Consider the following 115,343-nt stretch of genomic DNA (forward strand, 5'->3'; position numbering starts at 1 on the left):
TTTTTAAAGTAAGTAAATTTACCTTTTGAGACCGCTTTTCTTCTTCCATTAGTTATCCTCTTTAAAAACATCAATCTACTTAAATATATTATTATTTTTTTATACGTTTCTTTCTGAATTGCAATTATTTTTATTTGGCTATAGACTTTTTTTCCTAGAAACTTATTGTAAATATCTTCAACATCACTACTGGAAATCTGCGAAATTTTCAAAGATGAAAAAACTATACCCGCAAAAACCACATTCTTGTCTTTGCTTTCATGAGTATTACTTGATTTTTCAAGCAAATCTATAACAATTTGTTTTTCATCACTTTTTTTTACGGAAGAACGAACAGATCTAATTGCATTTAACCATAATTGTGAGTTTTTCATATTTAATCGACTATTCAGATCTCGTTGAGCAGCATTCAGACGTTCGCGAATTTTTTTAGTAGCATCCTGTTGAACACTGGGAACCCCTGCTTTGGATTCAATTATCCATACAACTTCATCAGTATCATGTGCAATAATATCAAATCCCTTCTTCACATTTCTTTCTTCCATGTTAAAAAAAGGAGAAATAATTTCTAAATCAGTATATTCTCTGATTAAAAGATTTAAAAGAAACTCACCAATAGCTCCTATTTTTTGATTTTGACCATTAGGTAATCTATAGTTTAGAAATTCTTCTAATGATTCCTCAGTTGAGAAATGTACACTTTTTGATTCGAGAGCATATTCTCCGTGACAGATTACTCTAAATTCACTCTCGATTCTTTCTTTTAATTCCTTGGTAAAAGAAAGAACTTCTAAAATTTGAATATTCTTATTAACAAATCGCTCATTTATTCCAGAAATCATCTTTCCTCCTCTACCTCCCCACTCTCAATGGTTCAATAACCTCTTCAATGAGTTTGGTGTAGGCTTCTTTGATGTGTTTTTTGTAGCTGAGCGGGTTGAGGGCATCAGCTGTTTCTGCTTTGTAGTCTTTGTAGCGTTGGCTCTTAGTAAGCTGGCTTTCTCCAGATTGCTTCTTAGCACCCTTACGATAGTGTTGGACGTAGTAACGAAGTTCATCGAGTCCGACATACCATTCTCTGGCAAAGCGTTTGAGATGGTCATCGATGATGGCTTCAATCATGCTGCCCAAGACGCCAGTGATAGATTGTCCTTGGTAATCTTTAGGATTGGCTTGGACTTCTTTCCACAGGTTTCGGATGATTTCGGCTAGTTTAGGATTGGTGCGTTCCAGACTCTGGATATAGTTATCAACAGTTTCGATATCTTTGTCACTGAGGGCCTGTGGACTATCCTCTTCCTGCTGAATCATACTTTGAATCAAGGTCAGGATGTAAGCATAGTTAATCTCGTCGACTTGGACTGATTCCAGTTCGTAGTGGATATCAAAGAGATTATCATCACCATCGTCTTCAGCTCGGCTTTTGAGCTCTGCTAGGATATTTTGATAGATTCCTAGATAGGTTTCGAGCTTTTCATCTGATAGTCCTGTCTCCGCATAGATAGCCGCTTCATCGTATTCGCTATAGACACGGATAGATGCCAGATACTTGTCAAAGGTTTGGTAAGCCTTGGCAATACGACGGAGTTGTGGGCTAGTGGCCTGCTCAATCGTGATGACATAGTTTTCCACATCTTCCACTTTTACTTGGAAGTCGATCCAGGCTTGGATAAAGTTTGCTTTTTCCTCATCCCAGGCTGGGGCAGTGACATCATTTTCACCACCGTTTGAGTAGAGTCTAAGGGCGTTATCCACAGCCTCTTTAAAGGCCTCTGGCCTTTGGAAGGTGATGATATGGCCATAACGCTTTTTACTGTCAAAGATACGGTTGGTGCGACTAAAGGCTTGAATCAAATCCTGTGGACGCATGGGCTTACGGTCGATGAAGAGAGTGGATAAACATGGGGCATCAAAACCGGTCAACAGACGGTCAACGACGATGACCAAATCCAACTGCTCATTACGAGGAATGTATTTGTCTAACTTTCTGGCTAAACGATTATTGATATCCGTGTTAAAGCCACGCAAATCAGCCATAGTAAAATGGGTCCCATACTCTTGATTGTAGTCGTCCATGACCTGCTTCATGTGCTCTTGGTAGCCGATAGATTCTTCTTCATTTTCCGACACAGAGTAAGTGACTGTCACCTTTGGAAAATCAGGTAACACGCGCTTAACCCGCTCTGACACCTTGACACGTTCCTGTCCTGCCTTGATACTCTTGAGCAGATTGTAATAGGCCTGTGCCTGTGGAATGGACTTAACGGTTAAGATAGCCTCGTAGGTCTTGCCTACACCATTTGGAAAGCCCAACTGTTGATAACTTTTGTTTAGGATAGCATCCAAGACTTCTAGCATGTGCTCTTTATCTTCATAGACAGAGTCAGGAAGGTCTTCTTCAGGAATCGGCGAAATAATGGTATTACGATAGTCAACCTTAAAGCCAAGGACTGCCCCGTCATGAATGGCTTCTTTGACCGTATACTCATGGAGGCGTTCACCATATTGTTGGTGGGTGGTTTGTGCCAAATCACCTAATTGCTTACGTTTATTTTCCTTGAAAATCGGTGTTCCTGTAAAGCCATACCAGAGCGAATTGTGGAAAAAGCCCTTGATGTCTTTTTGGGTCTGAGGCGTGACCGCACGGTGACATTCATCCACAACAAAAGCCACACGGAGGTCCTTGATTTTCTCCGAATCCTTTTGGTATTTACCTTCTTGGAACTTGCGCATCATGGTAGTGATTTTCTGGATAGTCGTCACAATCACACGCTTATCATTTCCAGCCAAACGCTTAACCAAATCATGGGTATTGTCCGTTTCATCAATATCTATGACATCATTAGCGGCGTAGGAAAGGAAGGAAGACGTCGTCTGCTGGTCAAGGTCCCTACGGTCCACGACGAAGATTGTCTTTTGAATGGCTGGAATCTGCAAGAGGTTGCGAGCCACCTTGTAGGAGGTTAGGGTCTTACCAGAACCTGTGGTATGCCAGATATAGCCTGATTCCTGACGGCGAGAGGCATCTTGAACAGACTCGATGGCATGGATTTGATAAGGACGTAAGAGGATGAGAGCTTTTTTACTATCATCAATGACGGAATACTGCATCACCATCTGATGGGCACGTGGAATAGATAGGACCTCATGGGCAAAGTCCATGAGACTGGTCATGGGTTTATTATCTTTATCCACCCAAGATGTCAAAAATTGTTTATTGAGCTTATCTTCTCGTGCAGCTGCGATATAACGTGTATCAACCTTATTAGTCACAACAAACATCTGAAGGGCAGAATAGATGCCACGTAACTTTCCTTCACGGTCATACTTTTTGATTTGATGAAAGGCATCCAAAAAGGCCACACGAGGACTCTTGAGCTCAATGTGGATAAGAGGAAGTCCATTAATCATCAGCGTCGTATCTAAACGACGGTCCTGATCTTGTGGGTAGGCCTTGTCACGTTCCACCTGATTGACCACTTCGTAACTGGATTTTCCAGCAGCGATATTATCACGCCAGATGACAGAAAGTCGGATAGTCCCAAGGCTAGCATCTTCACGCTGTACCTCGACTTTAGCAATACCATTTTCACCCGCCAACCACTTAGCAGCTTCATAATAGTTAATGAAGTTAAGCTGGTTCTTAATTTGGCGCTTCTCCCGCTCGGTCAAGGGATGGTCAGCAAGTAGGGCAACGTTATTTTGCGCTAACTTTTCAAAAAAGTTGTCCCATAATTGACCTTCATTTTTTAAGTCTGGGCGATAGGTCCACTGGCTCTCACCAGAGGTTAATTGCTCGATTAATTGACGTTCTATCTCAAGTTCTGGAGTAACTGCTGGCATGACTTATCCTTTCAACATTGTCGTAATCCCTTACATTATAGCATTTTCACGGGTTCTTTCATAGTTTTGGGAAAATTCGAACAAAAAAACACAGCTTGGTGCCATGTTTTTATCTTCTATTTATTCCCCCCTATGAATGGTAAACCCTGTGGCTTGTTGGTTAGCCATAATGGTCATGTCTGAAACCTGGACGCGTCGTGGTTGCTTGGTGACATAGAGGACAGCATCCGCAATATCTTGGGCTTGGAGGGCTTCCAAACCTTGATAGACCTTGGCTGCCTTGTCCTTGTCCCCGTGAAAGCGAACTTGTGAAAAGTCGGTCTCAACGATACCGGGCTGAATGGTTGTCACCTTGATATCTGTGGCAATGGTATCAATACGCAAACCATCGCTGAAAGTTTTCACTGCGGCTTTTGTAGCTGAATACACAGCTGCACCTGCATAGGCATAGATACCCGCCGTAGAGCCCATATTGATGATATGGCCCTCATTGGCAGCTACCATGCTTGGCAAAATCTGACGTGTCACCATCATCAAGCCCTTGACATTGGTGTCGAGCATGGTCAGCAGATCCCACTCCTCATAGTCTTGATAGGCTGTTAGACCTAGTGCCAAGCCTGCATTATTGACTAAAACATGGACTTGCCCCACACTTTTGAGAATGGCTTGGCAAACATCCTTGACCATGTCCATATCGGTAACATCTAGTGCAAAGGTCCAAACTTTTTGATTGGGATAGGTTGCTTGGAGCTCTTCTTTCAAGGCTTGAAGACGCTCCACACGGCGACCTGTTAGGATGAGATTTTCTCCCTCTTTAGCAAAGGCACGCGCCGTTGCTTCGCCAATTCCTGATGTTGCTCCTGTAATAAGTACGTTTTTAGGCATGATATCCTCCACTCCTATAGTCCAGCTGCCCCTAATCGTTATTTGTCAATTCACCCAACTTCTTGATAAAGTCAGGAAGTTCAAGCTTGGGCAGGGTAGATTTTTTATTTCCTGACTTCCAAAATATCCAGAGTAACTGGTTGAAACCGTCTTGCAAGACCTTCTTTTGTTGGTCAGTAAGATTGCCAAATTCTTGCAACAACTGACCTAACTTAGGGAGAGTTTTGATACTAATATCGTCTAGACTCTCAATTCCTGAATCAAGGATGGTATCAAAAACCAAATCGCAAACTTGCTTGAGTTCTTGATTGGGCAAGGTCTCAATCCACTCTTGGAAGGTTTCTTCCAAACGTTGACTCAACTCTGTTGGCTGGTCCTCATAAACAAAATCATTTGCCACTAAATCAACCTCCCAAGTCAAGGCGTTATGTTGAGCAAATCCAATGCCTTCTGCTGCGACTAGCTGGGCGGGCCTATCCCAATAGAGCATAACCCCCACAACAGAATCTTGAGGTCTAATAACTGTCATCCTGGCTTTTAACTCTTGGTAAGAAGGCTTCTCTAAGAGGGACTTCATCAAGCCTGGTGAATCTAGGAGCAAAAGCTCTGCTATTTGCTCACGTAGAGCAGTCGAGCTTTGAACAGCCGAATAGAGGGCAAGATTACCACCCTTGGAATGTCCAGAAACAGCGATATGGCCACTGAGTTTTGGCAAGTGCTCAGACAAAAAGGCAAGAGCTGATCGATGGGCTGGAATTTCCCTACTGTAGGTCAGCTGAAAATCCTCCTTCCAGCCAATGACGCTATCATCTGTCCCACGAAAAACAATCTGCTGGTAGTCCAGTTCAGGCAGGCTAAAAATCATGGCTGCAAACTGCTTTTCGACTTCCTTGTCCAAGACACTACAGTAGTCACTTAGATTAAGTCCAGCGAAACGCTTCGACCTGACCATGGCTTCAGCCAAATCTACCCGTTCCTTAGTCACCATGAAGGTATACTCAGGATTTAGCTCTTTACCCTCGGCATAGTCATGTAAATTGATGGTTTTCTGTAAATCACTTGCTGTGAGGCATTTCTCATAAGTCAGGTAGCCAATTTCATTGATACAAACCTTATCCAAGATATTGAGAGGCTCTTGATCAAAGGTAAGTTCCTTTACCTTTTCAAGATAATCGATTAGATTGGACATAGTAATCTCCTTGAAGTCTTTCTTACTTTGATTTTACTAGAATTTTCAAAAAATTGTTAGTGAAAAATGTGATATGATAAGAGAGATTATTTATTAGGAAAAGGAAGCTTATGACTATTTCACGATTTTACCGTATTTTACTAGCTCTTTGTGGACTGGTAGGAGTCTCTATCCAAATCCATGATGATGGTTGGGGCATGTTGCTCTACTACACCGTTTTATCCAATATCCTCGTCTTTTCTAGTTTGATTTTCTTTATCATCTATGACTTTAAAAAAGGGGATGCGACGACTAACACAAAACTCTTGCGTTTCAAGGGTGGCGTAACCATGGCCATCCTCATCACTGGAGTCATCTATCACATCCTCTTGGCTCCTATTACAGAACCTGAGAAATTCTGGACCCTCCGCAATTTCTTGGTTCACTATATTGTCCCTTGGGGATTGGTGCTTGATACCCTCATTTTCGATGCTAAGAAAGCCTACCGTCTCCGTGAGCCAATTTACTGGTCAGTGGTCCCTCTGTCTTACTTTGCCTTCGCCCTTCTAAATGGCTTGGCTCTAAAACTCCCAATCCCAGGTGCCAAAGATAGCCCCTTCGCCTACTTCTTTATCAATGTCAATAAATTTGGTTGGAACAAGGTCTTGGTAAATGTCCTAGTCATCAGTGCCGGGTATATCGCTGTCGGCTATCTCTTGTACCTCTTGAAAAAATTTATCGGTCGTAAACCAGCATAAAACACAAACTGAGCTCCCAAACGGAACTCAGTTTTTTCTATTGCAATAAACCCAATTTCTCAAAAGCCTTGTAGAGGCCATCAGCTTCGACATCGTCTGTGATTAGGTCTGCCATAGCTAAGATTTCCGGCCCACCATTTCCCATGGCAACCCCGACCTCACAGTATTCCAACATAGGGATATCAATCTTGGCATCGCCAAAAGCAATGGTCTCCGAACGCTCAGCCCCCAAATGCTCCAAAAGGACATCGATGGCATGGGCCTTGTTAATATCCTTAACACCTAGATCACCAAACAAGGCTGTTTCACCTCGACCTCCCCAAGTATGGGCTTCAAGCTGTGGAAAAGCTTCTTTTGAATCTAGATGGTCCTGATAGGATTCTAAAACGAAACTGACCTTGTTTAGGTCATCACGGTAGAGTTCCCCACCATACTGAAGACCATGAAGAAAATCTTCTGGTTCCTTACCAGCGACAGACTCTTCTGACTGCCCCTTTTGAATAGCGTAAGTCTTAAGTGTCTCACGTGCCCGCTCCCGAAAATCAGGACTGGCAAAGAGACCATTATTGCTCTCAAGATAAAAAGCTAGATGACGTTGGGTCAACCAATCCACAATCTTAGCCGCATCTTCCTTAGAAATCAGCTGATGCATGAGGACTTGACCATGATGCTCTACATAAGAGCCATTACCACCAATCATCCCATCCAAGCCAATTTCCCATAATTCTGGTTGCATTTCTGCCTTACTACGACCAGTACAAACATAGACCAGATGGCCCTTTTCACGGACCTGACGAATAGCCTTGATTGCTGACTCTGGAATGCGGTTATGATAATCCACCAAGGTCCCATCAACATCTAGAAAAATAAGTTTTGACATGTTTTCACCTCGAGTCTTCTTTTACTTTATTATACCCTGATAATGCGACAAGAGATACTACTATCCTTGGACAAACTGATACTATCCTACGATAGTATAGTCTCCAATCCAATGCATTGCCATTTTGCATGAAAGAAGCTATGATGAAAGTATGAATGATTTAAAAACACTACTGGATTACCTGCCCTATAAATTAGCAGCCTATGATGCCCAAGGAAACTTTCTCTATGACAATGGTGGCGCTGACGGTAGTTTCTTCCCCCGTGAGTCTGAAAATCTGCCTGATTGGATCATGTCTGAAGTGCTAGCCTCTCCTACCAAAGAAAGAAGTTATCAGATTCCAACAGACAGTTTTGATCAAGTCCTCATCCAGACCTACCAAGCTGCTATCGACAACGAAGGAAAGGTACTAGGATTTTGGGAAACCATTTATGATTTGAAGCAACCTCTCAAGACCTATCTGGATAACTCTGCTCAAGCTCTTGTCGCCTGGTCTGATGCCACTAGTGGCGCTAGTTTCAAGGAGGAAACTGACTTTTAAGCTAAATTTTTTGCTTTAATAAATGAAAAATTCACTTAATTCAAGACTAGCTCAAAACACCCTTATTCATAAAATGTGCCTAAGTCAGCACTACAAAGGCTTTTTGGAAATCAGTCACTTTAATATCTCTCACAGAATTTATAAACACTCTATTTTGCATTTTTGTGCTATTTAAGGTAGAATGGGAGTAATGAGAAAAAGAATAAAACCGATCGTTGTTTACGTGGTTCTAGCTCTTTTAGGATTAGCATTAGTTATTGCAAATATTCACAATACGTCCAAACAGCAGGCGCATCTCCAAAACGTGAAATCTGCTCTTCCTTATGCTACTACACCAAAAACAACAACCAGTAGTACATCTAGCAGTTCCGACGAGGAGCTGATACTCAATCCCATTATCGATCTTTCGGGGTGGCAACTACCTCAGGATATCGATTACGATGTCTTGTCAAATCATATTTCTGGTGCTATTATCCGCGTCTTCGGTGGATCACAGATTAGTAAGGATAGCAATGCCGCTAGTTCGAATGGGGTCGACAAATCTTTTAAAACACATATCAAAGAACTCAAAAAACGTGACGTTCCAGTTGCCGTCTATTCCTACGCTCAAGGTACTTCTGTTAAAGAGATGAAGGAAGAAGCTCGTATTTTCTACAAAAATGCTTCTCCATACAAACCTACTTATTACTGGATCGACGTTGAAGAAGAAACCATGTCCAACATGGAGCAAGGTGTCCAAGCCTTTCTCGCTGAGCTCAAACGTCTAGGAGCTGAAAACGTTGGTCTCTATATTGGTGCTTATTTCATGCTTGAGCAAGAAGTTTCAACTAAAAACTTTGATGCTGTTTGGATTCCAGCCTACGGTACCGATTCTGGTTATTATGAGGCTCTACCAAATACTGAAATCGACTATGACCTTCACCAGTATACGTCACAAGGAAGCCTGCCTGGTTTCGATAATATCCTAGATCTTAACCAAATCAATCCTGAGAAAAACAAACGTAAAACCTTTGAAAAACTCTTTGGTAAGATTAAGCAAAAACCAACTAAAAATAAGAAGACTACTTCGACAAGTTCATCTAGTAGTCAGTAAAAACCAGTGTCTAAGGCACTGGTTTTCTTCTTGTCAAATTGGCTTAGGCGTGCTCGGATGAATGTGTTATAATGGATGGTAGAAATGTATAACTTTAAAAGGAGATATGACAATGGCTAAGAAAGGCAAAGTCAAGAAGACCTTGGTTGACCAAATTCTTGATAAAGCTAATATTGACCATGATAGCTTATCCTTCAATGGTTTAGAAGGGGAGCTTCCAGAAGATGTGGCGCGTGAGAGCATTTATAAAACCCTCGCCCTTAAGGGAGATAAGACAGGACCAGTCATCGGCATCGTCCCTATCACCGAACACCTGTCTGAAAAGAAATTAGCTAAAATTTCAGGGAACAAGAAAGTTCAAATGATTCCACAAAAGGATCTCCAAAAAACAACTGGCTATGTTCACGGAGCTAACAACCCAGTGGGAATTCGCCAAAAGCACAATTTCCCTATTTATATCGATCAATCTGCCCAAGAAGCTGGCTTCCTTATTGTCTCAGCGGGGGAAATTGGGCGGTCTATCCGTATCAATAGTCAAGATCTTGCTGATTTTGTTAATGCTGAATTTGCTGATATTAAGGAGTAATCATGAAACTGTATTTTGTACGTCACGGTAAAACTGAGTGGAACTTGGAAGGCCGACTTCAAGGCGCCAAGGGAGACTCGCCTTTGCTTAAAGAATCTATCGAACAAGTACGAGAGTTAGGTCACTATCTCAGTGACACACATTTTGACTTAATCTTCTCAAGTGACCTACCACGTGCTAAAAAAACCACTGAACTCATCATGGAGTCTCAAAAGCCTAAAGCTAAAGTTACCTACACTAAAGCTCTGCGTGAATGGCAACTTGGTAAACTGGAAGGGCAAAAAATTGCACTCGTTCAGGCCATCTATCCAAAAGAAATGGATGCTTTCCGTCATAACCTAGCCAACTTCCGTGCTAATGACTTCCAAGCTGAGTCTGTCTACCAGACAACCAAACGTGTGGCCGAATTTATTAAAACACTTAAAGATAGTGATGCTAAAAATGTCCTCATCGTAGGTCACGGAGCTAACTTAACGGCTTCTATCCGTACCCTCCTTGGTTTTGAACCTGGTCTTCTTCGTAAGGCAGGCGGTCTTGACAATGCTTCTGTCACTATTCTCGAAACCAATGATTTTGAGCACTTCACTCTTAAATGTTGGAATGATACGTCCTATATGGATGAACAAAACAAGATCAGCTAAATCAGCGACTGACTTCATAAGACAAGCGATCCTTAACAAGGGTCGCTTTTTAGCACTCAAAAAGCTCTTAAATCGATTGCTTTAAGAGCTTCACTTCCATTATTTCCACTTCGGTTCATCTGGCAAACGATTTAATTCGACACCAAAGTCTCGAGCCAAGTCCTCTAGTTCATTTTCAAAATCGTCTAGTTCCTGTGAGACAAAATCATACTGTCCTTCAGACAATAAACGCTTAAAACGAAGACCACGACTCAAAACAAATTCCATTTCTATTTGGACCGTTCTGTGTACATGTTCCCAATAGTTGTTAGCAAACCCTCTTTGCTTTTCTTCAGCATTAAGGTGGTCTACTAATGCATAATAGGAATCCCAAGCAACGCCCTTCATCTGCTCTGCATCTCTAATACCTTCGAAGAGATCGTCACGTTTGGCTTCGAGAGCTTCTACCTCTTTTCTCAAAGCATCACGTTCAGCACTTAGTGCTTCAATATCATGTTTTAAGTTGTTGATTTCTACCATTTTCAAACTCCTTATCTCACGTTCTAGACAATAAAACGGCCATACGAGGCCGCTCTATTATCTTCCATATTTCATACGAAGGATTTTTTCCTGGTTCGCATTCAAACGAAGAAGGATAACCACTTTATCAATACTCATATTGCTCTCAAGAAGACGTTCAGCCGCCATCATAAGACCATTATTGATACCTAGTTGAAGGACTGGATTTTCATTATCATTGATATCAAAGATATATTTGTTATTTGGAAGATCGAAAAGGACTTTTACCGCTCCAAAGAGTTGCTCAAAATTGTCGATTTCCAAGTCGAAGACTGGCTTAGTACCTGGTTTGAGGCTACGTCCACGGTGGTTAAACCACATAGAATGCCAGCCACCATTGAAGGCACCCATGACATCATTGTCATAAGAATCTCCAACATAGAGCGTCGTCGATGGATTCATGTCAAATTGTTCAGCTGCGAGATTGAAGATTTCCTTCTCAGGCTTTTGGAAACCTGTCGCCTGACTGACGATGACACGCTTAGGATCAACGTAATCATAAAGTCCCAACTTCTTAACCTTTTTAAGTTGGTGTTCTGTTGGTCCATTGGTAATAATCCCCATAGGCACATTTTTTTCCTTGAGGAAATCAAGGGTCATGCGCATCTCATCAAGCATGGTGATGTTTTCCAACTCATGCTCGTAAACCTCTTGGAAATGGTTGCCCGTTTCTTCATCAATTTCACGGTAGCCAAACTCCAAAAGGGTCTCTTTACAGCGCCAAAAACGGAAATACTCGGTTGTCCACTCACCTGCCATTACACGTGGAAAACCAACATCAGAATAGTGGCGGAAACGAATGTAGGCTTGATTCATGTGACTCATATCAAAGTCAGGGAAACATTTTTCCATGGCAATACGATAAGGTGCCTGTTGGTCATAAATAGTATCGTCAACGTCAAAAACAATAGAGGTAATCATCTGTCCGTTCTTTCTTATATCATTCTCTTGTCAGAGACTTAGGTAAATTAAGGGGTCTAACAACTAAACTGAAACATCAGACACTCCTAGTGAAATACTAAGTCTTGCAAAAGTAAGCTTTAAGTCAACTGTCTTGTGGCAATCTTACTCGTCTGTTTTTTATCTGAATGCAATTGCCCAAACAGTCTTATTATACCGTTTTTGCCCTTTCTTTTCAATTTTTGACCCCACTTAAGAAAAGATTATTTGTGTTTTGAAGATAGAAAAGGGTTTGGAACATTTTGTCCCAAACCTAATGAATCTTGTCATATTCAGACACTTATTTAATTTCTTTGAAGGTCATTTTTTGTTTGACTTCACCCTGACCACCCTTGGCAATCTGGTAATAGAAATCTTTTGATGTGAAGTGGTCACCATAAGCAAAGACCTTGTTGTACTGCCATTGTGACAGTTGATCATCCTCTTTTTTACCAAGAGTCAATGTTGTCTTTGTCACACTGTATTCCCACTTAGCTGTTTGGTCATTATAGGCCTTGTCAAAGTCAGTCTGACTCTTAGCAGCATTAACCACTGTCGTACGATCTTGACTCACAAGTGCCTTGTTCCCACCTTCTTGGAAGGCTACATACATGACACGATTATTGACCTCACCGTTTAGAGTACTTGAGTATTGGTAAACCTTACCAGGTACAACACTATCCAAATGGTGTGTTCCCCAGTAATAGAAAGCACCAAATCCAGCTCCCGTAACCAAGAGACAAGCAAGAACAACACTAATAATGATATTTCTCTTTGACATGTCTTGCCCCTCTCTATTCGTCACCAGTTAGGTCAGAGAAAGTTGCCTCTGAGTCTGTTTCAGTGTGGCTTGAAGAACTTGATGATGAACGTTCAACACTTGATGAACTTGAACTCATGCGTGTTTCTGTTTGAGAATCATCACTTGATGAAGCCTTAGATTCTGAAGATTTCTCAGTGCTTGATGATGAACTTTCTTTTTCCTTGTAAACATCAACGTTGAAAGCCCACTTATCACCCTTATAACTTACCTGAATTTGAGCATATTTTGCCTTAATAAGATCTGACAGCTTACCTCCGTTGCTAAGGGTGTCGTAAATCTTTTCAGCGAGAGCTTTCGCATTAGCTTCCGTTTTGGCACCATCTTTAGGTCCATCAACAATATCTTTAGCTTTTGGCGTTTCACCTTCAAGGTAAAGGGCTTTGCTTTCAGTGTCCTTCTTAGCTGTAGCATTTGCACCATTCTTATCACCTTCATGTGAGAAGAATGTCCATGCAGGACTACCTGAGCGTTTTTGTTGATATACTTGTTCGAATTCACTTTGAACCTTATCTTGGAAAGCATCATCAGTCAATTCTTTTTCCTTAGAACTTTCTGTACTTGCTTTGCTTTCACTACTGCTTGCTGTTGAGCTTGATGCAGAAGATGATGATCCACTTGTTGAGCTTGATGAAGCATCTTTAGATTCTGATGATGTTGAAGATGATTCCTTGCCATCTTTAGAATCTTTAGTATCTTTGTCTTTATCGTTGTTATTGTTAGTCGTGTTGTTTGAGAATGAAACGCTATTGTCAGAATTATCTGGAGCGTAAATCACTGTATTCTTAGAATGGTCATCAGAGACAAATGTGCTGTTATTGATAATCACTCGGTTGTTATCACCGTAGTAGTTGTTGATAACAATCTTAGAATGTGCACAACGGTAACCGTTACCAGTCACATGGTAACCTGCTGGGACATCACCATCACGTTTCAAGATGAGGACATCACCTGCGAAGATAAGATCAATATTCTGAATATTGTTATCGTAGGCTAATTTTTCAATAGAAATTCCAGTTGCTTGAGAGATTCCCCACAAGGTATCTCCCCATTGAATCACGTATTGTTGGCCATCTAACTGCTGTGGATTGATGTTCTGAGTTGTCAAATTATTTGTAATTTGTTCAGGTGTGCTGGCAATCCAGTTTGTAATATCAGCAGCGTGAGCACTTGTTTGATTTTGATAAAAGCTATCTGCTAACACAGATACCGTAGGCATCCCAATGGGTGCTAGTAAAGCGCCAAGCATCACGGCTTTACTAACATAATTTTTCTTTTTCATCGCATTTCCTCCTTATATCATACGAAACTTACTTTGCTATTGTACACCCTTTTTATTATATTTGTCAATAAATTCTATAACTTTCTAATCAAAGGTTAATGCTAGTTAGCGATTTGTCCTAAAAATAGACAAATCCTAGCTTTATTTATCTGACATTTAATCATTTGTCCTATCTTTAGAAGATGATTTATGATACAATAATTACGACTATTTTATGGAGGACTAACATGTCAAATCAACACATGGAAGAATTGAACGATCAACAGATTGTCCGTCGTGAAAAAATGACGGCCTTGGCTGAACAAGGAATCGATCCTTTTGGTAAGCGATTCGAACGCACAGCTACATCTGGTCAATTAAAAGAAAAATACGCTGACAAAACAAAAGAAGAATTGCACGAAATCAACGAAACTGCTACTATCGCAGGTCGTTTGATGACTAAACGTGGTAAAGGTAAAGTTGGCTTCGCCCACATCCAAGACCGCGATGGTCAAATCCAAATCTACGTGCGTAAAGATGCTGTCGGTGAAGAAAACTACGAAATCTTCAAGAAAGCTGACCTTGGTGACTTCCTCGGTATCGAAGGTGAAGTTATGCGTACAGATATGGGAGAACTTTCTATTAAAGCTACTCATATCACACACTTGTCTAAAGCCCTTCGTCCATTGCCTGAGAAATTCCACGGACTTTCAGACGTTGAAACAATCTACCGTAAACGTTACCTCGATTTGATTTCTAACCGTGAAAGCTTTGACCGCTTTGTCACACGTTCAAAAATCATTTCTGAAATCCGTCGCTACCTCGATGCTCAAGGTTTCCTTGAAGTAGAAACACCTGTCCTTCACAATGAAGCTGGTGGTGCTGCTGCTAAACCTTTCATCACTCACCACAATGCACAAAACATCGACATGGTGCTTCGTATTGCGACTGAGCTCCACCTCAAACGCCTCATCGTTGGTGGTATGGAACGCGTTTACGAAATCGGACGTATCTTCCGTAACGAAGGTATGGATGCCACTCACAACCCTGAGTTCACATCTATCGAAGTTTACCAAGCTTACGCTGACTTCCACGATATCATGAACTTGACTGAAGGCATCATCCAACACGCTGCTAAAGCTGTTAAAGGTGACGGACCTATCAACTATCAAGGAACTGAAATCAAGATCAACGAACCATTCAAACGCATCCACATGGTTGACGCTATCAAGGAAATCACTGGCGTTGACTTCTGGCAAGACATGACTTTGGATGAAGCCAAAGCAATCGCTGCTGAAAAGAATGTTCCAGTTGAAAAACACTACACTGAAGTTGGTCACATCATCAACGCCTTCTTCGAAGAATTCGTTGAAGAAACATTGATTCAACCAACATTCGTTTACGGTCACCCAGTTGCTGTGTCTCCATTGGCTAAGAAAAACCCAGAAGACCCACGCTTCACTGACCGTTTCGAACTCTTCATCATGACTAAAGAGTACGGAAATGCCTTCACCGAATTGAACGACCCAATCGATCAATTGTCACGTTTCGAAGCACAAGCTGCTGCTAAAGAACTCGGTGATGACGAAGCAACAGGTATCGACTACGACTACGTTGAAGCCCTTGAATACGGTATGCCGCCAACAGGTGGACTCGGAATCGGTATCGACCGTCTCTGCATGCTCCTCACTGACACAACAACCATCCGTGATGTCTTGTTGTTCCCAACGATGAAATAATAATCATATCCCATTATTTGAATAATGGGATATTTTTATATGAGGTATAAACGTGTTTAAAAAATTGAAGTCCCTTTTTAAGAAAAAATCAACTGTAGTTGAACAGCCTGAGACAAAGAGAGAAGAAAGTCAATTAGACTTTCCCATAGACCGCACAGATTATTTTTTCGATCATGCACTTGTATTCTATTGTGAAGAAAATAATATCCCGTCAGAAAAACTAAGCAAATCAGATATGCTAGAGATTAGCAAAAGAGCTGCCTTTCATCTCAGTGTCTTCGTAGCTTGGCTAGCAAAACATGATTTTCTGAATTCCCAAAGCGATGGATTTAACCTTGAAGATGCACAAAAACTCAAAAACGAAACGATTACGGGTACAGACTATCTCTTTAAACATCTTGATGAAAAACTCTATTCATCTGATATTAGTGACACACTCCTCCCCTTCATCTCTGATTTTTATGAAGATTATATGGATTTTTGTTATACAGTCTTGGTTGATGATGTTGCTAGAACTGAATTTGACTGGAAAATCTATCACTTGGTTGAAGATGATATCGACGAGATGTTCAGTCAATATAAAACTCACATCAATTAATATGAAAAACGCTTCTCTCATCTCGAGAGAAGCATTTTCTTATTTCCAAAATTTTGCTTTTGAAGCTGTGACCCAAGCTGATAGACAAGCTAAAGCTACTACTGCATAGGTAGCGTATTGTTTCGCAGGATAAAGCCAGGCTTTGTTTTCTTCATGCCAGCGAGACTTCCAGAGGCCGATGTAATCGCCCGTCATTCCAGGATTTTTAAGGCGCTCCATGTAGTTGGCAGGTAGGTTATCTGGCTGATTCATCTGCACGTTAACGATAAAGATAACCAAAGCAAGCGCAATGACAACTAGGAGTGCCAGGGTAATCTTTTTCTTAGCTGTTAGTTGAAATGTCTTCAATTATTTTTCTCCCTCATCTATGAAATCATCTACTCTTATAGTTTAATATAAAAAGTCAATTCTGAAAAGGCGTCTATGACACCAATGTCAGATAAGTCAATACCTTTCAAAACCTTGCACATCTTCCTCATAGTGTTATAATAAAATTGTCGGTCTGTCTAGAAATAATGCAACTTTTAGGCAGAATGACTTAGAAAGAGGTGTTTATGACATCTTCAAAAAAGGTTTCCCTTTCTGAGGTAAACCAATCAATAGATACACCAAATAATAATCGTTTTTGGCAAAATCTTAAGGCTTTCTTGGGACCTGGGGCTCTCGTGGCCGTGGGTTACATGGATCCAGGAAACTGGATTACCAGTGTCGTCGGTGGGGCGACCTACAAGTATAGTCTTCTTTTTGTCATCTTAATTTCATCTTTAATCGCTATGCAGTTGCAACAAATGGCTGGAAAGTTAGGAATTGTGACTCAAATGGACCTGGCTCAAGCGACTGCCTACCACTCGCCTAAATGGTTGCGATACACGCTTTGGGTGATTCTGGAGCTTGCCTTAATGGCGACAGATTTGGCTGAGGTGCTTGGTTCTGCCATCGCACTTAACCTGCTCTTTGGTATTCCAATTATGGTTGCCATTCTGGTGACAGTCCTAGATGTCTTCCTACTCCTACTCATCATGAAGCTGGGATTCAAGAAAATCGAGGCTATTGTTTCAACCTTAATTTTGACCATCTTGGTTATCTTTGTCTACTTGGTAGCCTTGTCTGAGCCTAGTATTACGGGAATCCTCGAGGGTTACCTCCCTACGCCAGCGCTCTTTGAGCCACATGCTGCTGGGCACACCAACCAGTTGACTTTGGCACTTGGGATTGTGGGTGCAACCGTTATGCCACATAACCTCTACTTGCACTCATCCTTGTCACAGACTCGTAAGGTTGACTATTCAGATGGTAAAGACGTAACCAAGGCTGTCCGTTTCATGACCTGGGACTCCAACATTCAGTTGACCTTGGCCTTTGTGGTTAACTCCCTCCTCTTGATTTTGGGAGCAGCTCTCTTCTTTGGTCACGCTTCTGATATTTCAGCCTTCTCACAAATGTACAATGCCCTTCAGGACTCTAAGATTGCTGGTGCGGTTGCTAGTTCAACACTTTCAACTCTCTTTGCCTTGGCACTCTTGGCTAGTGGTCAAAACTCTACCATTACTGGTACCCTAACTGGTCAAATTGTCATGGAAGGCTTCCTCCACATGAGGTTACCACAGTGGGTAATTCGTTTGTTCACACGTCTCTTCGCCTTGCTACCTGTTATCATTGTAGCCATTCTCTACGGCGATCAAGAAAAGACACTGGATCAACTCTTGGTTTATTCACAAGTATTCCTTTCAATTGCCTTGCCATTCTCTATTTTCCCTTTGATTTACTATACTTCTAAGAAATCACTCATGGGAAAACACGTCAATGCCAAGTGGAATACCTTCCTTGGTTATGCTATTGCTGTTGTTCTAACCATTCTTAATCTCAAACTTATCTTTGATACGTTTTAAACAAAAAAATAAGGCCAGCGCCATGCTGACCTTGTTTTAGTTTTTGAAGGCGTCAACGAGAACTTGGAATTCTTCGTTGCTGAGGGTAATCCCCTTGCCCATCTTGGTATGGTCTGGACTCCATGTACGGATGTCATATTTAGCCGGTGCGCCATTAAAGCTCACACGATTGAGTTCCTTAGTCCAACCCTTGTCATTCTCAGACAAAACCAAGAGTTTTTCTTCAATTTCAAATGAAAATTCTGCCATTTGCTTACCTCCACTAGCTTTATTCGTTTTTTTCTGTGAAAATTGTCTGTTTTAGAATGAAGTTATCCACAAAAATTCACCTTTCATGCTATAATTATTTTATCAAGAAACGAGGGAAATGACCATGATAAACTTTTTAGAAGCCGTAAAGCATCAGCTTCATCAGTTTGTGGAAATAGGTCACAGCAAACCTGTCCACCTAATGCAGAATCAACTTATTAACGATATCTATCATGCTATTGATCATAATCAAATGGTCATGCTGACATCCAATCAGAAGACCTATAAGGGCTACATCAACCGTTATGACAGGGAGCGACAAGCCATCTTTATCGAGCAAGATAAGATCATCAGCATGATTGAACTTAAAGAAATCAAACGTCTAAAAATCATATCACAACGAGGTTAAGTTTATCAGTTAACCTCGTTTTATTATTAGGTTGACTATTTTAAAACCACTTGCTATAATAAGTTAACTATTTATTTACGAAAGGTTAACTAAAAATGACACAAAATCGTACACTGTCACTCATACTTCCCGCCTTCGGTGCTGCCATCATTGCTTCCCTAGCTCAAATCATCATTCCAATTGGAGCAGTTCCCATTACTCTGCAAACTTTTGCTGTCGGACTTGTTGCTACCATCCTTAAACCAAGAGAGGCGACACTTGCTGCTACCCTCTACCTGATTCTAGGTGCCATTGGTCTTCCAGTTTTTGCAGGTGGAGGCGGTGGGCTCCAAGCCTTCTTTGGTCCTTCAGCTGGCTATCTGCTTGCCTACCCATTTTTTGCACTTGTCACATCTGCACTCGCTCATGCTGAGACTCCTATTTGGAAAATCTTTGTGGCTTTTGTTTTGGGTGATGCACTTGTCTTTATCGGTGGTATCCTCAGCCTGCACTTTCTCGGAAAGATGGGCTGGTCTGCAGCTGTGGCTGTTGGTTTGACACCTTTTATCATTCCTGATCTCTTAAAAGGTCTCATCGTCGCTTTGGTGACTAAGCCAGTCTTAAAAGCTCTTAAAAATCATAGCTACTTTAACTAAAAAAGATTGAAGACTTTGTTCGTGTGAACAGAATCTTCAATCTTTTTATTTGTCAAAATAAATATCATAGTGCTTTGAACAAGCAGGATTGAAAGCTCTGTGACAATTGGGACAAGCTTCTACATCTTGATACTCCTCAATTGTCATCTCATGCCTACAAACGCCACAGATAAGGACCTTGTCCTGCTTCAATTGACAAGGATAAGCTCGAAAGCTATGTTTCTCTAAGCAATCATGACACTGATAACAGGCATAATACTTCTGGCACTCGAAGCATTTTAGGGCAACTATATCTAGTGGGGAATGGTAGTGTTGACACCTACTCTGATCATCTACCAGGAGCCCATTGATTTGACTTGTCATTAGGCACGAACAGTTTTGCTTGAACCGTCTTTTTGGTAGAGGTTAATCAAACCTTCTTTAGTTGAACGAATCATGTCACCAGGTTTAACTTCTTGTGGCACGGTAATTGTAAGAAGTTCCATTGGGTTTGGTGCACGGTCAATCTTGTTACCATTGGCATCGTGAAGGTCTTTGATATCACACTCGAAATGACGGAAGCCTGGTCCGTAGAATTCAACGTGGTCACCTTCGAGGATAACGTTACGTTGACGGATAGTAGCTGTCATAGTTGCTGGATCAAAGTCTACGACTTCACCAACGAATTTGTATTGTGGAATCTTACGACGAGCTCCAAAGAGTTGTTCGTTTTCTGTTGGTGTCTTGTAGTAGAAACCTGTTGCCAATTCACGCTGGGCAACTTTCCAGAGTTCGTTAATCAAATCATCTTTGATGGCATAAAAGGCTTCTGCACTTTCCATGTAAGCGTCACAAGCAGCCTTGTAACAGTTGGCAACTGTTGATACGTAGTGGACAGATTTCATACGACCTTCGATTTTAAGGCTGTCAACACCATTGTCGATAAGGTCTGGGATATTTTCAATCATACACATGTCAACGGCTGACATTGAGTATTCTTCAGGAACTTCACCGTGGATACTCTTTCGCTCTTGACCGAATGGCATGTCGTAAAGATCATATTTCCAACGACAAGACTGTGAACAACCACCACGGTTGGCATCACGGTCTGACATGTGGTTAGAAAGGGTACAGCGACCTGAGTATGAGATACACATAGCGCCATGGACAAAGGCCTCAATTTCAAGATCCGTACGCTTACGGATTTCAGCCAACTCTTCCATGGTAACCTCACGTGCCAAAACGACACGGGTCAAACCATACTCCTTCCAAAAATGGAAGGTTTCAACGTTTGTCGCAGATGCTTGTGTAGACAAGTGGATGTTAAGTCCTGGTGCGTAGGTTGAACAGATTTCAATCAAGGCTGGGTCAGATACGATAACAGCATCGAGTCCCATGTCACGCAATTCACGGAACCACTCACCAGCACCTTTTTCATTTCCTTCATGGGTAACCATGTTTGAAGCAACGTGCACATCAACACCACGAGCGTGAGCATATTCGATACCTTCTCGAAGCTCATCCATGGTGAAGTTTCCGGCACGGCTACGCAAACCATAGGCTTGTCCACCAACGAAAACAGCATCTGCGCCGTAATTTACAGCGACTTTCAATTTTTCCAAAGTCCCAGCAGGTACCAGAACCTCTGGGCGTTTTTTAGTTGTAGTCATAATTTCTCCAATTTGCAAGATTGTCGATTTTAGTTTTTAGAAGACTCCTTCGTTCCCTGAAAATGGAAAACTCACAAACGAAGGAGGAAGTTTTTTTATTTTACACGGTCAGGTTCATAGTCGTAGAAACCTGTGTCCAAACCACGGTTGGCTGGGTGTAATTTATGAATAGCCTCATCAAAGAGAAAGGCTTGGTCTTGTGAAAATTCGCCAGCCTCGATGAGGTCACGAGCCTTCACAAAGTACTCAGTGATTTTTACAAAGTTTTCACCTGGGCAATAAACACCGTCTAACTTCCAGTGATCAAAACCATGTTCAACGAGTTCTGAAAGTTTAGTCATCATATCCAAGTCATTGTTGGCAAAGATATGTGTTCCATGCAAGTCTTCATAAACTGAGTAGTGAGAATCTGGATCTCCTGGCTCAGAAAGGAAGAGGTCACGTTCTTTGGTAACAGCTTCATCCGTTTTGATAAAGTTGTAGTAGTTTTGAAGAAGCGGACGTTTTGAGTGGTGAATGATACTTGCACCATAAACCAAAACCTCAGCTGGAATTTGAAGATTTTCAGCCATGACGAAAAGTTCCGCAGATGGAATTTCACGAGCCAAAACAGCTTCAGAAGCTCCAGCTTGTTTGCCCCAGAAATTAATCTGACGGCTAGAGGTTACCATGGTTGAAGCATCATAAATCATTTTGAAGGGGCGTTTGTCACGGTTACAAATGTAGAAAACTCCTGCATCACCAACCGTGATATAATCTGCCTTGATTTCTTCAAGAAAATCAAGGTAGTCTGGAAGAGCATCCATCATACCTTGGTGCATGAGGGCGTTAACGGCAACAGTCAATTCCTTGCCAGACTCATGTACCAGCTCTGCAATCTTTCGCATCTCTGCGAATGAAAAAGGCTTAGGCAAACGAAGGCCAAAAGCTTTTTCGCCGATGTAAATACGATCTACGCCAAGTTCTAGGAGCTCACGTGCCTGCTCGTAGCTCTCAGCAGTCGCTGTAATCACTATTTTTTCCATAACTCACATTATAGCACAAATGATTTGATTTTTTTAGAATTTTTAGACTCAAAACTCTGTATCTAAATATTTTTAATTAGTTTTTGAATACTATGATTTTTACAAAAATCAAAAAAAACTTTGCAATATAAAATTTTTGTGGTATTATTAATGAGATTCTAAATAGTGAAATACTGACTAAGTATTTTAACCTACACGAAAAAGTGATTTAGATATTTTATATAGAAAGGAGGCAGACATGGCTGACAACTTACACCGTCAATTTGATCACATCGAAGATTTCGAGACTGAGCGTCCTCAAACGACGAATTATCAAGATTATCAAGGTTTAAATAGTAATAGTATTAAGCTACAAGATATGATTTTCTTTGGACGTATCTCAAGCTTCTGTGTTTCAACAGTCCTAGTTGCCTTCCTTTTCTTGGTAGCACAGGTGGCTACCTTCTGGGCCTTCTTCTGGGCAATTACCATCAGCGTCATTGGTCAGATAGGCATTTATGTCCTAATCGAATATTATAAAGCACAAAAACGTTGACTGTTTGGTCAACGTTTTTGCGTACTAAAAAAAGCCTCATGGGCTTTCTTTTTTTATTTTGCTTCTGCTGCTTCTTCAGAGATATCTTTGATATCAATGACGATATCATCAACGATAGCTTTGGTTTCTGCTTCAACATCTGCTTGCTCAGGAGTTACTTGTGCTGTTTTCTCTTTGATAAGTTCAAAGCTCTCTTTGGCAAAGTCAGCAACTTGAGCTGTTTTTTCTTGAACTGCTTTTGTCAAATCATCTGCAGTGATGTCGCCATTTTCAAATTTTGTTTTATAGTCTTGGAAAGTATCGACTGCCAAATCTTTGTAGTCGCTAGCTTTTTCCACCACTTGATTTTGATAAGCTTTTGGATCTTCTTTGAATGAAGCGATTTCTTCATCAATACGTGCTTTAACAGCTTTACCTTTTTCAGTTGTAAAGAAGTAAGCTGCTGCAGCTCCAGAAGCTACACCAATGATTAGGGTGTTTAAAAATTTACTCATGAAAAGACCTCCTTATTTTTTCTTGTCTTTTTTACCAAATAGTTTTGAAGCAACCTTACCGATAGCAAAGGCTGAACCTGCTTTACCGACACTTGCTCCTGCTGCACTTGCTTTCGCACCGAGATAACGAGCTTCAGTATTCAAGTCAGAGACACTTTCTGAAAGCTCAGCTACTGCTACGAAGAGAGGATCGATTGTTTGAACTTTTTCATTAACATCTTCAACCAAGACGTTTGCCTTAGCCAAGATTTCATTTGTTTGATGAAGGGTTACATTGATATCTGTACGAAGCACAGCAACTGTTTCTTCAACTTCTTTAACCACATGACGGGTACGAAGTAGAGTAGGGATTAATGCAATGAGAAACGCAGCAAGTGCGATTGCGATAATAAGAAATGCAATTTCTGCCATAGTTTAGGACTCCTTTGACCTTTTTAAAAGGTCGCTACAAGAAAACTGAAGTAGAATCTCCAGTTTCCAGTGACCTTTGTTATGATAATTTTCATTATATTATAACAAAGTCTGAGCTATATGACTAGTTTTTCATTTTATAATCTGCCTCTGGGCGTTGCTTTCGCAAATAGAGCAAGGTTGCACCCAAGATGATAATAGCGATGCTAACCCATTGAGAAACACGCAAGCCAACAAACATGAGGCTATCCGTACGCATGCCTTCAATGACAAAACGTCCAAGACCATACCAGATAAGGTAAAATGAGGTCACATCTCCTTGACGCAGTTTCTTATTAAAGCGTCTTAGTCCTAGGATAATGATAAATCCGACCAAGTTCCAGAGACTTTCGTAAAGAAAGGTCGGTACACGATAACTACCATCAATGTACATCTGCTGGCGAATAAATTCTGGGACATAATTCAGATGACTAACTGCTTTTCCGTAGGCCTCCTGGTTAATAAAGTTTCCCCAGCGACCGATACTCTGAGCAATCATAACGCCAGGTGCCGCGATATCTAGAAAATCCAAGACAGCAATGGCATGACGTTTAGCAAACCAATAGAGGACAGCTGCTCCAGCAATCAAGCCACCATAGATGGCAATTCCACCATTCCAAATTGCAAAAATTTCAGAAGGATTTTGACTGTAGTAGGACCACTGGAAGATCACATAGTAGAGCCTAGCACCAACAATGGCTATCGGAAAGGCAAGAAGAATAAAATCTAAGATGTTTTCAGGGTCAATTCCCTTTTCAGGAGCCCAACGCTGAGCCAGATAAACGGCAAGTAAGAGACCAGATACGATACAGATGGCATACCAATGAATACTAATGGGGCCAAGCCTTAGAGCAATAGGATCAATAGTAGCAAACATTAGTCTTCACCATTCTTACTAATGAGGTTGGTCAAACGTTCTTCAAAGGTTTTGGTTGCATCAAATCCCATTTGCTTAGCACGGTAGTTCATGGCTGCAGCTTCGATAACGACTGATACGTTACGGCCTGTCTTAACAGGAATGCGGACACGTGGAATCTTAACGCCTTGCAATTCGATTTCTTCATTCCCATTTCCAAGACGATCAAAGACCTTACCGTCTTCAAAATTTTCAAGATAGATGGCCAACTGAACTTGAGAAGAATTACGGACAGCACTAGCTCCGTAGAGACTCATGACATCAATGATACCAACCCCACGAATCTCAAGAAGATGGCGGAGGATTTCCGCAGGCTCACCCCAGAGAGTTTCCTCATCCTTAGCATAGACATCCACACGGTCGTCAGCGACAAGGCGGTGACCACGTTTCACCAACTCAAGCCCTGTTTCACTCTTACCGATACCAGAATCGCCCTGAATGAGAACACCCATGCCGTAGATATCAACCAAAACACCATGAACACTGGTACGTTCTGCCAACTGTGCATTGAGGTACCAAGACATATCACCTGAAAGAGATGATGTGCCGTTACGGCCTTGAAGAACCACAACGCCATTTTCTTTAGCTGCTCGATACAGCTCCTCAGGGATATCAAGCCCACGCGCTACGATAACAGCTGGGGTTTCTTCTTTGAACATGTTTTTGAAAACAGAGTAACGGTTGTGATCAGTCAAGGTTTTAAGGTAAGACCACTCCTTCATCCCAACCAATTGAATACGCTCCGGTGAATAATAGTCAAAATAACCTGTCATTTCTAAACCAGGACGAGAGATATCAGCAGTTGTTATCGGTTTTGCCAAAAGCTCCTTATTCCCATAGACAACCTTGAGTTTAAGCCTGTCAACCAACATTTTAACGGTTACTGTCATGTTATTTCCTCCGATTATTTACTAGTTTCATTGTATCATAAAAAGGTTTTCAATGCGGCTCTCAAAGCAAAAAAGACCTATGACTAGCACTAAGGCCAATCATAGGTTAATGTCTATTAACAATTACTTACCAATTCCACTCATCTTCAACAGGTTCAGCGTTTTTACGTTTGCGTCCATCCTTGAGTTTGATTTCGGGATAAATATCTTCTTTGTAAGGAAGGAGAAAGGCTAAAACCAAGTATAGAAAGATTCCAAACTGCGTTGAAACCATGAGAATGATAGCCAAAATACGAGCTAGAGCTAGGTCCCAGCCAAACTTATCTGCCAAACCTGCAACAACACCGGCGACGAGTCTATTTTTTCGTGTCTTATAAAAACGATTTGACATGGTCTTCTTCTCCCATCATTTCTTTGATTTAATTATATGATTTTTTTAAACTAAAAAAATCAGCCCTAGGACTGATTTAGAAAAATGAGCTTGCCTCGACACAAACCGCAGCCAAATTTCCGTGTATTGACACGGCGTTTGCGACGGTAGGTATGACCACAAGATTGGCATTGATAAAGGTAGTAGTTCTCCTCCTGACCTTGTATCTTTGGGGCGTATCTAAGGCCGTCAACCTTGGCTAGTAAATCCTTGAAATCTCTATCCGCATGCTTGTACCCCTTGCCCTGAAAATAAAGGTGATAATGACAGAGTTCGTGGCGGACGATTTTTCGAAAGGTTTCAAGACCATGTTCCTCATAGAGTTTTGGGTTAAAATCTAAATGACCATCCTTGGGAAAGAACCGCCCTCCCGTAGTCCGAAGACGCTTATTCCACAGGGCTTGGTGCTTAAATTCCCAGCCAAAATCTTCTATGGAAACAGTCTTAACATAATCAGTTAGATTCACGTGGATTCACCAAGGAGAGATTGAGTTTTTCATGCTCTAAGTCAACTTTTGATACCCACACGGTAACCAAATCCCCAACAGAAACGACCTGACTTGGGTGGTTAACGAAGCTCTTACTCATCTCTGAGATGTGGATAAGACCATCCTCATGGACACCGATATCCACAAAGGCACCAAAGTCCACAACGTTACGGACCGTTCCTTCAAGTTTTTGTCCTACTGACAAATCTTTGAGTTCAAGAACATCCTGGCGAAGCACAGGTGCTTCAAAATCATCACGGAGGTCACGACCTGGTTTCAAAAGGTCAGCAATGATATCTTTGAGAGTTTCCTGTCCAAGTCCCAATCCTTCCGCTGTTTCTTTAAGATTAAGAGCCTTCAATTTTGCCTTAGCAGAGTCGTCCAAGTCTGTGATAGCCAACTGCTTGAAGAGGGCTTTCACCGCTGGATAGGACTCTGGGTGGACCCCTGTATTATCCAAGATATTCTTAGCGTTTGGAATACGAAGGAAACCTGCAGCTTGTTCGAAGGCCTTGGCACCAAGGCGTGGAACCTTCTTGATTTCAGCACGCGATGCAATCTCACCATTTTCCTCACGGTAGGCGACGATATTTTCAGAGATGGTCTTGTTGAGTCCTGACACGTGTGATAGGAGGGTACTACTTGCCGTATTGACATTAACACCAACCTGGTTAACCACGGTATCGACGACGAAATCAAGATTTTCAGAGAGTTTCTTCTGGCTAACATCGTGCTGGTATTGGCCTACTCCGATTGATTTAGGGTCAATCTTAACCAGCTCGGCCAATGGGTCTTGGAGACGACGGGCAATAGAAATGGCAGAGCGTTTTTCGACTGTCAGGTCTGGGAACTCATGGCGAGCCAACTCAGATGCAGAGTAGACAGAGGCACCACTTTCATTGACAATGACATAAGAAGTTTCTGGGAAATCCTTGAGGACTTCTGCCACAAAAGCTTCACTTTCACGACTGGCTGTTCCATTACCGATCGCAATAATCTCAATGGCATACTTTTTGATGAGGTCAGCCAAGTCTTTTTTAGCCTGTGCGATTTTAGCCTGACTTGCTGGAGCTACTGGATAGATCACTTGCGTTGTAATGAGCTTACCAATTTGGTCAACCACGGCCAACTTAGCCCCTGTACGAAAGGCTGGGTCAAAACCAAGTACCATCTTGCCTTTAAGTGGCGATACTAGAAGGAGGCTTCGAAGATTTTGAGAGAAAAGTTGAATAGCACCATCTTCTGCTGCTTCAGTCAATTCGCTTCGGATACGACGCTCCATAGCTGGAATGATTTTCTTCTTGAGAGATTGATTGATAACTTCCTCGATATAGTCATTTTTTTGTTTGAAACGAGCACTGTAGAAACGGTGCATTTTCTCAAGATTGTGCTTAAAGCTTACCTTGATAACGCCTAGTTTCTCACCACGGTTAAGGGCTAACGTACGGTAACCTTGAAGTTTAGACACCTTGTCCTCAAAATCATAGTAAATCTTGAAAATTTCTTTTTCATCCAGCGATTGATCCTTGAGGGTTGAAGTGATGTCACTGTTGTTCCAGATTTCGTTGTATGTCCAAGAGCGCAAGCTATTGTCCTCAGAAAAGGCCTCAACCAAAATATCCACAGCACCCGTAAGTGCCTTGTCAGCTGTTGGAAAGGCTTCAGATGTCAGCTTTTCAGCTTCAGACTTAAGGTTGGGACTATTTTGCAAGATAAGACGAGCCAAGGGGAAAAGACCTGCTTCACGGGCAACCGTCGCCTTGGTGCGGCGTTTTTCCTTATAGGGAAGGTAGAGTTCTTCCACGTCTGCCAACTTTTCAGCCGCTTCAATGGCTGCCTTAAGTTGATCAGTCAATTTTCCCTGAGCCTCAATCTTGGCCAGAACTGTTTCCTTACGGTCTTGAAGAGTAGTCAAGGACTTGTCCATATCAATGATAGCCTTGATTTGCGTTTCATCCAGATTGCCTGTTTTTTCCTTACGGTAACGGGCAATGAAAGGAATGGTATTGCCTTCTGCGGTCAATTCCAAAACTGTTTCAACTTGTTGTTTTTTTAGGCCCAATTCCTGAGCCAATGTCTCTAGATTACGATTTTCCATAAGTTCTATTATACCACGATAGGAGATTTGCTTGGGTAGAAAACCTTGTAGCTGAAGCGAGAATTTTTAAGCAAGAGGTAGTATAATAGAAAGGTAAACCTATTGTTAGGGGCTATTTCTAACAGAAATGACGCCCTTAGTATCTTTTTGCAACTGAACTCGGGCTATTTCTTTCGGAAAATAGATGCATCTTCCTAGAAGCAGAGCTTCTTCGGCCGATGCCCTAATTTTCTCTTAGAATTGACGCTCTTAGTATCTTATTTTAACTCGGAGGCTTTTTATGGCGGTTATTCAGAAAAAAACAAATGAACTTGAAAGCATGATGGCATCTTTTGCGGCTATCCCTGATTTTGAGAAGGCGGGAACTGATCCTAAGAAGGACAAACGTCTTCAAGAAGACAAGAAGAAATAATAGTTATGGCTATTTTTCATCAACTACCAGATAGCGTTTTGCAGCTTCTGGCAGTTTTTCTATCTATTATTATCGAAGCCCTGCCCTTCGTTTTACTGGGAAGTATCTTGTCTGGCTTTATCGAAGTCTTCGTGACCCCTGAAAAGGTCCAAAACTTCCTGCCGAAAAACAAGGTCCTGGCTATTCTCTTTGGAACTCTAATTGGTTTTATTTTCCCTTCTTGTGAGTGTGGGATTGTTCCCATTATCACGCGCTTTTTAGAGAAAAAAGTGCCTAGCTACACGGCTATTCCTTTCATGGCAACAGCTCCTATCATTAATCCAGTCGTTCTTTTTGCGACCTATACGGCCTTTGGGAACTCTTGGTACTACGTGATTTTACGTTTTCTCGGAGCTTTCTTGATTGCCATGATTTTGGGAATCTTGCTTGGCTTTGTGGTGGATGACCAGATTCTTAAGGACAATCGTAAGGTCAGTCATGTGCACGACTATAGTGGTTTGTCAGCTGGTAAGAAAATTTTTCAGGCCTTGATTCATGCGGTAGATGAATTTTTCGACACTGGGCGTTACCTGATTTTCGGGAGCCTGGTGGCCGCAAGTATGCAGACCTACCTACCGACCCGTATTCTTACGACAATCGGGCACAATTCGGTGACAGCCATCCTCATCATGATGCTTTTGGCCTTTATCCTCTCGCTTTGTTCAGAGGCGGATGCCTTTATCGGGGCTTCCTTGCTCTCTAGTTTTGGAGTGGCACCAACGGTGGCCTTTCTCATCATCGGTCCTATGGTTGATATCAAGAACCTAATCATGATGAAACACCAGTTTAAGACACGCTTTGTTGGTCTCTTCGTAGGAACCGCAAGTCTGGTGACAATCATTTACTGTCTGGTATTGGGGGTGATTTAATGTTACGTTTTCTCATCTTATCTGGGTATTTTGAGCTGGTCATGTACTTACAAGTTTCTGGCAAGCTCAACCAGTACATTAATATCCACTACTCCTACCTGGCTTACATTTCCATGGTACTTTCCTTTATCCTCGCTGTGGTTCAACTCATTGTTTGGATGAAGCAGATGAAGGTTCACTCGCATTTGTCAGGTCGAGTAGCCAAGGTAGCCAGCATCGTTCTCTTGGCCTTTCCAGTCCTCACTGGACTTTTAGTACCAACAGTAACCTTGGATGCCAATACCGTATCAGCTAAGGGTTATCATTTTCCACTGGCGGCAGGGAGCGATCCTAACCAGGCCGACCAAGAGGGAACGACTATCCAGTATTTGAAGCCAGACACCAGCTCCTACTTCACCTCCTCTGCTTATGAGAAGGAGATGACCAAGGAGCTAGCCAAGTACAAGGGACGTGAGACCATCCAGATTACCACGGAAAATTACATGGAAGTTATGGAGCTCATCTACCTCTATCCTAACGATTTCGTGGGCAAGAAGGTCACCTATACCGGCTTTGTTTACAATGACCCACAGACCAAGGGTTATCAGTTCATCTTCCGTTTCGGTATTATCCACTGTATCGCCGATTCAGGTGTTTACGGACTGGCGACGAGAGGAAGTGACCAAACCTTCAAGGATAATACCTGGGTAAAAGTCACTGGTACCATCACTGTGGATTACTATCAAAATCTCAAACAGAGCCTCCCTATCCTCAATTTGACTGAGGTCAAAGAGGTCGGTCAGCCTGACAATCCTTATGTATATCGCGTATTTTAAAAAGCCAAGTTCAGTTGAACTGGCTTTTTTTCTTATAGTAAAAAACTTTGTCTAGGCTTCTTGTGCTAGGGCTGCTGCTTTTTCAAGGGCTTGATCGGTTGACTCGCAGATATGGTCTTGTCCAATAGTTTGGATAAAGCCTGATTTTTCAAGCACTCGGTAGGGTTGATCGTTGACGTGAGATAAAAGCAAGGTCATGCCACGTTTTTGACAAATGGCCAGGGTTTCTTCAAGGGCATCTAGGCCTGAGATATCCATGGCTGGAACGTTTCGCATGCGTAGGATGAGAACATTCTTAGTTTCATCATTGATCACATTCAAGAAGTTATTGGCTGCACCAAAGAAGAGGGCACCAAAAACTTCATAGACGACAGTGTTTTTAGGGACTTGCTTCAAGTCGCTATCCTCAGACAAAACTGGATCGTCCAGATTTTCCTTGTCTACCCACTGACGGATTTGAGCCACGTCAGACATGCGTTTGAGGAAGAGGAAGGCTGCTAGGACCATACCAAATTCGATGGCAACTACTAGGTCAAAGAAAACGGTTAAGACAAAGGTCACTAGCAGAACCGCCACATCACTCTTAGGGGCACGTTTGATCATACGACCAACTGTACGCCAACCACTCATATTATAACCGACAATCATAAGGATTGAGGCCAGACAGGTCATGGGAATCAATGAGGCGTAAGGCATGAGGAAGAGTAAAATCAGAAGTAGGGTGAAGGCATGAACCATACCCGCTACTGGTGTTCGTCCGCCATTTTTGACGTTGGCTGCGGTACGGGCAATAGCACCCGTTGCCGGAATCCCACCAAAGAGGGCTGACATGATATTCCCAACACCTTGACCGACCAATTCTGCATTAGAGCGGTGGTTACCACCAATCATGCCATCTGAAACCACACAAGAAAGGAGCGATTCAATGGCTGCCAATATGGCAATGGTGAAGGCTGGCGAAATCATTTGACGAATCAAAGAAAATGATAGGTCAGGAACCGTGAAACTTGGAAGTCCCGCCTTGATGGTGTATAGATCACCAATGGTTTTGACTGGGAGATGACCAAAGGCCACGATGGCTGTGGTCACAAAGATAGCAACCAGAGAACCCGGAATTTTCTGAGAAAGGCGTGGCCAAAAGATTTGAATGAGCAGGGCCAAAATACCAATAGCTAGGGTCGCCCAACTAATACTTGAAAGATGCTTTCCATAGGCAATCATCTTTTCTAGAAACTCAGCTGGCACGGACTTCATCTCAAGGCCTAGAAAATCCTTAATCTGTCCAGCCACAATCCCAACGGCAATCCCCAAGGTAAAGCCAAGTGTGATGGTTTTGGGAATGAATTTAATCAGGTCACCGAAACGCAGGAGCCCCATGATAATAAGCATGAGTCCCGCCATGAGTGTGGCAACAGTCAGACCCGCCATGCCATACTGGGCGATGATGCCATAGATGATGACAACGAAGGCTGCGGTAGGTCCACCAATCTGAACCCGACTACCTCCTAAAAAGGAAATAAAAAAGCCTGCAACCACTGCTGTGTAAAGACCTTGTTCGGGATTAACACCAGAGGCAATCGCTAGGGCAATCGACAAGGGCAGGGCAATGATAGCCACGATAACTCCTGCAACCAGGTCCTTGATGAACTGTCCCTTGGAATAATCCTTGATGGTGGTGAAAAATTTGGGTGTGATATATTTTAAAGCGTCCATTTTTTCCTCCTAACTATTATCCTAAAACTCTTTGACTTAACTCTTTTTTCAATGAGTGTCAGACGCTTATCATTTTTACAGTCTTATGATAGCACAGGAAATCCCCATTTTCTAGGGGATTGGGAGATGTAAACGTATTATTTCAAGAATTTTTTAACTTTCTTAGTTTAGAAGTGAAGGTATCAAAAAACAAGTCCAGACTATGGACTTGTTTTAACTTATCATGGCTTGATAGATTTCTCTTGAATTACCAACTGGTTGGCAAGGAAATCGGAATGTTAAGCTTGACCTTCATCTTGCTGTTGGTCACGGTAGCCTGCTCAATTTCGTAGCCGATTTCAGGAAGCTTGAGCTGAATCTGATTGTTAACCATGCGAACACCACTGCTTGACTGGGCAATACTCTTCTTGAGGTAAGGCAGAACCAGTGATTTAGGTACAGGGAGACGACCCAGGTGGGCACCTGCCAAGTCTAATAGGATGACTTCCTTGTTTGTGCTGACCGTGAAATCAAGGCTGAATGTTGATTCGATAGGTCCAAGAGACACTGGTAGCTTAGCTGTAAGATAAGAATCATTCAACTCTACAGTACTGTTTAGCAAGGTCTCGTCATTAGAATCAGCCATGCTTGCTTTTAGGATTTGACGAAACTGGTTGCTATCAAGATTAATCTCGGTTGAAACCCCACCTGATGAGAGGGACGCTCCACCAATACCAGCCTGGGCTAGATCGGCAAGAGATGTTTGTGTAGATACATTTTTTAATTGGTCCTGACTGTCAATTTTGTCCGGAATGAGTAGAGCCGCCACTGCAAAAAATAGGACAATGACGAGGACAATGAGTCGTTTAAACCATTTCCACATAGGGATACCTCATTTCAATTTTTCACTTTTGACGTCTATTGTACTGTAATCAAGGGAAAAAAGCGAGTAAGAACTGGAAATTCTCTCATATTTTCTTAATTCAAGAGGTAGGGTTCGAGAGCTTCATAGACTTTTAAGTAAGCATTGGCATAAAGGTGGACACCGTCATAGGTGTGCTCAGCCTTCTGCTCTTTCCTATCATTGACCAGCCCAGCATTACAATTAATAAAGTGGCAGCCATAGGTTTGGGCGATTTCCTCGAGTGCCTGATTACAACGGTCAAGATTTTCAGTTGTTCGCAGTTTCAGCCACTGGATTGAAGCCTTGGTCTGCCAAGGTAAATGAAGATTGGCTGGGTAGAAAGCCATGAGGTAAATCTTGGTATGGGGCAAGACAGCTTGTGTTTGCTCAAGAATCTGCCTGATGTTTGCTGTCAGATGCTGGAACCATTGGTCTCCATAAGGCTCCTCGGTCATGTCATTGGTACCGATATTGATAAACACCTTGCTCGGTTGCAGATCCAAAAGTAGGGGATGGATATGCTGGAGAAATTCATCCGTATTTAGGCCGCTGATACCTCGATTGTAGATGATGTCGTCGACACCTCTACTCCTAGCGATTTCACAAATTGGAAAAAGCTCCATGAGAGATGAACCTGTGAAGAGCGTCTCCCCCTTGATAGCAACCTCATTTAAGTACTGATAATTTTTAAGTTTGATTTCTTTTAATTCATCCATGATAACTTTTTTCTATATAACTTAATCTAAACGAGGGAGAAGGCAAAGAGAAGCCCTACAACCGTATTGGCCAAGGCGTGGATAAAGACACTTGGAAGAATAGAGCCACCTGCTTTTTTCTCATTGATAGCACCAAAAACGTAAGCGATGAGACTGATAAAGGCCATGATAGCCATAGCTTTTGGGTAACCAGTTAATTGGATAAACATAAGTGCATGGATGAGGCCAAATAAGAGAGACTGAACCAGATTGGCCCCCAGGAATCCTAGTTTTCCTTGTAGCCTTTTCAAAAGAAAACCTCTAAAGAAGATTTCTTCTGGCAAGGCAGTCCCTAAGATAGCGTATGCCAAGATGGCTGGAAGGGCTCCAATTCCCTTTCCAGAAAAAGCTGCTGTGGCCGTTTGGCTAGAGTCGAACCAACTAAAGACCACAATCGAAAAAAGAAGAAAAAGTAGACTAATCCCCAGAATGGTCAGTAGTAATCGCCTCTTCTGCTGACTTTCAACTTTCTTCAACCCAATCCAGTCAAAGAAACCCACCTTTTTCCTGCTCCAAATTAACCAAGTGATGAAAGGAATGACAGAGACTATGAGCAGTTCCATAATACCGTTCATCAGTTTAGATATAAATAGGGTCATGAGTTTGTCCTCCTCTTCTAGTCAAAAGACAGTTTTTACCTTTTGAAAGCGTATACCTCTACATTTTCATTATACTACTTTTAGAGGAAGAGAAAACTCATTCTCACCAATCTTGCCAGGTTTCTTTGGCACGAATCACACGGCCTTGCTCATAGTCAATATGGTAAACACGCCAGCCACCAATCCAATCGTCAGCCAGCTGGTACTCAACACTTCCTTGAAGATCACTCCCCTTGCCTAAGAGTTTCTCAACTTCTTTTCTCGTCATGCCCTCAAGCTGATACTGCCGGTGAAAACTCCACATGAATTTATGGCGCATGTGATCTGGAGTACGAGCCCATTTTTCAGGCGTAAAAACTCGGTCACGAGGGACAATGATTGCAAAATGAACCAGACAAATGATTTCGATAATTAAGCAAAAGCCTTTTCGCCGTTTTCGTCTGGTTTCTGGGGTAAGGTAGGCCATAGGATTACCTTACTTTCTCTTGTTTCCAATGGTCGTCCAAAATCACTGAGTGCTCTTTCGAAAAGCGAATAAGGATATCTCTGGCAACTTGTTGAGATACACGTGCGACATTGGTCAATTCTAATCCTAGCTCAGGTGTGTCATGTTCCAAGCGATACTTGTCATCCTCGTATTCAACAAAGATAAAACTCATTGCCCCTTTTTCGCTATAAGTGAGATAGAGACTATCGTAGGATACTGGAAGTTGCACCAAAGCATCCCAGATATCACTGTCACTTGGGTTTGTAATCGTCGCATAGTCTACCTGATCAGCTGTCGAAATACGCATGACAAGGCCTTCTGCTGCTTTCTTTTTAGATGCTAACCACTTAAATAAATGCATCGTTTTCCTCCTTTAGATGACGATTCCTTTTTGCTTGAGATTGTCCAGACATTCCTGTAAATAGGCAGCATCATGCTCTGGGTAGATGATGACTGGTAATGTCTCCGCTTCAAGCTTATCGTAGGCTGGCATCTGTTTGCCTCGATACTCCTTGTCCAACCACTCTGGGCTAACACGATAGCCACGTTCCGTCATTTCTTGCATAATGAGCTCATGGTATTTAAACAAGCGATACGGTGAATAATCAAAAACATAGTTAACCGTCGCATGTTTGCGTTGCCATCCCTTACCACGAAGGGCACAACATTCTCGGTGCTGCCCTAATAATTGCTGACGGGGTAGTTTTGAAATCAAGGCTTGATGCCATAGTCTCATTTTGAACCCCCATTAATTAAGGTTGACTCCTCCAGATAGCGATTTGGGTACTTGATGAGGAGCTCTTTGACGGATGCCACCAAACACATCTGAGGAATTCGACCTGTCGCATAGCTTTCCAGTTGGGCCATAAACATTTCCTTCTCGCTGGCAGTCGCCTTTTTCTTAAAATACCCCCAGATATGTTGAAAGGCATTGACGACCTGACCAGGATTTTCAGGAAGGTCAAGTGCTTGATCAATGTAGGCCTGAACCTGATCCAAACTAACCTCATCATTCTTGAGATAGTTACGGATTTCTAGGTAAATCTTGTTTGAATGGCTGAGCACCAGATACTTATTGGCTGCCCAAAGTCGCTCGCACTGGCGACGTGGATTGGTAGTTGTCATTAGGAACCTTCCTTCTTGCTTTTTATCAGTATAGCATAGTTTAAATGGGGATAATAGATTATGCCTTTGAGAATTTGAAGAGTGATTTTCAACTATTTTCAGAAAAGGGCTTTTGCTTGGTTTGTTTGTAAGCGTTTGCTATACTTAAGGTATCAAAGAAAGGAGACAAAGCCTATGACATTGTCCAAAAAACTCACACTTTCTCTTGCCTCTATGGCAGTTCTTGGTCTTTTAGCAGCCTGCTCAAACCAGAAAGCTCAAACACCTGAAAGCTCTGCTAGCACCCAACAAAGTTCAAGTAAGGTTTCATCTTCACAAAGTTCTGAAGTTTCTAAACAGACTGAAGGGCTAGATGGCACCTATAAAGGAACTGATGAAAATGATCGTATTACTCTTACCATCTCTGGAAATACTGGAACTTGGGAAGAGGACGAAGCAGATGGCGAGAAGGAAAGCAAGTCTGTAACAGTTAACCCTGACAATCAAAGTCTAACGATTGGTGATGATACCAAATTCTACAAACTCGACGGTAATCAGCTGACTATTGAAGATGATGACCACGATCCAAATGATACGGTTGTCTTGACGAAATAATATGAAAACCTTAGCCAAACCACTCTCTGGAATTTAGCTAAGGTTTTTTATGTTATACTATAGGCAGAAAGAAAACGAATACAAACAGGAGGTTGACGATGACTCAAAGAAGATTATGGGTGACGCTATTTGTTATATCGATTATTGTAACTCTTATTGGACTGGGATTTTCTGTCTATAACTATTATGTCTTTGATAAACCCTTTATGACCACGACTACAAAAGGTTTACTAGCAGCCTTTTTCCTGTGTGCGACAATGGTTGCCATCACCCTATCCAAATCAAGTAAGAAGTAAAGATAAGAAAGAGGTATAAGTTTGTAGACTTATACCTCTTTTGATACAACATTGTTTAATCTCGTGTTTGTTCATCTTTTCTTCAAAGATGCCTGTCATGATTTTACGCAACTCTTGGCATTCTTTTTCAGCCTTTTGATGATGAAATGTATCCTTGGCCAAACGAGTCACCTCCTAAAAATGAAACTGTGTCATTATATCAAGAGATAGGAAAGAAAAGCTCCCACCGAAATTCAGTGGGAGGTTCAACTCTAATTCTATGATTTTCGTACCGCCACCAGCCAAGAGGCTAGTAGGATTTCGAAAATAACCAGAAGGATAATCTGAGTGAGTGAACTCTGAACCAGCATAAGGACAGCTAGACTATCAATCAGCATGTGAGCAAGGATACAAGGAGCAGCTCCTTTCGAATACTCTTTGAGAGCTCCAAATAGAAAAGTATTTCCTAAAATCATCAGGTAAAAAATGAGATAGTTGGAGGAACCTGATGTAATCCAAGGGAGTTGATAGATAGGGATATGCCAGAGGAACCAGACAATGGAAAGAACCATCATTTTAGTTATAAAGTGCTTACTAAAGTAAAGATGTTCTTGTAAAAACCAACGCCAACCTACTTCTTCCAGCCCCCCATATAAAAAGGTCCAGGGAAAATATAGTAAGAAGGCCAAGAGGGTGTTCCCAGTAAAGCTAACATTCCTGAGAAAGAATGAGATTCCATAGTAGATGACTGGAATGAAGAGAGCTAGAATCCAGGACAGGGGACTTTCTTTTTGAAGAAAGACCTTCTTGAAGAATTCACCCAAGGATTTGACTTCACTCAACACAAGAGAAAAGACAGCCGCCATAATCAGGGGAACACAGTTCATTAGGATAAACAGTAGTGAGGTACCCAGACTACTCCTGTCTGGGAAACACCATAGGATAACTTGCCCTACTATATATGTAGCAAAGAGGGCAGACAGTGCATACCAGATAGCGACTGATTGTTTTGAAATAAATTTTCTCATTTTTTCTCCGTAACGGGATGGTAAAATTGACAGTATCTCTTTTTTATGGAAGGTTGATTCGTAATTGTAGAAATAAACAGATTGTCTTTAAAAATCTTATTTAATCTTGTGTTTGTTCATCTTTTCTTCAAAGATGTCTGTCATAATCTTACGTAACTCTTCTCTCTCTTTTTCAGGAAGGTTCCCTTGGCGCTTAGCCACTGCATAAAGTTCAGGATATTGCTTGGCTACACGCTCGACTGTCTTAGTCGTCGCATGCCCTCTGACAAAGAAAGGAATGCGTTTAATCCATTCTTGTGGTACGAGAGCGAGTAACTTCTTAGCCGCTTCCTTATCAGAAATCTCAGCTGTGCTCAAACCTTTTTCGATTTGCTTTTGTTCTTGTTCTGTGAAATCTTTTAATTCCATAACTTGCTCCTCTTTATCTTTATATAGTAAATTTTAGACCCATGCATGAGAATATACAACTGATTGGGATGGGATGTTGCTAGCTGTGAACAATAATAGAATTAGGAAAATCATGATTTCTTTTTTCCTAAAATACCGTACAAAAAGATCTGATGAATCTGCTCAACCTCTGTCTCTAAATTGTCACTATGGGCTAATTGATTTCCCATACCATTAAGAGCATCCATGACATTTAAGATAAGCTCTGTCGATAGGTCTTCAGCAATAAGGCCCTCTGCTTTTCCGAGATGAATATAAGCACGATAGATGTCACCTTTTTTTGCAGTGATTGCTTTCGTTAGGAGAGTTGAGAAAACAGAATCTTCCACCATTTTATCTTGAAAATAGTCCGAGATTTGCTGACTCATTTTCTCCTGACATAGGTCTAAAGCCTGGTCTAATTTTGTATTAAAAGCTAGATTACTTTTTAAAATATCCTCGGCTTGCTGGGTTATTTCTTCAAACAAGTAATTAACACAGAGAGTTACCAAGTTATCTTTGCTCCCGAAACAATTGTAGATAGAAACAGGAGATACTTCTGCTGCCTCTGCAATAGATTTTATACTCGTTTCCTTAAAACCTTTGTCTTTAAACAAACGCAAAGCTGCTTGAATAACCGCTTGCTTCTTTTTCTCAGTCGTCTTTTGATATTGATTCATGTGAATACCTCTGTTATTACCAATTGTAGCATAAGTTTGAAATATATGTGTATATATTTCATTTTTCCTTGCTATTCTTACTTGCTTTCTCTATAATAAAGTTTGAATTTAAACCATCTATATTTCAAACTTTATTTTCAAAAATGGGAGGGAACATGCTCATTCAATATCTTATAAAGCAATCTAGAAATCCGAGTGGTCTTGTTGGCCGAGTGATTACCAACATCTGGTCATCCTATTTTAAGGAACTCAGCCTTTGGGCAATAAAACAAACCACTATCCCTAACAATAGTCGTATTTTAGAAGTCGGTTATGGCGGTGGTAGCACTATCAAAAACCTACTTGCTTTAGATAAAAATCTTGACATTCATGGCATTGATATTTCCAAGGAGTCTTATCAAACTGCTAAACGGATGCTTTTAAAGTCAATAGAAAACGATAGTGTCCAGCTGATAGTTGGAAATGTCGAAAACCTTCCCTACCAAAATCATTATTTTGATCTTGTCTTTGCCATTCAGACCCATATTTTCTGGAAAGATTTAAAACAAAGCTTTCAGGAAATCTATCGAGTCATGTCCAATCCTTCCACTCTGATTATTGCTTCCGAAAAAGAAAAAATTAAGTATCATATGACAGATTATGGAACAAGTTCTGAATTGAGTCAGTTATTAACAAGTATTGGCTTTTCAAAGATTGAAGAAAGGCAAAATCACAAATGGGTTTTGTATATTGTTATTAAAAGACATTAGGAAATTGATAGACAAATTCCCACTTGACTTAAGAAAAGCTCTCCCCCTTAGCAACACGAAAAGAGAAGACCAAGTTAGTCTTCTCTTTGTGTAAGCTTTACGCTAGCTATTGAGCTAGACAAGGTTAGCAAAAAACTTTATATTTTAACCTATAATATGTCTATTAATTGATAATCTTAACCTTGCAAAATTTAAATCCACTAGAAGATAAGGAGATAAGGATCTTCAAGATAAGATATAACTTGTGCTAAAAATTCAGCGGCTGGGAGACCATCGATGACTTGATGGTCAAAGCTCAGACTCAATGGAAGATAGTCTTTTTGAACAACTTCTCCCTCCTCATTAAATGCTAAAGCTTGTTGGATTGCTCCTACTCCAAGAATTGCCACCTCTGGGAAATTTAGAATTGGTGTGAAGTATTCTACACCTGGCCCACCAAGGTTCGTAATTGAGAAAGTAGAACCACTATATAGGTCAGATGGAAGTGTACCTTTTCGAGCTTGATTAGCCAGAGTCTTAATGCTTTGACCAAGATCTGCTAAAGTCATACGGTCTGCGTCTCGAATCACAGGGACAACCAAACCATCATCCAAAGCTGTTGCCATACCAATATGAATGCGTTCTTGAATCTGATGAACGCCCCCGCCATACCAAGCATTCAAAGATGGAAAATCTCTCAAAGCTTTGGTTACTGCTTTAGTTAATAGAGTTGTAATACCTAGTTCACCATTTTCAAGTGGAGTATGGACCTTGGCCTTAAGTTCTTTACGGAATTTCAAAAGCTCAGTTAAATCAGCCTTACGATGGAGTGTCAATTGAGCAGAAGAATGAAGACTGCTCATCATACGTTCGGCAATAATCTTACGCATGCCTTCGAGTCCCTCACCGTATTGGACTGAGGTCATAGCTTGTGGTAGAGGTTCTACAACCTTATCAACAACAAGACTTGGTTGGTAAGCTTCTACATCACGTCTTGTAATACGACCATTTCCACCTGTCCCTTTAATAAGGGAGATATCATAGCCTTTCTCAACAGCCATCTTACGAGCCACCGGTGTAATGAAAATGCGTTCACCACTAGTACGAGCTATAGGTGCTGTAGTAGATTTAGGACTAGACGGTGTTGAATCTTTAGCGACTTCAGTTGGAGTTTCCTCTTGTGCAGGAGCCTCTTGGGTTCCTACATCCTCTCCTTCCTGACCAACCCATCCAACGACTTCCTTACATTTAACTGTAACACCTTCACCATGCACAATGTCTAGAACAACCCCAGAAGCAGGGGATTCGACTTCACTAGTCAATTTTTCAGAACTAATTTCTAATAAAGGCTGACCACTTGTTACTGTATCACCAACTTGGACCAACCACTTTTGAATGAGTCCTTCAGTCATGGTTAGGCCGAGCTTGGGCATTAAAATTTCTGTTGCCATAAGCGCCCTCCTATCCTTTCAAGTCCTGAATCAATTCATCAGCTACTTTCAAAACCTTATCCGCATCAGGAATATAGGCTTGTTCTAAGTTTGTCGCAAATGGAACAGGAGTATTTGGTGCACAAACACATTTCACTGGTCCATCAAGATAATCAAAAGCTTTATCTGAAACTACAGATGCAATATCAGTTGCAGTATTGTTATGTGGATTTGCCTCATCCACAATAATTAAACGACCAGTTTTCTTCACGGAATTTAACACTGTTTCTTCATCCCATGGAGCAACTGTACGAAGATCAATCACTTCTACAGAAATGTTGTCTTTTGCCAAGCGGTCGGCGACCTCATAGGCTACATACAACATCTTACCAATTGTCACAATTGTTAAATCCTTACCTTCTCTACGAACGGCAGCCTTACCAATTGGTACAGTATAGTATTCTTCTGGCACTTCCCCTTTTAATCCATATAAAGTCTTGTCCTCAGAAAAGATAACTACATTATCATCCTCTATTGATGCTAGGAGTAATCCTTTGGCATCATAAGGGGTAGCAGGAACGACCACCTTAATACCAGGAATCGATCCAAATAAACCGTAATAGGATCCAGAGTGTTGCGCCGCAGCTGAAGCTCCTGCCCCGTGCATAGTACGAACAACCATGGGAACTTTAGCTTTACCGCCAAACATGTAACGCATCTTAGATGCCTGTCCTAATAGGGCATCAAAACAGAATCCAATAAAATCATTAAACATCAACTCTGGTACAGGCCTTAGTCCCGTAAGCGCCATTCCAACCGAAGCTGATAAATAGCCGTGCTCAGAAATCGGAGTATCAATAACTCGTTCCCTGCCATATTTCGGCATCAATCCTCGTGTGATACCCATGACACCGCCCCAGGCATCCTCATTATTATTTTCTAAGTGTTCAACATTAACACCACCTGCGATATCCTCTCCTAGGAGAACAACTCGCTCGTCTCTTTCCATGGCTTGATCGAGCCCTTCATTGATGGCTTTCATAAATAATGTTTCTCTAGTCATTATGAATCCTCCTCAATCAGTCTGCAAATACGTCTTCGTAGAGAGCTTCTTCTTTTGGAATTGGGCTCTCTTGAGCAAAGTGGATTGCATCTTCAACATCTTTTTGTGATTGGGCAACAATCTCATCCAATTCATCTTGGCTAAGGATACCCTTTTCAGTTACCAGGTCACGAAATACTTCCAAGGCATCCACATCTGCCCATTCTTTTTCGATTCCATCTGGTGCTTTGTATTTTTGCTCATCTCCTTCGAAATGGCCATGGTTACGATAAGTAATAGCTTCAATTAACGTTGGACCATCTCCACGACGCGCACGTTCAATGGCCTCCTTAGCCACTTGATAAACAGCAAATAAGTCCTTACCATTAACGCGAACTCCAGGCATATTGTAAGCTTGTGCACGTTCAGCAATAGTTGGAGAGCCTGATGAGTACCATTGTGGTGTTGATTCTGCAAAAAGGTTGTTTTCATTTACAAATACCACAGGTAGATTCCAAATAGAGGCCATGTTTAAGCACTCATGAAAATTACCTTCATTGGCAGCTCCGTCACCAAAGAAACATACAGCAACATCATCAGTCTTTAGATATTTGTTGCGCATAGCAGCACCAGTCGCAAGACCAAAGCCTCCGCCTACCATACCATTAGCACCAAGGATTCCTTTATCCAAGTCAGCGATATGCATAGAGCCACCCTTACCTTTACCAAGCCCAGTAGACTTACCAAAGATTTCAGCCATCATTTTTTTAAGGTCTCCACCTTTAGCCACACAGTGTCCATGTCCTCGATGTGTGCTAGTAATGTAGTCTTTATCAGTCAGGTTAGCACATACCCCAGTCGCAATAGCTTCCTCACCTGAGTAAAGGTGAACAAATCCTGGAATTTGACCGATTGAAAAGAAATGTCGTGCATTTTCTTCAAAATTTCGAATATCCCACATAGTCTTATACATGGATTTAGCCTCTTCTTTTGAAACATTTTCCACACCAAGATCATGGGCAGTTTGAACCTTAACTTCTTCCTTGGTTAAGGTTTGTCCCTGATGTTTTTCTTTCATTAGGGCTTGTGGCAATTCTTGATAATGTGTCATATTGTTTCCTCCTTCTATAGAGAGCTTTATAAAAAACAAATATTATTGACAGATATATAGATTTGAAAAATGAGAATGGCTGTGCTAAACCTATCCATCGACATTAGGACCTTAAAATCAGTCTTGCAACCTCCTGAACCAACTCAGAAATTGTTGGATGTGCAAAAATTGTCTTATCAAGCTGATCAAGTGTTCCTTCAGCATCTTTCAAGACAATCAAGGATTGTAGAATATCAGTTGCATGTGGACCAACGATAACGGCACCTAATAGTAGGTGATAGCGTTTTTCGGAGACAATTTTAACAAAACCCTTTGCTGAATTAGACGCAATGGCTCGACCATTATAAACATAAGGAAGTTGACCAACTGATATATCATATCCTTGTTGTACCGCCTCCTCTTCTGACAAGCCAAAGGAAGCAATCTCCGGCGTTGTAAAGAGCGACCGTGGAACACTTGAATTATCAACCGGTTCCTCAGCCTGACGACAAATGGCTCGAACAGCTTTGATTCCCTCGCTACTAGCAACATGAGCTAACATATATCCAGGAATCAAATCCCCAATCGCATAAACACCTGATTGAGATGACTCGTAATAACTATCTACCTTAATAAAGCCTTTTTCGGTCAGCTCCAAGCCCATCATTTGGGCTAACTCAATATTTGGCTTACGCCCTGTTGCTACAAGTAAGTTATCATAAGAGTAGGACTTCCCATCTGCTAAAATTACAGCATTTTCTTGAACCCTATCTATGCTAACTCCCTCCAGAATAGTAATTCCAAGTTGTTCCATCTTTTCTCTAATAATGGAACGTGCTTCGTCATCTTCAGTTGCTAAAATTGTTGGTGCAACCTCTATCACTGTCACATCCACACCAAGTGGAGCCATGGCAAAAGCTAACTCAACGGAAATAATACCTCCACCAATGATAACCAAACATTGAGGAAGTTCCTTTAAGTTGAAAAAGCTATCTGTTGTCAAATAGTTAACATCGTTAATACCAGGAATAGGAGGAATAAATGGATGACTCCCCGTCGCCAAAATAACAGACTTACCTGAGACTCTTTCACCATTAACTTGGAAGGTTTTATCAGAAATATAAGCTGCCTCACCTTCAATATAGGTGATACCTAATTGTTTAAAACTTGATTGAATACCAGACTGTAGTGTTGCTACGACTTGATCTTTGCGAGCAACAAGTTTTTGAAAATCAAGATTATCATTTAAAACGGTCACTCCATACTGAGAGGCTTCTTTAGCAGCTAATAGCCAATGGGCATGTTCAAGATAGGCTTTAGATGGGATACATCCAACGTTCAAACAGGTGCCACCTATGGAGTTTTTCTCAATGACAGTTACCTTTTTACCTAAACGGGCAGCTTCTTCAGCAGCAACATAACCACCAGGACCTGCCCCTATAATGAGAATATCACATTGACTCAAAACAATACTCCTTTCTAGAATGGAAGTCGGCTGTTAGCCGAACCACTTCAAGTAGGACAAAAACTCGGAGATATTTGAAAGCGCTTTCTACGCTTCAATTATAAAACTAATACTTATGAAAATCAAGTAATTCACTGAAAATGTGATGTTTTGGTGGTGAAAACATTCACAAGAAATGCAAACGTTTGCCATTCTCTAATCGGGATGATGTTAGCACTTATACTTTGCTGATTTGTATAAAAACTAGAAAAATACAAATCTCCCCCAATCATTAAATAATTCTTCAAAATGTTATAAAAAACACTCTAGCCTCTATAGCTTGGATAAAACTATAGAAATTAGAGTGCTTTTACTATTAGAAAGAATATGTATATGGAGTTAAAAAGGAATTTGAATTAATCTAAAGAAAGTTGATTTTTCAACTGAATAATATTATAAGAATATCGATTTGTAGTTATTTTGAAAGTAATCTTATAAGTGAGTAATTAGGAGTAGAATATGACAACTCTATTTTTTTGTAGAGTAGCTTTTGTAGCTTTTATGTGAAAAATCAATTGACTATTTAATTATTTATCGTCCTTTTTAATCATATTTTTCACACCTTCGATAGCTCCTTCAACAGCATCTTTGGCATCTTCGGCAACTTCTTTCACTTTTGAGACTGCTTTTTCAGCAGCACCCTCTTTTTCTGTTTTTTTATCACCAGTTACTTTTCCGAAACCTTCTTTAATAGCGCCTTTAGCTTGGTTAAGTTTTTCTTCTACTGACATAATTTTATCCTCCTTTGGACATAAAGATTTTTAAATATGAACGCTCTTAAACAATACATTCAAATTTTTAAGTATAACAAGATAAGTTAAATTATAGCTTTTGTGTTGAAGTCGAGTCATAAACAGCTTGAACACCCTCACTAATGTTATCTTTATTTGCTGATAAACCATTAGCTAGTCCATGTTTACCACTTTTTTAATTTATCGGCACTAAGTTTGAGTTGATTGGAGTCTTCCTGTCGAAATATTGAAAATTATTCTTTTTTTCCTAAGAAAAATGATACTACTGCAACAACAATAACTGCCCCTAAAATTGATGGAACTAAGGCCATTCCAGCTAGTCTAGGCCCCCAAGAACCGAAGAGTGACTGTCCAACAGATGAACCAATTAAACCTGCAAAGATATTGGCAATTATTCCCATGGAACCTCCCTTTTTAGTGATTCCACCAGCAATAAAACCTATAAAGCCTCCGACAATAATAGCCCAAAGCATAATGTCTCCCCCTTTCTAAATAGAGGAAAGTTAGATTGTTTGGAAAATCAAACCATCTAAAGAGTTACATTTTAGCTAAAACATTTTTTATATTAATCTTAACAATCATAAGATTAATGTTAGTATATACCTGTTAATAACAGTATAAGTTAATCAAATTGATAAGTCAATGAAAATGTTTGCGCTTACACAAAAATAGACATAAAAACCATCATCGACCTTTGCAATCGCTTGCATAGTTTTACAATTTCACTTATCTCATTTTTTTATTAAAAATCTACAAATACTTCTACTATTATTAGGCCTTCCTCTAAATGGATTGATTTATGAATAAAAAGTTTGATTAAACTGGTACATTCATATGATTGATTAGCATTTTAGTCACAAAATAAAATAGCCCTAAGACGTTCGAGTGACGAAAGTAAAAATAAAATGTATAATTGAGACATGTAAACCCTTACACATTTTTCTTTAAATAGTAAGTATCTAACAAAATAGTATAAATAATACACCAAACACTCCATCACTTTCAGTAGGAGTTTAAAATTAATATGGAGTAGTGAATTGATTACAAATTGAAAGTAGAATATAAAACACACCCAGGTAAAGAAGTTACAATAATAATGGCCGATGATTTAGATACGTCGTCAAAGAGTGAGCTTAAAAAGTTGACTATAGTAACAAAAAGGAAGTACTGTTATGGAAAAAGTTTTGAAGGATGGTAAACTTTATTCTCTAATAGAATTTAGGGACAAAATCTATGAGGATTTAGATTTATCAAAAAGTGACTTAACCACTTTATTGTGTGCGATATTGATTGCATCTATTGGTTTGAATATGAATTCTATTCCAACAATCATAGGGGCAATGTTGATTTCTCCATTGATGACACCTATCCTTGGAGTAGGTTTTGCGTTAGCAATATTAGATACAAAACTTCTCAAAAAATCGTTTAAAGTTCTTTTTATTCAAGTTGCAGTAAGCCTTTTAGCCTCTACACTTTATTTTTTACTTTCGCCCATTTCTTACGCAAGTACGGAAATTATTGCTAGAACTTCGCCCACAATTTGGGACGTTGTAATAGCATTCGTCGGTGGATTAGCCGGCATTATTGGCGCACGAAAGAAAGAAGCTAATAACATTGTTCCTGGTGTCGCCATTGCAACTGCTCTTATGCCACCCGTTTGTACCGTGGGGTATTCTATTGCCACAGGAAATCTTGAGTATATGATAGGGGCGTCATATTTGTTCTCGATTAACTGCAGTTTTATTATGATTGCTACATATATTGGCACTAATGTGATGATGGTTAAAAATCCTTATGTTAAACATAATCGTGAAGCCTCTAAAATGCGAAAAATATTAATTCTAGTCTCGCTTGTTCTTATTATTCCAAGTTTAGCTTCTGCAACTACCTTAGTTAGAGATACGCTAATCAATGAGTCTATCAATAATTATCTATCTGATCAATTTGAAAACCATACTATTTTGAAAAAGAAATATAGTAAAGAAAATAATACACTAAAGCTAACCATTTCAGGTAAATATCTTTCAGAAGCTGAGTTACAAGGTATCATTAACAAACAAAATGAATATGGTTTGAAAAATATCTCGATTCAGGTTTCACAATTAACAAATGATAGATTAACTGAAAAAGAATTAGTCGACTACATCATTCAATATAAAAACGATGATGATCTTCAACAAATAGAAAAGGATAAGTAAAAAGAATCCCCAAATAACAACAAGTAATGTGAGATATTAATTTGATAAGCATAAGAAACCGTTGAAAAGTATTGTCACTAGTGGTCCATAGGAGAAATATCAATGAAAAAAGTAATGATAATTATTAATCCAACTTCTGGAGGAGAAACAGCATTAGATTATAAAGAGAGCTTGGAGAATAAGGCTAAAGAGTATTTTGATTATGTTGAAACTAAGATTACGCAAAAAGCCAAAGATGCAACTCAATTTGCTGAAAAAGCCTCTAAAGAAAAATATGATGCAGTAATTGTTTTTGGTGGAGACGGTACTGTAAATGAGGTTATTTCAGGGATTGCTGAAAAAAATCACATTCCAAAACTTGGGATTATTCCTGGTGGAACTGGTAATTTAATCACTAAGCTATTAGAAATCAACCAAAATATTGATCAAGCGATTGAAGAACTTGATTTCAATTTTACTAAAACCATTGATGTTGGAAAAGCTAATCAAAATTATTTTGGCTATATTTTTAGTGTTGGATCTTTACCAGAAGCTATTCATAACGTTGATATTGAAGATAAAACAAAGTACGGTATCTTTGCATATGCAATCAATACGATGAGGTCCGTTGTGGAAGACGATGTATTTAATGTTCGTATTGAAAGCGAAAATGGCAATTATGAAGGTGAAGCTAGTCAGGTCTTAGTTCTTCTATCTAATTACTATGCAGACAAAAAACTATTTGATGAAAATACAGATGGATATGGAAATATCTTGATTTTAAAAGATGCATCCATCATTTCTAAATTATCGACTATCCCAGATTTGTTAAAAGGGGATCTAGTAGGTAACGATAATATCGAATATATCAAAGCGCGTAATATTAGGATTTCTTCAGAGGTTGAGTTAGAGTCAGATGTTGATGGAGACAAATCGGATAATCTTCCAGTAGATATAAAAATACTAGGGAACCATATCGAAGTGTTCTCAGGCACCAAAGTATAGTTTTTTTCCTTCTACTTCTCCAACAAAAAAGTTTTAAATTATATAAGTTACTGCATCAGCAACAATAATAGTCTTGTCCTTTTTGAAGTTAGGATATAAGTCAAAAGTAAGTAAATTACTTTTAATATACGGAGTTAAGGTGTTTTTTGATTCATGTCTAAAAACTTTTCAGAAGCATCAACTGTGATGGTAGTTTTCGAGCATAACAAAAAGTAGTGAAGAGATTCCATCGTCGGAATCTTCTTCACTACTTTTCTTCTCTCTTTCCTACTCAATCACCAATAGCAGCATTTCAGAGTTTCCACTCTTCAATCAACCAGTCCGAAAAAGCATCATATCTTTCTTGGAGATGGTCATGATGACCGTAAGGGTCAAGTGCTGAATAAGTGGACAAGCACTGTTTTTTGATGCATTCATGTACTTCTTTGGCAAAGCTAGGAGCCTTGGCCAGTCTATTCTTATGATTAGCCCCTTCGGTCAAACCGTTACGTAAATAGACCGAGCAAGACTTATTAAGAAGCTGATGGGATTGGCAGTAATCTACAAAATCTGGATACCAAAAGGATCCACAAATGGAAAAGATAAAAGGCATCTTATCACTGCTATAAAGACTGTGGATAGCAGCCAGTCCACCTAGCGAGTAGCCTCCGTAAGCCATACGACTGTCATCCAATCGAAACTCCTCTTGGATGCTATTTAAAATATGGCCAAATAGTTGGTCATGATAGCTGTCTAGCTTGCCACCAAAATCAGGACTTCCAGGTCTCAAAGCCTGAGCATACCAAGGTGTAAAATCATCCAAGCGATTCTTGGGCTCAAGGCCTATCAGGATAACAGAATTCGCTAGTTTTCCCAGATAATCCAGTTGTCCATCGTTCAGAAAAACAGCTGGATAAGTCTTAGTAGCATCATAAGACTCAGGAAGGGCAATCGTCACTCGAATGCCATGGCAGACAAAGTCTTTATTTATTAACAAAGTCATTAACCTTCTCAAGAGAATCAATCACAGATGGACCGTAATCCATAAGCTCATCATAAGAAATAGTCATGATTTTCTTGTTTTTAACGGCTGGTACATTTTCAAGAACAGCGTTCTTTTCCATCTTGTCTGTAGCATCCTTGTCCATGGCCTTATTACGGTCACTAGTTACATAGATAATCAATTCTGGTTCCATAGACACGAGATTTTCCAGAGTCAAATCTGATGTTCCTGTCGCAACATTGGTATAGCCAAGCTGATTAAGCATACTTTCTTGAAGGGCAGATTTGTAAGTTCCAAAGGTCTCATCGTTGTAGGCACACATGATCAGAGCCTTCTTCAAGTCTTTGTCAGAAGACTTGTTTTTCTTTTTAACGGCGTCGATACGCTTTTGGAGTTGTCCTGCATACTTGTCTGCCTTGTCTTGAACGTTGAAAATGTCACCAATATTTTTAACATCTTCGATAATATTATTCAAATCTTGTTTGGTTGTTGAAACAGAAGCTTTTTGCGTATAGACGGGAATGTCGTTGCTGTTCCACGTGCTGATGGTTCCCATTGATTTGTCTGAGAACATCATGTTACGACCAATAAGGGCATCAGGTCCGTAAGCCAAGATGGCTTCTTGAGAGATGGTCTTCTTATCACCGATATGCGGGATTGAGGCAATGTCTTCCTTATATTTATCGGTTACTTCATTGTCAGGGTTAAGCATACCGACAATCTTGTCTTTTAAACCAAGCTCAATCAAGATTTCAGTTGATGAAAGGTTATTTGTAATAACCTTTTCTGGTGCCTTTTTGAAGACTTGATCTAACTCAGTTCCTTTATCGTCATAAGTTTTGACGGTCAAAGGATACTGGGTTTCTGAGTTGGTCTTTTTTACCGTTTCTTTTGCTGTTGATGACGATGATGTGCTGTTTTTATATGTAGAACTGCATGCTGTCAATGTAAGGACAGCTGCAGCGATTAATGCGATACGAAACGTTTTCTTGTTCATAAGGCCTTCCTTTCCTAGGCTTATAAATACTGAATCATTGCCTGCTGGTCATCCGTCCATGTAATACGACTGTGAACATCATAAACCGCCTGCAAGGATTGGGGGGTGACGGCATCCCTTGGGACGCCTTGGGCAACAATCTCACCTCCTTTCAATAGGTATATATAATCTGAAAAGCGACAGGCCAATTGAATATCATGAAGAACTGCAAGGACATTAATACCCAATGCCTTGACCAAAGTCAACATCTCCAACTGATACTTAATGTCCAAATGATTGGTAGGCTCATCCAATAAAAGGAGTTTGGGTTCCTGAGCCAAAGCACGCGCTAGGATAACTCTTTGTTTTTCTCCACCTGATAAGGACGAATAATAGCGTGTCTTCTTTTCAGACATGCCAACCTTGTCTAGGGCATCCTGGACGAGCAAGTGGTCCCGCTCCGATTCTTTTTGTAGAAAGGAAAGATGGGGCGTTCGGCCAAGCATGACAATTTCTTCCACCGTGCAATCAAATTGAAGGGTGTTAAACTGTGTCACAACAGCCATTTCTTTTGCAGTTTCCTTTAGGCTTACCTGATCTAGGCTTTTTCCATCAAGTAAAATCTGACCGCTATCTGGTTTCAACTGGCGATAAATGGTTTTTAGCAAGGTTGATTTCCCACTCCCATTTGGTCCTAGTATGGTCTGGAATTGCCCACCTTCAACCTCTAGAGAGACACCGTTTAGGATTTTTTTCTCTCCAATCGAATAATGAATATCCTTACACTTTACATCCATAAGTCTAAACCACCTTCCTACGATTTTTAGTCACAATATAAATAAAGAAAGGTGCGCCAACCAAGGCTGTAAAGATACCGATAGGTAACTCCGCATTTTTAACGAGGATTCTAGCCAAGACATCTGCCCAAACCACAAATAAGGAACCTAGGAGAGTTGCTACTGGAAAAAGCTTACGATAATTAGTCCCGACTATACTTCTAGCGATATGAGGGGTAATCAAGCCGACAAAGCCAATAATACCACAACTAGCAACCATGACGGCTGTTATGACTGCAACGATGGCAATATAAAGATACCAATAGAGTTTAAGTGGAATCCCTAAAGTCAAAGCTGCTTCATCTCCCATCATCATGGCATTGAAGACACGATACTGAGTTGAGAAAAAGAGAAAGGCCAAACCAACCACTACTGCTGGAAGCATCAAATCTGACCAAGATGTTCCTGTCAATGAACCCATGGTCCAAAACTTAATGGTCATAACACTGTCCGCTGTCGCTCCAATAGAGATTATAAAATTGGCAAAGGCAATAAAGAGGGCATTAACAACCGTTCCAGATAAAATCAAACCAGAGGTGGTCACTCTCCCTTGCATAGAGGCAATGATTAAAACAAGAACCGTCGCTAGGATAGCCCCCACAAAGGCACCCAAGCCTACCACAGCTTTAAGGCCTAAAATGATGGCCAAGGTTGCTCCAAAAGTTGCTCCTGCCGAGATGCCTAAAATGTAGGGTTCGGCAATCGGATTATTGACAGTTGACTGCATGACACTCCCAGACATGGAAAGGCCTGCACCAACTATTAACCCCAGGAGAACCCTAGGAACTCGCATATTCCAGATAATAGCTTCAAGTGGTTTGGCTATGCTTTGACTGGCAATTGGAAGCCCCAATTTACTGAAGATGACACCATAGGTATCACCTATATCTATAGTGACCGCTCCTAAAGAAACTGCTATAAAAACTGACGTTACTACTAAAAATAGAAGCAAACAAAGCAGGCTTAGGTAGCGGGAAAAAACAAGATGTTTTGTTTTTTTAAAAGGCATTAGCACCTCCTTTCCACCTGTAATGTCAGAAAATTTTGACAATACCCTTCTAGTATAACATGCCTCAAAAAGATGGGCAAGGTCATTTGAGTGGAAAAAAAGAGCAGTCACTTAACTACTCTTAGGATTTAACCTTCTCCATACTACTACTAGCAATTCTCATAGCAAGAAGAATTATCAATACCTTAATCACAAGGGATAACCAAAGGCTCTCCTCCGTTGATGACAGTTGCGATAAAGCATTGATTAGCGCATGGGTCATGACACAAAGCCAAAGACTTCTGGTCTTTGTATAAATAGCGGATAAGATGAAACAATTGCTTAATAAGCCTAGCAAGAAAGGCAATAAATGAATCGTGGCCAGAGACCCATCAATGTAAAAATAGAGGATATGCCACAGTGACCAGGCTACAAAGGTACAAAGCGTGGACACTAGATAGGTTAACTTTTCTTGCAAAGCGGGCTGGAAAAAATAGCGCCAACCGATTTCTTCGATACCACCAAAGACAAGGGCTTTACAAAATAACATAATGGGGAGATACCAAACTTGGATAAGCATACCTCCACTCAGGATCGGTGGTAGAAAATCCAAACCTAGAAAAATAAGAACTAAGAGATAGTTACTGAGAGGCTGTTTGATTTGGAAAAAATCTCTGACAAGTTGTTTAAAACTGGAGTGATGATAGCGGATGCTAACATAGCCTCCCCAAATAGCTGATGACAAGCCACCTAAAATAAGGGTAAAAAGGCCAATTGGAGTTCCATAATCAACCCTAACTCCTCCTGCTCTTAGCAGCCAAACTAGGAGACTGACCAGTAAAATCTGTCCAAGGGTCCCTGCCAGATAAAGCAACAAGGCTTCTTTTCTTTTCATATCTTGCTTCCTTTTTCTCCTCTATTCAAACTTTCGTCTCACGATAACCTAGTCCATATCCACCCATTTGTCATTATCCATGATAAAGGGTTTGGCTAGACCTGGTCCGGTATAGTCCTTGTACTTGGTTGTCAGATACTTGTAGCAATCTTTCTTACTAGCAAATTTTATAGCTTGGTAGGGCTCTTCGAAGGTCAATTTTTCAACAAATAAATAACCATCTGTCGTAGGGACTAAGACTCCGACGTGACCGACAAAAAGGGAATCTCCATCCAGATTATCGTGGACAACGACCGACAGCATGCGTGCCTTGTCATCAAAGGTGAACTGCTTGTAGTAATCCTCCATATGCTTGGCATGAACCTTGACATCTTGGGTGGCCTCAGTCTTGACCCTTGAAAAGAGAATGTCAAAGTCTGCCTGGTCCTTGGCATTAAAGAGCTTGCCCTTGTCAATGGCGTCCTTGTCTTGGAAAAGGAGCTCAGTATCACTTTTGACTTGAGGAATCTTGATTTTGCCTTTCAGTAGCGTGTAGGTGTTGATACGGCAGTTGGTACCGATAAAGTCACCATGCTTGGCTGTCCACAGGCTACTGATTTTTTCCACATCATAGTCTGTTTTGGTAAATGGCGCAAAACTCCCAGAAAGACCTACAGAACCCACGGTGTCATTGTAATCAGTGACGAGATTGATAAAGTTATCCACACTCTCCTCGTTCAAATGTTTCGAGAGTATGGCTCGCACCTCACTAAGACTGGCCTTACTATTTAGGTTGGAGTAGCTTGGTTGCTCCACCTTTTTGTGGATATGTGCAAAAACTGCTAAACCGACGAGTAATAAGCTAGCAATAGATAAAAGAATTAGCGTCTGTTTTTTCAAAGTTTTCATAGGCGCCTCCTTAGCTTCATTATACCAGATTTTGACAGCTACTTAATCTCAGGATACTTTTCCACAAGAAAAAGCCTTGGCAACAAGGCTTTAGATTGAAGATAAAGGCTTTTACTTGAGACTTTCCTTAGGTGATAGCGGACGCCAGCGAACTTCTTCGAAGTTCCATGGCTAATTTTTGAGCCTATAGTCTCAATAATTCCGAACGCCTGAAATACCAATTCTTCAGGCGTTTTTATCACGGCGTAAAGTCTCAGTATAGGCTCACACCGTTTGAAGACTATGGATTTTTATCATTTTTTCTCTATTCTTTATTATTTCCAAAATAGTTGTTCAATTTTTATTATATTATCTACAACTTTCTCAGGACTTTCCGATAAATCATTATCAATCCAGGATGAGATAATGGTTTCAAAAGATGTAGAGAAGGCTTTTATCACAATTTCATCTGAAATCTTCGTCTTTTTCTTGATCTTTTCTCTAATAGCTGGGTTGTTATTTATAAGATCACAAATAAGTTGTTGAACCTTATCTTTAAATTGAACGTGAGGTGCTTTTGAAATTGCTTTAAAATGTTTATAGTCATTTTTTATTAATAGTAGAGCCTTTAAAAGCATGTCCTCTTTATCTAAATTTCCTTGAGCTAAAATCTCCCAAAATCTTTTCATTGTCTCTGTTCCGATAGAGTATGCTAAATCATCCTTATCAAGAAAATGTTGATAAAATGTTCCCCTACTAACATTTGCTCTCTGAGTTATATTTCCAATGGTTATTTTTGAGTACTCCATTTCAAGTAGGAGGTCTATCAAAGCAGACTTGAGGTTAGTAACGCTATTAGTCTTTCTTTTCTTTGTCATTTTTTCCTTAATTAAACATATTGTTTGATGTTGTCATGGTCAATATATGGGTATTATTATATTCTTTTTATGTGAATTATAAAAGTTAAAAAAGACTGTTTTATGTTCACGAAGATAATTGATGCATCATTAATCATTTAACAAAATAATTAATGAAGGGAATAGAATTTAATGACAAAATCAAGAAAAATTCTAGGATTTATAGGTCTAGTTTTAGCACTCTTTATGGGAGCTTTAGATGCCACGATTGTTAATATCGCCCTACCAAATATTATGGAAGACTTACATACAGGATTGACTGATACAAGTTGGGTAGCAACAATCTATGTTTTAGCAATGTCTGTATTTATTATTACTGTTTCAAAACTCGCTGATATCTACGGTAGAAAATTGGTTATGCTAATTGGTGTAGTCATATTTGGCATCTTCTCATTCGCATGTATGGCGGCTGATTCATTATTACTTTTAATTATTTTTCGGTTATTCCAAGGAATTGGAGGTGCCATATTAACTCCAATTGTTCTCCCCATGGGAATTGAACTACTTGGGAAAGAGAATACCAGCCGTATTACTGCTATTATGGGTACCTTCAGTGCCTTAGCTGCAGCGGGGGGACCAGTAATTGGTGGTTTAATTGTCCATTGGACAACATATCATTGGATTTTTGGTATTAATGTTCCAATCGCTATCTTTGCATTCTTGATGATTCTAATGGGAACAAAAGAATCATATGATTTAAAAATTTCAAAGAATATTGACTGGCTAGGTATTATTTTTCTTACTTGTACTTTAGGTGGACTTATATTTGGTTTATTAGAAGGTCACGAGTATGGTTGGGCATCACAAACCATCATAGCTAGTTTTATTATTAGTGTTGTAGGCCTATTTTTCTTTTTTTTAACCGAAAGAAGAGTAAAATCACCTATCATTGACTTAAATTTATTCAAGGAAAGTACATTTACATCTTCAAGTATTATTTATATGATTTTTGGATTTGCGATTATCGTACCTTCATTGATCTTAAACTATTTCTTGCAAAATGTTCGCAACTATTCTGCTTTGCATTCAGCATATCTTATTATTCCCACATCTTTAGCTATCGTAGTAGGTATGCTGTTAGCAACTAAGATGTACCAAAAAATTAGTGCAAGATTGCTCATTAGTACCGGTTTGGTTATTACAGCAGGTGGATTATTTATGCTTAGTCTTATTCAGTATAATACCTCACAAAGCCTCATTGTTTGTTGTAATGTAATTATTGGTTTAGGACTAGGATTTATGGCAATGTCCTTAACATCATCAGTAAAATATTTACCAATTAATAAGGCTGGAATTGGGTCAGGTATCGTTAATGCTTCTAGATATATTGGACAGGCCATTGGTATGGCTCTTCTCGTTACCATTTTAAATAGTAATGTCAATATTGCTAAAACACAAATTAAGGAAACAGCGTATAACCAAATTGAAAAATGGGTTTTATCAACAGACGTAAAAAAAGTTGCTAAGAAGGAAATTTCAAAAACTTTCGACACGACTAAGAAAAGTAATAGTATTTCAACCAAACAAAGTAATATGGTTGAGGCAATCAAAATAGCTGCTCAAAAAACAGATAATCTTCCAGAACCTAAAAAGGGGAGTAATTATAGAAAGATTTATGATGCAAATCAGTTATTAATCAATGGAGTTGAAACTGTTAGTTCAAGTGTCCCACAGTTATCAACTAGTTTGAAAACTATCTCTGGAGGACAAGCTAAAGTTGGTACAGCTATTAAATTATTAGCTCAAAAGGATGAATTAGCATCTGCTCTTAAAGTCATTGTTAAAGAAAAAAATGAGCAGTTAAGCAGGGCATTTGATAATGTATTTATTGTAGGAGCAACCATTGTATTGATATGTACTCCATTAGCTCTGATGACAGAAAAGCGAAAAGATGAATAACTAAGTTATTTTATAATAGGAAAAGCCAGTCTAAACTTTAGGCTGGCCCTTTTATATAATTTAAATAGTAAGTAAACAGATTTGGAACATAGAAAATCTTTTGTTCACTTATATTGTATTTTTAAGATGTAAAATTTTTCTTTCAAACCTCTTAAACCATCACTTGTCATTCACAATATTGGCAAAGGCTTCTTGGATGTCCTTATTATTGGTAGGGTACATATAATACATGTTCTCAGGATTCCCCTGATTTTGCATGGAAACTAGGACCACTGGTTGACCTTTATGGATGGTGAAATGGTAGAGAATCATGGCGGAACCTGAATACCCGTAGCTGTCTACAATGATATAGTCGGCTATCCCTGTACCATCGTCAGAAAAGGCAACGTCTACCTTTTGTTGGTTGGTCATTGGGGCATTTTGTTCAGTCTTTTCACCTACAATAATGCGGTTATTTTTAGCAAAAGACATGGCACCAAAGAAATCATCACTTCCGTTAGGTGTTAGCCTTCTATAACTTTCTTGATTCATCTTGTGCCCAAACTCCACCATGTAACTTGCAAGCTTGGCAGCCTTGTCACTATTCCAAAGGGCTGTCGTATTGGTTGGGCTAGTCTGGCTGGACTGGCTCTTGCTTTTCACTCTGTAATAAGACGTGTAAACCACCCCTGGCCCAGCAGACTCTGGAATTTGAACCAAACGATCTGTGTCTTTGACAGAATTGTCCGGAGACGGTGCTGCTTGATTGGCTGGCACAGGCACAAAAGGATTGACCCCATGCCCTGGACCATTGTCCGCAAAATAAAACATAGGCTGACCGTTGAAATCTTTAACGACAGTCTTGCCATCAGTACTTCCTGTCTCTTCAGACTTTGTGAGCCCTGACTTGGTAATGGTCACAACATGACCACCGTCAGAAACCCAGTCACCTTCGATGCTTGAAAAATCACCATTTCGAATAGCATCCACATCCATGGCAGGCGTTTTGGCTTCTGATGAGGCATTCTGACTTTGAGAACTAGAGTTTGAAGACGACTCAGAAGCTCTGGAACTCGATTGTTTAGACTTGTCTGAGGAAGACGTTTGACCAGTCTGACTGCTTGACGAAGAGGCCGCAAGGGATGACATTTGTTGAGCTTGTGAATGAAGGGAATGCCAAGCAAAAATGGCACCACCACCAAGAAGCGTCATACAAGAAACTGCAAGAACTGACGCTGCGACCTTATGAGTCACAACATACTGACTTAAGGTTTGCCAAAAGCTCTTCTTAGATGCTAACAATAAGCTCTCTACTTCTGCTCGATTAGCCAAGAGACTACCATTTTGTATCGCCTCGTCGACCTCTGTCATCTTTGGGCGACGTCCATAAATCTTTATAAAATAGGTTAACCATTCTTCTGCTTTCATCTCATCTCCTTTTTGAAGCGTAATAGTTTCATTGTAGCATAAATTGGGGATTCTAGTTGACTTGTAGAAAAGAAAAAACTGCAAGCAAGTAGCCGCAGTTAGTGTATAAACTTGATCCTTATTTCTGAGTATTGACAAGTTTTTTTAGATAAGTATAGCCCAGATAGAAAAACAAAAGCGCTAAAAGAATAAAGAACCCCATGACGAGTTTGGTCCCACCTAATTGATAAGCAATGTAAACAAAAGTATTAACCTTAATCTGACCACCCGTTTTTTCCAATAGCGAAAGGCTCTGTGAGTAATAGTGACCAAGCCAAATAGCCCCTAGCCCTAATAACGGATAAATAATGACACCCAAGACAGGATTCTTTTTTAACAAATTATCTAACATACATCCCCCAATTTTTTTAATGCTATAGTAATAGCTTACCAAAGAATGACTAGAAAAGCAAAGTGCCTCCCATTGCACAAAAATCAAAAGGAACCGAGCCAAGAAGCTGGTTCCATTGTAAATCTAAAAGACGACACGTGTTCCATGAACTTGCTCAAGGCCAGGTATGGCAAGAAATTGGTCACGATTAGCCACGGAGATACCACCTCCTGCTAAAATATCCAACTGACCATCTGCTAGCTGAACCAATTCTGCATAAGATTTCAAGCGTAAGTCTAGAGCAGTCTCAGGAGTCCCAGCACGGGTGAGGAGACGCGTCACTCCATTTTCCTTAAGACACTGAATAGCACTAGGCTGGTCTGCTTTAGGGATTTGGTCAAAGGCCATATGCATGGTGACCTCTAGGTCTCGACTAGCATCTAACAAGGTCTTTAGAGCTTCTGTATCGAGTTGGTTTTCTGAAGTCAAAGCACCTAGTGCAAAGCCGTCAACACCCAATTCACGCGCACACTTGATATCTTCTAGCATGATAGCTAATTCCTGCTGGCTATAGACAAAGTCGCCCCCTCGTGGACGAATCATCACTATCACCTTAGCCTTATAATCCTTGGCCAACTCAACAGCCGCCTTTATAACACCATAAGAAGGTGTCGTGCCTCCAACAGCCAGATTATCACACAACTCCACGCGTTGAGCACCGGCTTGAAAAGCTTTTTCTAAATAAGTCACATTCTCTGCACAAAATTCATACATTGGCATACTGAACCTCCAATTAGTTGTAGTAGCAAGGGGATTGACTATCAGTTTCTCTTTTGATAACCCCATAACACTATAGCAAATGATAGCAATTGCCATAGAAGGATTCTCACAATCTGCAAACTATCTGCTTCAGAATTTGAAACCACATGAACTAGATTTGAAGCAAGATTATTAAAAAAATGATCTCCTAACCCAAACCATAAGGAACCTGTTATTTTGTAGAGTAAGGACCATTTGATACTCATCATTCCCGCTAAGATAACATAGCCAATGCCCATGGCGATGAGATTTACGAGTGACGATTCTCCTTGAAGATAATCTCTTAAAGGCATTACCAAGTGCCATATTCCAAATAGGAAGGCTATAAAGAATAGACTCTTGCGGTACGAAAGCCCTTCAAGAATTTTTGTGAAAAGGCCACGAAATATTCCTTCTTCCATCCAGACATTTATCAGGTTAAACAACACACTTGAGAGAATAAGTAAGATTCCTGCTTGAGATACTTTTTCGTTTGTTAAGGAAAAACCACTGGCGTAAAACGATAAGTGAACATTGCCATGAAGAAACAAGAGAACAATGCACTCAACTGTATATGCAAAGACGGAACACACTAAACCAAAGAGCAGGCCCTTCCCTATACCACTCACTATTCCGTCAGGACTGAAACCAATATCTTTCCATCTTAAATTACAAATTGAAAGGACTCCCCACAGTAGAAAAATTCCAAAAAGCTTATGTAAAAAATTCTCAGATAAGAAGGTTTCATCCGTCCTAATATAGAAGTATTCAATTAGCCTTGCTACTGAGCAGATAACAAATATAATTGAACAACTTAAAATAGGTTTCTTTATTAGTTGATTTAGCATATCTTCCTTTCAAATAAGTCTATTATAAAAGTTAATTCAATATTTCACTCAGTCCAATTCCTTCTCTAGTTCTTTTAGAAAGGTGATTAAAAATTGATGGCGACTTTCTGCCATTTGTTTGGCAGTCTCCGTGTTCATTTCATCTTTTAAGAGGAGCAACTTGTCGTGGAAATGTTGGACGGTATCAGTAAGGGGTCTCCCTTTGTGGCCACCATAGGAAAAAGTTCGCGCAATTCCTACAGCTCCTATCGCATCCAGGCGGTCTGCATCCTGGACAATCTTGCCTTCTAACGATTCTGGATGCTTACCGCGATTTTTGCTGAAAGAAACAGCATTGATAACCCGACAAATCTGGTCGATTTGCTTTTTAGGAGCACCAATCTCTTCTAGAAACATGCGAGCATTCGCATTATTCTCTGTTTGAAACATTTTATAATCATCAGCATCGTGAAGAAGAGCTGACAAGCCCACTATCTCCAGATCACATAGACCTTCTGCTTGTGCGATTTTCATAGCATTGGTATAGACGAGAAGGGTATGAGCCACATCATGGCCATCCGCTCGATCAGCAAATAAGGTTTTAACATACTGCTTAGCAGCAAAAATTCGTTCTTCGATCATCGTTCTTGTCCTTTGTCGTTTCTTACTTCAATCAATCTCATTATATACCTTACGAGCCTTTTCAAGATCGTAATATTGATCAAATTCTTCTATGGTTTGTGTTGTATGGGCTTGTCCATCCTTTGATAGCTCAGCTGGAATCGTGACATCATGGTAAAGATTCACACCCTTCTTCATAAAGAGTTCATATACTGACAAGCCCCTTGAATATCGATCAGCACTGTTCTTAGGACTTAAAATCATCACTTTTGTATCCTTTTTGTTAAGCAATCGATAAGCTTTCGAAGATTTCTTAAATTGTGTTTTTGAAAGGTCCTTGGGATCAATAGAAAAACTAGCATCATCTAGAGGTAAATATTCCAAACTACCCTGATTTTTATCTAAAGCGACGTATAACTGAACTATAGGTTTCTTTCCATATACCTGTTCTATTAAACGATCATTTTGTTCCAGTTTATAAGTTTCCAAGTCTAGAAACATCATCTTCCGAACGGTAGAATCCTTTAGACTTCGGATCTGTAGTGCAGCTAGTTCTCTTCCATTGGAACTATATATAGCCCCTAATTCTGTTGGGATATAATTGGAATCAAAATCCTCTACAATTTTGTATAAATCAATTTCTTTTTCTTCTTTTAGTTTCTTTCCTTCGATCTTATAAAGGCTCAACGTCCAATATTCATCTTTTGATGGGCGCTCCTCGTAATAATAAGGACTGTCTTTCATTTTTATATTGGAACGCAAAATATGGTGAACTCCAACCTGAATGCGCTTGAGGTTTAAAGAACCTCCATACTTCATCTTCTTTTGATCTTCCTCAGGCGTTACTGATTTCCAGTGTGCGATGACACCTGCACCATCTGCAATCATCTCATAGTCATCAATTTTTGCTTTTCCACTATATTGACTAAATTGACGATAATACTGCTCTTCATATGTATGATAAGAAAACCAGATGACCCCAATGGATGTGAGGAGAACCAGCAAAGAATATATGACTTTTTTCTTTGTAATTTTCACGATTTTAACAGATCCTTTCTTGAAATATACCAGAATCAAAGCTATAATTTCTGACCACATTTTAACTCTCAATCATACACTATGACTCTACCGTCTTCATATGCAGAGAACATCGAACTCTCCGGACTAACATATGACACGGAACCATGTGAATCCATATCACTAATTGATAGGTCCCTATGGTTATCAACAAATAAATAAGATTTTCCTTATTTTTTAAATGTTCGATACTTACTGTTATACTGAATAACAGTTTCTTTACTTCCTTCTTTAAAAGTAATCTGATTTCCAGAAAAATCCACCCAAGTCGACTTATCTAGAGAAGCAGTTTTAGATGATTTATTCTTAACAACTAGATAAAACCGGCCATCTGTAATAGCATTCAATTCTTGTTCTTATTTGATATAGACCATGATCATTGCTACAGGAATTAGTAAAAGCAGCCATATTCTAAACTTAGGGGGAACGAATGACCCTATTTTTTTGATGACTGCTATTACGACTAAAACCATCACATACAATAAAAATGGCGGGATTAAAAGGAGAATGATTTTCCATGCTTTAAAGAAAGCAAGTCCTTTGTTTAATTGGACTAGCTTAACTTTAATCAGTTTCATTCCTTATATTTTTAACGTAACTTCTTATTGTTTCAAATTGGGCGAAACACTCTTCTTCCCTAAGTTCTCGCTATCTAGATAGGATAGAGCCATTTGGACCAAATACAATCTTTCATCTTCTTTCACAATGGTACGAAATAGCTCCATTGCGCCAGTTCTATTTCCTTTTAAGAACTCATTGAGTGCTTTTAGGTACGTAGATTCCAATTGAAAGAACTTGAGGTTCGTTACTTCATTTAAAATGGCATCATTAGTTTCTTTTTTTACCAGTATATCGTAGCGAGCTCTGTAGGCTTTTTTGGTTGATTCATAATCTAATAGATATTTAGAAAGTAACTTCTCAAACTCATCTTCTTTCAAATTAGGATTTGAAAAAAGGCTTGCATTCAATAGAAATTCGTTTAATTTTACTTGCTCATCTTTTGTAAACTGCTGATTCTTTTTGAGTTCGTTTACAACTGCTTTGATAGAAGAATAGTCACCAATCATATAGTAATAGTAAAGTGTTGCAACCAATATTCTCACCTTAATAGTTTTGAATTTCTTCCCTTTTTGGTTCATCATATAGCTTAGCATCAAGTCAAGATTGATATCCTTATAGATGAGACTGTACAATTTTTTACCAAAAAGAATTTCTTTAATAAACAGTAAAATCAACTCAATCAGCAAGTAAATCAAAAAAGAAATGACTGCTATTTTCTTACTTTGGGTCACTTGTACTGCATATAGAAACGGTAGGGCTATGATAATCAGCATGAATATCACTGGTCTATTGTACCGTTTTCTTAGTTCTTTATATGCGGTCACTTAAATCTCCTTAGTTCTCATTTTATTAGGATTTAGCATTTGTTTGCTCTGTCTTAAAATAAGTCACTTAATTTTCAGCTTAATTGTAAAACTCTGTGGTTCCACCTACCATCATACTGAAATTTTGCAACTGAGGCAACTTCCTCAATAGATGGAAATAGTTGTAAGAAAAAAGCACCTATCGGTGGTTAGATGCTAGACAAACTGTTTTTCCCATAAAACAATCTAAATGATGCTGAAAAAATTAAAACCGAACTATACTATATAGGCTCATTCAAACATAAACTGAAACTTTCCGCCGTGAGAAAAGTGCTAGGAACACTATTGTTTCTAGCACTCGGGAGTTTTGAAACCTTAGGTTCAAAACTAAGTCATGGAACTTCTTCGAAGTTCGCTGACGTCCGTACTCACCTAAGGAAAGTTTCTAAGAGGAATTTTTCTTGATTTTAACCACCTCTCAGTGGTTACTACTTCTTCTTTTGTGGAAAAAGCGGGAGACCAAGTTTGGCAATCTTCTCCGCTGGGGTCTTCATGCCATCCTTGACCCATTTGGAAATCACTGAAACAATAGCCGAGCTCCAGAAGGAATTGAGGTAGCTACCGGCACCATTTGATGAGCTACCATTTCGTTTTTCCAAAAAATCATAAACTGCCTTGGTCAATACCTGCTCAAAATTATAATCAATGGCAAGACTGATGATTTTGGCTTCTTTTTTGACTTCCTTAAGGAGATAAACCCAGACTTGGTAAAGATCCGTCTTGAGATTATAGCCGTCCAAGGACTTAGTAATCTTTGCAATGCTAGACTCAAAAATAGATTTCAAAATCTCTTCCTTAGAACCATAATTGCGATAAAAGGCAGCACGAGATACACCCGCACGCTCAACCAGTTCCGATATGGTAATCTTTTTAAAGTCTTTTTTCTCCAACAATTGCAGGAGAGAAATTTCAATGGATTCTCGTGTAATTGCTTTGTTTTCTTGGTTAAATCGTTTGAGATTTTCCAAGGATTTCTCTGAGATTTTTCTTTCTGCCATAACATTCACTTTCTATCTGTCACACCTGATGAGATCTGCTTTGATAGCAATGCACTTCATGATAAAATTGTAAAAGAAGACTAATAACTTGTCAATGTACATTATGCAGATATGAGGTGTAACCTATGAAATGGAAAATTATTGCGGATTCAGGCTGTGACTACCGTTCTTTGGACAATCTGGCACCAGATACGGAGTTTGTCAGTGTTCCTTTGACTATCCAAGTGGGCGAGACCATTTACAGGGATGATGCCCAACTCAATATTGATCAAATGATGGAGGAAATGTATGCGACTACGACTGCTTCTAAGTCTGCCTGTCCGAGTCCTGATGATTATATGAAATCCTTTGAAGGAGCGGACAATATCGTCGTCGTGACGATCACTGGAACCCTTTCTGGTAGCTACAATAGTGCTGAAATCGCTAAGAAAATTTATCTGGAAGAGCATCCTGATACTAAGATTCACGTGATTGATAGCCTGTCAGCTGGTGGCGAGGTCGACCTTATCGTTCGTAAACTCAATCACTTAGTCGCTGAAGGCCTTGATTTTGACCAAGTCGTTGATGGCATCACAGCTTATCAAGCCAAGACTAAGTTGCTCTTTGTTTTAGCCAAAGTTGATAATTTGGTGAAGAATGGTCGTCTAAGTAAACTAGTTGGCACCGTTGTTGGACTCCTCAATATCCGTATGGTCGGTGAAGCTAGTAAGACAGGTACTCTTGAATTGCTTCAAAAAGCCAGAGGTCAAAAGAAAGCCATCAAAGCTGCCTTTGATGAACTCCTCAAGGCTGGTTATGCTGGAGGCCACATTACGATTGCCCACCGCAACAATGAAAAATTTATCGAGCAATTCTCTGAATTGGTTCGTGAAAAATTTGCCCAAGCAAGCATCGAAGTCCTTCCTACTTCTGGACTCTGTAGCTTTTATGCTGAAGAAGGCGGACTCCTTATGGGGTATGAAATTTAAGACGACATTGAAAAGAGGCTGGACTACATGTTCGGTCTTTTAAAAATCAGATTATGCTATTTGATAATCAGCAGAATAGGATTATAAAACTAAAAATTCTTTCTTGACAATCCAACGTAATCGCTTTCATCACCCCCTTCATTTATGGTAAGATGGAAGTGACGCATTAGTGTCATATTCTTAAAAATTAAAATACCCTTATTAAACATGGAGACGCTTTATGAAACAGAAACATTCACATTTTCTAATCCCTGGAATCCTTCTTCTAGGGATCGTTTTGCGGGCCCCGTTCACAACCTTGTCTACGGTCTTATCAGACATTGCTTCTGGTCTAGGCGTTGAGGTCAGTTCTCTCGGTCTCTTGACAAGTCTCCCTCTCTTGACCTTTGCGATATTCTCACCTTTTGCGGCTAGCTGGGCCAAACGCTTTGGTATAGAAAGACTCTTCCTCGGTGTTTTAATTGTGATGACACTTGGTTCTGCTTTGCGTACCCTTAATCTCCCTCTTCTTTATGTGGGAACGCTGTTAGTCGGAGCTGGAATTGCCTTTATCAACGTCCTTCTCCCAAGCCTAATTCAGGCTAACGAGCCAAATCAGTTAGGATTCTTAACCACACTCTACATTACAGCCATGGGATTATCCACAGCCGTAGCTTCATCAGTTGCCGTTCCAATCACTAAGGCAACCTCATGGCAAGGTTTGGTCTGGGTATTGACCGCGGTCTGTGCCTTAGCTCTTGTAGTTTGGCTTCCTAATGTCCATCACAATCATTACTTAGAACAAGAAACTTCTACCAGCGAAAATTCAGGCAGTTGGTATAAGAGTGGCAAGGTCTGGGCTATCATGATTTTCGGTGGATTACAATCACTCTTCTTCTATACCACTATCACTTGGCTCCCAACCATGGCTACACAAGCCGGTGTTGGTGATGCCAATGCCGGAATTCTAGCTTCCGTTTTCACACTGACGAGTATTCCATTCTCTATGATCGTTCCTAGCCTAATCACTAAACTTTCTGATCGTAACCGCCATTTGATGCTAGTGGCTACCGTCCTAGCAGGACTCATCGGAGTTTCCATGCTTCTAATCAATACAGACAGCTTTGTGTATTGGTTAGTCCTTAACCTCTTAATCGGAAGTTCTGCTAGTGTCCTATTCCCTTACATGATGGTTGCCTTTTCAATGAAGGCTAGCACGCCTGAAAAAACAGCCCAACTATCAGGTTTAGCCCAAACCGGAGGCTATATCTTTGCAGCCCTTGGTCCAGTCTTGTTCGGTTCAAGCAAACAACTCTTTAACTCTTGGACCCCTGCTGTTTTAATTCTTCTTGTCTTGACCATAATCATGGGAATTGCCCTTTACAAAGTTGAAAAAACAGACCTTATTTTGTAAGAGAAAAACTAATAAAAGAAAATGCCCCACAAGTTGTAGCTTGTGGGGTGTTATTTTGCGTGCGGCGAATGAATGCAACTTTTAAATACAAAGGTCGAAGTATTCGTATTTGTCTTTCGACAAGTTCCCTTAACCACAGAACCCTATTTCTCTAGCCAAAAGAACGCTTGGTTTAACATCTCTTTTGCTTGTCCAATCATACACGGTCCATGAGAAATAATAATATTCTTAGGTTCCCATTTCTTTATTTTGTGATAACTCCTCAAAGCTTGTTTTTTGCCAAATAAGAAACATATTCTTAAATCTCTTGGTGTTTTACCATTTGGATAGTGATTATCGCCTATTTTAAACAGTAGCTTTTCAAAAATCGATACATTCTCAGTTTCTATATTTTCAATAAGATCCGTTAAAATCAGAGTTGAACTTTCATTATGGAAAAAAACAACCTCTTTTACATAAAAACTTCCCTCAAATGTTGTAAAAAGAATTTCTTCGTTCCAATTGGCCTTGCTTAATTCCTGACCATAATCCAAACTCATTCCCGATTTTCTGGCACGCTTTTGAACACCACTAGCTAGCCAAACTTTTGCTTCAGGAAATAGTTGATGCCATTCATCTATATAACTATAATGTAAGACATTGGGTGCAATAAGGTGTTTTACCTCACCTAATTGCTTAATTTCAAAAAGCAAATTGTCACTAGGCTTAATCGGTGAATGCACCCAAATACCACCATTCTTCAAACGGATAACCGTCATTCTAGTTGAAAAAGGCACTTTGAATAATTTGAAATCCATCTGTACTTCTTCCCCATCTACAATCCATAGGTTATCTGCTATCTTTTTTAAGGAATTGAGGGGACTATATTTTTTGACTTCCATGAGACTCTGCTTTCTAAATTAATAAAGTATAATCAATCATTATTCTCCAAAAATGGAACAACCAAGTCAATCCACTCTTGAGGTAGGTAGGCTGATAAATAGCCATGATTATAGCCTTTTGCCTCAAACAAGATAGTGTTGGGATGCAGCTGCTCAAATAACCTAGCTGATTCCTTAACACATTTCAATTCTTTTTCACCATAAATATAGAGAACCTGCGCCTTGCTCGCAGAAATTGTGTCCTTCAGCTTGTAACGTCCCATATAGGTTTTGTAAATGGTCACCAATGTTTTGATAGGCGTCCTTGGCAGGTCCTCCATATAATAATTTTTTATCTCGTCTGGGTAAGCTAATTGGGGATAGAATTTATTCATTAAGCTTAACTGAAGTTTACAAGAGGACTTACTAAACATCAGTTTACCAAATAGAGACACTAGAAAGATGCTGATTTTAGCTAACCTTGGTTGAGGAATACAGAGGCTTCCGTCTATGATGGCCTTCTCAGCAATTTCACTGTCTAAAGACAAAAGCTCCATGGCAATTTGACCACCAAGTGAAACACCACCGATTGCTAACAATTTCCCACCACAGTTTGCTTTGATATAGTCTAGAATCTCCAAAGCAGAATCTTCAGTAGAAACATAATCAAGTTGATATTCCTCGCCGTGGCCATTCAAAGTGGGTAGAATAACACGGTATTCTTCTGACAAGATTCGTGCTTGACGAAGATAATTCCACCAAGAACTGCCACCACCATGTATCAGTAAGATAGAAGGCAAATTCTTATCCCCAAATTCATGGAATTTCATGTTTAGACTCCTTACTTTAGGACTTTCACTTGCTAAATCCTTGTTTAATCAGCTCGTAGAAGCAAAGCTACACACTCCACGTGTCCTGCTTCATGTAATTGAACACTAGTTTCCTTGAACTCTTTGGTATATTTTTGGCTCATTTGGACATCTCCTTTGGTTAGATACTATTCTACCAAAACGTGTCCATAAAATCATACTAACATCAGTTCACTTACTTTGACAAAGTGGAGGTATCTATCCTCAAGACCCTCAATGCATTCCATACTGCTAGTAGCGTTACACCAACATCTGCAAAGATGGCCTCCCACATATTAGAAATTCCCAATCCACTTAGAACCAAGAAAATTAGTTTAACTACAATAGCCAAGGTCATGTTTTGTTGGGCTATTCTGACTGTCTTTTTTGCCAGTCGAATGACTTGAGGAAGTTTTCCAAGGTCATCATCCATCAGTACAACATCTGCTGATTCAATGGCTGCGTCCGAACCTAGCCCTCCCATAGCAATACCAACATCTGCCCTAGCAAGAACCGGTGCATCATTCACCCCATCTCCAACAAAGGCAACAGCCTGCTGAGACTGAGTCAGAATTTCCTCAAATGTACTCACCTTATCCTGAGGCAAGCAATCTCCAAATGCATCATTAAAGGCAAATTGCTGTGCAAATTCATCAACCACTGCCTGACGATCGCCTGAAAGGAGAACCGTCTTTTTAATTCCGACTGCCTGTAAATCCTTCAAGGCCTCGATGCTCGTCTCCTTCACTTGGTCTGTGATAAGGAAATAGCCTAGAAAATGACTGTCCTCTGCCAAATAGAGAACTGTTCCTGTGCTGTCAATAGCTGGATAAGCAATCCCTTGAACTTCCATTAATCTAGCATTCCCAAGATAGAGCTGTCTGCCATCTACCCTACCGGACATGCCCTGCCCTGGTAGCTCGGTAATCTGACTCACCCTATTCTCGTCCACTTCCTGTCCATAGGCTGTTCGAATAGAGTTTGCGATTGGATGATTGGAATAGCTTTCCAGATGGGCAGCGAGGTACAGAATATCATCCTCGACACCTTCTGCGTTGACAACGGTATCCACCGCAAAGATACCTTTTGTAATTGTCCCCGTCTTATCAAATACGACCGTATCCAACTTGGCAAGAGCCTCTAAATAATTCCCACCTTTCACTAAGACACCTAATTTAGATGCTCCCCCTAGCCCGCCAAAGAAACTCATTGGTACCGAAACCGCAAGAGCACAAGGGCAAGAAATGACTAAAAAGGTAAGTGCCCGATAAAGCCAAGTCGACCACTCCCCTAAACCAAGCAAGGGAGGCAGGCTTGCAAGCAGAAAAGCGATTCCGACAACCACTGGTGTATACACACGCGAAAAACGTGTGATCATCCGTTCCGTCTCCGCTTTTTTATTGCTTGCATTTTCAACTAATTCCAAAATTTTGTTGACCGTTGATTGCGAAAAAGTCTTACTCACTTCAATTACCAATGGACTAGTCAAATTGATCACACCACTTGTAATGTCCTCACCAACGCCAATTTCCCTAGGCAGTGATTCTCCTGTCAAGGCTGACGTATCCAGAATAGAACGACCTTCTCTGACCAGACCATCTAGGGGCACCTTCTCCCCAGGCTTAACTAAAATATGGTCCGCAACCCTTACTGTTTCAGGGTCTACTTGAACGGTTTCTCCCCCCTCTAGTCTCCAAGCCTTATCCGACCGAATATCCATCAATCGTGCAATGGACTGACGAGATTGAGAGGTGGCCTTATCTTGGAAATACTCCCCAATCTGATAAAAAAGCATGACGGCTACTGCCTCTGGAAATTCTCCCAAGAGAAAGGCTCCTAAGGTCGCGATACTCATCAAAAAGTTTTCATCAAAAAGATTACCACGTTGAATATTTTGAACCATCTTGATAAGAACCTTATGGCCGATAATGATATATAGGGTCAGATAATAGACCAGACGAATCCAGAAATACTCCTCTGGCAGGAAAAAGCCGAAGGCAAATAGAATCATAACAGCAAGTAGCAGCTCTTTCGCCCAATCTCGTTTTTCTGGAAGTGCCTCTTCCTTTTTCTCACTGATAACTTCGATTCCAGGTTCAATAGCATCCACCAAGTCAATAATTTCCTTATCTATCCCATCTTCGCTTTTTGTTTCCAAAATCAGCTTTTGAGCTATCAGATTGACAGTGGCAGATTCTACCTGCTCCAATTGATTGACAGCACGTTCAATCTTAGCAGCACAATTGCCACAGTCAATTCCTCGAAGTTCATACTCTTTCTTCATGTTTTTCCTCTTTCAAATGTTTCAGTGTCAAAGACAAGACTGCTGCGACATGATCGTCCGCAAGTTCATAATAGGTCATCCTTCCTTTTTTCTCCCCCTTGACCAATTGGCAGTCCCGCAGATAGCGTAGTTGGTGAGAAATAGCAGACTTGGTCATCTGTAACGCAATCGCTAAGTCTCCGACACAAATTGGATTTTGCCGTACTGCTTGTAAAATCCGCAAACGAGTTGGGTCAGAAATCGCCTTAAAAAAATTGGACATATTTAGCAATGTAACGGTATCAAACTCCGTCTCATGGACCCCTTGAATTAAATCTGGATTACAAGCTGTTAAACACTGTGACATATTTTCTATTCCTCCTATACTAAAGTTGTATCAAGTAACATCATGATTAGAAATCCGGCCATAACCCCACCTGTCGCAATATCGGTATTCTTGTGCTCTTGAGCACCTGGCACAAGTTCTTCCACTGCAACATAAATCATGGCTCCCGCCGCAAATAAGAGAGCATAAGGTAGTAGCTGGGTCATAGACATAACAGCATAGGCCCCTAAAACAGCTGCAATCGACTCAACAATCGCTGACATGGCGCCATAGTAGAAAGCTGATTTCCTACTTCGCCCTTCTACCCGTAGTGGCAAGGACAAGGCAGAGCCTTCTCGAATATTTTGGATGCCAATTCCCAAGGCCAATCCAAGGGCACTCATTCACGTAAAGGAAAGTCTAGTTGCGAGATTTGCCACACTAGCAAATGCCACACCAACTGCTAAGCCCTCTGGTATATTATGAAACACTACCGCCAGATAAAGCAGCATGGTCTTTGATAAGGGTCTTTTGGGATTCAAAATCCCTTCCTTATCACTCATCTGATGATTCAAATGTAGGTCGGGAACCAAATAATTAATAAAGCGGATAAATAAGCCCCCGACAATAGAACCAACAGCCGTCGTCAACCAGTAAAATCTGTTCGTAGCTATTGACTGGCTATAGTCCAAAGAAGGGACAAGCAAAGGCCAGACTGCCGCTGCCGTCATAATGCCCGCTGCCAAGCCCATCATCATATCCATGAATTTTTGATGAATGGTTTTGACAAAAAAGACCAAACTAGCACCGATAAGGGTACAAAACCAGTTGAATAAGCCAGCTAATAAAGCTTGCATTACTGGTGATAGAGAAGAAAAATTACATCTCATACCTCAATAATCGATGATTCAGTTGAACAACCACTCAACTATTATCATTATAGTTGAACACTCGCTCAATTGTCAAGGAAGAAAGTAAAAAAGCTATGAGAAATCCCCATAACTTTGTAAATTATTGAAGCAATCTCGTGTTCTTAGAGAATATCACAATGCCATAAAAAGCCCAAAGGACTATTTGGAATTATCATATCATATAACGCTTCGACACAATTTAACGATTACTATATTGAGAAACAAACTTTACTCCTCAAGAAAGTTAGATGTTCCCAATGCTATCCGTAAGAGTACTTAAAACCTTGAAACATACTGATTTCAAGGTTTTTATAACGTGTTATTGTATCACCTAATTTCTACTGATTTCCATAGATCAAACCTTTCGTGATTTTTTCATATAGGTGGGTACGTTTCTATTCCCTCAAACTCCTTGTCAATGGAAATAAAAACGTACCCACAGTGTAAATGGAAATAGAATTTGAGAATTCCTAACTATCACTTCCACTCACTCCAAAAATTACTTACTCTAATACTTCCCCACCATAAAGCAAAAAGCCTTGCAATCAAGGCTTTTCATTATCCCTTTCGTTCAAAGGTTCTAGGCTTTTACGAGCAAAGCTACACACTCCACGTGGTGCGTTTGCGGAAATAAATCAACCGGTTGTACTTTCTTCAATTCATAGCCCAACTCTTGGTAGAGTTTGATATCACGCGCCATTGTTGCTGGGTTACATGAGACATAGGTAATCTTTTCAGGTTGCATGGCAACACTGGCTTTGATGAAGCTTTCTGTCAAGCCCTTGCGTGGTGGATCCACAATGATAACATCTGGTCTGATGCCATCCTTGCTCCACTTGGCCATGGCATTTTCAGCTGAGTCAGCCACATAGTTGGCGTTAGTAATGCCGTTGCGTTCTGCATTTTTCTTAGCATCTTCGACGGCTGTTTCAATGACTTCAACGCCATAGACTTCCTTGACCTGTTTTGCAAATGACAAACCGATTGTCCCGATTCCTGAATAGGCATCAATAACAATGCTGTCGCTGTTTAAATCTGAGAAGTCAATAGCTGTTTGATAGAGCTTTTCAGCCATCTCGGTGTTAACCTGATAGAAAGACTGGGCAGATATCTCATAGTCATTGCCCAACATACTGTCTGTGATAGTGTCTTGACCATAAAGGGTGCGAAACTCCTTACCAAAGATGGCGTTAGTGTTCTTATCGTTGATGTTTTGGATGATGGAAACGACACTCGGGAAGGCTTCCGTAATCTTAGCAATGACTTGGTCAATGCGGAAAACTTTTGGTCTGGTCGTTACAAAGACCAACATCATCTGACCTGAATAATGACCACGACGAACTACCAAATGACGAATCAAACCTGTCTGCTCCTTCTCATCATAAGGTTTGAGGTCATAGCGACGGAGAAGGTCACGGACAAAGACAATGAGTTTATCAATTTCCTTGTCTTGGATAAGGAAATCCTCGATTGGAATCAAGTCGTGCGAATTCTTGCGGTAGAAGCCTGTTTCAAGCTGACCTTTAACACGGCGAACGGGTACCTGCGCCTTATTACGGTAGGCGTAAGGTGTATCCATCCCCAAGGTTTCAGCTACTTCTACGTCTGAGATAGCAGCTGTCTTATAGAGGTTGTCCACAACTTGTTTACGTTTGAACTTGAGCTGCTCCTCGTAGGTCATATGGCCAAAATCAGCAATTCCTGAACGGAGATAGGTTGCATCAATGTCATGATTGCGGTTTGGTGAAAGGGTCACATACTCCTCAACCTTACCAAAGCCGATATTTTTCTTGAGCTTAAGCACTCGCATCTTGATGACTTCGCCTGGGAGGGCATTATCCACGAAAAAGACAAAGCCATCCACCTTGGCTACCCCTGCTCCTTCATGTGTCAAATCGACAATTTCAACTTCTACAATATCGTTTTTATTTAACATAATTCAACTTTCTTTACTCTTATAGGGCTTAAGCATATCTTCCAAAGCCTTTTACTACCCTCCATTATAGCACATATAAATCAAATTTATGGCTGGCCATAAATAATATAGATTTTTCAGAAAAGTCATACAGTGCTATCATAGGTCCATGACAAAAAATTAAACGACTCAGCCGCTTGGCTAGATGTCGTTTCTATCTAAAGGAGAATAATCATGCCAGATATTACCATTCATACAATCGAAACTGCACCGGAAGAAGTCAAAGACGTCCTTCAAACAGTCAAAGATGCCAATGGGGGATACATTCCAAACTTGATTGGTCTCCTTGCTAATGCGCCAACTGCGCTTGAAACTTACCGTACTGTCGGTGAAATCAACCGTCGCAATTCATTGACACCAACTGAACGAGAGGTTGTTCAAATTACAGCTGCTGTTACTAATGGTTGTGCCTTCTGTGTGGCAGGTCATACAGCCTTTTCAATCAAGCAAATCCAAATGACACCTCAACTTTTGGAAGCCCTTCGTAACCGTACACCAATCGAAGACGATCCGAAACTTGATACCCTCGCTAAATTCACTATTGCCGTGATTAATACCAAGGGTGCTGTTGGTGACGAAGCCTACAATGACTTCTTGGAAGCTGGCTACACTGCACAAAATGCCCTTGACGTTATCTTGGGTGTCAGCCTTGCAAGCTTGTGTAACTACGCTAACAATCTCGCACAAACACCGATTAACCCTGAACTTCAAGAATTCGCTTAATGCAAAGATAAACTGATAAAGATAAACTAGAGGAGGACCTAAGCCTATGTCACATTTTTCAAAAGAATTCCTTACTTGGTTGGACACCAACGCTGACCATATTGACCAAGAGTCTGGACCAATTGCGGACCAACTTCTTGAAAAAATTGCTGAAAACGACGTCTTTAAAATCGGCGTACCTGCTGAGTTTGATGGCCTAGGTGGTGGTCCTACTCAAGTTGTTGATGTGCTTAACGAATTGGCACAACATTCTTTGACAGCTTCCTTTATTTCTTGGGGACACCGTACTTTCATCGAGTATATCCTAGCTAGCGACAATGCTTATCCTCGTGAAACATGGTTGAAAGAATTGTATACTGGTGAGCGTGCTGGTGGAACTGGCTTGTCTAATGCAGTCAAATTCTTGTCTGATATTGAAGAATTGAATGTTACTATCAGCCAAGAAGGTGATGACTACTATCTCGATGGTCGTTTGCCTTGGGTGACTAACCTTCGTTCTGATAAATTCGCTGCTCTCTTTGCTGCTGACTTTAAAGACGGTAGCCAACCTTGGATTATCACCATTCCATCTGAAGCTGAGGGCCTCAGCCGTTCTGAAGATTTGGAATTTGTTTCCCTTCAGGGTGCTAACACTGCCTCTCTTACTTTTGATCACGTTAAGTTAGATCCTAATTGGGTCCTTTCAAGAGAAGGTACAGACTATATTGCCAAAACACGTCCGAACTTCCTTGGCTTCCAGTTTGGTCTTGCCTTTGGTTTGGCACAACGTTCTCTTGATGAGGTTGAAGCTAGTCTAAACAGTAACCGTAGCGTTCTTCGTGAGGAATTTGAAGCAACACGTGGAAATCTTCTTGCTATTCAAGACCAACTCTTTGCGGGTCTTAATGATGCTAATTATTTCATTGAAAAACCACGTGAACTTTTCCAATTGCGTATCGATATTGTCGACGTCGTAGCCAACAGCCTGCTCCTCGAACTTCAGGCTAGTGGTGGTCGTGGCTATTTGAAAGAATCAGAGTCAAGCTTTATCCGTCGTTGGAATGAAGGCGTCTTCCTTCCAATTGTATCTCCGAGTGCGGTACAGCTTCGTCACATTCTTGCAGCTAGCTAGAAAGGCCGGTAGACCAATGAAGGTTTTTTTTAAGAAAATTCCCTTGGCCCTATCTAGTCTAGTTCTTGCCCTCTTTAGTTTATCCAATCAACTAAACCACTATGCCCTGATTGCTCAGGGCATTTGGTTTCTGGCAAGTATAGGTTTTATGCTTATACTAGGACGCTTGATTCTTGGCTTTGAACAAGTAAGGGAAGATTTGCACAATCCAGTCATTGCTTCGGCCTTTGCTAGCTACTTTATGGCTGCCTTTCTCTTTGCCAGCCGTCTTCCACTAGCTCAAATAGGCTTAAGTGTGACTTGGGTTGGACTCCTTGGACTTTATATTGCCTATATTATTTTTTTCAGTCTGCGTTTTATGCGCCCACTATCTTTGAACCAGGTCTTTCCAAGCTGGTTCGTGATCTACGTTGGACCTGCTATCAGTCTTGTGACAGTACCAGCTAGTGTTCCAACTAGCATCAAGGGACTTATTCTGGGAGTAACGGCATTAGCGACTCTGGCACTCTTTCCACTTGTTTTGTGGAGAATGAGACAGATAGCCATCCCTCACCTCTATCGACCTATACTTGCTATTTTAGCAGCACCTCTTGCCCTTCTCATTACCAGCTCAATCAAGAGTAATCAAAGACCTGCAACCATTATTTTACTTGCCCTACTCTTATTCTCGCAAGCATTCTTTTTCTATGCTCTTGATCTCTTCGTAAGACTGGTTAAAAAAGGCTTTATGCCACTTTTTGCAGCTTTTAGCTTTCCCTTGGTCAATAGTGTCAATGCTTTTAAGGCAGCAACTACCAGTCTTGGACTAGTCAATCCAGCTACCCAATTGGTTTATAAGGTAGAGTTCGCCTTCGTTCTGGTCATCATGACCTACTTGCTCTATCATTTTCTAAAACTCTTATACAAGGCGCTTATACAAGCTCTTAATACCAAAAAACAAGCAGGTTCAGTGTGAACCTGCTTTGTTTTCTTATCTAAATCCTAGTTCTTTTAATTTTGACTGATAGTTATCAAAATCAATTTCAATCCCTTGACCGCCATACAAATCATAACTGTCAATCCAATCTCCATCCGAAGGAATGGTTTGCGAATTGATCCCTTTTTTGAAACTACCAGCATTTGAAAGTCCCAAATCCAACATATCAGTCATACTCATATTGGTTGAGGTCAGTGAGTAAACCTTCCCCAAAGCCTCAGGTCCATTGAAGAGATTAAGTGGATTCTTAAGCTGCTTCATAACAGCCTGCATCACTTGTTGCTGGCGCTTGGTACGGCCATAATCTCCCTCGTCATCCTTACGGAAACGAGCATAATTCAGAAGGGTGCGACCATCCATATCCTGCTTACCAACTTTAATGGTTTGATTTGGCACATGACCATTCTTGTCCATCTTCAAATCATCTGGAACTTGTACTGATGACACTTTTTTACCATCAATGGTCGCAAACTTCGCATTGATTTCCACACCATTCGGGAAGAGGGTATCGACCCCTGTCGCAAAGGTTTCAAAGTCAACCATGGCATAGTACTTAATATCAATGTCAAAGTTTCGTTTGAGGGTCTCACGCATGAGTTCCGCCCCTTGATGATTATTTTGCTCACCAATATTGAAAGCCGTATTAAGTTTCAAGTCCTGAGAATAGTCGGTTTCTGAAGCTCCCTTGATATTGACCAAGGTATCTCGCATAAAGCTAACCATCTTAATCTTACCTTCTTTATTGCCCACATTGACAACCATGATGGAGTCCGTTCTGGCATCGGTAGAGTCTTGGCTAACTCGCTGGTCAGAACCTAGAATAAGGATATTAACCCCATCCTTAGTATCCTTACCATTAAAGGTCTCAACTACGGCAGGCTGATAGGATTTACCATTATTACCTGCAGCAGAAAGGTCTGTTCCCTTGTAAAATTGATAGGCCATGGCTATCACTAAGAACACAACTCCAAGACTCAAGCAACTAAGCACCAGCTTAACAACTTTCTTGAGCCTTCTCTTTTTCTTCGGTCGCTTCTTCTTGGCTACTTGCGACTTGGACCTTGGAGCCGACGTTGCTGAAGGAGTTGCTTGTCTTTGAACCTTTTTACGTTTAGGTTTACTTTGAGCGACTTCCTCCCGATAGACGGGCAAACCTTCCTCAGTTAGCTGATGGACAGACTCATAATCACGTTCTTGATAGTAGTCAGAACGATTGTCATAAGGCTGGTGCCATGCTGCTTGATAGTCCTCTCTTTGCGCTTGATACCGCCGCTCAGCTTCATAAGCATCCAACTTTCCTTGAAGATAATTGAATTCTGAGGCCTGCTGTCCATTCAGGTAAGCAAGATTTTTTAAAAGATAGCTGTAACGTAACCGTTCATGATGCGTAAACGGTCCATTGTTAGATTTGGTCATAAGATTTCCCTTTAAATTTCATAGACTTGGTAAGCACCCAAGATTTTATATCCAATTCCAACTGCAGTCAGCTCTTCAAGAGCGAACTGAGCCAACTTTTCCTTTGTATAATCACAATCAATAATAAAGAAATACTCGCCAAGTACCGTCTTCAAAGGACGACTTTCTATCTTGGTCAAGTCAATGCCTCGCCAGGCAAAGGTCGATAAGGCCTTGTAAAGTGCCCCTGGCATATTGTCAGGCAGGGTCAAGGCCAGCGTTAATTTGCAATCAATCTGATTGAGCGGAATCTCAGGAACGGTGTTCCCCAACACCCAAAAGCGGGTATAATTCTTTTCAATCTCCTGAATATCCTTAGCCAAGATTTGAAGACCGTATTCCTTAGCAGCTGCATGCGGAGCGATAGCCGCATATGGCTGATCTGGATTATCAGCGACAAAACGCGCCGCAAAGGCTGTACTGGCTGTTGTCTCAATCTTGGCATGTGGAAAATGCTGTTTAATATACTTTTTCCCTTGGGCAATAGCCTGTGGGTGTGAGAAGATTTTCTCAATTTTCTCATGATGTTTCGTCGCCATCAACTGCTGCTTGATGGGCTGAACAATCTCTGCCACAGCACGAATATCGGCCTGATGGAAGAGATAGTCTAAACTCTCATGAACAGAGCCCTCAATGGAATTTTCCACCGGAATGACCGCATAATCCACACGTCCCTCTTCATAAGACTTGATAACCTCGGTAATGGTACCTAGAGAAACCAATTCTGCCTCAGGAAAAGCCTTTAAGGCTGCATTATGCGTAAACGACCCACTAGGGCCCAAATAACCTACATACATTTGATAAACCTTGCTACTTCTTCTGGCGTTCGGTTATCAACTGTGACAACCAAATCTGCTAAATCTTGATAGAGTGCCATTCGACCGTCATAAATAGCCTTAAAATCCTCTTTGGAATGATTGAGAAAGAGTGGGCGCTGATTCTTGGTATCCTTTTCAATGCGATCATAGACCACATCGAAAGAAGCATGGAGCCAAACGTTATGCTTACGATTTTTCGTCAAGAGCTGACGATTGCGCTCCGTCACAACGACACCACCTCCAGTAGAGATGATGACGTCATCTCCCTCTTGAAGGAGTTCCTCCAAAGTCTCAGACTCAATCTGACGAAAGGCTGCTTCACCTTCTTTTGCAAAAAAATCAGCAATAGACATGCCGATTTTCTCCTCGATGACCTGATCCATATCCACGAAACGACCATCCAGGTATGGGGCTACGGAACTCTTACCAACTCCCATAAAGCCCAATAAAACCTTAGCCATGGAGCAATCCTTCCAAGTCACTAAAGAAGCTTGGGTAACTTGTATTGATAGCTTCCGCACGTTGCAAGTCAACCTCACCATCTTGAACCAAAAGGGCAGCAATAGCTGTCATCATACCAATACGGTGGTCACCCAAGGTATTAACCTCTGCCCCATGAAGAGCCGTCTTACCAGTGATAATCATACCATCCTCAGTTGGTACAATATCAGCACCCATAGCATTCAAGGCATCCGCTACCACCTTAATACGGTCAGTCTCTTTGATTTTAAGTTCTTCAGCATCACGAATCACAGTCTTACCTTGGGCTTGTGTCGCCAAGAGTGTGATAATTGGAAGTTCATCAATCAAACGTGGAATGATATCTCCACCAATTTCAGTTCCTTTAAGTTCTGAAGTTTCAACCGTAATGGTCGCAGATTTAGCAACCTGGTCAATATCTGAAAGGGTAATCTTACCCCCCATGTCTTTGATCACATCAATGATACCCGTACGCGTCTCATTGATACCAACATTTTCCAAGACAATCTTAGAGTTAGGTACCACAAGCCCTGCTACCAACCAAAAGGCAGCTGAAGAAATGTCACCTGGAACCACAACTTCTTGAGCAGTGAAAGTTTGGCCACCAGAAATACGAATTTCCTTGCCATCTACCTGAAGCTGACCACCAAACTGCTGAATCATATCTTCCGTATGATTACGTGTTTTTTCCTTCTCGATGATAACAGATTCGCCATCAGCTTGAAGAGCTGCAAAAATAAGGGCAGATTTAACCTGAGCAGAGGCCACAGGCAATTGGTAATGAATAGGGTTAAGAGACTTGCTACCATGCATTTTCAAAGGTGGCAAATCGCGATCCGTCTGACCTGATACCTCTACACCCATCTGACGCAAGGGAATGGTCACACGGTCCATAGGGCGTTTTGAAAGGGAATCATCCCCAAACATCTCTACATCGAAATCTTGACCAGCGAGCACACCTGAAATCAAGCGAATGGATGTTCCAGAGTTACCCATGTCCAATTTGTTTTGAGGAGCCTTGAGACCATCAAAACCAACACCGTGAATGCGAACCACATCACCGTCATCCTCGATAGTCACACCCAGATCACGAAAGACCTGCATGGTTGAGAGGACATCCTCACCTCGTAAAATATCACGAACAGTTGTCACACCTTTAGCAAGACTTCCGAACATAATCGAACGGTGACTGATTGACTTGTCACCAGGGATACGCAAGCTGCCATGAAGACCTTGTGCCTTGGTTTCTAGTTTCATAGGTTACTCCTGAAAAATTTATAGTTGCTCTCATTATACCATAATTTAAAGCCCAACCATAGACTGAATTGTCAAAATATTCACTCTCTAGTATTAGTATACTTTTCTCTTAGAAAGGCAACTGCCTCTTGAACACGGTTACGAATTAAGTTAGCAGACTCCTCCAAAAGACGATCTTCCTCAGCCGACAAAGACAAGTGAACAGGAGCAACCACCCCTTGACGTCCTAAAATAACTGGATAGCCAAGGTAGGTCTGATAGGCTGCTTGATAGCTAGATACCGCCACTTCTTCTTGAGCATCCGAAAGGATAATAGATACCAAACGAAGAGCCGCACTGGCAATACCGTAAGACGTATAGCCCTTACCATAAAAAACCTTATGACCACCCTTCATGGAAGCCATAAAGAGATTTTGACGTTCTTCTTCGCTGGTCAATTCTGTAATGTCTTGCCCTTTAACCTTGACTTGACTCCAGGCAGTAAATTGGGAATTCCCATGTTCGCCAAGATTGTAGCCAGATACTGATTTGGGATTGACTGACAAATCGTCTCCTACCGCTGCCTTCATTCTCGCCGTATCGAGTAGAGTCCCTGTCCCAATCACACGTTCTCTTGGCCAGCCTGTGAATTCCTGATAGAGGGCTGATACAGCATCTACAGGATTCGAGATAACCAAGAGTATGCCTTTAAAATCCAATTTTTTAAGTTCCTGAGAAACCTGATAAACAGCTTCTCGAGTAAATGGAAATTCAGCAAAGCGGTCCTCACCAGCATTGTGCTGTAACTGAATGTTTCCAAGAGATGAAATAATCACATCAGCATCTTCAAGTGCCGTATAATCATTGACAACAATTTTTGCATAGCTAGGTAGATTTGCCATGGCATCCTTAAAATCCTGGGCATCTGCCTCGGCCTTCTTCTCATTGATATCTATAAAGACATAACTATCAGCCAAGCCTTTAGCAATTGCTCCATGAGCTACTGCAGCTCCAACGTTTCCCATACCAATAATTCCAATCTTACGACTCATCATTTTCCTCCTTAATGTCTCTAGTTTCTTCCTTAAACAATCTCTTTTGAATGCAGAAAAGGGCCTGTCAATTGACACACCCTCTCTGATTAACTATTCAATTCTTGCAAAGGTTTGAAGATGATACGTTCAATATCATTCAAATAAACAGACAAACCTTGTTGTGCAGCCAAGTATTCTTTCAAAAGGGCATTAGCTTCTACTTTTTGACCCAATTCTTGAACAGCTGCTTGTTCTTCTGCTGTTGGCATTGTTCCAGCTTGCATTTTAGCATAGAAATCCTCTTGGAAATCAGTAAACTCTTTGAAAAGAGCGCTAGCTTCAGCATCAGCTGCAATTGCTTCTTTTTTCTCTACCAAAGTTTTGTACTCAGGAAGGGCACGAATGCCACGTTCCAACTCATTTGCTAAATCATAAATATTTGTCATTTTATTCTCCTAGGCGATCACCACATGATAGTCGGTATTGGCTTCAATAACAGTCTTAGCATGTGTGCGATCTTTTTCATTTTTAAAAGTAATTTGTAGGATACCGTGAATATCCTCACGATTTTCCTCATTAATACGAAGGTTAACCAAAGACGTTCCTCGTAGCAATTCCATAATGCTAAGGATAACGTCTTCTCGGTCAGGCACATCCACGAAAATATCAAAGGCACTTTCCACGCCACCTTTTTTGTGAATTTCCATCTCTTTACGTTTCTTACGACCATTGTCAAAGAACTCCCAAATGGCATTCTCATCTTCAGACTTAATCAAGTCAGCCACATGGTCCAAACGTTTTTTGAAATCTTCAATACGATCCAAAACAGCTGGCCCATTGGTCATGAGAATGGAAGCCCACATACCAGGTTCACTTTCTGCAATACGGGTCATATCTCGGAAGCCCCCAGCCGCAAAGTGATTGGTCATCTCGTGAGCCTGAGCATAATCAGCTGCCTGCTCCATAAGTCCAGAAGCCAAAAGATGTGGGAAATGACTGATTTGACTGGTTACACGGTCATGTTCAGCCGCATCAATCTCCACAAATCGTGACTTAAGCCCCGACAAGATATCCTTAAGCTCAGGAATAGTTGTCTCTCTTGTTAGACTTGTCGGTGTGAAAATATAATAGGCATTTTCAAAAAGTGTCACGTCGGCTGCAATAGCCCCTGATTTATGAGAACCAGCCATAGGGTGAGAACCTACAAACTGAACATTTTTACCTGTTAGGTAACGTTCAGCTGCCTCAACGATATCCAACTTAGTAGACCCTGCGTCTGTGATGATGACATCATCTTTGAGTTCCAAGTCAGCCAACTCCTTCAAGTAGGCCACAGTTTGCTTAATCGGCACTGCAAGGATAATCACATCAGCAAGTGGGGCAAACTCTTTGAAATCACTTGTTGCACGGTCAACGATACCACGCTCAAGCGCAATATTTCGGGAATAGTCAGAGCGATTATATCCAAGAATCTCATAATCAGGGTGGTCCCTTTTAATCCCTAAGGCCAAGGAGCCACCAATCAAGCCCAATCCTGCGATATAAATAGTTTTCTTACTCATTACTACTCCCATCTATTGTCTGATGCTGCTTAAAAGTTTTTCACATAGTCACGGTGACGTGCTACCGCTTCTTTCAATTCTTCCATGTTGTCAGAAGAGAATTTGTCCAAGATTTCATTGGCTACAACTGTAGCAACTACGGATTCCATAACGACACCCGCTGCAGGCAAGGCCGTTGGATCTGAACGCTCAACTGTTGCCTTGTAAGCTTCATGTGTTTCGATATCTACTGACATCAATGGCTTGTAAAGGGTTGGGATAGGTTTCATAACCCCACGGACCACAATCGGTTGCCCGTTGGTCATACCACCTTCAAAACCACCAAGGTTGTTAGTGCGACGCGTATAGCCATCCTCTTCATTCCAGAGAATCTCGTCCATTACTTGAGAGCCCTTGAGGTAGCCATCCTTGAAACCAAGACCAAATTCTACACCCTTGAAGGCATTGATGGACACCACTGCTTGAGCAATCTTAGCATCAAGTTTGGTATCCCATTGGACATAAGAACCAAGGCCAACAGGGACGCCGCCAAGGACAGTTTCAACGACACCACCGATTGTGTCTCCCTCTTTTTTGATTTGGTCAATGTAATCTTTAATCTCTTGTTCACGTTCTTGGTTAACGACTGAAATCTCTGATTGTTGAGCCAATTCCTTGATTTGAGCTACCGTCAAATTCTCAGGCACGTCAATTTCCTTACCACCAAAGACAACAACATGGTTAGCAATTTCAATATCGAGCTCAGCCAAGATACGTTTAGCGACAGCACCTACTGCCACACGCATAGTTGTTTCACGCGCACTAGAACGCTCCAAGGAATTACGCAAATCATCAAAACGGTATTTCATACCACCAACCAAGTCAGCATGTCCTGGACGTGGGTGAGTGATTTTACGTTTGGTTTTCAAACGGTCTTCAATGTCTTCCACAGCCATGATATCCAACCATTTTTGATGGTCCTTATTGATAACATGAAGGGTGATTGGAGCCCCTGTTGTTTTCCCATGACGAACACCAGAAGTGATTTCAACCTTATCAGACTCAATTTTCATACGGCCACCACGACCATAACCACCTTGGCGGCGTTTCAAATCAGCATTGATATCTTCAGCCGTCAAGGGAAGACCAGCTGGAACACCTTCGATAATTGCTGTTAAACGTGGGCCATGAGACTCACCTGCTGTTAAATATCTCATTTATTTCTCCAAGTACTCTTTCATTTCAACTAAAGGAATCTGATTGATAGCTGCCTTACCAATCTCTGGAACGATAACTGTCTTAATGCTATTACCACGGGCTTTCTTGTCATGTGTTAGGGCTGTATAGAGCTCTTCAACACGCCATGGCTCATAGTCTACTGGCAAGCCAAATTTGACACACATCTCAGCGATTTGACGTGTGATCCCCTGAGGCATTAGACCTTTTTCCTCAGCAACTCGTGAAATTTGAACCATTCCGATAGCTACCGCTTCACCGTGCATGACTTTTCCGTAACCAGCTGTTTGTTCAACGGCATGCCCAATCGTATGACCAAAGTTTAGGTACATACGGACACCACCTTCAAACTCATCTTCAACCACAATTTTACGCTTAACGTTACATGAACGGTAAATAATGTTTTCTGAGTTTTCTAGGATACTGTGAACCGAACCATCAATGCTTTCAAGGAGGTGCCAAAGTTCAGGATCGTCAATCAAACCGTATTTGACAACCTCACCCATACCTTCGATCAATTCACGTTTACCAAGTGTCTCAAGGACATTAGGATCAATTAAAACCCCATCAGGCTGAGCAAAAGTTCCCACGATATTTTTAGCAAATGGTGTGTTCACACCGGTCTTACCACCAATAGACGAATCCACTTGGGCAGTGAGACTAGTTGGAACCTGAACGAAGTGAATGCCACGCATATAAGTTGAAGCGACAAAGCCTGCCAAGTCTCCAACAACGCCACCACCAAGAGCAACAATGCCATCACTACGAGTCATGCCATTCTTAATCAAAAACTCATAAGCCTTGTTAACAGTCTTAAGATTTTTACTCGCTTCACCTTCTAGGAAATCAAAAACGACAACCTCAAAACCTTCGTGCTCAAGGCTAAGCTTAACTTTTTCTGCATATAGAGCTCCCACATGATTGTCCGTAATAAGCGCAATCTTTTGTGGTTCCCAAAGTGACTTCACCCATTGACCGACAGTCTTAAGGGCTCCTTTTTCAATAATAATGTCATAAGGGGTATGTGTTAAATTTACCTCTAGTTTCATCGTCGTCCCCTCCTAGCTATTGTAAATATTTTCTAATTCCTGCCAAATGGCGTCTGTTGGCATGTCCTTGCCTGTCCACAATTTAAAGGCACCTGCTGCTTGATGAAGCAACATGCCTAGTCCGTTCACAGCCTCTATTCCCTGTTTCCTAGCCAAGGCCAAGAAAGGTGTTTCAAAAGGCTGATAAATGATATCAGCAACCAAGAGTCCCTTAGGAAATTTTGTATCTGTAGGAATAGGCAAGGATGCGCCATCCATACCTACACTCGTTGCATTCACCAATAAATCAGCCTGGCCTAGTTCCTCTTTAAAATACTTAAGATCATTTAAAGCATGAAACTCCAAGTGACAAGTTGTCTGTTCAAATAAGGACTTAAAGCTCTCTTTTGCCTTATCCAATGACTGAGGGCGAACATAGACACTTACTTTTTTGGCACCATCAAGAACTGACTGCGTCACAATAGCTTTAGCCGCACCACCAGCACCCAAAATCATCAGATGGGCATCTTTAGGGCTAAAGTTCTTTAGACTAGCAAAAAAGCCAAAACCGTCCGTATTATGACCAATCAAACGCCCATCACGATTAACAACTGTATTGACAGCACCAATCAGTTGAGCTGCAGGGCTAATCTCATCCAAAAAAGGAATGACTGCTTCCTTATATGGCATGGACAAATTGATACCGAACATGTCGTAACGTCTAATATTTTCAACTGTCTCGGCTAGGTCTGACTCTGGAATCTCCCAGGCCACATAAACACCATTAACGTGTGTCTTCTCAAAGGCTGAATTATGAATGAATGGTGAAATAGAATGCTTGATAGGATTGGCAACAACAGCTGCTAGGCGTGTGTGTCCATCAATCTGCATCCAAAACCTCCCTGATTCTACGCATGTCTGCTAAACTAATTTGTCCTGGAGCACTTGCATTATCAAGACTGGCAAAGGTCCATGATGACCCTATCAAGTCGCCCGCAAAACGTGACAAACGACCTAGTTTACCCATTGACATGGTCACAAACTCCTGCTCAGGATTAAAGGCCTTAAAGCCACGTGTGAAGTTCATAAGGTCGAGAACATCCTGCTCATGCTTAGGCATAACTGCCACCTTAACCACTCGTGGTGTCAAGTTTGCCATCTCAGACAAAAGTTCCATAAGGTTTTCAGGTGTCTCCTCAAAGTTATGATAAGACAAAACCAAGTTTGAAAATTCGAGCATTTGATCAAAGACAGCCTTACGTGTGAAATACTCAAAATCAATATAATCTGGCGAATAAATCGCAGCTACATCCTTAATCAGTGCGACATATTCTGCATCCGTTAACTCAAGCCTACCACCCTCACGCGTTGTACGGATGGTAAAGACAATCTCAAAGCCTGCGAATTTCTCGAAAATAGCCGGAGCAACCGTTAAGATACTATCCTTATCTAAAAAATCTGCACGCCATTCAATAATGTCTGCCCCCTCAAAACGAGACAGTTCAAGCGCTTGTGCCTCCTCTAAACTAGTTGGCATAATCGGAACTACAATTTTCATTTATTTACCTTTATTGTGTATACTTTCAAATAATTTGATGTTGGATCATTAGGATTGACGGTAAAATCCGCTGGTAATTGTTGCAGGTTAACGAAGTCCGCTGAAACATCTCCCAAGCCCTTACGTAGTTGTTTCTTAAACTGTTGCACTGTCATATTAGCAGCATTGGTACTTGCGATGATTGTCCCATGCTCTGATAAAATATCAAGACTTTGTGCAATTAACTTGTGGTAATCCTTATTTGCTGAGAAAGTACGTTTCTTATTTCGAGCAAAGCTTGGCGGATCGATGACGATAAGGTCATAAGATAAGCCTTTTTTCTTGGCATATTTGAAATAATCGAAGACATCCATCACGACCAAGCGATGATTTTCCATACTGAAGCCATTAGCTTCAAAATGAGCCGTCGATAATTCACGTGAACGCTTAGCCAAATCAACCGATGTCGTTTCAACCGCTCCTCCCATAGCTGCAGCCACTGAAAAAGCTGCCGTATAGGAGAACATATTCAAAACTGATTTCCCCAAAGCTAAGCCATTAACTAAACCATCACGCACTTCATGCTGATCAAGGAAAATCCCCGTCATTAGCCCATCATTGAGGAAAACTTCATAAGTTACCCCATTTTCTAAAATGGTGAAGGTATCAGTCGCCTCTTGCCCAAAAAGATGGTCTGATTCGAAATCAAGACCCTTGAAGCGGATTTTCTCATAGCCTCCCAAGACCTCAGGAAAGACCATTTGGAAAGCCTCTACAATATCATTTTTCAAGGAATAAACAAAGGCATTGTACCATGAAAAGAGGGCATAATCCCCATATAAATCAATTGTGAGACCACCAAAATCATCACCATCTTGGTTGAAAAGACGAAAAGCTGTCGTCAACTCATTATCATAATAGGATTGACGTTTGGCCTTAGCCCTTTCAAAAAGTCCTTGAAAATAAGTCACTGTCAATTGTTGTTTTTTAGGGGACAGAAACCATCCTATCCCCTTATTTTGACTTGACAAATAGCCCGTTCCTAAAAAGTCTTTGGATCGGCTATACAGATAAACCAACTGATTATTTTCAGTTATATTTGGAAAATCTTCGGCTAAAAGAAGCTGTTTTCCTTGTTTGATTTTTTTCTCCGCAAAGGGACTTACCGTCAATATACTCATGTTACTATTATACCAAAAAAATGCTATTATTTCTGTTTCGTGACTAGATTTTATCAATTATATGTCAAGGAATATCACACTCAATGGCAGTAAATTTTTGAGAGTCATTATCTTATTTGGTATAATGATTAAGATAATATAGAATCAAAGGAAGTATTACTTTGAAAAAAATTACTGAAGCCTTTTGGAAAGGAGTTTCATCAAGACTTGGATTTATCCTCTTGTTACTCTTCTTTTACTGGCTAAAAACCATATTCGCTTATTACGTCAACATTAATCTTGAGTTGGAAAGCAGATATCAGGTTATGCTTTCGCTGATCAACCCTATTCCACTAGGATTAATGCTTCTGGGTTTAGGACTATACTTCAAGAAACGACGTTTCTTTTACAGCATTACCATTGCTATCTATGTCATCCTTAACCTCTTACTTATTGCTAATGTGATATACTTTGGAGAGTTTACAGACTTCATCACTGTAAATACCATCCTAGCAAGTTCTAGTTCGGCAGCAGGACTAGGAGACTCAGCCAAGAACCTTCTTGAGCCAAGCTATCTTTTCTACCTGATTGATGTTCCTTTCTTCATCTATGCTGGTTTCAGGAAAAAGCTTAAAATGGACAGCAAGCCATTTAACAAACGAGCTAGTTTTGCCGTTACTGCACTGTCGACACTCCTTCTCTCAGTTAACCTCTTTTTAGCGGAAGTTAACCGTGGCGAGTTGTTGACACGTGGTTTCTCAAATAACTATATTGTTCGTGCTATGGGGCTCCCCTTCTTCACAGCCTATTCTGGTAACTTAACTTATCAGGCCTCACAGGCTCGTTCATCTGCAACAGCTGAGGATATGAAAAAGGTTGAAGCTTACGTTAAAGAGCATTACGCAGCACCTGATCCTAAGTATTACGGAATTGCTAAAGGAAGAAACGTCATCGTTATTCACCTGGAAAGCTTCCAACAGTTCCTCATTGACTACAAGCTCAAAGTAGACGGTCAAGACTATGAGGTTACACCATTCATCAATTCCATTTATCACTCAAATGAAACTCTAGCCTTTTCAAACTTCTTCCACCAAGTTAAATCAGGTAAAACTTCTGATGCTGAAACCTTGATGGAAACGTCTCTCTTTGGACTAAGCACAGGCTCATACATGGTAAACTATGGCGGTACCAATACAGCCTATGCTGCACCATCTATCCTAGCTCAAACAGGCGATTATACATCAGCTGTTTTCCATGGAAACACTGGATCCTTCTGGAATCGTAATAATACCTATAAACAATGGGGGTATAATTACTTCTTTGACTCATCAGCCTTCACTGAAAAAACTGATGAAAACTCCTTCCAGTATGGTCTAAATGACAAGTACATGTTCCCAGATTCCATCAAATATCTGGAACAAATGCAACAACCTTTCTACGTTAAATACCTTACAGTATCTAACCACTACCCATATACTTCTCTCTCAGGCGATGAAAAGGAACAAGGTTTCCCACTTGCCGAAACAAAAGACGAGACAGTCAACGGATATTTTGCAACAGCTAACTATCTTGACTCAGCAATCAAAGACTTCTTTGATTACCTCAAGGAAACCGGTCTTTACGATAACTCGATTATTGTCATGTACGGTGACCACTATGGTATCTCTGATACACGAAGCAGCAATCTTGCTGAACTTCTCGGTAAGAACCCTGAAACTTGGTCAAACTATGATAAAGCCATGCTTCAACGTGTTCCTTACATGATTCATATTCCAGGCTATACTGGTGGTGGTATCTCTAACACCTTTGGTGGTGAGGTTGATGCCCTTCCAACTCTCCTTCACGTTCTTGGAGTTGACACTAGCTCTTATATCCAGATGGGACAAGACCTCCTATCTCCCGATAATAAGCAAACCGTCGCATTTAGAACCTCAGGTCAATATGTTACTCCTCAATACACCAGCTACTCTGGTCGACTTTATAACACTCAAACAGGGGAAGAAATTACCAACCCTGATGAGACAACTAAAAAAGATAACGAAGCCATTCGTAAGGCAGTAGCAACTCAGCTTTCGATGAGTGACGCTGTTCAAACAGGTGACCTTCTTCGTTTCTATACGCCAAACGGTTTGAAGCATGTTGATTCTAGCAAGATTTCCTACACTAAACAGATGGATCAACTAAAAGAAATCAATAAAAAGCTGAAAGATAAATCAACCAGCCTCTACAAACAAAAAGGCAATAAATCAACAGCTGATCTATTCAAGACCCCATCTTACAAGGAACTACATCCTGCAGAATCCGAATCAAGCTCTAGCTCAAGTTCGGGTGAATCAGAGCCAAGCAGCTCTTCAACGGAACAACAATAACCCCTAAAGGCAGTCCAATATGGACTGCCTTTTTTAGATTAAAAAAGTTTCAATACCACTTGGCTGCAAAATTGTAACTCTCATCTCACTAGTTACTCTCAAACATATTTCTTGCTAGTTTGCTATAAGCGTGATTAAATAGGATTTGTAAGAAAACTTATAAAGGAGAACCGATATGAATCCAATGGAATTATTTAACCAAGTAAAAGAAATGATCGAAAAGAAAGATTTCGAAGCTGCTAAAAAATTTGTCGATGAAAACAAAGATGATTTGGGCGAGTACTTCGACCAAGCTAAATCTCTTGTTTCAGGCAACGAAATGGTCAGCGGAGCTCTAGACAAGATTAAAGGTCTATTCTAAGACGAAATCCCCGCAGTCAATAAGATTGCGGGGATTATTTATATTTAGAAGTCCTATTTAGGTACAGTGCCTATTATAGGCTAAAATTCTATAGAACAAGCAAAAAAAAGAGATTCCTTAAGGAACCTCTTTTCATTCTATATGACTATAGAATTATTTTTTCAAGTTGTAGAATGATTTCAAACCACGGTATTCTGCAACTTCACCAAGTTGGTCTTCGATACGAAGCAATTGGTTGTATTTAGCAATACGGTCAGTACGTGACAATGAACCTGTCTTGATTTGACCAGCGTTAGTTGCAACTGCGATATCAGCGATTGTTGAATCTTCAGTTTCACCTGAACGGTGTGATACTACTGCTGTGTATCCAGCTTCTTTCGCCATTTCGATAGCGTCGAAAGTTTCAGTCAAAGTACCGATTTGGTTAACTTTGATAAGGATTGAGTTAGCAGCGTGTTCTGCAATACCTTTTTCAAGGTAAGCTGTGTTAGTTACGAAGAAGTCGTCACCAACCAATTGAACTTTACCACCAAGACGTTCAGTAAGAGCTTTCCAACCGTCCCAGTCGTTTTCGTCCATACCATCTTCGATAGTGATGATTGGGTATTTGTTAACCAATTCTTCAAGGTAGTCGATTTGTTCTGCAGCAGTACGAACAGCAGCGCCTTCACCTTCAAATTTAGTGTAGTCGTAAACTTTACGTTCTGCATCGTAGAATTCAGATGATGCACAGTCAAATCCGATAAATACGTCTTTACCTGGTACATATCCAGCAGCTTCGATAGCTTTGATGATAGTTTCAACACCATCTTCAGTTCCGTCGAAACGAGGTGCGAAACCACCTTCGTCACCTACGGCTGTTTCAAGTCCACGTTCTTTAAGGATTTTCTTAAGTGCGTGGAAGATTTCAGCACCCCAACGAAGAGCTTCTTTGAATGTTGGTGCACCAGCAGGTACAATCATGAATTCTTGGAAAGCGATTGGAGCGTCTGAGTGAGAACCACCGTTGATGATGTTCATCATTGGAGTTGGAAGAACTTTAGTGTTGAATCCGCCAAGGTAGCTGTAAAGTGGAACTTCAAGGTAGTCAGCAGCTGCGCGTGCTACAGCGATAGACACACCAAGAATAGCGTTGGCACCAAGTTTACCTTTGTTTGGAGTACCGTCAAGAGCGATCATTGCGCGGTCAATACCTTGTTGATCACGTACGTCGAATCCGATGATGTGTTCAGCAATAACGTTGTTTACATTATCAACTGCTTTTTGAGTACCAAGACCACCGTAACGAGCTTTGTCACCATCACGAAGTTCTACTGCTTCGTGTTCACCAGTTGAAGCTCCTGAAGGAACCATACCGCGACCGAATGCACCAGATTCAGTGTAAACTTCTACTTCAAGTGTTGGGTTACCGCGTGAGTCAAGGACTTCGCGTGCGTAAACATCAGTAATAATTGACATTACAATACTCTCCTTATGAGTTAAAATTTTTTACACCTATATATTACCATAATATCAAGGCTTAAGCAAATTAAAACCAGAATTTTCTAGCGATTTTCTATTTTTTAATATTTTCAATTGTTTTTGAAAATCTCAGAAAGCAACTCAAATGAAAAGGAATTCAAAATATTGTATAATACAAGTAGAAAACTAAGAGGAGATTCCTATGACTTCACTTGAAAACAAAGTGCTCCAATGCGCTAGTGGCGAAAAACGCCTAAATCCCGATGAACTTCGTCAGTATTTTGGAACCTATGCGGAACGTGTAGTCCTAGCTGTTCTATTGGAAAACACCGAAAAGAAAACTGTAATTGACAATTTTCCGCAAATATTAAAAGACTTATTAGCCGTTTACCCTAATCTTAGTCTCAAACTTTCGCCAAAATTAGCCGACCAGACACAATTTACCTATATCAAGACCGCTCAAGCACTAAATATTTCTGCAACTATTGTTGACGAGGCCAAGGCCCATTCACCATACGGTCTTATCGTACATAGTAATCAAGCAGAGAATCTTGATAAAGTATTATTTTCAGAACTCTATCCTGATATCCTTGCTCCTAGTGAAACTGAACCTATCCTTGAAAAAAAGGGATTTTTTGCTAAACTATTTGGAAAATAAAAGCTGATGCAAAGTCAGCTTTTTCTTATATCACAATGTTTTACTGAGCTTGATGACATTCCCAATATTGAGTCCTGTGCGATAGAGATTCTCCTTAGCGGTAGCCAAAACTTGGTCTAACTCTAATACTTGTCCAATGATAGGGAAAGCAGCTGAGATACCTGCTACTGGAAAATCAGGCAAGTCATTCTTCAAACTACCACAGATAGCAATGACGGGAATAGCTGATGGTGTCCGCCTAGCCACCCCGACCGGTGCTTTACCAGACAAGGACTGGCTATCCATACGTCCTTCTCCTACTATAACCAAATCAGCAGACTTCACACGTTGGTCAAAATCAACACAATCAAGTACAAAGTCAATCCCTGATTTAATTTCTGCACCTGCAAAGGCCACCAGGCCTGCAGCCATGCCTCCTCCCGCCCCTGAACCAGCCAATTTTAAAACTTCTGGAGCAAAGTCAGTGTAGAATTGTGACATATCTTGATCAACTTTTTTAAATTGTGAAGGAGACAAGCCTTTTTGTCCACCAAAAATATAGGTCGCTCCATGTTGGCCACACAAGGGGTTATCTACGTCAGTAATCAGACGAATGGTGACACTAGACAAATCAACCTTATTTTTAGAGGATACCTTCTTAATGAGACCAAGATTAGCACCTATTGGCTCAAGCTCCTGTCCCTCAGAATCATAAAAACGATACCCCAATCCATATGCCATACCAATACCACCATCATTGGTAGCAGATCCACCTACGCCTATAATAAACTCTCGGATGCCAGACTGAACCAAATGAACAATTAGTTCACCTACGCCTTGTGTCGTTAGAGCTAGAGGATTTCGTTTCTCCTTAGGAATATGCTCCAAGCCACAAATCGCAGCCATTTCAAAAATGGCAGTCTGGCCATTGCTGGCAAAAGAAACACTTCCGTCACTTGTATAGGCATGAGGAATCTTGATACTTTTCTTCTCAAGATTTAGATTTTCAGCAAGAGCATCTAAGGTGCCCTCGCCACCATCACCTATTGGCATGAGGTCAAAATCAGCGTCGGATAAGGCATTTTCAAAACCTGATTTAAGAGCTAAGGCGACCTCTTTTGCAGATAAACTTTCCTTAAATGAATCAGGTGCAATCAAAATTCGCATGATGTCCTCCTTCTATTTTTCTTTTAGGTAAGGGGATAAGGCCTGAACTAACTCTTCTGTCATATGTCGGGGACCTCGAACAGTTTTAATACCTAAACTCTTTAGTCTATCACTATCAAAGTCAGTATCATTAAAAGTGTATAAGGGTTTAATCCGCATCAACTCCTTAATACTCTCCTCTTCACGATAACCTTGATTAGGGATATTTGCCTCTAAAACTTGACAGAGGTAACGGATGGCCTTGGTAGGTGCCGTAATATAGATAGCCACAAAATCTCCCTTTTGCATACTAGCTTTCTGTGTCCAAAGAATCTCCTCATTTGCGGAAAACTCCTCCCCAATATCGTAGTATTTCAAATTTACTGGGATAATCCAATAATGAGGCTCCGAAGCCTTTCTAAGATGTTTTGGGGCCACTAGGGAGCGACTGTCACTAAGAAGCTCAAAAATGGTCTGGTCCGGCAAGGTCTCATCTAAAACAAGACTAACCCAGGTCTTCTTGGACATATGGTAGCTAGGAAAAACGCCATCCATTTTCAAGAGCTTATCCATTTGCGTCGGATTAACCTTGAGGTTAACCACATCATATGTTAATTCTGCCTTTTCTCCATCAAGCCCTAGTTTTTCTCCCTTAAGAGGAAAAAACAAGGCATACCATTTACCATCAACTCTAAAAGATAGATAGCTTGGTTCCTTCTCGAAAGGTTGGTCTGCTTGGTCTGAAAATTCTTGAGCTAAAAATTTAGCCAGGCGATTAGCTTGTGGAAATGAGAATAATTGATCTTCATAACAAGAATCAGCTACCTGTGACAGAAGTTCTCCATAAGCTTCTCTGACTTGACCAACGTAAGTTCCAGTAGCCTGAGGACTCCTGAAGATATCATAAGGCTCATCAAAATCACTATCGACAACCTGTCCCGTCAGCTTACCTTCTAAATCAATAAACAATCGAGCTTCAAGTTCTTCAGCTATCAGTGTTTTTCTGAACTCATAGCCTTGCTCGGTAGCTGTAAAACCAAAAGGCTCTAGGCTATCAGGTTTTAGGACTTTCTTTTTAAAATAAGCATCCTCAAAAGTCATTGGTTCTCCCTTTTTCTAAAAAAGAGAAGTTGAGACAAACTTATGTCCCAACTCCTTTTTTATTTTGTTGACTGACGTAAGGTAATACCGTGATTAAGAATAACATCTTTTTCTTCAAGCTCTTCCTTATTCATGATTTTAGTCAACATACGCATGCTAACTGCCCCTAAATCATAGAGAGGATGATTAATACTAGAAAGGTTTGGACGTGTGTAGCTTGTAATTGGTGAGTCATTGCTTGTGATGATTTCGAAGTCTTCTGGAACTGATTTACCTGCAGCAAAGAGGCCATTCAAGAGACCCGCAGCCAATTCATCTTCCCCAACATAGGCAGCAGTAGCACCAGAGTTCAAGACACGTTGTGCTAAATCAAAGCCGTCTTTATAGCTATATTTAGCTTCAAAGACAAGTCCTTCATTGTAGCGCAAATTATTCTTTTCAAGTCCAGCCTTATAACCAGCTAGACGGAGCTTGCCATTAATATCATCAATTAGTGGTCCTGATACAAAGGCAACCTTTTCATTATTCTTGGCAAGCTGCGTTACAGAATCCTCAACGGCAGCTTTATAGTCGATGTTAACACTCGGTAATTGGTGTTCGAGGTCTACTGTTCCTGCTAGAACAATCGGCGTACGGGTACGAGAAAATTCTGCACGAATTTTTTCCGTCAAGTGGTAACCCATGAAGATGATACCGTCTACTTGTTTGGCAAATAGAGAGTTAATCACGGTAACTTCATGATCGTCATTTTCATCACTAGATGCAAGAACAATATTGTACTTGTACATCGTCGCAATATCATCAATCCCCCTTGCTAAAGTAGCAAAATAACTATTAGCAATATTTGGAATAACAACTCCTACAGTAGTGGTTTTCTTACTCGCCAAGCCACGCGCAACCGCATTTGGACGGTAATCCAAACGATCAATGACCTCAAGCACTTTTTTTCGGGTGTTTTCTTTTACATTTTTATTTCCATTTACCACACGAGACACAGTCGCCATCGAAACACCTGCTTCACGCGCAACGTCGTATATAGTAATTGTTTCATCAGTATTCATAAAAACACTTCCTTTCTCATTTTACGCTCACTTATTCATGCTAATTGTATCAGATTCTGAAAACACTTTCAATTATTTTGACTGATTTTTTACAAAAAAATGAAAGGGATTCCTTCTTTATGGTTACGAGGAAGAAAGCCATTTCAGAAAAAGGCCTCTCATTTCGTGTTTCCAAGACTATCCATCGCTTACAAAACTAGCCTAAAAAAGTCTCAATGAAAGTAAATGATTTAATGAAAAGCCAAAAAACAACTTGCATTTTCCCTATAAAAGTGACAGAATGAGTGTAAGAAATACAAAGGAGTTTTTTCTATGTCTAAACTTGATCGCATTCGTCATTTTTTGAATGAAAATAAAGCAGGGCTAGCTATTGTTTCAGATCCTGTAACTGTCAATTATCTTACTGGTTTTGATTGTGACCCACATGAACGCCAAATGTTCCTCTTCGTCTACGAAAATCGTGAACCTGCCCTCTTTGTTCCTGCTCTTGAGGTTGCACGTGCCTCTGCTGTACTCGACTTCCCAGTCTTTGGTTATGTGGATTCTGAAAATCCATGGCAAAAAATCAAATCTGGTCTAGCAAGTACAGACAGCTCTATTATTTATGCAGAGTTTGACAATCTCAATGTGACTAAGTTCCAAGGATTGCAAACAGTCTTTGAAGGTCGCTTTGAAAACTTGACACCATTCATTCAAAAAATGCGCGTTATCAAGTCAGCTGATGAAATTCAAAAAATGATTGTTGCCGGTGATTATGCTGATAAAGCTGTTAATATCGGTTTCGACAATATCTCTCTTGACGTTACTGAAACAGACATCATTGCTCAAATCGAATTTGGCATCAAACGCTTGGGCTATGAAATGAGCTTTGAAACTATGGTCTTGACTGGTAACAATGCAGCCAACCCACACGGCATTCCTGGAAGCAACAAAATTGAAAAAGATGCTCTTCTTCTCTTCGACTTGGGCTGTATGGTGAATGGCTATGCTTCAGATATGACGCGAACAGTCGCTGTTGGAAAACCCGATGATTTCAAAAAAGAAATCTACCACTTGACTTTAGAAGCTCAACAGGCTGCCCTAGATATGATTAAACCAGGTGTAACTGCCAGCGAAGTCGATGCTGCAGCACGTAATGTTATTGAAAAAGCTGGTTATGGTGAATACTTCAACCACCGCCTCGGACACGGTATCGGAATGGATGTGCATGAATTCCCTTCAATCATGGAAGGAAATGACTTGGTAATCGAAGAAGGAATGTGCTTCTCTGTTGAACCAGGTATTTACATTCCTGAAAAAGTTGGTGTTCGTATCGAGGACTGTGGTTATGTGACAAAAGATGGCTTTGAAGTCTTCACACACACACCAAAAGAATTGCTCTATTTTGATGTCTAATTAATAAACATGGGTCTTCAATTAAATTGAAGATCTTTTTGTTTGTAGCCAAATCGAAAACACCAAAAAAGCTGACTCATCGAGAGTCAGCTTTTACTATTTTTCCTCATGCTCTTGTCTAAGATAGTCAAGTCCTTCTTCAATCCATCCTGGCATTGCTTCTGCCAAGGGTTTAAAGCCATAGTTCAAACGACTATCAGAGAAACGATGACGATGAGGGATTTTATTTTTTTCTTCCTCAAGGGTTCTCAAAGAAAGACTAGCCTTTTGTGTAAATTCATCAAAATCAACAACTTGAACCAAGACCTCCTGGTCTACCTTGAGGGTATTGTAGATGTTGTCGATATAACCTGTCTTAATCTCCGAGATGTGAATCAAGCCTGTGGTACCATTTTCCAATGAAACAAAGGCACCGTAAGGCTTGATGCCTGTGATAACACCCCTAAGCTTGTCTCCAATTTTCATCTTAGTCTGCTACCTCAACTGTTTCAATTACAACATCCTCAAGTGGCTTATCTTGAGCCCCAACCTCAACATTGGCAATCTCATCAAGCACCTTGTAAGAGTCTTCATCTACCAACTGACCAAAGACTGTGTGACGACGGTCTAGGTGAGGTGTTCCACCATTTTCAGCATAAGCTTCTGCGATCGGTGCTGGCCAACCACCACGTTCGAGTTCCTTTTTAGCGTAAGGAATTTCAGGCGTTTGAACGATGAAGAACTGGCTACCATTAGTATCTGGTCCAGCATTGGCCATAGAAAGCGCACCACGGAGGTTATAGAGCTCTTCAGAAAATTCATCCTGGAAGCTACCACCGAAGCTTGACTCACCACCCATACCAGTACCAGTTGGGTCACCACCTTGAATCATAAAGTCCTTGATAATACGGTGGAAAATCACACCGTCATAGTAGCCACTCTTGGCCAAATTGACAAAGTTAGTAACTGTTAATGGTGCATGATCAGGGAAAAGCTTGATGACCAAATCACCATGGTTTGTTTTAATTGTTGCGACTGGACCTTCTACTGCATCCAAGTCAAGTTGTGGGAAATGAAGTTCTTTTTCTACCAATCCGAGTTCCTCCAAGGCATTGAAAATGCCATCTTCTTCTACTGTTCCTGTAACGTAATCTGCTTTTTCTTTCAGTTCTGGTGTGGCATTACCCATGGCAATCTTAAGGCCAACATAGTCAAAGATTTCCATATCGTTTGGACCATCCCCAAACATCATAGCATTGACCGGTTTAAGTTCTTCATGCTCCAAGACATGCTCGACACCAGATGCTTTTGAGATACCATTTGCTACGACGTCAGATGAGTGTTCATGCCAAGGTACCATGCGGACATGGGCTACGAGTTCTTCTGGTAACTCAAGCTCACCATCATTTTCCGCAAAAGTCCACATATGGTAAACATCGTTCGATAAGTGGAAGTCTGGCTCCACATCACAAAGACCATAGACTGGTTTCATAGCATCATCAATCAAATCTGAACGCTCTGAAACAACTGGCTTATCCTTACCGGCAAAGCCCCAAGCAATCCCAACCTCCTTGCACCAAGCAACAAAAGCTTCTGTAACCTCGCGAGCTAGGGGCTGGTTATAAATTTCTTCCCCTTTTCGATTAATCACATAAGTTCCATTGATGGTTACAAAATAATCGGGCTCTAGGTCTCGAATGTCCTCAACGACACCATAGTAGCCACGTCCTGTGGCAATCCCCGTCAAAATTCCTTTTTCTTTAAGCCCTTTGAAAACAGCCTTAATAGATTCAGGAATGTAGCCTGTCTTTTTGACACGAAGCGTGTCGTCAATGTCAAAGAAAACAATCTTTGTCTTCTTGGCCTTGTATTTTGTTTTAGCATCTACTGGCATCGCTAATCTCCTTTACAGTATCACGACCAGAGTTAGGTATACCTGCTATCCTAACTAAAGACCGTATGGTACTCCCATTATATCATGTCTTAAAGCCAAAAACAAAAAATCATCTAGGACTATAGCAGTCTTAGATGATAGGCGTTTTAACGGTTAACACTCTTGATAATACGTTTGATATCACGTTCTTGTTCACGACGTTTGATAGATTCACGTTTATCATAATCATGTTTCCCTTTGGCAATACCAAGCAATACCTTGGCAAAACCGTTTTTTAGGTATACCTTCAAAGGAACCAAGGTCATCCCTGTTCCCTTAAGGTCATTTTGAAGTTTGGTGATTTGCTTCTTCTTGAGCAATAATTTTCTCGTACGGTCTGGATCTTGATTCCAAATATTACCTTGCTCAAACGGAGCAATATGAACATTAATTAACCAGGCCTCACCATTCTTGATTTGGGCATAGCCATCTTTTAGTTGGATGCGTGCCGCACGAACGGATTTGATCTCCGTTCCTGTCAGTACGATACCCGCTTCAATAGTATCAACGATACTATAGTCATGTCTAGCCTTTTTATTCTGAGCAACAACATTGCCTTCACCCTTTGGCATAGCAGTCCCTCCATTCTCATCCTATTTTCGTTTTTTAGCAACGTCCTTGTAGAAAGGTTTGTTTCCTTTCTTCTTACGACGGCCACTCTCACGTCCCTTGTTATCATTATGAGGACGGTTTTGATTCTTACGCTTGTCTGGTTTCTTAGATGACTTACGGTTTTCGTCATAAGAGCCTTTACGACCATTACCATCTTGACGACTACGGTTATCCCCACGTTTACCACGACGTTCGAAATCTCCATTTTGACGGTCACGACGTGCACCTCTATTGCGGAAGGCTTTCGCTTTCTCTTCACGTTCCTGACGAGCCTTGTGGTCTACTTTTTCAGTGACATCATACTCGCCTGGAAGGTATTGGAAGTCAATGTCTCCTGTTTCCTTATCCGCACGTGTTAATTTGACACGGATAGGTTGACCAACTCGGAAAGTCTTACCAGTTTTCTCACCCTGAAGTGTCATGGTACGTTCATTGTAATTGTAAAATTCTGGAAGGGTCGTGATGTGAACCAAACCTTCGATAGTGTTTGGCAATTCCACAAACATACCGAATTTAACTACACTTCCGACAATACCATCGAATTCTTGACCAACAAACTCTTCCATGTATTCCGCTTTTTTCATAGCTTCAACGACACGTTCAGCATCAATGGCACGACGTTCAAGAGTTGAAGATGATGTCGCTAATTCAGGAATAACCTCTTCAAAATGTTCACGCGTTTCTTGAGACATATTGTTAGTGTACTCACGAATCATTCGGTGAACCAAGAGGTCTGGGTAACGACGGATTGGACTAGTAAAGTGGGTATAGTACTGAGCCGCAAGTCCGTAGTGTCCGTGATTGTGTTCTGAATAGCGGGCTTGTTGCATTGAACGAAGCAGCATCATGTTCATGACCTCTGCTCCAGGTTTTCCCTGAACTTTGGCCATAAACTCTTGCAAGTCTAGCTGATCCATCTTATTGGCAGTTCCTTTGATTTGAACACCAAAGATAGAGGCATAATCCATGAAGCGTTGCAATTTCTCAGCCTTTGGCTCTTCGTGGATACGGTAAATAAATGGCAACTTAGCCTTAGCAAAGTGCTCTGCCACACATTCATTGGCAGCCAACATGAAGGATTCAATCATTCGCTCGGCTGTTCCACGTTCACGCACCACGATATCCACTGGCATTCCCTTCTCATTAACCAAGATACGAGCTTCAGATGTATCAAAGTTAAGGGCACCTCGACGCTCACGCATGTCTTCTAAAATCTTATGCAATTCTGCCATAGCTGATACAGAATCCATGATTGGCTTAAACTGCTCAATCTTTTCTGGATTTCCAGCCAACATCTCATTGACATCACTGTAGGTCATACGGAAGGTTGTATTAATCACAGATTGGCAAATCTTATGATTAACCACCTTACCTTTTGGAGTAATCTCCATAATGGCTGACTGAGTCAAGCGATCAACATTGGGATTTAGTGAACAAATACCATTTGAAAGACGCTCAGGCAACATTGGCACCACACGGTCTGTCACATAAACCGAAGTCCCACGTGCTACGGCCTCACGGTTAAGAGCTGAACCTTCAGTGACATAGTAGGACACATCAGCAATATGAACACCAAGCTCAAAATTACCATTTGGCAAACGTTTAATATGGACCGCATCATCCAAGTCCTTCGCATCAGCTCCATCAATAGTAAAGGTTACCTCTTGACGAAGGTCAACACGACCAAGGAGGTCTTCCTGACTAGGTGCATCTGGTACAGCTTCTGCTTCCGCCATGACATCCTCTGGGAACTCTGAAACAATATCCATTGATTCTAAGACTTCCAAGACATCAATACCAGCATCCCCTTGATGACCAATAATGTCACGAACACTTCCTACGAAATAATCATAGTGACGGTTAGGGTATTTTTCAATATCAACCTTGATAATTTCAGTACCGTCTAGGGCAACTGGTTCTTTCTTAATATAAATTGGCTGCTGAATTTTTTGATTTTTAGACTTAATGTAACCAGCATAAGGTTCTTTCTCGTCGCTAAGGATAAATTTCCCTACAACAGTCTTAAGCGAACGTTCTACAATTTCAACAACTCGTGCTTCCGCTGCTGTCCCACGCAAACGATCCGCTGGCTTCTTGATAACAACAGCAACAGTATCACCATCAATGGCATGGCCAACATCATTACGACCAATGAACATATCATCTTCACTGTCATCGACATGCAAGAAACCAAAACCGTTCTTATTGGCACGGAAAACACCTTCAACAGTCACCTGATTTGGATTTTCTTTCTTAGGACGCAAGGAAACAGAGCCATCTCGATTAAAACGCAACTGCCCCTTACTTTCCATGGCTGATATGGCCTTGATGAGCTGAGGAAACTTTTCTCCCCCAGCATGATTAAGAGCCTGGGCAATGTCGTTTACACTGGATTTCCCATGCTCCTTCAAATAATTTATAATAGATTCTTTCATGATTTCCTTTTCTTTTATTTATTGACTATAACGCAAAAAATGAGCCAACCTCAGTCAGCTCATTACTTACTTGAGAGAATGGAAAGGACGATTGCATCTACAATCCATAGAAAAACCATGATTCCTGTAAAGCGTTGCATAAAGGCTTCAAAACCACGTGGTTTACTACGTTCAAATAGTGCTTCTGACCCACCACCATCAAAGACATTGCTACTTGGATTCTTTTGTGGCTGCATGAATACCGCAATCACAATAATAGCTGACATCACCAAGAGCAGCGTTAATAATAAGTCGTACATAGTTATTCCTCCGAAAAAGTCCTTTTTATTCTACCATAGAACCCTTTAAGATTCAACATGTAAGGTTACTTTTCTATCCTTGGGGCAGAATTTGGGTACCTGAATTTTCTCAGGATGATTTTGTTTATTTTTACTTGTGAGATAGTTGATGCTCCCACATTCACTACACTTTAAATTAATTTTAACTCTCACCTATATTCTTGACTCCTAGCAATTTTCTAAAGATGATTAAGGACCAGACAAAATTTCCAAAGACAATCATTGCGGTCACAAAGAAGACCCAGCGATAACCTAGTCCAGTCGCAACTGCTGAACCAACAAAAGGACCTAAAACTTGTCCAATGTATGAAAAGCTTTGATTAAAGCTAAATATTCTTGAGATTCCTTCCTTGGGTGTCATCTTGGTCAATAAAGAATTGACACTAGGCATAAGGGCACCCACACCGAAGCCATAGGCAAAACGTAAGATACCCAATTGCAAGGCTGAACCGGCAAAACCACAGAGGAAATACAAGAGGAAGCTATAAAATAGTCCTATTAAAAGCAAGCGATGATTCCCAATACGGTCTCCTAATTTTCCCAGAAAAGGGGTACTCAAGAGACTAGAGAAGCCCATAGCAGAAACAATTAAACCTGAGTAAAACAGGATATTGTCCCTCTGACCTAAATAACGAATATAAAGTGCCAACATAGGCGCAATCGATTGGGCAGAAATCTGGATAATCATACTGGTCACAAAAAGGCCAATTAAGATAGATTTGCTGGGAATTTTCGCAAAAACCTGAGAAAGGGTCATCATCTCTCCCTTTTCGATAGGTTGAAAATCCTCTCGCAAACCAAAGACAGTTAAGAGGCAACAGATAAATAGAATGAGGCCCACCAATAAAAAGGTCCCTCTCATACCAAACGCCTCAGACAGGGTACCACCTAACAAAGGGCCAATCAGAACACCTGCCGTTAGGCCCGTAGATAAGGTCCCCAGGGCATAGCCAGAACGGTTCTGAGGAACCTGACTAGCAATTAAAGCTGTGGCATTTGGAACATACCCCGCAAACAAACCATTCAGCGTTCTTAAGAAAAGCAGCCAGAAAACATTTGGGACTAAGGCAAGACCTCCCATTGTAAAAGTCATCACCATGCTGGCTCTAATCATCATGGGCTTTCGGCCATAACGGTCAGCCAAGCGTCCCCAAATAGGAGAAACCAGGGCTGAGGCTAAAGCAGAGATAGCAACAGACAAACCAGTATACCATTCAACCATGTCTCCTTTAACACCTAGTTCCTCAATGTAGAGGGCCATGAAAGGCATAACAATGGAGAAACTAGCGCCAGTAAAAAAGGTTCCTATCCATGCAATTTTAAGGTTACGTTGCCAATCAGTACTTTTAAGCTCTTCTTGGCGCAAATAATCATCTTCTTTCTAAAATTCACTATCCATTATATCACAATGACTAGCTATGAGGAGCTAGGTAAATCATTTATTGCGCTCTTCACTTTCTCCTTCAAATCATCGAGACTAGCATTATTATCAAGAACCAAGCTGGCATAAGGCTTTTTCTCTTCTAAAGACATTTGGCTATCAATACGCATCTTAGCTTCCTCAAAACTTAAGTGATTACGTTTCATCAAGCGTTGGCGCTGGACCTCAGGTAACACTGCCACCAACCAAATCTGGTCAAACCAGTCCTGATACCCATTCTCAATAAGTAAGGGAATATCCATGAAAAAAACATCTTCTTTCTTGGCCAAACAATCCCTTTGAGTTGCTAGTTCCTCTCGAATAATTGTCCCTTGAATCTCAGCAGACCGATGTCTCATCTCCTCATTCGAAAAAATCAGTTGCCCTAGTTTAGGACGATTCAATTCTCCATTAGGAAGGAGAATCCCCTCTCCCAACCAATCAAGCAAGGCACGATACAAACGGCCTCCTTTGGCCTGCATATCGTGGACAAGCTGATCAGCATCAATGACCTTGTAACCTGCCTCTTTAATCATTTCAACAACCGTTGATTTTCCTGAAGCAATACCACCTGTTAACCCAATAATCATCGTTTCTGACAATGAGGACACAAATGTGTCCCTCTCCCTCCTAACTTGATTTTCTCAATTGTGCTTGCGCAGCGTGGACAAGGCTGTCCCGTTTTTCCGTAAACCTGCAAATAGTTCTGCATGGTTCCGTCCTCACCAAGGGCATTACGATAGGTCCTTATGGTTGAGCCGCCTTTTTCAATGCCAAGCTGTAAAATGGCAATCGTTTGATCATGGACCCGCTTCATGGCTGCCTTGCTGAGTTCCTTTGCTGGCGTTTCAGGATGAACCTTGGCCGCCCAAAGCACCTCATCAACATAGATATTTCCTAGACCAGCCACCAATTTTTGCTCCAAGAGGAGACTTTTAATGGGCTTTGCAGAACTCATCAAGGCTCTCTCAAATAGAGCGTATTTAAAGGCCTTCTTAGTAGGCTCAGGACCAAGCTTTTTCCTTGTAAAATAAGCCTCCTCTTGACTTTTAGCCAATAAATCAAAGGTCCCAAACTTGCGGATATCTTGATAGACGAGGGTGGAGCCATCATCTAACTTAAAAAATAAGTGAAAATGCTTGTTGCTAGGAACTTGATCTGTAAACAGCAGGTATTTTCCCTCCATACGCAAGTGGGAAATCATAATCAACTGTCCAAAGTCAAAAATCAAGTACTTGCCTCTTCGTCGCAGGGCTTGAATGGCTTGACCAGGTAAATCAGTCAAAAAACTATCGTAGGAGGTCTTAATCATTTTTGGAACCTTGACCTCAAGCGACAAAATAGTCCGACCTACTACTAACCTTTCTAAACCTCGTCTAACAGTTTCTACCTCAGGTAACTCAGGCATCTGCTCCTCCTTCTAGCAAGAAAGCCGAGCAAGTGCCCAGCTTTTTAATATTCTTTTTCATTGTAACCAAAATCGGCCAAATCAAGTTTTTTATCACGCCAATTTTTCTTAACCTTAACCCAGGTTTCAAGGAAGACCTTGTCCCCAAGCATGACTTCAATATCTTTACGAGCAAGGGTACCAATTTTCTTGAGCATGGAACCTTGTTTACCAATAACAATCCCTTTTTGGCTGTCACGCTCAACCATGATTGTCGCACGAATATGAATCTTATCCGTGTCTTCATCACGCTTCATCTCATCAATGACAACCGCAACGGAGTGTGGAATTTCTTCACGTGTCAACTGAAGGACTTTTTCACGAATCATCTCTGATACCAAGAAACGCTCAGGGTGATCGGTGATTTGGTCCGCTGGGAAATATTGGAAACCTTCCTCAAGGTTATCACTCAAGACATCCACAAGGTGGGAAACATTGTTCCCTTGGAGGGCAGATATCGGAATAATCTCCTTGAAATCCATTTGTGTACGGAAATCGTCAATCTGCTCTAGGAGCTGATCTGGATGGACCTTGTCAATCTTATTGATTACCAAGATAACTGGAACTTTAGCTTGTTTGAGGCGTTCGATAATCATATTATCACCCTTACCACGAGGCTCATCCGCTGGTACCATAAAGAGGACTGTATCAACCTCACGAAGGGTTGAATAAGCAGATTCCACCATAAAATCCCCAAGAGCCGTCTTAGGCTTGTGAATCCCTGGGGTATCGATAAAGACAATCTGTTCCTTATCGGTTGTGTAAATTCCCATAATTTTATTACGGGTTGTTTGAGCTTTATCACTCATGATAGCAATCTTTTGCCCCATAACATGGTTCAAAAACGTTGATTTTCCTACATTAGGACGGCCGAGAATAGCCACAAATCCAGATTTAAATGTCATATAACTTCTTTCCTATTTCGTTTTAATTGAAAATTAAGTGCCAAATTTTAGGTATGAAAACAATCATCCCCGTAATGACTGCATAACAAGAAACCACTAAAACAGCTCCAGCGGCCATATCCTTGGCATTTTTGGCTAGCATCGAAAAGTGATAATTACTAGCTAAATCGACAACATTTTCAATGGCAGAATTAACAATCTCTAGGGCAATTACGAGAAAAACTGCCATCAAAAGAAAGAGCCATTCTGTCGCAGACACACGGAAAATCAAGCCAGCCAATACCACCAAGATAGCTGAAACCAAGTGCTTACGCATATTGCGTTCTTCTTTAAAAGCCGTTATTATTCCTGTCAGAGCAAACTCAAAACTAGCTGTAAATTCTCTATTTTTCCACTTTTTTTGTGGATTATTGTCGCGTAAGTCCATAAGCAGTCAAAATTTCTTCCTGTAATCCAAACATTTCCGCTTCTTCTTCTGGGGTGTAATGGTCATAGCCATTGATATGGAGAAAACCGTGAACAGCCAAGAAACCCATCTCACGTTCAAAACTATGTCCATAATCCTCAGCTTGTTCATGAGCCTTATCAACGGAAATAAAGAGTTCACCGATATAACTATCAAACTCTCCCATCATTTCAGCTAATTCAGGATTTTCAGCCAACTCTTCCTCATCAAAGCTAATATCTAACTCAGGCTTATACTCCAAACTAATGACATCCGTTGGACGGTCTGTATCACGATATTCCAAGTTTAGTTCGTGGCTGCGTTCGTTGGTTACAAATGTAACAGCCATTTCCTTGTCTTCCTTGCCAAGTTTTTGTGCTGCAAAATCTAGCAACTCCAAAGTTTGTTCTTTTAATTTCTCAGAGACTTGTCCAGTCTCGTCAATCATTTCAATATACATAAGATTCTTTAGGAACGGCTATGCTCACTTCAAGCACAGAACCGCTCGCTTCCTTTCACTAACTCATTAGCTTTTTATAGAAATACTCAAATACATAGAATCCTAACTTTGAGTATTTTTAGTTTAATATTAATCACCTCATTATACCATAAGGACACAGAAAAAGCAGACTTAAGTCTAATTGTCTGCTTTTTGTATGGCCTCTCCGTGAATCGCTTACTTATCCAAACTATCCTTAAGACGTTGAATATGAATGGTTAAATAGACCTGTTCGTCCAAACTCAATTCAAAAGTGTAACCTGTCTTAATATAGTTAGCAATCTTTTGGGTACAGATAAAGGATTCTGGATAATTTACCCTAACCTGCTCGTAAAGAAAAGCATCATTTTTACCACCACTAACCCCACTCACAATCCGTTGCGCTAGATAGCGAAGATGTGTAATAAATCGGTTATAAGAGAAACTATCCTCCTCCAAATCACAACCAAAATGAAGACGGACAATGTCACTAATTCCAACTACAATTTGAGTCATCTGTCGGTCTTTTTCATGGAGACCCGCATCCTTTTGTGCATTGACAAAATGTAAAGCGACAGAGGCAGCCTCATCATCTGCCAATTTAACTTCTAAATCCTTGGCAATCAAACAAAGAGCTTGTTTTCCAATCTCATACTCCCGAGGGTAAAATTTTCGAACCTCCCAAGCCAAGGGATTCTGCAGAGAAATACCTTCTCCACTTCTTTCAATGGCGTAATGTAGGTGGTCAGCTAGGGCGATGAAAAAAGAGGGGTCAAACTTGGTTTGTAAGACAGCTTCAGCAAAAGTAAGGATATTCAAAAAGACCTGCATTTCACCTTCAGGCAAATTGACATAAACACGAGACCATTCATCTACTGCCTCTGTATTTTCTAAAACAAAAGTCTTTTCAATCTTTTCCTTATCAACAAAGTCTCCGACCTTCTTTTGAAAGCCCAGTCCCTTGCCCATGACAATGTATTCCACATTATTATCCAAAGCCTGAACAACATTGTTGTTTAAAATCTTTTCAATCTGCATCATGATCCCTCGTCATTAAAGCGTTTACTTTATTTTACCAAATTTTTAATGAGAAACCTACTTACTGCAAACGAAAAGCGCTGGACTTACCAACACTTTTCCTAAAGTTCTGTTCGATTTTCGATAGCTCTTAGCAAGGTCACTTCATCAGCATACTCGATGTCAGAACCAACAGCCAAACCACGCGCTAAACGAGTCACCTTGATTCCCGCAGGTTTGAGGACACGTGAAATATACATAGATGTTGCCTCACCATCTGCTGTTGCATTAGTAGCAATGATAACTTCGTCAACCTCGCTATCCATAAGACGAGTAATCAAACTTTTCAAGTTAATATCATCTGGTCCAACACCATTCATAGGGGAAATAAGCCCTTGAAGCACATGGTAGAGACCACGGTATTCCTGAATCTTTTCCATAGCTGAAACATCTTTGGAGTCTTCAACAACCAAAATCTTAGTACGATCTCTCGTTTCATCTGTACAAATGTTACAGGGATCATCATCTGTCAAACGACCACAGACCGAACAATAAGTCAATTCACGTTTGGCTGCCAAGAGATTTTTTGCGAAATCATTGACATCTTCATCAGACATGCTAATAGTATAAAAAGCTAGGCGTGTCGCTGTTTTAGCCCCAATTCCAGGGAGTTTTGAAAAACTATCAATCAGCTTCGCAATTGGAGTAGGATAAAGCATGAAGGTCTCCTGTTCTTTATATGATTTTATTCATCTCTTATCTTTTGTCACTGTCATGGATATGTCTTTACCCAAGAACAAATACTCAAACACTATATCACAGAAAAATCCCTCGTGCAAGGCACAAGAGATTTTCATATTTAGTGAGTATTTTGATAAAGTTCCATGATAGCTTTGACCGCATTTTGATGAGCCTTACTCTTCCAGTCTAGAGCATGTGGATACATAATCCCAACTGCCAACTTAGTACCATCTTTGGCAGTCGCATAGGCCACTGCATTAAGGTTAACCGTTGTTACAGAGTTACCGGAAGCATCCGTTGCATAAGTTTCGGCTGTCCCTGTTTTACCACTAATTGGAATGATAGAACTTGCCATAGCTTTACCAGTCGCAAGGCTAGAACCGGAATTAACGACATCATTAAATCCTTGTTGGATAATCCCCATCTGCTCAGAATCAAGAGGTAAGGTATTTAATACACGTGTATCTACCGTTGAGGCTAGAGTTCCTAAGCTACCATTAGTGCCAGCATCATAGATACCACCCACAATATGAGGTGCTACACGTTTACCACCATTGGCAATTGAAGCAACATACTGAGCTAGCTGAATGGTTGTATAAGAATCGTACTGACCAAAAGCTTCTGTCAAGACGTTGGCTACATTGTAATTCTTAGAAATATACCCTTCTGATTCTCCAGGCAAATCAAGTCCTGTAGATACCCCCATACCAAAATCAGCGTAGGTATCACGAAGTGTCGTCATGGCCTTATCCATATTGTCAGTCGACAAGGCCATACCTGGAACATATTGTTGGCCAAGTAGTTTGATTGCAATCTGCACCATATAGGTATTTGATGAATATTCTAGAGCCTGTGTCGCGGTAATAGGACGGCTACCTTGATCTGTAAACCAAGACGTAATCGAGGCTGAACCAGCAATGTTGATTGGTTGGTCAGTCAAGACCTGATTTCCATAGATGGCACCTGAACGCCAACCAGCAGTTAGGGTTGCTCCCTTAACAACAGATCCTGGAATAAAGACATCAGTGATTGTTCCTAAGGCATTTGCTTTAAAATCTTGTGCTCCTTGTTCATGTTTTTGCCCCGCCATGGCAAGTACAGCACCAGTGTCAGCATTCATAACAACGGCATACATTCCTTCAGAATAGGTAGCTTTGTTCTCTGAAATCTCTGAAGAAAGCTGTTGACCTAGGATATCTTCAACTCCCTTTTGGAAATCAAGGTCGATGGTCAACTGCAGATTGTTACCCTTACTTCCCTTTTGAGTGACTTTATCACTATCAACTTCGCCTTCCTTGTCCACTGTAATCTCACGAACAGTATGTTTCCCTTGTAGCTTCTCCTCGTATTCTTTTTCTAGATAAGAAGTTCCTACACGGTCATTAAGGGCATAACCTTTTTTGAGGTATTCCTTGGCATCTTCTTGTGGCAAACCTGCTTCTGAACTTGAGACTTTCCCGATGAGAGGAGACAAGGCTGAATCAACCGTATGACGCTCCCAATCCTTAGCAACCGTAATACCATTAAGTTCCTTCTGTTTAGCTGCTACAATCGCAATTTGTTCAGGCGTCAAGTCTCCTGTTTTCAAGGTGACTGTTGAGAAATTAGAAACAGCATTCATCTGTGAGTAAATGTAGACAATCTTAAGCTCATCCTCAGTGTAATCCACTGCTTCATCAGGAACGGCATCAACAGCATTGTTGTAAATAGTAGCTTCAGCTAATTTATTACCAAACTTATCTGTTTTCTTGTCCTTTGGAAGATCATTAACCACACGTTTGTAGGTGGCAGAATCTGCTAGATAGAAATCGCGTTTCTGGCGTGCTGTTACCTTCGTCTCCGTTAGTGTTACCATGGTCGCTAACTTCTCAGCTACCTTCTTCATAGTATCTGATGACACCAAATTGCTACGTGTAAAGGTGATAACGTCCTTACTCTGGTTGGTCGTAAGAGCGACCCCCTTAGCATCAAAGATTTGCCCACGTTCGCTTGCAATTCTAACCGTATACTTGGAGTTATCCTCTAATTTTTTCGTATAAAACGATTTGTTATAAACCTGCATATAGGTCAAACGTGCAAAAAGCAACAAAAAAAGGACAAAGACTACACCAAAAAGCAAGTAAACACGACGTGAGATGTTTACTGGCTTTCTAGGCTTATTCGCTCGTTTTTCTTTTTGTTTTTGGCGCCGTTTTTCCCATTTTTGACTGAGTTTTTTCGAAAATGATGTCACTTTTTTTCCTCTATGTTCTCATAAAAATTCTCTTTTATTTTATCACAAATAAGCTTCAGCAATCTTAAAAAAATGTCGAAATCTAAAAAAACTTGCCTCAATACAAGACACGTTTTCTAGATTATATTGACAACTTTTTCATCCAGCTAGGAATGGCTTTACTAATATGTGTCGGCAAAACCACATAGGCATTTTTAGCCAAATCATCAGCGATAGCTGAGTGAAGCCAGGTAGCCACTGTGACAGCCTTATAGCGATCAATTGAAGAAAACTGGGCCAGAAAACCAGTAATCATACCAGCCAAGGTATCTCCCATTCCTCCTGTGGCTTGATAAGGCCCACCAACTTCTAAATGAGCTACTTTTTCACCCTGATAGACAGCCGTCTTGTGACTCTTGGCAACCAGGATTGTCCCAGCTCGGAACTCTCCCAAGGCTTTTTGAGTGTTGGAAACTGTCTGCTCTGGAATCCTTAAACCTGAAAAGCGTTCCCATTCTTTTTGATGTGGGGTGAGAGTAAGGTGACAATCTGGTAAGTCCTTCTTATTTTTCTTAGCCAAAAGATTGAGAGCTGAACCATCAACAACCAAATTTTTATCTGCCCTAATATTTGCCAGCACCAAGTCCATAGCCTGACTAGCTACACCATCTTCACCTAGGCCAGAACCGATTAATACCACATCAGCTGCCCTAAGATTCTCAAGAAATCTTTCAGTCTCTCTAAGGTCAAAAGCCATGGCTTCAGGGAGATGAGCATGAAGGGCTGTGATATTTTCACGATCCGTAGCCACTGTGACCAAGCCTGCCCCACTATTGACACAAGCTATGGCAGCCATAATGATGGCACCACCATAAGGATAAAGTCCACCAACTAAAAGCACTCGACCGTAAGAACCCTTGTGAGACTCTCTCAAGCGAGGTGTTATCACTTGCCTAGCTAAATCGTCATCAACTTTCATAAACTATCCTTTCGCACTACGAAGAGCAGCTTGATAGGTCTGTTCCATCAACATAGTAATAGTCATAGGGCCTACACCACCTGGAACAGGCGTGATCATGCCAACCTTATCTTTCACTTGATCAAAATCAACGTCACCACAAAGTTTGCCTTCTTCATCACGGTTGATTCCCACATCAATGACAACAGCACCCTCTTTGACATATTCTTCTGTTACAAATTTTGCACGTCCAATAGCTACAATCAAGACATCTGCCTTGCTACAAACCTTAGCCAAATGCGGTGTTCGTGAGTGGGTCAAGGTAACTGTAGCATTCTTTTCTAGAAGAAGCTGAGCCATAGGTTTACCAACAATATTACTACGTCCGATAATAACTGCTGTCTTACCTTCCAATTCAACATTGTACGCACGAAGGATTTCCATAATCCCAGCCGGTGTACAAGGTACCATTTGACGACGACCATTCCAAAGATTACCAGTATTCATAGGATGGAAACCATCGACATCTTTTTTAGGATCAATAGCCAAAAGAATACGCATTTCATTAATATGATTCGGCAGTGGCAACTGAACCAAGATACCATGGAAAAGCGGATCCTGATTATAACGCTCAATAACTTCAATCAACTCTTCCTCACTAATACTCTCAGAAAGATTGACCGTCTGACTATGGAAGCCAGCCTTTTTAGCAGCACGTTCCTTATTACGCACATAAACCTGACTGGCAGGGTTATCACCGACCATGATTACCACGAGTCCTGGCACAATCCATTCCTTTTCTTTTAGACGTGCTACCTTTTCTTGCAATTGATCCTGCATTTTAACAGCTAGGGCCTTACCATCCATTATTATCGCCATGGGTGTTCTCCAATACATACTTTTTTTCAATTATACCATAGTGAGGACTCTTTGTGACTAAATTTTCTAAATTTTCAAAAAGACGTTTCAAATGAAAACTAAAAAAGCTGGAATTGCCTTCCAACTTCTTCTGATTATCTTTCGTGACTAATCCACAAAACCATTTTGCTGACTCCAACCCTTAATAACCTTCAAGGTCTTTTGCTGGTATTTGCCACTTTCATACATGTGATCTGCACCTGTTAAGGAAACGAAAACAGAATCACGGTAGTTCTTAGCTGTTCTTCTAGCAATATTAGGATGAGTCATCTTATCCTTGGTTCCTGAAATGACGAGAACAGGACATAAAATGTTACTAAAGTCCACATAAGCTGCCTTAGTCTTATCAAACCAATGAAGAGCCATCTGAGTATAAACTTTTCCTGATTCAGGAACCAGATTAGCAAAAACTTCCTCTTTCAAAGCTTCCTCTTGTTCATTCATGCAATACTTGAAAAACTCCTTTTTATAAGGGGGCATGGCTTTTTTCCAAAAACCCCAGCGTAAAAAGTGTTTGCCAAAACAAGCTAACATTGTTGGATAAAAGGCATAAATATCTGCTGTCGGAGCAGGTCCCATGAGAATCATACCAGCAACTTCTGTCTTTTCAGCAACCATTTGAGCCACTAGACAGCCTAAAGAGTGCCCCAAAATGAGTGGTGGTTGGTCTAGACTTTCGATCAAAGCCACTAAATCATCTCGATAGTCCTGCAAGGTAACAGTCCCAACTTTAGCTAGGCACTCTTGATAAGGTAGGTCATGGTAACGAAAGCTAGGTGTATGCACCTTGTATCCCATTTGACGTAGACCTGTCGCAAATTCTCCCCAAACATTGCCATCACACCAGGTCCCATGAATTAGGACAATCTCTCTGTTCAAAACCATTCCTTATACATCTCCCTTTTTTGTTAAAAATTTAGATTATTTATCTATCTTATAGTATCATACTTCCAACCTACATACCTTTATACATTTCTTACAATCGTAAGAAAATGGTCTCTTATTCATTTAAGAGACCATTTTTCTATATATTATTAGCGATTAGCCTTATGCATTTCTTCCTTAACCGGACAAGAACACTCACAATCGCCACAAGAACCTTTTCCTTTGATATAGTGACGGATGCCAAGAGCAGCCAAAGCAAAAATAATGAAGGCAATGATAAACGTTGACATAACAATTCCTCCTAAACCTAAATATGGGCTTCTTGAAGATTATCCAAGCTAATGATTTGATCCTTAATCTGACGTGGTTTACGAACCACAAAATAAATCATGGTCACTAACAGCAAGAAAGCAACAAAAGTCCAAATTGTCATT

The 115,343-nt window shown here is 40.7% G+C and carries 123 protein-coding genes and 1 pseudogene (1 of these 124 running past the window's edge); 29 read left to right on the forward strand and 95 right to left on the reverse strand.

Annotation, left to right across the window (positions count from 1 at the left end; genetic code table 11):
• From H7U01_RS00005 to H7U01_RS00020, 4 genes are all read right to left on the reverse strand, one after another.
• Nucleotides 1-842 (reverse strand): Hachiman antiphage defense system protein HamA (locus H7U01_RS00005; protein WP_201040777.1); only part of this gene is annotated, 842 nt, incomplete at its 3' end.
• 10 nt (nt 843-852) lie between these two features.
• Nucleotides 853-3,843 carry a type I restriction endonuclease subunit R gene (locus H7U01_RS00010; protein ID WP_201040780.1) on the reverse strand — a complete coding sequence of 997 codons (2,991 nt, stop codon included), beginning with the start codon at nt 3,841-3,843 and terminating at the stop codon, nt 853-855.
• 120 nt (nt 3,844-3,963) lie between these two features.
• Nucleotides 3,964-4,728 (reverse strand): SDR family NAD(P)-dependent oxidoreductase, encoded by a 765-nt coding sequence (locus tag H7U01_RS00015; RefSeq protein ID WP_037597646.1) that lies wholly within the window; start codon nt 4,726-4,728, stop codon nt 3,964-3,966.
• A gap of 31 nt (nt 4,729-4,759) precedes the next feature.
• Nucleotides 4,760-5,917, reverse strand: a complete 1,158-nt coding sequence (locus H7U01_RS00020; protein WP_201040782.1) for an Mbeg1-like protein — start codon at nt 5,915-5,917, stop codon at nt 4,760-4,762.
• A gap of 110 nt (nt 5,918-6,027) precedes the next feature.
• On the opposite strand from H7U01_RS00020, the gene H7U01_RS00025 reads away from it, so the two are divergent.
• Complete coding sequence (locus H7U01_RS00025) at nt 6,028-6,654, forward strand: Pr6Pr family membrane protein (protein ID WP_201040785.1); 627 nt, start codon at nt 6,028-6,030, stop codon at nt 6,652-6,654.
• A 37-nt stretch (nt 6,655-6,691) separates the two neighbouring features.
• Here H7U01_RS00025 and H7U01_RS00030 read toward each other — a convergent pair whose 3' ends face one another.
• Nucleotides 6,692-7,534 carry an HAD family hydrolase gene (locus tag H7U01_RS00030; RefSeq protein WP_201040788.1) on the reverse strand — a complete coding sequence of 281 codons (843 nt, stop codon included), beginning with the start codon at nt 7,532-7,534 and terminating at the stop codon, nt 6,692-6,694.
• 151 nt (nt 7,535-7,685) lie between these two features.
• Here H7U01_RS00030 and H7U01_RS00035 point away from each other — a divergent pair, with 151 nt between their 5' ends.
• From H7U01_RS00035 to H7U01_RS00050, 4 genes are all read left to right on the forward strand, one after another.
• Nucleotides 7,686-8,075 carry a sodium transporter gene (locus tag H7U01_RS00035; protein WP_201040791.1) on the forward strand — a complete coding sequence of 130 codons (390 nt, stop codon included), beginning with the start codon at nt 7,686-7,688 and terminating at the stop codon, nt 8,073-8,075.
• A gap of 190 nt (nt 8,076-8,265) precedes the next feature.
• Nucleotides 8,266-9,168 (forward strand): glycoside hydrolase family 25 protein, encoded by a 903-nt coding sequence (locus H7U01_RS00040; RefSeq protein ID WP_037597645.1) that lies wholly within the window; start codon nt 8,266-8,268, stop codon nt 9,166-9,168.
• A gap of 112 nt (nt 9,169-9,280) precedes the next feature.
• Nucleotides 9,281-9,754 (forward strand): aminoacyl-tRNA deacylase, encoded by a 474-nt coding sequence (locus tag H7U01_RS00045; RefSeq protein ID WP_022495771.1) that lies wholly within the window; start codon nt 9,281-9,283, stop codon nt 9,752-9,754.
• 2 nt (nt 9,755-9,756) lie between these two features.
• Complete coding sequence (locus tag H7U01_RS00050) at nt 9,757-10,395, forward strand: histidine phosphatase family protein (RefSeq protein ID WP_049545946.1); 639 nt, start codon at nt 9,757-9,759, stop codon at nt 10,393-10,395.
• Between the two features lie 99 nt (nt 10,396-10,494).
• On the opposite strand, the gene H7U01_RS00055 is transcribed toward H7U01_RS00050, so the two are convergent.
• From H7U01_RS00055 to H7U01_RS00070, 4 genes are all read right to left on the reverse strand, one after another.
• Nucleotides 10,495-10,914: a hypothetical protein gene (locus H7U01_RS00055; RefSeq protein WP_201040794.1), complete on the reverse strand. Its 420-nt coding sequence runs from the start codon at nt 10,912-10,914 to the stop codon at nt 10,495-10,497.
• A gap of 57 nt (nt 10,915-10,971) precedes the next feature.
• Complete coding sequence (locus H7U01_RS00060; RefSeq protein WP_037600396.1) at nt 10,972-11,874, reverse strand: HAD family hydrolase; 903 nt, start codon at nt 11,872-11,874, stop codon at nt 10,972-10,974.
• Nucleotides 11,875-12,193: 319 nt separating this feature from the next.
• Nucleotides 12,194-12,673 (reverse strand): hypothetical protein, encoded by a 480-nt coding sequence (locus tag H7U01_RS00065; RefSeq protein WP_002885961.1) that lies wholly within the window; start codon nt 12,671-12,673, stop codon nt 12,194-12,196.
• 13 nt (nt 12,674-12,686) lie between these two features.
• Nucleotides 12,687-13,994, reverse strand: a complete 1,308-nt coding sequence (locus H7U01_RS00070) for a LysM peptidoglycan-binding domain-containing protein (RefSeq protein ID WP_070476417.1) — start codon at nt 13,992-13,994, stop codon at nt 12,687-12,689.
• Nucleotides 13,995-14,221: 227 nt separating this feature from the next.
• On the opposite strand from H7U01_RS00070, the gene lysS reads away from it, so the two are divergent.
• The gene (lysS, locus tag H7U01_RS00075) at nt 14,222-15,712 is read left to right on the forward strand and encodes a lysine--tRNA ligase (RefSeq protein ID WP_070476419.1); all 1,491 of its coding nucleotides are present in this window, start codon (nt 14,222-14,224) and stop codon (nt 15,710-15,712) included.
• Between the two features lie 52 nt (nt 15,713-15,764).
• A complete protein-coding gene (locus H7U01_RS00080) occupies nt 15,765-16,310 on the forward strand; it encodes a hypothetical protein (protein ID WP_175061731.1) in 546 nt (181 codons plus the stop codon).
• Nucleotides 16,311-16,349: 39 nt separating this feature from the next.
• On the opposite strand, the gene H7U01_RS00085 is transcribed toward H7U01_RS00080, so the two are convergent.
• Nucleotides 16,350-16,658, reverse strand: a complete 309-nt coding sequence (locus H7U01_RS00085) for a hypothetical protein (RefSeq protein WP_183139564.1) — start codon at nt 16,656-16,658, stop codon at nt 16,350-16,352.
• 206 nt (nt 16,659-16,864) lie between these two features.
• Between H7U01_RS00085 and H7U01_RS00090 the strand changes: the two genes are divergently transcribed.
• Nucleotides 16,865-18,199: an Nramp family divalent metal transporter gene (locus tag H7U01_RS00090; RefSeq protein WP_070655193.1), complete on the forward strand. Its 1,335-nt coding sequence runs from the start codon at nt 16,865-16,867 to the stop codon at nt 18,197-18,199.
• Between the two features lie 36 nt (nt 18,200-18,235).
• Here H7U01_RS00090 and H7U01_RS00095 read toward each other — a convergent pair whose 3' ends face one another.
• Nucleotides 18,236-18,448 (reverse strand): YdbC family protein, encoded by a 213-nt coding sequence (locus tag H7U01_RS00095; RefSeq protein WP_002886106.1) that lies wholly within the window; start codon nt 18,446-18,448, stop codon nt 18,236-18,238.
• A 124-nt stretch (nt 18,449-18,572) separates the two neighbouring features.
• On the opposite strand from H7U01_RS00095, the gene H7U01_RS00100 reads away from it, so the two are divergent.
• Together H7U01_RS00100 and H7U01_RS00105 are read left to right on the forward strand one after the other, a co-directional pair.
• Entirely contained in the window at nt 18,573-18,857 is a 285-nt protein-coding gene (locus H7U01_RS00100) for a hypothetical protein (protein WP_022495932.1), read from the forward strand.
• Nucleotides 18,858-18,952: 95 nt separating this feature from the next.
• On the forward strand, nt 18,953-19,492 hold the full coding sequence (locus tag H7U01_RS00105) for a biotin transporter BioY (protein WP_201040817.1): 540 nt from the start codon (nt 18,953-18,955) through the stop codon (nt 19,490-19,492).
• A 45-nt stretch (nt 19,493-19,537) separates the two neighbouring features.
• Here the strand turns inward: H7U01_RS00105 and H7U01_RS00110 are convergent, their stop codons facing one another.
• From H7U01_RS00110 to H7U01_RS00120, 3 genes are all read right to left on the reverse strand, one after another.
• On the reverse strand, nt 19,538-19,855 hold the full coding sequence (locus H7U01_RS00110) for a CHY zinc finger protein (RefSeq protein WP_013990836.1): 318 nt from the start codon (nt 19,853-19,855) through the stop codon (nt 19,538-19,540).
• Nucleotides 19,855-21,141 carry a peptidase U32 family protein gene (locus tag H7U01_RS00115; protein ID WP_021144422.1) on the reverse strand — a complete coding sequence of 429 codons (1,287 nt, stop codon included), beginning with the start codon at nt 21,139-21,141 and terminating at the stop codon, nt 19,855-19,857. Before H7U01_RS00115 ends, H7U01_RS00110 begins: the two co-directional genes overlap by 1 nt.
• Before the next feature lie 95 nt (nt 21,142-21,236).
• On the reverse strand, nt 21,237-22,166 hold the full coding sequence (locus H7U01_RS00120) for a peptidase U32 family protein (RefSeq protein ID WP_002886038.1): 930 nt from the start codon (nt 22,164-22,166) through the stop codon (nt 21,237-21,239).
• Between the two features lie 238 nt (nt 22,167-22,404).
• On the opposite strand from H7U01_RS00120, the gene H7U01_RS00125 reads away from it, so the two are divergent.
• Nucleotides 22,405-22,701: a DUF3270 domain-containing protein gene (locus H7U01_RS00125; protein ID WP_002886140.1), complete on the forward strand. Its 297-nt coding sequence runs from the start codon at nt 22,405-22,407 to the stop codon at nt 22,699-22,701.
• A 53-nt stretch (nt 22,702-22,754) separates the two neighbouring features.
• Here H7U01_RS00125 and H7U01_RS00130 read toward each other — a convergent pair whose 3' ends face one another.
• From H7U01_RS00130 to H7U01_RS00160, 7 genes are all read right to left on the reverse strand, one after another.
• Complete coding sequence (locus H7U01_RS00130) at nt 22,755-23,195, reverse strand: YtxH domain-containing protein (protein ID WP_004182777.1); 441 nt, start codon at nt 23,193-23,195, stop codon at nt 22,755-22,757.
• Nucleotides 23,196-23,207: 12 nt separating this feature from the next.
• Nucleotides 23,208-23,606, reverse strand: a complete 399-nt coding sequence (locus tag H7U01_RS00135) for a DUF948 domain-containing protein (protein WP_002885965.1) — start codon at nt 23,604-23,606, stop codon at nt 23,208-23,210.
• Nucleotides 23,607-23,730: 124 nt separating this feature from the next.
• Nucleotides 23,731-24,522 carry a prolipoprotein diacylglyceryl transferase gene (lgt, locus tag H7U01_RS00140; RefSeq protein WP_004182779.1) on the reverse strand — a complete coding sequence of 264 codons (792 nt, stop codon included), beginning with the start codon at nt 24,520-24,522 and terminating at the stop codon, nt 23,731-23,733.
• Entirely contained in the window at nt 24,522-25,451 is a 930-nt protein-coding gene (gene hprK, locus H7U01_RS00145; protein ID WP_037611483.1) for an HPr(Ser) kinase/phosphatase, read from the reverse strand. Before hprK ends, lgt begins: the two co-directional genes overlap by 1 nt.
• 127 nt (nt 25,452-25,578) lie before the next feature.
• The gene (locus H7U01_RS00150; protein WP_002885986.1) at nt 25,579-25,842 is read right to left on the reverse strand and encodes a PspC domain-containing protein; all 264 of its coding nucleotides are present in this window, start codon (nt 25,840-25,842) and stop codon (nt 25,579-25,581) included.
• A gap of 65 nt (nt 25,843-25,907) precedes the next feature.
• Nucleotides 25,908-26,348: a SprT family protein gene (locus H7U01_RS00155; RefSeq protein WP_014633335.1), complete on the reverse strand. Its 441-nt coding sequence runs from the start codon at nt 26,346-26,348 to the stop codon at nt 25,908-25,910.
• Complete coding sequence (locus H7U01_RS00160) at nt 26,335-28,467, reverse strand: Tex family protein (protein WP_201040820.1); 2,133 nt, start codon at nt 28,465-28,467, stop codon at nt 26,335-26,337. The genes H7U01_RS00155 and H7U01_RS00160 overlap by 14 nt, the downstream gene beginning before the upstream one ends.
• A 280-nt stretch (nt 28,468-28,747) precedes the next feature.
• Between H7U01_RS00160 and H7U01_RS09930 the strand changes: the two genes are divergently transcribed.
• The 3 genes from H7U01_RS09930 to H7U01_RS00170 are packed head-to-tail and all read left to right on the forward strand — an operon-like array spanning nt 28,748 to nt 30,602.
• Complete coding sequence (locus H7U01_RS09930; RefSeq protein ID WP_002885949.1) at nt 28,748-28,879, forward strand: SPJ_0845 family protein; 132 nt, start codon at nt 28,748-28,750, stop codon at nt 28,877-28,879.
• A gap of 5 nt (nt 28,880-28,884) precedes the next feature.
• A complete protein-coding gene (locus H7U01_RS00165; protein WP_201040822.1) occupies nt 28,885-29,787 on the forward strand; it encodes a permease in 903 nt (300 codons plus the stop codon).
• The gene (locus H7U01_RS00170) at nt 29,787-30,602 is read left to right on the forward strand and encodes a TIGR03943 family putative permease subunit (protein WP_014634199.1); all 816 of its coding nucleotides are present in this window, start codon (nt 29,787-29,789) and stop codon (nt 30,600-30,602) included. Before H7U01_RS00165 ends, H7U01_RS00170 begins: the two co-directional genes overlap by 1 nt.
• 51 nt (nt 30,603-30,653) lie before the next feature.
• Here the strand turns inward: H7U01_RS00170 and H7U01_RS00175 are convergent, their stop codons facing one another.
• From H7U01_RS00175 to H7U01_RS00210, 8 genes are all read right to left on the reverse strand, one after another.
• Nucleotides 30,654-32,315 (reverse strand): SulP family inorganic anion transporter, encoded by a 1,662-nt coding sequence (locus tag H7U01_RS00175; protein ID WP_201040824.1) that lies wholly within the window; start codon nt 32,313-32,315, stop codon nt 30,654-30,656.
• A gap of 247 nt (nt 32,316-32,562) precedes the next feature.
• Nucleotides 32,563-33,177: a hypothetical protein gene (locus H7U01_RS00180; RefSeq protein ID WP_061652218.1), complete on the reverse strand. Its 615-nt coding sequence runs from the start codon at nt 33,175-33,177 to the stop codon at nt 32,563-32,565.
• 95 nt (nt 33,178-33,272) lie between these two features.
• Entirely contained in the window at nt 33,273-33,914 is a 642-nt protein-coding gene (locus H7U01_RS00185; RefSeq protein ID WP_201040826.1) for a GDSL-type esterase/lipase family protein, read from the reverse strand.
• Between the two features lie 26 nt (nt 33,915-33,940).
• On the reverse strand, nt 33,941-34,552 hold the full coding sequence (locus tag H7U01_RS00190; RefSeq protein WP_201040828.1) for a CPBP family intramembrane glutamic endopeptidase: 612 nt from the start codon (nt 34,550-34,552) through the stop codon (nt 33,941-33,943).
• 103 nt (nt 34,553-34,655) lie between these two features.
• A complete protein-coding gene (locus tag H7U01_RS00195) occupies nt 34,656-35,018 on the reverse strand; it encodes a hypothetical protein (RefSeq protein WP_201040830.1) in 363 nt (120 codons plus the stop codon).
• Between the two features lie 4 nt (nt 35,019-35,022).
• On the reverse strand, nt 35,023-35,400 hold the full coding sequence (locus H7U01_RS00200; protein WP_064523356.1) for a hypothetical protein: 378 nt from the start codon (nt 35,398-35,400) through the stop codon (nt 35,023-35,025).
• 12 nt (nt 35,401-35,412) lie between these two features.
• The gene (locus H7U01_RS00205; protein ID WP_070439310.1) at nt 35,413-35,775 is read right to left on the reverse strand and encodes a TIGR02328 family protein; all 363 of its coding nucleotides are present in this window, start codon (nt 35,773-35,775) and stop codon (nt 35,413-35,415) included.
• Entirely contained in the window at nt 35,772-36,164 is a 393-nt protein-coding gene (locus H7U01_RS00210) for a YbgA family protein (protein ID WP_014634187.1), read from the reverse strand. The genes H7U01_RS00205 and H7U01_RS00210 overlap by 4 nt, the downstream gene beginning before the upstream one ends.
• Before the next feature lie 174 nt (nt 36,165-36,338).
• Between H7U01_RS00210 and H7U01_RS00215 the strand changes: the two genes are divergently transcribed.
• Both H7U01_RS00215 and H7U01_RS00220 read left to right on the forward strand, forming a co-directional pair.
• Nucleotides 36,339-36,758, forward strand: a complete 420-nt coding sequence (locus H7U01_RS00215; protein ID WP_139723962.1) for an SP_0198 family lipoprotein — start codon at nt 36,339-36,341, stop codon at nt 36,756-36,758.
• Between the two features lie 98 nt (nt 36,759-36,856).
• Nucleotides 36,857-37,054 carry a bacteriocin immunity protein gene (locus tag H7U01_RS00220; RefSeq protein ID WP_139723964.1) on the forward strand — a complete coding sequence of 66 codons (198 nt, stop codon included), beginning with the start codon at nt 36,857-36,859 and terminating at the stop codon, nt 37,052-37,054.
• A gap of 257 nt (nt 37,055-37,311) precedes the next feature.
• Here the strand turns inward: H7U01_RS00220 and H7U01_RS00225 are convergent, their stop codons facing one another.
• The 3 genes from H7U01_RS00225 to H7U01_RS00235 form a co-directional block, all read right to left on the reverse strand.
• Nucleotides 37,312-38,061 (reverse strand): CPBP family intramembrane glutamic endopeptidase, encoded by a 750-nt coding sequence (locus H7U01_RS00225; RefSeq protein ID WP_201040832.1) that lies wholly within the window; start codon nt 38,059-38,061, stop codon nt 37,312-37,314.
• Between the two features lie 96 nt (nt 38,062-38,157).
• Nucleotides 38,158-38,469, reverse strand: coding sequence for a hypothetical protein (locus H7U01_RS00230; RefSeq protein ID WP_038675688.1), 312 nt, complete (start codon nt 38,467-38,469; stop codon nt 38,158-38,160).
• A 110-nt stretch (nt 38,470-38,579) separates the two neighbouring features.
• Nucleotides 38,580-39,167, reverse strand: a complete 588-nt coding sequence (locus H7U01_RS00235) for a TetR/AcrR family transcriptional regulator (RefSeq protein WP_201040834.1) — start codon at nt 39,165-39,167, stop codon at nt 38,580-38,582.
• A 155-nt stretch (nt 39,168-39,322) separates the two neighbouring features.
• Between H7U01_RS00235 and H7U01_RS00240 the strand changes: the two genes are divergently transcribed.
• A complete protein-coding gene (locus H7U01_RS00240; protein WP_073689493.1) occupies nt 39,323-39,916 on the forward strand; it encodes a class I SAM-dependent methyltransferase in 594 nt (197 codons plus the stop codon).
• Nucleotides 39,917-40,116: 200 nt separating this feature from the next.
• On the opposite strand, the gene H7U01_RS00245 is transcribed toward H7U01_RS00240, so the two are convergent.
• The 6 genes from H7U01_RS00245 to H7U01_RS00270 form a co-directional block, all read right to left on the reverse strand.
• Nucleotides 40,117-41,346, reverse strand: a complete 1,230-nt coding sequence (locus H7U01_RS00245) for a dihydrolipoamide acetyltransferase family protein (RefSeq protein ID WP_061652225.1) — start codon at nt 41,344-41,346, stop codon at nt 40,117-40,119.
• Between the two features lie 10 nt (nt 41,347-41,356).
• Nucleotides 41,357-42,388 (reverse strand): alpha-ketoacid dehydrogenase subunit beta, encoded by a 1,032-nt coding sequence (locus H7U01_RS00250; protein ID WP_004182823.1) that lies wholly within the window; start codon nt 42,386-42,388, stop codon nt 41,357-41,359.
• 16 nt (nt 42,389-42,404) lie between these two features.
• Nucleotides 42,405-43,478, reverse strand: a complete 1,074-nt coding sequence (locus tag H7U01_RS00255) for a thiamine pyrophosphate-dependent dehydrogenase E1 component subunit alpha (protein ID WP_014634179.1) — start codon at nt 43,476-43,478, stop codon at nt 42,405-42,407.
• A 103-nt stretch (nt 43,479-43,581) separates the two neighbouring features.
• Nucleotides 43,582-44,922 (reverse strand): dihydrolipoyl dehydrogenase, encoded by a 1,341-nt coding sequence (gene lpdA / locus H7U01_RS00260; protein WP_061652226.1) that lies wholly within the window; start codon nt 44,920-44,922, stop codon nt 43,582-43,584.
• Between the two features lie 566 nt (nt 44,923-45,488).
• On the reverse strand, nt 45,489-45,692 hold the full coding sequence (locus tag H7U01_RS00265; RefSeq protein ID WP_004182825.1) for a CsbD family protein: 204 nt from the start codon (nt 45,690-45,692) through the stop codon (nt 45,489-45,491).
• A gap of 254 nt (nt 45,693-45,946) precedes the next feature.
• A complete protein-coding gene (locus H7U01_RS00270) occupies nt 45,947-46,186 on the reverse strand; it encodes a GlsB/YeaQ/YmgE family stress response membrane protein (RefSeq protein ID WP_002890536.1) in 240 nt (79 codons plus the stop codon).
• 699 nt (nt 46,187-46,885) lie between these two features.
• Here H7U01_RS00270 and H7U01_RS00275 point away from each other — a divergent pair.
• Together H7U01_RS00275 and H7U01_RS00280 are read left to right on the forward strand one after the other, a co-directional pair.
• Nucleotides 46,886-47,911, forward strand: a complete 1,026-nt coding sequence (locus H7U01_RS00275) for a DUF389 domain-containing protein (protein WP_073690220.1) — start codon at nt 46,886-46,888, stop codon at nt 47,909-47,911.
• Nucleotides 47,912-48,013: 102 nt separating this feature from the next.
• Nucleotides 48,014-48,895, forward strand: a complete 882-nt coding sequence (locus H7U01_RS00280; protein ID WP_201040836.1) for a diacylglycerol/lipid kinase family protein — start codon at nt 48,014-48,016, stop codon at nt 48,893-48,895.
• 292 nt (nt 48,896-49,187) lie between these two features.
• Here H7U01_RS00280 and H7U01_RS00285 read toward each other — a convergent pair whose 3' ends face one another.
• The 7 genes from H7U01_RS00285 to H7U01_RS00315 all read right to left on the reverse strand — a co-directional run bounded on the left by H7U01_RS00285 (nt 49,188) and on the right by H7U01_RS00315 (nt 55,317).
• Nucleotides 49,188-49,877: an alpha/beta hydrolase-fold protein gene (locus H7U01_RS00285; protein ID WP_190279335.1), complete on the reverse strand. Its 690-nt coding sequence runs from the start codon at nt 49,875-49,877 to the stop codon at nt 49,188-49,190.
• Entirely contained in the window at nt 49,858-50,874 is a 1,017-nt protein-coding gene (locus tag H7U01_RS00290; protein WP_073950127.1) for an ABC transporter substrate-binding protein, read from the reverse strand. Before H7U01_RS00290 ends, H7U01_RS00285 begins: the two co-directional genes overlap by 20 nt.
• Nucleotides 50,875-50,894: 20 nt before the next feature.
• Nucleotides 50,895-51,650, reverse strand: coding sequence for an ABC transporter ATP-binding protein (locus tag H7U01_RS00295; protein WP_073950125.1), 756 nt, complete (start codon nt 51,648-51,650; stop codon nt 50,895-50,897).
• Nucleotides 51,651-51,654: 4 nt separating this feature from the next.
• Nucleotides 51,655-52,698 (reverse strand): FecCD family ABC transporter permease, encoded by a 1,044-nt coding sequence (locus H7U01_RS00300; protein ID WP_073950123.1) that lies wholly within the window; start codon nt 52,696-52,698, stop codon nt 51,655-51,657.
• 121 nt (nt 52,699-52,819) lie between these two features.
• Nucleotides 52,820-53,572 (reverse strand): CPBP family intramembrane glutamic endopeptidase, encoded by a 753-nt coding sequence (locus H7U01_RS00305; RefSeq protein ID WP_073950095.1) that lies wholly within the window; start codon nt 53,570-53,572, stop codon nt 52,820-52,822.
• Between the two features lie 48 nt (nt 53,573-53,620).
• Nucleotides 53,621-54,460 carry a DUF4300 family protein gene (locus H7U01_RS00310; protein ID WP_070850364.1) on the reverse strand — a complete coding sequence of 280 codons (840 nt, stop codon included), beginning with the start codon at nt 54,458-54,460 and terminating at the stop codon, nt 53,621-53,623.
• Between the two features lie 314 nt (nt 54,461-54,774).
• Nucleotides 54,775-55,317, reverse strand: a complete 543-nt coding sequence (locus tag H7U01_RS00315; protein ID WP_064521322.1) for a TetR/AcrR family transcriptional regulator — start codon at nt 55,315-55,317, stop codon at nt 54,775-54,777.
• Between the two features lie 171 nt (nt 55,318-55,488).
• On the opposite strand from H7U01_RS00315, the gene H7U01_RS00320 reads away from it, so the two are divergent.
• Nucleotides 55,489-57,255 (forward strand): DHA2 family efflux MFS transporter permease subunit, encoded by a 1,767-nt coding sequence (locus H7U01_RS00320; RefSeq protein ID WP_070850362.1) that lies wholly within the window; start codon nt 55,489-55,491, stop codon nt 57,253-57,255.
• Nucleotides 57,256-57,414: 159 nt separating this feature from the next.
• Here H7U01_RS00320 and H7U01_RS00325 read toward each other — a convergent pair whose 3' ends face one another.
• The 8 genes from H7U01_RS00325 to H7U01_RS00360 form a co-directional block, all read right to left on the reverse strand.
• Nucleotides 57,415-58,662: a DUF4767 domain-containing protein gene (locus H7U01_RS00325; protein WP_201040838.1), complete on the reverse strand. Its 1,248-nt coding sequence runs from the start codon at nt 58,660-58,662 to the stop codon at nt 57,415-57,417.
• Between the two features lie 118 nt (nt 58,663-58,780).
• Nucleotides 58,781-59,053 carry a hypothetical protein gene (locus tag H7U01_RS00330; protein WP_201040839.1) on the reverse strand — a complete coding sequence of 91 codons (273 nt, stop codon included), beginning with the start codon at nt 59,051-59,053 and terminating at the stop codon, nt 58,781-58,783.
• Nucleotides 59,054-59,176: 123 nt separating this feature from the next.
• Nucleotides 59,177-59,812 carry a copper homeostasis protein CutC gene (locus H7U01_RS00335; RefSeq protein ID WP_201040840.1) on the reverse strand — a complete coding sequence of 212 codons (636 nt, stop codon included), beginning with the start codon at nt 59,810-59,812 and terminating at the stop codon, nt 59,177-59,179.
• Between the two features lie 41 nt (nt 59,813-59,853).
• A complete protein-coding gene (locus tag H7U01_RS00340) occupies nt 59,854-60,678 on the reverse strand; it encodes a CPBP family intramembrane glutamic endopeptidase (RefSeq protein WP_201040841.1) in 825 nt (274 codons plus the stop codon).
• A gap of 48 nt (nt 60,679-60,726) precedes the next feature.
• The gene (locus H7U01_RS00345) at nt 60,727-61,299 is read right to left on the reverse strand and encodes an HD domain-containing protein (RefSeq protein ID WP_201040842.1); all 573 of its coding nucleotides are present in this window, start codon (nt 61,297-61,299) and stop codon (nt 60,727-60,729) included.
• Between the two features lie 27 nt (nt 61,300-61,326).
• Nucleotides 61,327-62,376 (reverse strand): hypothetical protein, encoded by a 1,050-nt coding sequence (locus H7U01_RS00350; RefSeq protein WP_260318058.1) that lies wholly within the window; start codon nt 62,374-62,376, stop codon nt 61,327-61,329.
• Nucleotides 62,377-62,957: 581 nt separating this feature from the next.
• Entirely contained in the window at nt 62,958-63,740 is a 783-nt protein-coding gene (locus H7U01_RS09935; protein WP_260318059.1) for a hypothetical protein, read from the reverse strand.
• Nucleotides 63,741-64,207: 467 nt separating this feature from the next.
• Nucleotides 64,208-64,777 carry a TetR/AcrR family transcriptional regulator gene (locus tag H7U01_RS00360; RefSeq protein ID WP_021144459.1) on the reverse strand — a complete coding sequence of 190 codons (570 nt, stop codon included), beginning with the start codon at nt 64,775-64,777 and terminating at the stop codon, nt 64,208-64,210.
• A 125-nt stretch (nt 64,778-64,902) separates the two neighbouring features.
• On the opposite strand from H7U01_RS00360, the gene H7U01_RS00365 reads away from it, so the two are divergent.
• Complete coding sequence (locus H7U01_RS00365) at nt 64,903-65,745, forward strand: DegV family protein (protein WP_004182868.1); 843 nt, start codon at nt 64,903-64,905, stop codon at nt 65,743-65,745.
• Between the two features lie 220 nt (nt 65,746-65,965).
• Nucleotides 65,966-67,138, forward strand: coding sequence for a CynX/NimT family MFS transporter (locus H7U01_RS00370; protein WP_201040843.1), 1,173 nt, complete (start codon nt 65,966-65,968; stop codon nt 67,136-67,138).
• A 143-nt stretch (nt 67,139-67,281) separates the two neighbouring features.
• Here the strand turns inward: H7U01_RS00370 and H7U01_RS00375 are convergent, their stop codons facing one another.
• The 6 genes and pseudogenes from H7U01_RS00375 to rlmD form a co-directional block, all read right to left on the reverse strand.
• Complete coding sequence (locus tag H7U01_RS00375) at nt 67,282-68,019, reverse strand: DUF4336 domain-containing protein (RefSeq protein WP_048675167.1); 738 nt, start codon at nt 68,017-68,019, stop codon at nt 67,282-67,284.
• A 32-nt stretch (nt 68,020-68,051) separates the two neighbouring features.
• The gene (locus H7U01_RS00380) at nt 68,052-68,828 is read right to left on the reverse strand and encodes an alpha/beta fold hydrolase (RefSeq protein ID WP_201040845.1); all 777 of its coding nucleotides are present in this window, start codon (nt 68,826-68,828) and stop codon (nt 68,052-68,054) included.
• A 214-nt stretch (nt 68,829-69,042) separates the two neighbouring features.
• On the reverse strand, nt 69,043-71,130 hold the full coding sequence (locus H7U01_RS00385) for a heavy metal translocating P-type ATPase (RefSeq protein WP_002890512.1): 2,088 nt from the start codon (nt 71,128-71,130) through the stop codon (nt 69,043-69,045).
• Complete coding sequence (locus H7U01_RS00390) at nt 71,114-71,476, reverse strand: ArsR/SmtB family transcription factor (protein ID WP_002890511.1); 363 nt, start codon at nt 71,474-71,476, stop codon at nt 71,114-71,116. Before H7U01_RS00390 ends, H7U01_RS00385 begins: the two co-directional genes overlap by 17 nt.
• 14 nt (nt 71,477-71,490) lie before the next feature.
• Nucleotides 71,491-72,324: pseudogene (locus H7U01_RS09940) on the reverse strand (ZIP family metal transporter).
• A gap of 601 nt (nt 72,325-72,925) precedes the next feature.
• Nucleotides 72,926-74,281 (reverse strand): 23S rRNA (uracil(1939)-C(5))-methyltransferase RlmD, encoded by a 1,356-nt coding sequence (gene rlmD / locus H7U01_RS00405; RefSeq protein ID WP_201040847.1) that lies wholly within the window; start codon nt 74,279-74,281, stop codon nt 72,926-72,928.
• Nucleotides 74,282-74,494: 213 nt separating this feature from the next.
• On the opposite strand from rlmD, the gene H7U01_RS00410 reads away from it, so the two are divergent.
• Genes H7U01_RS00410 through H7U01_RS00420 form a run of 3 tightly spaced genes read left to right on the forward strand, consistent with a single transcriptional unit; the run spans nt 74,495 to nt 77,109 of the window.
• Nucleotides 74,495-75,043: a carboxymuconolactone decarboxylase family protein gene (locus H7U01_RS00410; protein WP_002885920.1), complete on the forward strand. Its 549-nt coding sequence runs from the start codon at nt 74,495-74,497 to the stop codon at nt 75,041-75,043.
• Nucleotides 75,044-75,089: 46 nt separating this feature from the next.
• Nucleotides 75,090-76,154 (forward strand): acyl-CoA dehydrogenase family protein, encoded by a 1,065-nt coding sequence (locus tag H7U01_RS00415; RefSeq protein ID WP_201040849.1) that lies wholly within the window; start codon nt 75,090-75,092, stop codon nt 76,152-76,154.
• A gap of 16 nt (nt 76,155-76,170) precedes the next feature.
• Nucleotides 76,171-77,109 carry an ethanolamine utilization protein EutJ gene (locus tag H7U01_RS00420; protein WP_201040851.1) on the forward strand — a complete coding sequence of 313 codons (939 nt, stop codon included), beginning with the start codon at nt 76,171-76,173 and terminating at the stop codon, nt 77,107-77,109.
• 15 nt (nt 77,110-77,124) lie between these two features.
• Here the strand turns inward: H7U01_RS00420 and H7U01_RS00425 are convergent, their stop codons facing one another.
• The 12 genes from H7U01_RS00425 to H7U01_RS00480 form a co-directional block, all read right to left on the reverse strand.
• Nucleotides 77,125-78,546: an LCP family protein gene (locus tag H7U01_RS00425; RefSeq protein WP_201040853.1), complete on the reverse strand. Its 1,422-nt coding sequence runs from the start codon at nt 78,544-78,546 to the stop codon at nt 77,125-77,127.
• An 11-nt stretch (nt 78,547-78,557) separates the two neighbouring features.
• On the reverse strand, nt 78,558-79,382 hold the full coding sequence (pheA, locus tag H7U01_RS00430; RefSeq protein WP_002890467.1) for a prephenate dehydratase: 825 nt from the start codon (nt 79,380-79,382) through the stop codon (nt 78,558-78,560).
• The gene (locus H7U01_RS00435; RefSeq protein ID WP_037597597.1) at nt 79,373-79,864 is read right to left on the reverse strand and encodes a shikimate kinase; all 492 of its coding nucleotides are present in this window, start codon (nt 79,862-79,864) and stop codon (nt 79,373-79,375) included. The genes pheA and H7U01_RS00435 overlap by 10 nt, the downstream gene beginning before the upstream one ends.
• On the reverse strand, nt 79,857-81,140 hold the full coding sequence (gene aroA / locus H7U01_RS00440) for a 3-phosphoshikimate 1-carboxyvinyltransferase (RefSeq protein WP_201040855.1): 1,284 nt from the start codon (nt 81,138-81,140) through the stop codon (nt 79,857-79,859). The genes H7U01_RS00435 and aroA overlap by 8 nt, the downstream gene beginning before the upstream one ends.
• A gap of 80 nt (nt 81,141-81,220) precedes the next feature.
• Entirely contained in the window at nt 81,221-82,171 is a 951-nt protein-coding gene (locus tag H7U01_RS00445) for an L-lactate dehydrogenase (protein WP_201040857.1), read from the reverse strand.
• 89 nt (nt 82,172-82,260) lie between these two features.
• Complete coding sequence (locus tag H7U01_RS00450; protein ID WP_002890462.1) at nt 82,261-82,599, reverse strand: YlbF/YmcA family competence regulator; 339 nt, start codon at nt 82,597-82,599, stop codon at nt 82,261-82,263.
• Nucleotides 82,600-82,608: 9 nt separating this feature from the next.
• A complete protein-coding gene (locus tag H7U01_RS00455) occupies nt 82,609-83,715 on the reverse strand; it encodes a prephenate dehydrogenase (RefSeq protein WP_037603978.1) in 1,107 nt (368 codons plus the stop codon).
• A gap of 29 nt (nt 83,716-83,744) precedes the next feature.
• Nucleotides 83,745-84,911 carry a chorismate synthase gene (aroC, locus tag H7U01_RS00460; protein WP_201040859.1) on the reverse strand — a complete coding sequence of 389 codons (1,167 nt, stop codon included), beginning with the start codon at nt 84,909-84,911 and terminating at the stop codon, nt 83,745-83,747.
• Entirely contained in the window at nt 84,912-85,979 is a 1,068-nt protein-coding gene (gene aroB, locus H7U01_RS00465; RefSeq protein WP_201040861.1) for a 3-dehydroquinate synthase, read from the reverse strand.
• A 12-nt stretch (nt 85,980-85,991) separates the two neighbouring features.
• Nucleotides 85,992-86,849, reverse strand: coding sequence for a shikimate dehydrogenase (locus H7U01_RS00470; protein WP_201040863.1), 858 nt, complete (start codon nt 86,847-86,849; stop codon nt 85,992-85,994).
• Complete coding sequence (aroD, locus tag H7U01_RS00475; RefSeq protein WP_073950841.1) at nt 86,839-87,516, reverse strand: type I 3-dehydroquinate dehydratase; 678 nt, start codon at nt 87,514-87,516, stop codon at nt 86,839-86,841. The genes H7U01_RS00470 and aroD overlap by 11 nt, the downstream gene beginning before the upstream one ends.
• Complete coding sequence (locus H7U01_RS00480; RefSeq protein ID WP_110980865.1) at nt 87,513-88,676, reverse strand: class I SAM-dependent rRNA methyltransferase; 1,164 nt, start codon at nt 88,674-88,676, stop codon at nt 87,513-87,515. Before H7U01_RS00480 ends, aroD begins: the two co-directional genes overlap by 4 nt.
• 161 nt (nt 88,677-88,837) lie before the next feature.
• Between H7U01_RS00480 and H7U01_RS00485 the strand changes: the two genes are divergently transcribed.
• Nucleotides 88,838-91,024 (forward strand): LTA synthase family protein, encoded by a 2,187-nt coding sequence (locus H7U01_RS00485; RefSeq protein WP_201040865.1) that lies wholly within the window; start codon nt 88,838-88,840, stop codon nt 91,022-91,024.
• 175 nt (nt 91,025-91,199) lie between these two features.
• A complete protein-coding gene (locus H7U01_RS00490) occupies nt 91,200-91,385 on the forward strand; it encodes a hypothetical protein (RefSeq protein WP_002886071.1) in 186 nt (61 codons plus the stop codon).
• Between the two features lie 153 nt (nt 91,386-91,538).
• On the opposite strand, the gene eno is transcribed toward H7U01_RS00490, so the two are convergent.
• A complete protein-coding gene (eno, locus tag H7U01_RS00495; protein ID WP_002886048.1) occupies nt 91,539-92,843 on the reverse strand; it encodes a surface-displayed alpha-enolase in 1,305 nt (434 codons plus the stop codon).
• Between the two features lie 205 nt (nt 92,844-93,048).
• Between eno and H7U01_RS00500 the strand changes: the two genes are divergently transcribed.
• The gene (locus tag H7U01_RS00500; protein WP_021144479.1) at nt 93,049-93,504 is read left to right on the forward strand and encodes a YueI family protein; all 456 of its coding nucleotides are present in this window, start codon (nt 93,049-93,051) and stop codon (nt 93,502-93,504) included.
• Nucleotides 93,505-93,534: 30 nt separating this feature from the next.
• Here H7U01_RS00500 and H7U01_RS00505 read toward each other — a convergent pair whose 3' ends face one another.
• The 3 genes from H7U01_RS00505 to ccpA are packed head-to-tail and all read right to left on the reverse strand — an operon-like array spanning nt 93,535 to nt 96,791.
• On the reverse strand, nt 93,535-94,650 hold the full coding sequence (locus H7U01_RS00505) for a glycerate kinase (protein WP_201040867.1): 1,116 nt from the start codon (nt 94,648-94,650) through the stop codon (nt 93,535-93,537).
• Nucleotides 94,651-94,662: 12 nt separating this feature from the next.
• Nucleotides 94,663-95,730, reverse strand: a complete 1,068-nt coding sequence (locus H7U01_RS00510) for an MmcQ/YjbR family DNA-binding protein (RefSeq protein ID WP_201040869.1) — start codon at nt 95,728-95,730, stop codon at nt 94,663-94,665.
• A 59-nt stretch (nt 95,731-95,789) separates the two neighbouring features.
• Nucleotides 95,790-96,791 carry a catabolite control protein A gene (ccpA, locus tag H7U01_RS00515; protein ID WP_014634136.1) on the reverse strand — a complete coding sequence of 334 codons (1,002 nt, stop codon included), beginning with the start codon at nt 96,789-96,791 and terminating at the stop codon, nt 95,790-95,792.
• 312 nt (nt 96,792-97,103) lie between these two features.
• Here ccpA and H7U01_RS00520 point away from each other — a divergent pair, with 312 nt between their 5' ends.
• Complete coding sequence (locus tag H7U01_RS00520; RefSeq protein ID WP_201040871.1) at nt 97,104-98,186, forward strand: M24 family metallopeptidase; 1,083 nt, start codon at nt 97,104-97,106, stop codon at nt 98,184-98,186.
• A gap of 96 nt (nt 98,187-98,282) precedes the next feature.
• On the opposite strand, the gene H7U01_RS00525 is transcribed toward H7U01_RS00520, so the two are convergent.
• The 20 genes from H7U01_RS00525 to feoB form a co-directional block, all read right to left on the reverse strand.
• A complete protein-coding gene (locus tag H7U01_RS00525) occupies nt 98,283-98,651 on the reverse strand; it encodes a S1 RNA-binding domain-containing protein (protein WP_002886108.1) in 369 nt (122 codons plus the stop codon).
• A 1-nt stretch (nt 98,652) separates the two neighbouring features.
• A complete protein-coding gene (locus H7U01_RS00530) occupies nt 98,653-100,059 on the reverse strand; it encodes a Cof-type HAD-IIB family hydrolase (RefSeq protein ID WP_201040873.1) in 1,407 nt (468 codons plus the stop codon).
• Between the two features lie 146 nt (nt 100,060-100,205).
• Entirely contained in the window at nt 100,206-100,670 is a 465-nt protein-coding gene (gene smpB / locus H7U01_RS00535) for an SsrA-binding protein SmpB (protein WP_002885905.1), read from the reverse strand.
• Nucleotides 100,671-100,691: 21 nt separating this feature from the next.
• A complete protein-coding gene (gene rnr, locus H7U01_RS00540; RefSeq protein ID WP_201040875.1) occupies nt 100,692-103,145 on the reverse strand; it encodes a ribonuclease R in 2,454 nt (817 codons plus the stop codon).
• A 62-nt stretch (nt 103,146-103,207) separates the two neighbouring features.
• Nucleotides 103,208-103,444, reverse strand: coding sequence for a preprotein translocase subunit SecG (gene secG, locus H7U01_RS00545; RefSeq protein ID WP_002886135.1), 237 nt, complete (start codon nt 103,442-103,444; stop codon nt 103,208-103,210).
• A 45-nt stretch (nt 103,445-103,489) separates the two neighbouring features.
• Nucleotides 103,490-103,636, reverse strand: coding sequence for a 50S ribosomal protein L33 (gene rpmG / locus H7U01_RS00550; protein ID WP_002890443.1), 147 nt, complete (start codon nt 103,634-103,636; stop codon nt 103,490-103,492).
• Entirely contained in the window at nt 103,626-104,849 is a 1,224-nt protein-coding gene (locus H7U01_RS00555) for a multidrug efflux MFS transporter (protein ID WP_201040877.1), read from the reverse strand. The genes rpmG and H7U01_RS00555 overlap by 11 nt, the downstream gene beginning before the upstream one ends.
• 50 nt (nt 104,850-104,899) lie before the next feature.
• A complete protein-coding gene (gene coaE / locus H7U01_RS00560; protein WP_064520750.1) occupies nt 104,900-105,493 on the reverse strand; it encodes a dephospho-CoA kinase in 594 nt (197 codons plus the stop codon).
• Nucleotides 105,490-106,311 carry a DNA-formamidopyrimidine glycosylase gene (gene mutM / locus H7U01_RS00565; protein ID WP_156685471.1) on the reverse strand — a complete coding sequence of 274 codons (822 nt, stop codon included), beginning with the start codon at nt 106,309-106,311 and terminating at the stop codon, nt 105,490-105,492. Before mutM ends, coaE begins: the two co-directional genes overlap by 4 nt.
• A 44-nt stretch (nt 106,312-106,355) precedes the next feature.
• Complete coding sequence (gene era, locus H7U01_RS00570; RefSeq protein ID WP_013990908.1) at nt 106,356-107,255, reverse strand: GTPase Era; 900 nt, start codon at nt 107,253-107,255, stop codon at nt 106,356-106,358.
• Nucleotides 107,256-107,277: 22 nt separating this feature from the next.
• Complete coding sequence (locus H7U01_RS00575) at nt 107,278-107,682, reverse strand: diacylglycerol kinase family protein (protein WP_002890438.1); 405 nt, start codon at nt 107,680-107,682, stop codon at nt 107,278-107,280.
• Nucleotides 107,663-108,160, reverse strand: a complete 498-nt coding sequence (gene ybeY, locus H7U01_RS00580; RefSeq protein ID WP_002890437.1) for an rRNA maturation RNase YbeY — start codon at nt 108,158-108,160, stop codon at nt 107,663-107,665. Before ybeY ends, H7U01_RS00575 begins: the two co-directional genes overlap by 20 nt.
• A gap of 216 nt (nt 108,161-108,376) precedes the next feature.
• On the reverse strand, nt 108,377-109,216 hold the full coding sequence (gene licT, locus H7U01_RS00585; RefSeq protein WP_198463982.1) for a BglG family transcription antiterminator LicT: 840 nt from the start codon (nt 109,214-109,216) through the stop codon (nt 108,377-108,379).
• Between the two features lie 101 nt (nt 109,217-109,317).
• Entirely contained in the window at nt 109,318-109,914 is a 597-nt protein-coding gene (gene recR, locus H7U01_RS00590; protein ID WP_002889030.1) for a recombination mediator RecR, read from the reverse strand.
• A gap of 140 nt (nt 109,915-110,054) precedes the next feature.
• Nucleotides 110,055-112,169 carry a penicillin-binding protein PBP2B gene (gene pbp2b / locus H7U01_RS00595; protein WP_201040879.1) on the reverse strand — a complete coding sequence of 705 codons (2,115 nt, stop codon included), beginning with the start codon at nt 112,167-112,169 and terminating at the stop codon, nt 110,055-110,057.
• A 121-nt stretch (nt 112,170-112,290) separates the two neighbouring features.
• Entirely contained in the window at nt 112,291-113,127 is an 837-nt protein-coding gene (locus H7U01_RS00600) for an NAD(P)H-hydrate dehydratase (protein ID WP_201040880.1), read from the reverse strand.
• A 3-nt stretch (nt 113,128-113,130) separates the two neighbouring features.
• Nucleotides 113,131-113,985 (reverse strand): bifunctional methylenetetrahydrofolate dehydrogenase/methenyltetrahydrofolate cyclohydrolase, encoded by an 855-nt coding sequence (locus H7U01_RS00605; RefSeq protein ID WP_201040882.1) that lies wholly within the window; start codon nt 113,983-113,985, stop codon nt 113,131-113,133.
• Nucleotides 113,986-114,132: 147 nt separating this feature from the next.
• Entirely contained in the window at nt 114,133-114,909 is a 777-nt protein-coding gene (locus H7U01_RS00610; RefSeq protein ID WP_201040884.1) for an alpha/beta fold hydrolase, read from the reverse strand.
• 149 nt (nt 114,910-115,058) lie between these two features.
• Nucleotides 115,059-115,199 (reverse strand): FeoB-associated Cys-rich membrane protein, encoded by a 141-nt coding sequence (locus H7U01_RS00615; protein WP_201040886.1) that lies wholly within the window; start codon nt 115,197-115,199, stop codon nt 115,059-115,061.
• A gap of 17 nt (nt 115,200-115,216) precedes the next feature.
• Nucleotides 115,217-115,343, reverse strand: partial view of a ferrous iron transport protein B gene (gene feoB / locus H7U01_RS00620; protein ID WP_201040887.1) — the final stretch only. It continues 2,012 nt past the right edge of the window; 127 of the gene's 2,139 nt are visible here — the last part of the coding sequence; its start codon lies beyond the right edge, outside the window — the gene reads right to left on this strand; the stop codon is at nt 115,217-115,219.

This window comes from Streptococcus sp. 21.1 (genome assembly GCF_016648635.1).
Taxonomy (GTDB): domain Bacteria; phylum Bacillota; class Bacilli; order Lactobacillales; family Streptococcaceae; genus Streptococcus.

Coding starts and splice junctions, on each gene's coding strand:
- H7U01_RS00115 (WP_021144422.1), bottom strand. CDS start 21,141: ATGACTACAACTAAAAAACGCCCAGAGGTTCTGGTACCTGCTGGGACT.
- H7U01_RS00275 (WP_073690220.1), top strand. CDS start 46,886: ATGGAAAAAGTTTTGAAGGATGGTAAACTTTATTCTCTAATAGAATTT.
- H7U01_RS00520 (WP_201040871.1), top strand. CDS start 97,104: ATGTCTAAACTTGATCGCATTCGTCATTTTTTGAATGAAAATAAAGCA.
- H7U01_RS00335 (WP_201040840.1), bottom strand. CDS start 59,812: ATGCCAATGTATGAATTTTGTGCAGAGAATGTGACTTATTTAGAAAAA.
- H7U01_RS00345 (WP_201040842.1), bottom strand. CDS start 61,299: ATGATCGAAGAACGAATTTTTGCTGCTAAGCAGTATGTTAAAACCTTA.
- H7U01_RS00040 (WP_037597645.1), top strand. CDS start 8,266: ATGAGAAAAAGAATAAAACCGATCGTTGTTTACGTGGTTCTAGCTCTT.
- H7U01_RS00300 (WP_073950123.1), bottom strand. CDS start 52,698: ATGCCTTTTAAAAAAACAAAACATCTTGTTTTTTCCCGCTACCTAAGC.
- H7U01_RS00030 (WP_201040788.1), bottom strand. CDS start 7,534: ATGTCAAAACTTATTTTTCTAGATGTTGATGGGACCTTGGTGGATTAT.
- eno (WP_002886048.1), bottom strand. CDS start 92,843: ATGTCAATTATTACTGATGTTTACGCACGCGAAGTCCTTGACTCACGC.
- H7U01_RS00375 (WP_048675167.1), bottom strand. CDS start 68,019: ATGGAAGTCAAAAAATATAGTCCCCTCAATTCCTTAAAAAAGATAGCA.
- H7U01_RS00045 (WP_022495771.1), top strand. CDS start 9,281: ATGGCTAAGAAAGGCAAAGTCAAGAAGACCTTGGTTGACCAAATTCTT.
- H7U01_RS00200 (WP_064523356.1), bottom strand. CDS start 35,400: ATGCATTTATTTAAGTGGTTAGCATCTAAAAAGAAAGCAGCAGAAGGC.
- aroC (WP_201040859.1), bottom strand. CDS start 84,911: ATGAGATATTTAACAGCAGGTGAGTCTCATGGCCCACGTTTAACAGCA.
- H7U01_RS00450 (WP_002890462.1), bottom strand. CDS start 82,599: ATGACAAATATTTATGATTTAGCAAATGAGTTGGAACGTGGCATTCGT.
- H7U01_RS00025 (WP_201040785.1), top strand. CDS start 6,028: ATGACTATTTCACGATTTTACCGTATTTTACTAGCTCTTTGTGGACTG.
- H7U01_RS00175 (WP_201040824.1), bottom strand. CDS start 32,315: ATGGACGCTTTAAAATATATCACACCCAAATTTTTCACCACCATCAAG.
- H7U01_RS00015 (WP_037597646.1), bottom strand. CDS start 4,728: ATGCCTAAAAACGTACTTATTACAGGAGCAACATCAGGAATTGGCGAA.
- H7U01_RS00210 (WP_014634187.1), bottom strand. CDS start 36,164: ATGACAACTACCAATCCACGTCGCCAGTGCGAGCGACTTTGGGCAGCC.
- licT (WP_198463982.1), bottom strand. CDS start 109,216: ATGCAGATTGAAAAGATTTTAAACAACAATGTTGTTCAGGCTTTGGAT.
- lysS (WP_070476419.1), top strand. CDS start 14,222: ATGTCAAATCAACACATGGAAGAATTGAACGATCAACAGATTGTCCGT.
- H7U01_RS00235 (WP_201040834.1), bottom strand. CDS start 39,167: ATGAATCAATATCAAAAGACGACTGAGAAAAAGAAGCAAGCGGTTATT.
- H7U01_RS00470 (WP_201040863.1), bottom strand. CDS start 86,849: ATGCAGATTGATGGACACACACGCCTAGCAGCTGTTGTTGCCAATCCT.
- H7U01_RS00225 (WP_201040832.1), bottom strand. CDS start 38,061: ATGAGAAAATTTATTTCAAAACAATCAGTCGCTATCTGGTATGCACTG.
- H7U01_RS00070 (WP_070476417.1), bottom strand. CDS start 13,994: ATGAAAAAGAAAAATTATGTTAGTAAAGCCGTGATGCTTGGCGCTTTA.
- coaE (WP_064520750.1), bottom strand. CDS start 105,493: ATGATTATTGGGTTAACAGGTGGTATTGCTTCAGGAAAATCAACGGTT.
- recR (WP_002889030.1), bottom strand. CDS start 109,914: ATGCTTTATCCTACTCCAATTGCGAAGCTGATTGATAGTTTTTCAAAA.
- H7U01_RS00290 (WP_073950127.1), bottom strand. CDS start 50,874: ATGAACAAGAAAACGTTTCGTATCGCATTAATCGCTGCAGCTGTCCTT.
- H7U01_RS00370 (WP_201040843.1), top strand. CDS start 65,966: ATGAAACAGAAACATTCACATTTTCTAATCCCTGGAATCCTTCTTCTA.
- H7U01_RS00245 (WP_061652225.1), bottom strand. CDS start 41,346: ATGGCAACAGAAATTTTAATGCCCAAGCTCGGCCTAACCATGACTGAA.
- H7U01_RS00325 (WP_201040838.1), bottom strand. CDS start 58,662: ATGAAAGCAGAAGAATGGTTAACCTATTTTATAAAGATTTATGGACGT.
- H7U01_RS00065 (WP_002885961.1), bottom strand. CDS start 12,673: ATGTCAAAGAGAAATATCATTATTAGTGTTGTTCTTGCTTGTCTCTTG.
- H7U01_RS00010 (WP_201040780.1), bottom strand. CDS start 3,843: ATGCCAGCAGTTACTCCAGAACTTGAGATAGAACGTCAATTAATCGAG.
- H7U01_RS00185 (WP_201040826.1), bottom strand. CDS start 33,914: ATGGATGAATTAAAAGAAATCAAACTTAAAAATTATCAGTACTTAAAT.
- rnr (WP_201040875.1), bottom strand. CDS start 103,145: ATGAAAGAATCTATTATAAATTATTTGAAGGAGCATGGGAAATCCAGT.
- H7U01_RS00365 (WP_004182868.1), top strand. CDS start 64,903: ATGAAATGGAAAATTATTGCGGATTCAGGCTGTGACTACCGTTCTTTG.
- H7U01_RS00205 (WP_070439310.1), bottom strand. CDS start 35,775: ATGAGACTATGGCATCAAGCCTTGATTTCAAAACTACCCCGTCAGCAA.
- H7U01_RS00410 (WP_002885920.1), top strand. CDS start 74,495: ATGCCAGATATTACCATTCATACAATCGAAACTGCACCGGAAGAAGTC.
- mutM (WP_156685471.1), bottom strand. CDS start 106,311: ATGCCTGAGTTACCTGAGGTAGAAACTGTTAGACGAGGTTTAGAAAGG.
- H7U01_RS00265 (WP_004182825.1), bottom strand. CDS start 45,692: ATGTCAGTAGAAGAAAAACTTAACCAAGCTAAAGGCGCTATTAAAGAA.
- H7U01_RS00180 (WP_061652218.1), bottom strand. CDS start 33,177: ATGTGGAAATGGTTTAAACGACTCATTGTCCTCGTCATTGTCCTATTT.
- H7U01_RS00380 (WP_201040845.1), bottom strand. CDS start 68,828: ATGAAATTCCATGAATTTGGGGATAAGAATTTGCCTTCTATCTTACTG.
- H7U01_RS00050 (WP_049545946.1), top strand. CDS start 9,757: ATGAAACTGTATTTTGTACGTCACGGTAAAACTGAGTGGAACTTGGAA.
- H7U01_RS00575 (WP_002890438.1), bottom strand. CDS start 107,682: ATGGACTTACGCGACAATAATCCACAAAAAAAGTGGAAAAATAGAGAA.
- H7U01_RS00285 (WP_190279335.1), bottom strand. CDS start 49,877: ATGACTTTGTTAATAAATAAAGACTTTGTCTGCCATGGCATTCGAGTG.
- H7U01_RS00525 (WP_002886108.1), bottom strand. CDS start 98,651: ATGAAAATTGGAGACAAGCTTAGGGGTGTTATCACAGGCATCAAGCCT.
- H7U01_RS00350 (WP_260318058.1), bottom strand. CDS start 62,376: ATGTGGTCAGAAATTATAGCTTTGATTCTGGTATATTTCAAGAAAGGA.
- pheA (WP_002890467.1), bottom strand. CDS start 79,382: ATGTATGTAGGTTATTTGGGCCCTAGTGGGTCGTTTACGCATAATGCA.
- rlmD (WP_201040847.1), bottom strand. CDS start 74,281: ATGTTAAATAAAAACGATATTGTAGAAGTTGAAATTGTCGATTTGACA.
- H7U01_RS00110 (WP_013990836.1), bottom strand. CDS start 19,855: ATGACAAGTCAAATCAATGGGCTCCTGGTAGATGATCAGAGTAGGTGT.
- ccpA (WP_014634136.1), bottom strand. CDS start 96,791: ATGAATACTGATGAAACAATTACTATATACGACGTTGCGCGTGAAGCA.
- H7U01_RS00600 (WP_201040880.1), bottom strand. CDS start 113,127: ATGAAAGTTGATGACGATTTAGCTAGGCAAGTGATAACACCTCGCTTG.
- H7U01_RS00095 (WP_002886106.1), bottom strand. CDS start 18,448: ATGGCAGAATTTTCATTTGAAATTGAAGAAAAACTCTTGGTTTTGTCT.
- H7U01_RS00425 (WP_201040853.1), bottom strand. CDS start 78,546: ATGACCAAATCTAACAATGGACCGTTTACGCATCATGAACGGTTACGT.
- H7U01_RS00490 (WP_002886071.1), top strand. CDS start 91,200: ATGAATCCAATGGAATTATTTAACCAAGTAAAAGAAATGATCGAAAAG.
- H7U01_RS00510 (WP_201040869.1), bottom strand. CDS start 95,730: ATGACTTTTGAGGATGCTTATTTTAAAAAGAAAGTCCTAAAACCTGAT.
- secG (WP_002886135.1), bottom strand. CDS start 103,444: ATGTACGACTTATTATTAACGCTGCTCTTGGTGATGTCAGCTATTATT.
- H7U01_RS00160 (WP_201040820.1), bottom strand. CDS start 28,467: ATGGAAAATCGTAATCTAGAGACATTGGCTCAGGAATTGGGCCTAAAA.
- H7U01_RS00125 (WP_002886140.1), top strand. CDS start 22,405: ATGGCTGACAACTTACACCGTCAATTTGATCACATCGAAGATTTCGAG.
- H7U01_RS00420 (WP_201040851.1), top strand. CDS start 76,171: ATGAAGGTTTTTTTTAAGAAAATTCCCTTGGCCCTATCTAGTCTAGTT.
- H7U01_RS00230 (WP_038675688.1), bottom strand. CDS start 38,469: ATGGAATTAAAAGATTTCACAGAACAAGAACAAAAGCAAATCGAAAAA.
- H7U01_RS00610 (WP_201040884.1), bottom strand. CDS start 114,909: ATGGTTTTGAACAGAGAGATTGTCCTAATTCATGGGACCTGGTGTGAT.
- H7U01_RS00320 (WP_070850362.1), top strand. CDS start 55,489: ATGACAAAATCAAGAAAAATTCTAGGATTTATAGGTCTAGTTTTAGCA.
- H7U01_RS00415 (WP_201040849.1), top strand. CDS start 75,090: ATGTCACATTTTTCAAAAGAATTCCTTACTTGGTTGGACACCAACGCT.
- H7U01_RS00055 (WP_201040794.1), bottom strand. CDS start 10,914: ATGGTAGAAATCAACAACTTAAAACATGATATTGAAGCACTAAGTGCT.
- H7U01_RS00035 (WP_201040791.1), top strand. CDS start 7,686: ATGAATGATTTAAAAACACTACTGGATTACCTGCCCTATAAATTAGCA.
- H7U01_RS00530 (WP_201040873.1), bottom strand. CDS start 100,059: ATGCCAGTAGATGCTAAAACAAAATACAAGGCCAAGAAGACAAAGATT.
- H7U01_RS00150 (WP_002885986.1), bottom strand. CDS start 25,842: ATGTCAAATCGTTTTTATAAGACACGAAAAAATAGACTCGTCGCCGGT.
- H7U01_RS00165 (WP_201040822.1), top strand. CDS start 28,885: ATGGCTATTTTTCATCAACTACCAGATAGCGTTTTGCAGCTTCTGGCA.
- H7U01_RS00390 (WP_002890511.1), bottom strand. CDS start 71,476: ATGTCACAGTGTTTAACAGCTTGTAATCCAGATTTAATTCAAGGGGTC.
- lgt (WP_004182779.1), bottom strand. CDS start 24,522: ATGTTTGCTACTATTGATCCTATTGCTCTAAGGCTTGGCCCCATTAGT.
- H7U01_RS00220 (WP_139723964.1), top strand. CDS start 36,857: ATGACTCAAAGAAGATTATGGGTGACGCTATTTGTTATATCGATTATT.
- H7U01_RS00105 (WP_201040817.1), top strand. CDS start 18,953: ATGACACAAAATCGTACACTGTCACTCATACTTCCCGCCTTCGGTGCT.
- H7U01_RS00445 (WP_201040857.1), bottom strand. CDS start 82,171: ATGAGTCGTAAGATTGGAATTATTGGTATGGGAAACGTTGGAGCTGCA.
- H7U01_RS00330 (WP_201040839.1), bottom strand. CDS start 59,053: ATGTTAGATAATTTGTTAAAAAAGAATCCTGTCTTGGGTGTCATTATT.
- smpB (WP_002885905.1), bottom strand. CDS start 100,670: ATGCCAAAGGGTGAAGGCAATGTTGTTGCTCAGAATAAAAAGGCTAGA.
- H7U01_RS00250 (WP_004182823.1), bottom strand. CDS start 42,388: ATGACTAGAGAAACATTATTTATGAAAGCCATCAATGAAGGGCTCGAT.
- H7U01_RS00455 (WP_037603978.1), bottom strand. CDS start 83,715: ATGAGTAAGAAAACTATTTATATCGCAGGATTGGGCTTGATTGGTGGC.
- H7U01_RS00615 (WP_201040886.1), bottom strand. CDS start 115,199: ATGTCAACGTTTATCATTGCCTTCATTATTTTTGCTTTGGCTGCTCTT.
- aroB (WP_201040861.1), bottom strand. CDS start 85,979: ATGAAACTAGAGGTAAATTTAACACATACCCCTTATGACATTATTATT.
- era (WP_013990908.1), bottom strand. CDS start 107,255: ATGACATTTAAATCTGGATTTGTGGCTATTCTCGGCCGTCCTAATGTA.
- H7U01_RS00305 (WP_073950095.1), bottom strand. CDS start 53,572: ATGAAAAGAAAAGAAGCCTTGTTGCTTTATCTGGCAGGGACCCTTGGA.
- H7U01_RS00190 (WP_201040828.1), bottom strand. CDS start 34,552: ATGACCCTATTTATATCTAAACTGATGAACGGTATTATGGAACTGCTC.
- H7U01_RS00020 (WP_201040782.1), bottom strand. CDS start 5,917: ATGTCCAATCTAATCGATTATCTTGAAAAGGTAAAGGAACTTACCTTT.
- aroD (WP_073950841.1), bottom strand. CDS start 87,516: ATGAAAATTGTAGTTCCGATTATGCCAACTAGTTTAGAGGAGGCACAA.
- H7U01_RS00195 (WP_201040830.1), bottom strand. CDS start 35,018: ATGGCCTACCTTACCCCAGAAACCAGACGAAAACGGCGAAAAGGCTTT.
- ybeY (WP_002890437.1), bottom strand. CDS start 108,160: ATGTATATTGAAATGATTGACGAGACTGGACAAGTCTCTGAGAAATTA.
- H7U01_RS00315 (WP_064521322.1), bottom strand. CDS start 55,317: ATGACAAAGAAAAGAAAGACTAATAGCGTTACTAACCTCAAGTCTGCT.
- H7U01_RS00360 (WP_021144459.1), bottom strand. CDS start 64,777: ATGGCAGAAAGAAAAATCTCAGAGAAATCCTTGGAAAATCTCAAACGA.
- aroA (WP_201040855.1), bottom strand. CDS start 81,140: ATGAAACTAGAAACCAAGGCACAAGGTCTTCATGGCAGCTTGCGTATC.
- H7U01_RS00130 (WP_004182777.1), bottom strand. CDS start 23,195: ATGAGTAAATTTTTAAACACCCTAATCATTGGTGTAGCTTCTGGAGCT.
- H7U01_RS00270 (WP_002890536.1), bottom strand. CDS start 46,186: ATGCTTTGGGCTATTATTGTCGGAGGCTTTATAGGTTTTATTGCTGGT.
- H7U01_RS09930 (WP_002885949.1), top strand. CDS start 28,748: ATGGCGGTTATTCAGAAAAAAACAAATGAACTTGAAAGCATGATGGCA.
- hprK (WP_037611483.1), bottom strand. CDS start 25,451: ATGACAGTAACCGTTAAAATGTTGGTTGACAGGCTTAAACTCAAGGTT.
- H7U01_RS00255 (WP_014634179.1), bottom strand. CDS start 43,478: ATGACACATTATCAAGAATTGCCACAAGCCCTAATGAAAGAAAAACAT.
- H7U01_RS00060 (WP_037600396.1), bottom strand. CDS start 11,874: ATGATTACCTCTATTGTTTTTGACGTTGACGATACTATTTATGACCAA.
- H7U01_RS00100 (WP_022495932.1), top strand. CDS start 18,573: ATGATAAACTTTTTAGAAGCCGTAAAGCATCAGCTTCATCAGTTTGTG.
- H7U01_RS00385 (WP_002890512.1), bottom strand. CDS start 71,130: ATGAAGAAAGAGTATGAACTTCGAGGAATTGACTGTGGCAATTGTGCT.
- H7U01_RS00505 (WP_201040867.1), bottom strand. CDS start 94,650: ATGCGAATTTTGATTGCACCTGATTCATTTAAGGAAAGTTTATCTGCA.
- H7U01_RS00240 (WP_073689493.1), top strand. CDS start 39,323: ATGCTCATTCAATATCTTATAAAGCAATCTAGAAATCCGAGTGGTCTT.
- H7U01_RS00135 (WP_002885965.1), bottom strand. CDS start 23,606: ATGGCAGAAATTGCATTTCTTATTATCGCAATCGCACTTGCTGCGTTT.
- H7U01_RS00170 (WP_014634199.1), top strand. CDS start 29,787: ATGTTACGTTTTCTCATCTTATCTGGGTATTTTGAGCTGGTCATGTAC.
- H7U01_RS00090 (WP_070655193.1), top strand. CDS start 16,865: ATGACATCTTCAAAAAAGGTTTCCCTTTCTGAGGTAAACCAATCAATA.
- H7U01_RS00295 (WP_073950125.1), bottom strand. CDS start 51,650: ATGGATGTAAAGTGTAAGGATATTCATTATTCGATTGGAGAGAAAAAA.
- H7U01_RS00605 (WP_201040882.1), bottom strand. CDS start 113,985: ATGGCGATAATAATGGATGGTAAGGCCCTAGCTGTTAAAATGCAGGAT.
- H7U01_RS00120 (WP_002886038.1), bottom strand. CDS start 22,166: ATGGAAAAAATAGTGATTACAGCGACTGCTGAGAGCTACGAGCAGGCA.
- H7U01_RS00435 (WP_037597597.1), bottom strand. CDS start 79,864: ATGGCTAAGGTTTTATTGGGCTTTATGGGAGTTGGTAAGAGTTCCGTA.
- H7U01_RS00340 (WP_201040841.1), bottom strand. CDS start 60,678: ATGCTAAATCAACTAATAAAGAAACCTATTTTAAGTTGTTCAATTATA.
- H7U01_RS00310 (WP_070850364.1), bottom strand. CDS start 54,460: ATGAAAACTTTGAAAAAACAGACGCTAATTCTTTTATCTATTGCTAGC.
- H7U01_RS00215 (WP_139723962.1), top strand. CDS start 36,339: ATGACATTGTCCAAAAAACTCACACTTTCTCTTGCCTCTATGGCAGTT.
- H7U01_RS00500 (WP_021144479.1), top strand. CDS start 93,049: ATGACTTCACTTGAAAACAAAGTGCTCCAATGCGCTAGTGGCGAAAAA.
- H7U01_RS00480 (WP_110980865.1), bottom strand. CDS start 88,676: ATGAGTATATTGACGGTAAGTCCCTTTGCGGAGAAAAAAATCAAACAA.
- H7U01_RS00280 (WP_201040836.1), top strand. CDS start 48,014: ATGAAAAAAGTAATGATAATTATTAATCCAACTTCTGGAGGAGAAACA.